This window comes from Microbacterium festucae (assembly GCF_025421715.1).
Taxonomy (GTDB): Bacteria; Actinomycetota; Actinomycetes; order Actinomycetales; family Microbacteriaceae; genus Microbacterium; species Microbacterium festucae.
Window position 1 is genome coordinate 57672 of the sequence record NZ_JAOEFC010000002.1, and the last position, 113036, is coordinate 170707.

At 71.9% G+C, this 113036-nt stretch carries 111 protein-coding genes and 2 tRNA genes (2 of these 113 cut by a window edge); 68 read left to right on the top strand and 45 right to left on the bottom strand.

What is annotated here, in order from left to right:
• The 4 genes in view from ctaC to N3K63_RS06440 are tightly spaced (at most 53 nt apart) and all read left to right on the top strand, a layout consistent with a single transcriptional unit that may run on beyond the window.
• On the top strand, positions 1-314 hold the 3' end of the coding sequence (gene ctaC / locus N3K63_RS06425) for an aa3-type cytochrome oxidase subunit II (protein ID WP_261579306.1). The gene continues 592 nt to the left of window position 1, outside the view; only the last 314 of its 906 coding nucleotides appear in the window; its start codon lies beyond the left edge, outside the window; it ends in the stop codon at positions 312-314.
• A gap of 53 nt (positions 315-367) precedes the next feature.
• Positions 368-2056 carry an aa3-type cytochrome oxidase subunit I gene (gene ctaD, locus N3K63_RS06430; protein ID WP_390895116.1) on the top strand — a complete coding sequence of 563 codons (1689 nt, stop codon included), beginning with the start codon at positions 368-370 and terminating at the stop codon, positions 2054-2056.
• Entirely contained in the window at positions 2057-2491 is a 435-nt protein-coding gene (locus N3K63_RS06435; protein ID WP_261579311.1) for a cytochrome c oxidase subunit 4, read from the top strand.
• A 5-nt stretch (positions 2492-2496) separates the two neighbouring features.
• On the top strand, positions 2497-3297 hold the full coding sequence (locus N3K63_RS06440) for a PP2C family protein-serine/threonine phosphatase (protein WP_261579314.1): 801 nt from the start codon (positions 2497-2499) through the stop codon (positions 3295-3297).
• Positions 3298-3315: 18 nt separating this feature from the next.
• Here N3K63_RS06440 and N3K63_RS06445 read toward each other — a convergent pair whose 3' ends face one another.
• From N3K63_RS06445 to ctaE, 5 genes are all read right to left on the bottom strand, one after another.
• Positions 3316-3564 carry a hypothetical protein gene (locus N3K63_RS06445; RefSeq protein ID WP_261579316.1) on the bottom strand — a complete coding sequence of 83 codons (249 nt, stop codon included), beginning with the start codon at positions 3562-3564 and terminating at the stop codon, positions 3316-3318.
• Positions 3565-3708: 144 nt separating this feature from the next.
• Positions 3709-5538 carry a cytochrome bc1 complex cytochrome b subunit gene (gene qcrB / locus N3K63_RS06450; protein ID WP_261579317.1) on the bottom strand — a complete coding sequence of 610 codons (1830 nt, stop codon included), beginning with the start codon at positions 5536-5538 and terminating at the stop codon, positions 3709-3711.
• Complete coding sequence (gene qcrA, locus N3K63_RS06455; RefSeq protein WP_261579319.1) at positions 5535-6614, bottom strand: cytochrome bc1 complex Rieske iron-sulfur subunit; 1080 nt, start codon at positions 6612-6614, stop codon at positions 5535-5537. The genes qcrB and qcrA overlap by 4 nt, the downstream gene beginning before the upstream one ends.
• A gap of 39 nt (positions 6615-6653) precedes the next feature.
• Positions 6654-7454 (bottom strand): cytochrome bc1 complex diheme cytochrome c subunit, encoded by an 801-nt coding sequence (qcrC, locus tag N3K63_RS06460; RefSeq protein WP_261579320.1) that lies wholly within the window; start codon positions 7452-7454, stop codon positions 6654-6656.
• Between the two features lie 23 nt (positions 7455-7477).
• Positions 7478-8122, bottom strand: coding sequence for an aa3-type cytochrome oxidase subunit III (gene ctaE, locus N3K63_RS06465; RefSeq protein WP_261579322.1), 645 nt, complete (start codon positions 8120-8122; stop codon positions 7478-7480).
• A 122-nt stretch (positions 8123-8244) separates the two neighbouring features.
• On the opposite strand from ctaE, the gene trpD reads away from it, so the two are divergent.
• From trpD to N3K63_RS06480, 3 genes are all read left to right on the top strand, one after another.
• Positions 8245-9306 carry an anthranilate phosphoribosyltransferase gene (gene trpD / locus N3K63_RS06470; protein ID WP_261579323.1) on the top strand — a complete coding sequence of 354 codons (1062 nt, stop codon included), beginning with the start codon at positions 8245-8247 and terminating at the stop codon, positions 9304-9306.
• Between the two features lie 120 nt (positions 9307-9426).
• Positions 9427-9918, top strand: coding sequence for an aromatic ring-opening dioxygenase LigA (locus N3K63_RS06475; protein ID WP_261579324.1), 492 nt, complete (start codon positions 9427-9429; stop codon positions 9916-9918).
• A gap of 57 nt (positions 9919-9975) precedes the next feature.
• On the top strand, positions 9976-10983 hold the full coding sequence (locus N3K63_RS06480; protein WP_261579325.1) for a PHP domain-containing protein: 1008 nt from the start codon (positions 9976-9978) through the stop codon (positions 10981-10983).
• A gap of 82 nt (positions 10984-11065) precedes the next feature.
• On the opposite strand, the gene N3K63_RS06485 is transcribed toward N3K63_RS06480, so the two are convergent.
• From N3K63_RS06485 to N3K63_RS06495, 3 genes are read right to left on the bottom strand one after another with little or no spacing between them, the layout of a single operon-like run.
• Positions 11066-11980 carry a 5'-3' exonuclease gene (locus tag N3K63_RS06485; protein ID WP_261579327.1) on the bottom strand — a complete coding sequence of 305 codons (915 nt, stop codon included), beginning with the start codon at positions 11978-11980 and terminating at the stop codon, positions 11066-11068.
• A 26-nt stretch (positions 11981-12006) separates the two neighbouring features.
• Positions 12007-12795: a hypothetical protein gene (locus N3K63_RS06490; RefSeq protein ID WP_261579328.1), complete on the bottom strand. Its 789-nt coding sequence runs from the start codon at positions 12793-12795 to the stop codon at positions 12007-12009.
• Positions 12783-13307 (bottom strand): hypothetical protein, encoded by a 525-nt coding sequence (locus N3K63_RS06495; RefSeq protein ID WP_261579329.1) that lies wholly within the window; start codon positions 13305-13307, stop codon positions 12783-12785. The genes N3K63_RS06490 and N3K63_RS06495 overlap by 13 nt, the downstream gene beginning before the upstream one ends.
• Before the next feature lie 70 nt (positions 13308-13377).
• Between N3K63_RS06495 and N3K63_RS06500 the strand changes: the two genes are divergently transcribed.
• Both N3K63_RS06500 and N3K63_RS06505 read left to right on the top strand, forming a co-directional pair.
• Complete coding sequence (locus N3K63_RS06500; protein WP_261579330.1) at positions 13378-13758, top strand: TraR/DksA family transcriptional regulator; 381 nt, start codon at positions 13378-13380, stop codon at positions 13756-13758.
• Complete coding sequence (locus N3K63_RS06505) at positions 13755-14162, top strand: YchJ family protein (protein ID WP_261579333.1); 408 nt, start codon at positions 13755-13757, stop codon at positions 14160-14162. Before N3K63_RS06500 ends, N3K63_RS06505 begins: the two co-directional genes overlap by 4 nt.
• A 7-nt stretch (positions 14163-14169) precedes the next feature.
• Here the strand turns inward: N3K63_RS06505 and N3K63_RS06510 are convergent, their stop codons facing one another.
• On the bottom strand, positions 14170-14526 hold the full coding sequence (locus tag N3K63_RS06510; protein ID WP_261579334.1) for a nuclear transport factor 2 family protein: 357 nt from the start codon (positions 14524-14526) through the stop codon (positions 14170-14172).
• A 94-nt stretch (positions 14527-14620) separates the two neighbouring features.
• Between N3K63_RS06510 and N3K63_RS06515 the strand changes: the two genes are divergently transcribed.
• From N3K63_RS06515 to N3K63_RS06535, 5 genes are all read left to right on the top strand, one after another.
• Positions 14621-16054, top strand: coding sequence for an HNH endonuclease signature motif containing protein (locus N3K63_RS06515; RefSeq protein WP_261579335.1), 1434 nt, complete (start codon positions 14621-14623; stop codon positions 16052-16054).
• A 242-nt stretch (positions 16055-16296) separates the two neighbouring features.
• The gene (locus N3K63_RS06520; protein WP_261579336.1) at positions 16297-17292 is read left to right on the top strand and encodes a cation diffusion facilitator family transporter; all 996 of its coding nucleotides are present in this window, start codon (positions 16297-16299) and stop codon (positions 17290-17292) included.
• 198 nt (positions 17293-17490) lie between these two features.
• The gene (rpsA, locus tag N3K63_RS06525; protein WP_261579337.1) at positions 17491-18942 is read left to right on the top strand and encodes a 30S ribosomal protein S1; all 1452 of its coding nucleotides are present in this window, start codon (positions 17491-17493) and stop codon (positions 18940-18942) included.
• 122 nt (positions 18943-19064) lie between these two features.
• Positions 19065-20723 (top strand): sensor histidine kinase, encoded by a 1659-nt coding sequence (locus N3K63_RS06530; protein ID WP_261579338.1) that lies wholly within the window; start codon positions 19065-19067, stop codon positions 20721-20723.
• Positions 20720-21877 carry a hypothetical protein gene (locus N3K63_RS06535; RefSeq protein WP_261579339.1) on the top strand — a complete coding sequence of 386 codons (1158 nt, stop codon included), beginning with the start codon at positions 20720-20722 and terminating at the stop codon, positions 21875-21877. The genes N3K63_RS06530 and N3K63_RS06535 overlap by 4 nt, the downstream gene beginning before the upstream one ends.
• 27 nt (positions 21878-21904) lie before the next feature.
• On the opposite strand, the gene N3K63_RS06540 is transcribed toward N3K63_RS06535, so the two are convergent.
• Positions 21905-22600 carry a response regulator transcription factor gene (locus N3K63_RS06540; RefSeq protein ID WP_261579340.1) on the bottom strand — a complete coding sequence of 232 codons (696 nt, stop codon included), beginning with the start codon at positions 22598-22600 and terminating at the stop codon, positions 21905-21907.
• Between the two features lie 101 nt (positions 22601-22701).
• Between N3K63_RS06540 and coaE the strand changes: the two genes are divergently transcribed.
• From coaE to uvrB, 3 genes are all read left to right on the top strand, one after another.
• A complete protein-coding gene (gene coaE, locus N3K63_RS06545) occupies positions 22702-23307 on the top strand; it encodes a dephospho-CoA kinase (protein ID WP_261579342.1) in 606 nt (201 codons plus the stop codon).
• A 101-nt stretch (positions 23308-23408) separates the two neighbouring features.
• Positions 23409-24086: a hypothetical protein gene (locus N3K63_RS06550; protein ID WP_261579343.1), complete on the top strand. Its 678-nt coding sequence runs from the start codon at positions 23409-23411 to the stop codon at positions 24084-24086.
• Positions 24087-24177: 91 nt separating this feature from the next.
• Positions 24178-26259, top strand: a complete 2082-nt coding sequence (gene uvrB / locus N3K63_RS06555; protein ID WP_261579345.1) for an excinuclease ABC subunit UvrB — start codon at positions 24178-24180, stop codon at positions 26257-26259.
• Positions 26260-26368: 109 nt separating this feature from the next.
• On the opposite strand, the gene N3K63_RS06560 is transcribed toward uvrB, so the two are convergent.
• Positions 26369-27265 (bottom strand): LysR family transcriptional regulator, encoded by an 897-nt coding sequence (locus N3K63_RS06560; RefSeq protein WP_261579346.1) that lies wholly within the window; start codon positions 27263-27265, stop codon positions 26369-26371.
• Between the two features lie 70 nt (positions 27266-27335).
• On the opposite strand from N3K63_RS06560, the gene N3K63_RS06565 reads away from it, so the two are divergent.
• Together N3K63_RS06565 and N3K63_RS06570 are read left to right on the top strand one after the other, a co-directional pair.
• Positions 27336-28454: an alkene reductase gene (locus N3K63_RS06565; protein ID WP_261579347.1), complete on the top strand. Its 1119-nt coding sequence runs from the start codon at positions 27336-27338 to the stop codon at positions 28452-28454.
• Positions 28454-29443 carry a zinc-binding alcohol dehydrogenase family protein gene (locus N3K63_RS06570; RefSeq protein ID WP_261579348.1) on the top strand — a complete coding sequence of 330 codons (990 nt, stop codon included), beginning with the start codon at positions 28454-28456 and terminating at the stop codon, positions 29441-29443. Before N3K63_RS06565 ends, N3K63_RS06570 begins: the two co-directional genes overlap by 1 nt.
• 77 nt (positions 29444-29520) lie before the next feature.
• On the opposite strand, the gene N3K63_RS06575 is transcribed toward N3K63_RS06570, so the two are convergent.
• Positions 29521-29757, bottom strand: coding sequence for a hypothetical protein (locus N3K63_RS06575; protein ID WP_261579349.1), 237 nt, complete (start codon positions 29755-29757; stop codon positions 29521-29523).
• Positions 29758-29789: 32 nt separating this feature from the next.
• Between N3K63_RS06575 and N3K63_RS06580 the strand changes: the two genes are divergently transcribed.
• The 11 genes from N3K63_RS06580 to N3K63_RS06630 all read left to right on the top strand — a co-directional run bounded on the left by N3K63_RS06580 (position 29790) and on the right by N3K63_RS06630 (position 41776).
• Positions 29790-30248: a MarR family winged helix-turn-helix transcriptional regulator gene (locus N3K63_RS06580; protein WP_261579352.1), complete on the top strand. Its 459-nt coding sequence runs from the start codon at positions 29790-29792 to the stop codon at positions 30246-30248.
• A gap of 62 nt (positions 30249-30310) precedes the next feature.
• Positions 30311-33220, top strand: a complete 2910-nt coding sequence (uvrA, locus tag N3K63_RS06585) for an excinuclease ABC subunit UvrA (RefSeq protein ID WP_261579356.1) — start codon at positions 30311-30313, stop codon at positions 33218-33220.
• 5 nt (positions 33221-33225) lie between these two features.
• Entirely contained in the window at positions 33226-35118 is a 1893-nt protein-coding gene (uvrC, locus tag N3K63_RS06590; RefSeq protein ID WP_261579358.1) for an excinuclease ABC subunit UvrC, read from the top strand.
• Positions 35119-35207: 89 nt separating this feature from the next.
• Entirely contained in the window at positions 35208-36125 is a 918-nt protein-coding gene (rapZ, locus tag N3K63_RS06595) for an RNase adapter RapZ (protein ID WP_390895118.1), read from the top strand.
• A gap of 42 nt (positions 36126-36167) precedes the next feature.
• On the top strand, positions 36168-37145 hold the full coding sequence (gene whiA, locus N3K63_RS06600; protein WP_261579361.1) for a DNA-binding protein WhiA: 978 nt from the start codon (positions 36168-36170) through the stop codon (positions 37143-37145).
• A gap of 154 nt (positions 37146-37299) precedes the next feature.
• Entirely contained in the window at positions 37300-37935 is a 636-nt protein-coding gene (locus N3K63_RS06605; RefSeq protein WP_261579362.1) for a superoxide dismutase, read from the top strand.
• A 106-nt stretch (positions 37936-38041) separates the two neighbouring features.
• Positions 38042-39052, top strand: a complete 1011-nt coding sequence (gene gap, locus N3K63_RS06610) for a type I glyceraldehyde-3-phosphate dehydrogenase (RefSeq protein WP_261579363.1) — start codon at positions 38042-38044, stop codon at positions 39050-39052.
• 9 nt (positions 39053-39061) lie between these two features.
• On the top strand, positions 39062-40279 hold the full coding sequence (locus N3K63_RS06615) for a phosphoglycerate kinase (protein WP_261579364.1): 1218 nt from the start codon (positions 39062-39064) through the stop codon (positions 40277-40279).
• On the top strand, positions 40279-41061 hold the full coding sequence (gene tpiA, locus N3K63_RS06620; protein ID WP_261579366.1) for a triose-phosphate isomerase: 783 nt from the start codon (positions 40279-40281) through the stop codon (positions 41059-41061). The genes N3K63_RS06615 and tpiA overlap by 1 nt, the downstream gene beginning before the upstream one ends.
• Before the next feature lie 110 nt (positions 41062-41171).
• Positions 41172-41420, top strand: coding sequence for a preprotein translocase subunit SecG (gene secG, locus N3K63_RS06625; protein WP_121058978.1), 249 nt, complete (start codon positions 41172-41174; stop codon positions 41418-41420).
• Positions 41420-41776, top strand: a complete 357-nt coding sequence (locus N3K63_RS06630) for an RNA polymerase-binding protein RbpA (protein WP_261579371.1) — start codon at positions 41420-41422, stop codon at positions 41774-41776. Before secG ends, N3K63_RS06630 begins: the two co-directional genes overlap by 1 nt.
• 100 nt (positions 41777-41876) lie before the next feature.
• Here the strand turns inward: N3K63_RS06630 and pgl are convergent, their stop codons facing one another.
• Genes pgl through tkt form a run of 6 tightly spaced genes read right to left on the bottom strand, consistent with a single transcriptional unit; the run spans position 41877 to position 50004 of the window.
• Positions 41877-42656, bottom strand: a complete 780-nt coding sequence (pgl, locus tag N3K63_RS06635) for a 6-phosphogluconolactonase (protein WP_261579373.1) — start codon at positions 42654-42656, stop codon at positions 41877-41879.
• Between the two features lie 12 nt (positions 42657-42668).
• Positions 42669-43601, bottom strand: coding sequence for a glucose-6-phosphate dehydrogenase assembly protein OpcA (locus tag N3K63_RS06640; RefSeq protein WP_261579374.1), 933 nt, complete (start codon positions 43599-43601; stop codon positions 42669-42671).
• Entirely contained in the window at positions 43598-45145 is a 1548-nt protein-coding gene (gene zwf / locus N3K63_RS06645) for a glucose-6-phosphate dehydrogenase (protein WP_261579375.1), read from the bottom strand. The genes N3K63_RS06640 and zwf overlap by 4 nt, the downstream gene beginning before the upstream one ends.
• A 10-nt stretch (positions 45146-45155) precedes the next feature.
• Positions 45156-46775, bottom strand: a complete 1620-nt coding sequence (locus tag N3K63_RS06650) for a glucose-6-phosphate isomerase (RefSeq protein ID WP_261579376.1) — start codon at positions 46773-46775, stop codon at positions 45156-45158.
• The gene (gene tal, locus N3K63_RS06655; protein WP_261579377.1) at positions 46772-47896 is read right to left on the bottom strand and encodes a transaldolase; all 1125 of its coding nucleotides are present in this window, start codon (positions 47894-47896) and stop codon (positions 46772-46774) included. The genes N3K63_RS06650 and tal overlap by 4 nt, the downstream gene beginning before the upstream one ends.
• Positions 47893-50004: a transketolase gene (tkt, locus tag N3K63_RS06660; RefSeq protein WP_261579378.1), complete on the bottom strand. Its 2112-nt coding sequence runs from the start codon at positions 50002-50004 to the stop codon at positions 47893-47895. Before tkt ends, tal begins: the two co-directional genes overlap by 4 nt.
• Positions 50005-50327: 323 nt before the next feature.
• Between tkt and N3K63_RS06665 the strand changes: the two genes are divergently transcribed.
• The gene (locus tag N3K63_RS06665; protein WP_261580058.1) at positions 50328-51260 is read left to right on the top strand and encodes a heme o synthase; all 933 of its coding nucleotides are present in this window, start codon (positions 50328-50330) and stop codon (positions 51258-51260) included.
• Positions 51261-51330: 70 nt separating this feature from the next.
• Here the strand turns inward: N3K63_RS06665 and N3K63_RS06670 are convergent, their stop codons facing one another.
• Together N3K63_RS06670 and N3K63_RS06675 are read right to left on the bottom strand one after the other, a co-directional pair.
• Complete coding sequence (locus N3K63_RS06670) at positions 51331-51792, bottom strand: dinucleotide-utilizing enzyme (protein ID WP_261579379.1); 462 nt, start codon at positions 51790-51792, stop codon at positions 51331-51333.
• An 85-nt stretch (positions 51793-51877) separates the two neighbouring features.
• Positions 51878-52840, bottom strand: coding sequence for a COX15/CtaA family protein (locus N3K63_RS06675; RefSeq protein ID WP_261579380.1), 963 nt, complete (start codon positions 52838-52840; stop codon positions 51878-51880).
• 253 nt (positions 52841-53093) lie between these two features.
• Here N3K63_RS06675 and sufB point away from each other — a divergent pair, with 253 nt between their 5' ends.
• The 7 genes from sufB to N3K63_RS06710 all read left to right on the top strand — a co-directional run bounded on the left by sufB (position 53094) and on the right by N3K63_RS06710 (position 59738).
• The gene (gene sufB, locus N3K63_RS06680) at positions 53094-54512 is read left to right on the top strand and encodes a Fe-S cluster assembly protein SufB (RefSeq protein WP_261579382.1); all 1419 of its coding nucleotides are present in this window, start codon (positions 53094-53096) and stop codon (positions 54510-54512) included.
• Positions 54512-55696, top strand: coding sequence for a Fe-S cluster assembly protein SufD (sufD, locus tag N3K63_RS06685; RefSeq protein WP_261579383.1), 1185 nt, complete (start codon positions 54512-54514; stop codon positions 55694-55696). Before sufB ends, sufD begins: the two co-directional genes overlap by 1 nt.
• A complete protein-coding gene (locus tag N3K63_RS06690; RefSeq protein WP_261579384.1) occupies positions 55693-56022 on the top strand; it encodes a non-heme iron oxygenase ferredoxin subunit in 330 nt (109 codons plus the stop codon). The genes sufD and N3K63_RS06690 overlap by 4 nt, the downstream gene beginning before the upstream one ends.
• A gap of 14 nt (positions 56023-56036) precedes the next feature.
• Entirely contained in the window at positions 56037-56819 is a 783-nt protein-coding gene (sufC, locus tag N3K63_RS06695; protein WP_261579385.1) for a Fe-S cluster assembly ATPase SufC, read from the top strand.
• Between the two features lie 9 nt (positions 56820-56828).
• Positions 56829-57158, top strand: a complete 330-nt coding sequence (locus tag N3K63_RS06700) for a metal-sulfur cluster assembly factor (protein ID WP_261579386.1) — start codon at positions 56829-56831, stop codon at positions 57156-57158.
• Positions 57159-57225: 67 nt separating this feature from the next.
• The gene (locus N3K63_RS06705) at positions 57226-58386 is read left to right on the top strand and encodes a MalY/PatB family protein (RefSeq protein WP_261579387.1); all 1161 of its coding nucleotides are present in this window, start codon (positions 57226-57228) and stop codon (positions 58384-58386) included.
• Positions 58383-59738 carry an MFS transporter gene (locus N3K63_RS06710; protein WP_261579389.1) on the top strand — a complete coding sequence of 452 codons (1356 nt, stop codon included), beginning with the start codon at positions 58383-58385 and terminating at the stop codon, positions 59736-59738. Before N3K63_RS06705 ends, N3K63_RS06710 begins: the two co-directional genes overlap by 4 nt.
• A gap of 30 nt (positions 59739-59768) precedes the next feature.
• On the opposite strand, the gene N3K63_RS06715 is transcribed toward N3K63_RS06710, so the two are convergent.
• The 6 genes from N3K63_RS06715 to N3K63_RS06740 form a co-directional block, all read right to left on the bottom strand.
• Complete coding sequence (locus N3K63_RS06715) at positions 59769-60674, bottom strand: siderophore-interacting protein (protein WP_261579391.1); 906 nt, start codon at positions 60672-60674, stop codon at positions 59769-59771.
• A gap of 11 nt (positions 60675-60685) precedes the next feature.
• Positions 60686-61531 (bottom strand): ABC transporter ATP-binding protein, encoded by an 846-nt coding sequence (locus N3K63_RS06720; protein ID WP_261579392.1) that lies wholly within the window; start codon positions 61529-61531, stop codon positions 60686-60688.
• The gene (locus tag N3K63_RS06725; RefSeq protein WP_261579395.1) at positions 61528-62595 is read right to left on the bottom strand and encodes a FecCD family ABC transporter permease; all 1068 of its coding nucleotides are present in this window, start codon (positions 62593-62595) and stop codon (positions 61528-61530) included. Before N3K63_RS06725 ends, N3K63_RS06720 begins: the two co-directional genes overlap by 4 nt.
• Positions 62595-63497 carry a FecCD family ABC transporter permease gene (locus N3K63_RS06730; protein WP_390895120.1) on the bottom strand — a complete coding sequence of 301 codons (903 nt, stop codon included), beginning with the start codon at positions 63495-63497 and terminating at the stop codon, positions 62595-62597. The genes N3K63_RS06725 and N3K63_RS06730 overlap by 1 nt, the downstream gene beginning before the upstream one ends.
• A gap of 149 nt (positions 63498-63646) precedes the next feature.
• Complete coding sequence (locus tag N3K63_RS06735) at positions 63647-64675, bottom strand: iron-siderophore ABC transporter substrate-binding protein (RefSeq protein WP_261579398.1); 1029 nt, start codon at positions 64673-64675, stop codon at positions 63647-63649.
• A 171-nt stretch (positions 64676-64846) separates the two neighbouring features.
• Positions 64847-65497 (bottom strand): biotin transporter BioY, encoded by a 651-nt coding sequence (locus N3K63_RS06740; protein ID WP_261579399.1) that lies wholly within the window; start codon positions 65495-65497, stop codon positions 64847-64849.
• Between the two features lie 207 nt (positions 65498-65704).
• Here N3K63_RS06740 and N3K63_RS06745 point away from each other — a divergent pair, with 207 nt between their 5' ends.
• Positions 65705-67303: an ABC-F family ATP-binding cassette domain-containing protein gene (locus N3K63_RS06745; RefSeq protein ID WP_261579401.1), complete on the top strand. Its 1599-nt coding sequence runs from the start codon at positions 65705-65707 to the stop codon at positions 67301-67303.
• Between the two features lie 62 nt (positions 67304-67365).
• Here N3K63_RS06745 and N3K63_RS06750 read toward each other — a convergent pair whose 3' ends face one another.
• The 4 genes from N3K63_RS06750 to N3K63_RS06765 are packed head-to-tail and all read right to left on the bottom strand — an operon-like array spanning position 67366 to position 69421.
• A complete protein-coding gene (locus tag N3K63_RS06750) occupies positions 67366-68214 on the bottom strand; it encodes an SURF1 family cytochrome oxidase biogenesis protein (RefSeq protein ID WP_261579402.1) in 849 nt (282 codons plus the stop codon).
• The gene (locus N3K63_RS06755; protein WP_261579403.1) at positions 68211-68414 is read right to left on the bottom strand and encodes a hypothetical protein; all 204 of its coding nucleotides are present in this window, start codon (positions 68412-68414) and stop codon (positions 68211-68213) included. The genes N3K63_RS06750 and N3K63_RS06755 overlap by 4 nt, the downstream gene beginning before the upstream one ends.
• Positions 68411-68803, bottom strand: a complete 393-nt coding sequence (locus N3K63_RS06760; RefSeq protein ID WP_261579405.1) for a DUF3099 domain-containing protein — start codon at positions 68801-68803, stop codon at positions 68411-68413. The genes N3K63_RS06755 and N3K63_RS06760 overlap by 4 nt, the downstream gene beginning before the upstream one ends.
• 42 nt (positions 68804-68845) lie before the next feature.
• Positions 68846-69421, bottom strand: coding sequence for a DUF4190 domain-containing protein (locus N3K63_RS06765; protein WP_261579406.1), 576 nt, complete (start codon positions 69419-69421; stop codon positions 68846-68848).
• A gap of 116 nt (positions 69422-69537) precedes the next feature.
• Here N3K63_RS06765 and fabG point away from each other — a divergent pair, with 116 nt between their 5' ends.
• On the top strand, positions 69538-70248 hold the full coding sequence (gene fabG, locus N3K63_RS06770; RefSeq protein WP_261579407.1) for a 3-oxoacyl-ACP reductase FabG: 711 nt from the start codon (positions 69538-69540) through the stop codon (positions 70246-70248).
• 22 nt (positions 70249-70270) lie between these two features.
• Here the strand turns inward: fabG and N3K63_RS06775 are convergent, their stop codons facing one another.
• The 3 genes from N3K63_RS06775 to glgC all read right to left on the bottom strand — a co-directional run bounded on the left by N3K63_RS06775 (position 70271) and on the right by glgC (position 72985).
• Positions 70271-70972, bottom strand: coding sequence for an alpha/beta fold hydrolase (locus tag N3K63_RS06775; RefSeq protein ID WP_261579408.1), 702 nt, complete (start codon positions 70970-70972; stop codon positions 70271-70273).
• Between the two features lie 99 nt (positions 70973-71071).
• Positions 71072-71707: a phosphoserine phosphatase SerB gene (serB, locus tag N3K63_RS06780; protein ID WP_261579409.1), complete on the bottom strand. Its 636-nt coding sequence runs from the start codon at positions 71705-71707 to the stop codon at positions 71072-71074.
• 33 nt (positions 71708-71740) lie between these two features.
• Complete coding sequence (glgC, locus tag N3K63_RS06785) at positions 71741-72985, bottom strand: glucose-1-phosphate adenylyltransferase (RefSeq protein ID WP_261579410.1); 1245 nt, start codon at positions 72983-72985, stop codon at positions 71741-71743.
• A gap of 46 nt (positions 72986-73031) precedes the next feature.
• On the opposite strand from glgC, the gene glgA reads away from it, so the two are divergent.
• The 3 genes from glgA (at position 73032) to N3K63_RS06800 (ending at position 75381) form a co-directional block, all read left to right on the top strand.
• Positions 73032-74219, top strand: a complete 1188-nt coding sequence (glgA, locus tag N3K63_RS06790; protein WP_261579411.1) for a glycogen synthase — start codon at positions 73032-73034, stop codon at positions 74217-74219.
• Between the two features lie 43 nt (positions 74220-74262).
• A complete protein-coding gene (locus tag N3K63_RS06795; RefSeq protein ID WP_261579412.1) occupies positions 74263-75051 on the top strand; it encodes an ABC transporter ATP-binding protein in 789 nt (262 codons plus the stop codon).
• A 78-nt stretch (positions 75052-75129) separates the two neighbouring features.
• Entirely contained in the window at positions 75130-75381 is a 252-nt protein-coding gene (locus tag N3K63_RS06800; protein WP_261579413.1) for a type B 50S ribosomal protein L31, read from the top strand.
• 95 nt (positions 75382-75476) lie between these two features.
• Here the strand turns inward: N3K63_RS06800 and N3K63_RS06805 are convergent, their stop codons facing one another.
• On the bottom strand, positions 75477-76331 hold the full coding sequence (locus tag N3K63_RS06805; protein WP_261579414.1) for an exonuclease domain-containing protein: 855 nt from the start codon (positions 76329-76331) through the stop codon (positions 75477-75479).
• Between the two features lie 68 nt (positions 76332-76399).
• Between N3K63_RS06805 and N3K63_RS06810 the strand changes: the two genes are divergently transcribed.
• Positions 76400-77299, top strand: a complete 900-nt coding sequence (locus tag N3K63_RS06810) for an alpha/beta fold hydrolase (RefSeq protein ID WP_261579415.1) — start codon at positions 76400-76402, stop codon at positions 77297-77299.
• Here the strand turns inward: N3K63_RS06810 and N3K63_RS06815 are convergent.
• On the bottom strand, positions 77259-77819 hold the full coding sequence (locus tag N3K63_RS06815; protein WP_261579416.1) for a CGNR zinc finger domain-containing protein: 561 nt from the start codon (positions 77817-77819) through the stop codon (positions 77259-77261). The genes N3K63_RS06810 and N3K63_RS06815 overlap by 41 nt on opposite strands.
• A 93-nt stretch (positions 77820-77912) precedes the next feature.
• Here N3K63_RS06815 and N3K63_RS06820 point away from each other — a divergent pair, with 93 nt between their 5' ends.
• On the top strand, positions 77913-78938 hold the full coding sequence (locus N3K63_RS06820; protein ID WP_261579417.1) for an EamA family transporter: 1026 nt from the start codon (positions 77913-77915) through the stop codon (positions 78936-78938).
• Here the strand turns inward: N3K63_RS06820 and N3K63_RS06825 are convergent.
• Positions 78886-79359: an Lrp/AsnC family transcriptional regulator gene (locus tag N3K63_RS06825; protein ID WP_261579418.1), complete on the bottom strand. Its 474-nt coding sequence runs from the start codon at positions 79357-79359 to the stop codon at positions 78886-78888. The genes N3K63_RS06820 and N3K63_RS06825 overlap by 53 nt on opposite strands.
• A gap of 178 nt (positions 79360-79537) precedes the next feature.
• Between N3K63_RS06825 and N3K63_RS06830 the strand changes: the two genes are divergently transcribed.
• The 3 genes from N3K63_RS06830 to N3K63_RS06840 are packed head-to-tail and all read left to right on the top strand — an operon-like array spanning position 79538 to position 83120.
• Positions 79538-80731, top strand: coding sequence for a thiamine pyrophosphate-dependent enzyme (locus tag N3K63_RS06830; RefSeq protein WP_261579419.1), 1194 nt, complete (start codon positions 79538-79540; stop codon positions 80729-80731).
• Positions 80728-81735, top strand: a complete 1008-nt coding sequence (locus N3K63_RS06835; protein ID WP_261579420.1) for an alpha-ketoacid dehydrogenase subunit beta — start codon at positions 80728-80730, stop codon at positions 81733-81735. The genes N3K63_RS06830 and N3K63_RS06835 overlap by 4 nt, the downstream gene beginning before the upstream one ends.
• Positions 81732-83120: a dihydrolipoamide acetyltransferase family protein gene (locus tag N3K63_RS06840; RefSeq protein WP_261579421.1), complete on the top strand. Its 1389-nt coding sequence runs from the start codon at positions 81732-81734 to the stop codon at positions 83118-83120. Before N3K63_RS06835 ends, N3K63_RS06840 begins: the two co-directional genes overlap by 4 nt.
• A gap of 39 nt (positions 83121-83159) precedes the next feature.
• On the opposite strand, the gene N3K63_RS06845 is transcribed toward N3K63_RS06840, so the two are convergent.
• Entirely contained in the window at positions 83160-83759 is a 600-nt protein-coding gene (locus tag N3K63_RS06845; protein WP_261579422.1) for a TetR/AcrR family transcriptional regulator, read from the bottom strand.
• A 119-nt stretch (positions 83760-83878) separates the two neighbouring features.
• Here N3K63_RS06845 and N3K63_RS06850 point away from each other — a divergent pair, with 119 nt between their 5' ends.
• Genes N3K63_RS06850 through N3K63_RS06870 form a run of 5 tightly spaced genes read left to right on the top strand, consistent with a single transcriptional unit; the run spans position 83879 to position 90004 of the window.
• Positions 83879-85483 carry a carboxyl transferase domain-containing protein gene (locus tag N3K63_RS06850; protein ID WP_261579423.1) on the top strand — a complete coding sequence of 535 codons (1605 nt, stop codon included), beginning with the start codon at positions 83879-83881 and terminating at the stop codon, positions 85481-85483.
• A 2-nt stretch (positions 85484-85485) separates the two neighbouring features.
• A complete protein-coding gene (locus N3K63_RS06855; protein ID WP_261579424.1) occupies positions 85486-87465 on the top strand; it encodes an acetyl/propionyl/methylcrotonyl-CoA carboxylase subunit alpha in 1980 nt (659 codons plus the stop codon).
• Complete coding sequence (locus N3K63_RS06860; protein ID WP_261579425.1) at positions 87462-88625, top strand: acyl-CoA dehydrogenase family protein; 1164 nt, start codon at positions 87462-87464, stop codon at positions 88623-88625. Before N3K63_RS06855 ends, N3K63_RS06860 begins: the two co-directional genes overlap by 4 nt.
• Before the next feature lie 60 nt (positions 88626-88685).
• Positions 88686-89186: a MaoC family dehydratase gene (locus N3K63_RS06865; RefSeq protein ID WP_390895121.1), complete on the top strand. Its 501-nt coding sequence runs from the start codon at positions 88686-88688 to the stop codon at positions 89184-89186.
• The gene (locus tag N3K63_RS06870) at positions 89183-90004 is read left to right on the top strand and encodes an HpcH/HpaI aldolase/citrate lyase family protein (RefSeq protein WP_261579427.1); all 822 of its coding nucleotides are present in this window, start codon (positions 89183-89185) and stop codon (positions 90002-90004) included. The genes N3K63_RS06865 and N3K63_RS06870 overlap by 4 nt, the downstream gene beginning before the upstream one ends.
• 393 nt (positions 90005-90397) lie before the next feature.
• Here the strand turns inward: N3K63_RS06870 and N3K63_RS06875 are convergent, their stop codons facing one another.
• The gene (locus N3K63_RS06875; RefSeq protein WP_261579428.1) at positions 90398-91003 is read right to left on the bottom strand and encodes a histidine phosphatase family protein; all 606 of its coding nucleotides are present in this window, start codon (positions 91001-91003) and stop codon (positions 90398-90400) included.
• A 67-nt stretch (positions 91004-91070) separates the two neighbouring features.
• Positions 91071-91922, bottom strand: a complete 852-nt coding sequence (locus N3K63_RS06880) for a Sir2 family NAD-dependent protein deacetylase (protein WP_261579429.1) — start codon at positions 91920-91922, stop codon at positions 91071-91073.
• A 97-nt stretch (positions 91923-92019) separates the two neighbouring features.
• On the opposite strand from N3K63_RS06880, the gene N3K63_RS06885 reads away from it, so the two are divergent.
• On the top strand, positions 92020-92811 hold the full coding sequence (locus N3K63_RS06885) for a TrmH family RNA methyltransferase (RefSeq protein ID WP_261579430.1): 792 nt from the start codon (positions 92020-92022) through the stop codon (positions 92809-92811).
• Between the two features lie 13 nt (positions 92812-92824).
• Here the strand turns inward: N3K63_RS06885 and N3K63_RS06890 are convergent, their stop codons facing one another.
• Complete coding sequence (locus tag N3K63_RS06890; RefSeq protein WP_261579431.1) at positions 92825-93697, bottom strand: SGNH/GDSL hydrolase family protein; 873 nt, start codon at positions 93695-93697, stop codon at positions 92825-92827.
• 134 nt (positions 93698-93831) lie between these two features.
• On the opposite strand from N3K63_RS06890, the gene N3K63_RS06895 reads away from it, so the two are divergent.
• From N3K63_RS06895 to N3K63_RS06915, 5 genes are all read left to right on the top strand, one after another.
• Positions 93832-95688, top strand: a complete 1857-nt coding sequence (locus tag N3K63_RS06895; protein WP_261579432.1) for a DEAD/DEAH box helicase — start codon at positions 93832-93834, stop codon at positions 95686-95688.
• Between the two features lie 181 nt (positions 95689-95869).
• Positions 95870-96958: a VIT1/CCC1 transporter family protein gene (locus tag N3K63_RS06900; RefSeq protein ID WP_261580059.1), complete on the top strand. Its 1089-nt coding sequence runs from the start codon at positions 95870-95872 to the stop codon at positions 96956-96958.
• 131 nt (positions 96959-97089) lie between these two features.
• A tRNA-Leu gene (locus N3K63_RS06905) sits at positions 97090-97174 on the top strand.
• Between the two features lie 81 nt (positions 97175-97255).
• Entirely contained in the window at positions 97256-98557 is a 1302-nt protein-coding gene (locus tag N3K63_RS06910; RefSeq protein ID WP_261579433.1) for a M20/M25/M40 family metallo-hydrolase, read from the top strand.
• Positions 98558-98590: 33 nt separating this feature from the next.
• Positions 98591-99421, top strand: coding sequence for an undecaprenyl-diphosphate phosphatase (locus N3K63_RS06915; protein ID WP_261579434.1), 831 nt, complete (start codon positions 98591-98593; stop codon positions 99419-99421).
• 30 nt (positions 99422-99451) lie between these two features.
• On the opposite strand, the gene N3K63_RS06920 is transcribed toward N3K63_RS06915, so the two are convergent.
• On the bottom strand, positions 99452-100084 hold the full coding sequence (locus tag N3K63_RS06920) for a hypothetical protein (protein ID WP_261579435.1): 633 nt from the start codon (positions 100082-100084) through the stop codon (positions 99452-99454).
• 194 nt (positions 100085-100278) lie between these two features.
• On the opposite strand from N3K63_RS06920, the gene leuA reads away from it, so the two are divergent.
• A complete protein-coding gene (leuA, locus tag N3K63_RS06925; RefSeq protein ID WP_261579436.1) occupies positions 100279-102039 on the top strand; it encodes a 2-isopropylmalate synthase in 1761 nt (586 codons plus the stop codon).
• An 87-nt stretch (positions 102040-102126) separates the two neighbouring features.
• On the opposite strand, the gene N3K63_RS06930 is transcribed toward leuA, so the two are convergent.
• Complete coding sequence (locus N3K63_RS06930; RefSeq protein ID WP_261579437.1) at positions 102127-102813, bottom strand: trimeric intracellular cation channel family protein; 687 nt, start codon at positions 102811-102813, stop codon at positions 102127-102129.
• A gap of 93 nt (positions 102814-102906) precedes the next feature.
• Between N3K63_RS06930 and recO the strand changes: the two genes are divergently transcribed.
• Together recO and N3K63_RS06940 are read left to right on the top strand one after the other, a co-directional pair.
• Positions 102907-103635 (top strand): DNA repair protein RecO, encoded by a 729-nt coding sequence (gene recO, locus N3K63_RS06935; RefSeq protein ID WP_261579438.1) that lies wholly within the window; start codon positions 102907-102909, stop codon positions 103633-103635.
• On the top strand, positions 103632-104435 hold the full coding sequence (locus tag N3K63_RS06940) for an isoprenyl transferase (RefSeq protein WP_261579439.1): 804 nt from the start codon (positions 103632-103634) through the stop codon (positions 104433-104435). The genes recO and N3K63_RS06940 overlap by 4 nt, the downstream gene beginning before the upstream one ends.
• Before the next feature lie 10 nt (positions 104436-104445).
• On the opposite strand, the gene N3K63_RS06945 is transcribed toward N3K63_RS06940, so the two are convergent.
• A complete protein-coding gene (locus N3K63_RS06945) occupies positions 104446-105003 on the bottom strand; it encodes an AAA family ATPase (RefSeq protein WP_261579440.1) in 558 nt (185 codons plus the stop codon).
• Between the two features lie 93 nt (positions 105004-105096).
• On the opposite strand from N3K63_RS06945, the gene N3K63_RS06950 reads away from it, so the two are divergent.
• Entirely contained in the window at positions 105097-105759 is a 663-nt protein-coding gene (locus N3K63_RS06950; RefSeq protein WP_261579441.1) for a DsbA family oxidoreductase, read from the top strand.
• A gap of 40 nt (positions 105760-105799) precedes the next feature.
• Here N3K63_RS06950 and N3K63_RS06955 read toward each other — a convergent pair whose 3' ends face one another.
• Positions 105800-106303, bottom strand: a complete 504-nt coding sequence (locus N3K63_RS06955; RefSeq protein ID WP_261579442.1) for a glutathione peroxidase — start codon at positions 106301-106303, stop codon at positions 105800-105802.
• 63 nt (positions 106304-106366) lie between these two features.
• On the opposite strand from N3K63_RS06955, the gene dusB reads away from it, so the two are divergent.
• From dusB to N3K63_RS06980, 5 genes are all read left to right on the top strand, one after another.
• Positions 106367-107521, top strand: coding sequence for a tRNA dihydrouridine synthase DusB (gene dusB / locus N3K63_RS06960; RefSeq protein WP_261579443.1), 1155 nt, complete (start codon positions 106367-106369; stop codon positions 107519-107521).
• Positions 107514-108893, top strand: a complete 1380-nt coding sequence (locus tag N3K63_RS06965; RefSeq protein ID WP_261579444.1) for a deoxyguanosinetriphosphate triphosphohydrolase — start codon at positions 107514-107516, stop codon at positions 108891-108893. Before dusB ends, N3K63_RS06965 begins: the two co-directional genes overlap by 8 nt.
• On the top strand, positions 108893-110797 hold the full coding sequence (gene dnaG, locus N3K63_RS06970; RefSeq protein WP_261579445.1) for a DNA primase: 1905 nt from the start codon (positions 108893-108895) through the stop codon (positions 110795-110797). Before N3K63_RS06965 ends, dnaG begins: the two co-directional genes overlap by 1 nt.
• Before the next feature lie 47 nt (positions 110798-110844).
• A complete protein-coding gene (locus N3K63_RS06975) occupies positions 110845-111603 on the top strand; it encodes an ATP-binding cassette domain-containing protein (protein ID WP_261579446.1) in 759 nt (252 codons plus the stop codon).
• Positions 111604-111667: 64 nt separating this feature from the next.
• Positions 111668-111740 (top strand) — tRNA-Asn (locus N3K63_RS06980).
• A gap of 158 nt (positions 111741-111898) precedes the next feature.
• On the opposite strand, the gene N3K63_RS06985 is transcribed toward N3K63_RS06980, so the two are convergent.
• Positions 111899-113036, bottom strand: partial view of a cellulose binding domain-containing protein gene (locus N3K63_RS06985; RefSeq protein WP_261579447.1) — the 3' portion only. Its footprint extends 878 nt past the window's final position; only the last 1138 of its 2016 coding nucleotides appear in the window; the start codon falls outside the window, past its right edge; its stop codon occupies positions 111899-111901.

The following is a 113036-nucleotide window of genomic DNA, read 5'->3' on the forward strand; positions in this document are numbered from 1 at the left end:
CCTCCCGTGACGTGATCCACTCGTTCTGGATCATCGACTTCCTGTACAAGAAGGACATGTACATCGGGCGCGACAACTACTGGTCGTTCACCCCGACCCGCATCGGCGAGTACGACGGCAAGTGCGCCGAGCTGTGCGGTCAGTACCACTCGATGATGCTGTTCAAGGTCAAGGTGGTCTCCGAGGCCGACTACCAGACCTACCTCGACTCGCTGCGCGACGCCGGCCAGACCGGTGACATCGACGAGGCTTACGACCGCCTCCAGAACCTGCCGGGAACGACGGGCAACGCCGCATCCGAGGAGGAGCACTGATGACTGAGGTTTCCGACCGTCCTCGGACCGTTCCGCCGCGCCAGGCCGCGCTGATGAGCTCTTCCCGCGTGGGGGAGAAGGGCAACATCATCGTCAAGTGGATCACCTCCACCGACCACAAGACGATCGGGTACATGTACCTCATCGCCTCGGTGCTGTTCTTCCTCCTCGGCGGCGTGATGGCCCTCATCATCCGCGCGGAGCTGTTCGAGCCGGGTATGCAGGTCATCCCGACCAAGGAGCAGTACAACCAGCTGTTCACGATGCACGGCACGATCATGCTGCTGATGTTCGCGACGCCGCTGTTCGCCGGGTTCGCCAACGCGATCCTGCCTCTGCAGCTGGGTGCCCCCGACGTCGCCTTCCCGCGACTGAATGCGTTCGCGCTGTGGCTGTTCATCTTCGGATCGGTCATCGCCATAGCCGGCTTCCTCACCCCGCAGGGCGCCGCCGCGTTCGGCTGGTTCGCCTATCAGCCGCTGGCCAACGCGACGTTCTCACCGGGTGCCGGTGGCAACCTCTGGATGCTCGGCCTCGGCATGAGCGGTTTCGGCACGATCCTCGGTGCCGTCAACTTCATCACCACGATCATCACGATGCGTGCGCCCGGCATGACCATGTGGCGTCTGCCGATCTTCTCGTGGAACGTGCTCATCACGAGCATCCTCGTGCTGATGGCCTTCCCGGTGCTGGCCGCCGCGATCCTCGCCGCCGCCGCCGACCGCGTGCTCGGTGCCCACATCTACGACCCGGCCAACGGCGGTGTGCTGCTGTGGCAGCACCTGTTCTGGTTCTTCGGCCACCCCGAGGTGTACATCATCGCGCTGCCGTTCTTCGGCATCGTGTCGGAGATCCTCCCGGTCTTCAGCCGCAAGCCGATCTTCGGGTACAAGACCCTCGTCTACGCGACCATCGCGATCGCGGCCCTGTCGGTGTCGGTGTGGGCCCACCACATGTACGTCACCGGTGCGGTGCTGCTGCCGTTCTTCGCCTTCATGACGATGCTCATCGCGGTGCCCACGGGTGTGAAGATCTTCAACTGGATCGGCACGATGTGGCGAGGGTCGGTGACCTTCGAGACGCCCATGGTGTTCACGCTGGGCTTCCTGGTGTCGTTCGTCTTCGGTGGTCTCACCGGCGTCATCCTCGCCTCGCCGGCGCTGGACTTCCACCTCTCCGACTCGTACTTCGTCGTCGCCCACTTCCACTACGTGGTGTTCGGCACCGTCGTGTTCGCCATGTTCGCCGGCTTCTACTTCTGGTGGCCGAAGTGGACCGGAAAGATGCTCAACGAGCGCCTCGGCTACGTGCACTTCTGGCTGCTGTTCATCGGCTTCCACATGACCTTCCTCATCCAGCACTGGCTCGGTGTCGACGGCATGGTGCGTCGCTACGCCGACTACTCGGCGGCCGACGGCTGGACGTGGCAGAACCAGGTCTCGACGATCGGCGCGATCATCCTCGGCGCCTCGATGATCCCGTTCTTCCTGAACGTCTGGATCACCGCGCGCACCGCTCCCAAGGTCACCGTCAACGACCCGTGGGGCTACGGCGCCTCGCTCGAGTGGGCCACCAGCTGCCCGCCGCCGCGCCACAACTTCACGTCGATCCCGCGCATCCGCAGCGAGCGCCCCGCGTTCGACCTCAACCACCCGGAGGCCTCGCTTCCGGTGGGAGTGGGACCGGCCAAGGACGCCCCCGAGGCGCCCGTCGTCGACCTCGCCGAGGGGAAGGTCAAGTAAGTGAAGACCAACGTCAACCTCTGGTGGCTGCTGGCGGGCTTCTTCCTGCTCGTCACGATCCTGTACACCGGCTGGAACATCATCGAGCACTCCTCGAAGCCGTGGTACAACGCGATCGAGTGGGTCGGCTCGACCGGCCTGCTGTTCAGCGTGTTCATGGCCGTGATGATCGCCTTCTACGTGCACCGCGTGCACCGCGCCCAGGGCGGCGAGCTGCCCGAAGACGTGCTGACGGCCGACATCGACGACGGTGACCCCGAGATGGGCGAGTTCAGCCCGTGGTCGTGGTGGCCGCTCGTGCTCGCGTTCTCGGCATCGCTGGCCATCCTCGGCCTCGCGGTGGGCACCTGGCTGCTGCCGATCGGCTTCGGCGTCTTCGTCGTGGCGATCGTCGGCTGGGTGTACGAGTACTACCGCGGATACTTCGCCCGCTGACTCCCATGTCCCGGGCCCTTCGGGCCGGCGTCGCCACCGACGTCGGCCCCTTCCGTGCGGTGAACCAGGATGCCGCCTTCGCGGCGTCCTGGGGCGCCGCCGTCGCCGACGGCGTCGGCGGGGGACCGGCGGGCGACCTGGCCTCGGCGGCGCTCGTGCACCGGCTGGTGGCCGGCGGCCCGCGCGTGGACGGCGCCGAGGCGCTGGCCGACCGCATCCGAGCGGCCAACTGGGATCTCGGCGCGCAGGTGCGGCGCGACCCGTCGCTGGCGGGCATGGCGACGACCTTCACCGGACTGTGGTTCGCCGGCGACGGCGAGATGCTCCTGCTGGCGCACACCGGCGACTCCCGCGCCTATCTGGTGCGCGGCGGCAACCTCATCCGCCAGACGCGTGACGACTCGTTCGTACAGGCGCTCGTGGACCAGGGCATCGTCAGCGCCGAGGATGCCATGACGCACCCGCGCCGCAACATCATCACCGCGTCGCTGCGGGGAGATGCCACCGACCTCGTGCGGGTGAGCGAGCGCGTGCCCGTCGACGGCGACCGCTGGCTGCTGTGCAGCGACGGAGTCAGCGACTATCTGCCCGACGATGCCATCCTGGGCGCCCTGCAGTCCTACCCGGACGTGGTGCAGTCCGCCCGCGCCCTCGTGGAGCTCGCTCTGGAGGCCGGCTCCCGCGACAACGTCACCGCCGTGGTGTGCGACATCGTCGACGAGGTCCCCGAAGCCCTGCGCGCGCCCGTATTCGCCGGTGCGGCAGCCGCGCGCTTCCTCGAGGGCCTCGACGAGCGCGCCGGCTGACCGCCGCGCCGCCCGCTGTCAGCCGGCGGGCCGCATGTCGTAGGTCACCCAGGGGGTGGCCACCGCGTGCGCGTCGTTCGCCAGCGCCACCGGTAGGTCGTCCGCGACCAGCCCGACGAGCCCGTGCTCCCCGCGCTGCACCCAGCGCCAGGTCGCCGCCACGGCATCCGCGTCATGGGGGAGGAGATAGAACGCCCGGTACCCGGCGTACAGGTGCGCCCAGGGGGCTTCGTCGCGGGGCTGCGTCCTCCGGACCGTGATGCTCACCCGGCCACCCTACAAGCCGCCGTGTGGCCCGTCGACGCGCTGCCGCGGGCAGTGGCGGGGCGGTGGGGGAAGACGACAGCGGCGAGGGTGACCGTGAAGGTCACACCTCGCCGCTGTGTGCCGCCGAGAGGGCTCGGCGTCGTGTCAGTGCTTCTTGGAGCCCTTGTCGTCATCGTCGGGGACGATGAGGTTCGACGGGCGGTTGGCGGTCTCCGAGCCCTTGCTCTCCTCGATGGGGTGCAGGGGAGCGTCGGGGACGCCGGCGCGCTCGTGAGCGCCCTGCAGCTCTTCGGCCTCGTCGTGGGCGATGTGGTCGAGGGTGTGGTGCTGGTGGGCACGCGCTTCCTCGATCTCGGCCTGCGACAGGGGCGCCAGACGGTCTTCGAAGAACCACCGCGACAGGCCGGCACGCAGGTTCTCGTGCCACGGGATGCGGCCCTTGTCGTTGGGGCGCACCACCAGGGGAGCGCTCGTCTCGAAGTCGACGAGCTTCATCAGCTCGTACTCGTCGACGGGCTGGTGCACCTCGATGTATTCGCCACCGGGGAGGCGGACGATGCGACCCGACTCGTAGCCGTGCAGCGCGATCTCGCGGTCCTTCTTCTGCAGTGCGACGGCGATGCGCTTGGCCACGAAGTAGCCGAGGATCGGTCCGACGATGAGCAGAGCCTGCAGCGTGTGGATGACGCCTTCCATCGTGAGATGGAAGTGGGTCGCGATGATGTCCGACGATGCCGCGGCCCAGAGCACCGCGTAGAAGGTGACGCCGGCCACACCGATGGCGGTCCGGGTGGGCGCGTGGCGGGGGCGCTGGGCGATGTGGTGCTCGCGCTTGTCGCCGGTGACCCACGCCTCGATGAAGGGGTAGATCGCGACGAGCACGATGAACAGTCCGAGCCCGATCAGCGGGATGAGGATGTTGAACGACCAGGTGCGGTCGAACAGCACGAACTCGAGGTGCGGCGGCACGAGGCGCAGGGCGCCGTCGGCGAAGCCGATGTACCAGTCGGGCTGCGTTCCGGCCGACACCGGCGACGGGTCGTACGGGCCGTAGTTCCAGATCGGGTTGATCGTGAACAGCGAGGCGATCAGCACGATCACACCGAAGACGATGAAGAAGAACCCGCCCATCTTCGACATGTAGACCGGCATCATCGGGTAGCCCACGACGTTGCTGTTCGTGCGTGCGGGCCCGGCGAACTGCGTGTGCTTGTTGACGATCATCAGCATGAGGTGCACCGCCAGCAGCGCGACGAGGATCGCCGGCAGCAGCAGGATGTGCAGCGTGTAGAGGCGTCCGACGATCTGGGTGCCGGGGAACTCGCCGCCGAAGAGCAGGAACGAGATCCAGGTGCCCACCAGCGGGATGCCCTTGACCATGCCGTCGATGATGCGCAGACCGTTGCCCGAGAGCAGGTCGTCGGGGAGCGAGTAGCCGGTGAAGCCCTCGGCCATCGCGAGGATGAACAGCACGAAGCCGATCACCCAGTTGAGCTCGCGCGGCTTGCGGAAGGCGCCGGTGAAGAACACGCGGAGCATGTGCACGCCGATGCCGGCCACGAACACGAGCGCCGCCCAGTGGTGGATCTGGCGCACGAGCAGGCCGCCGCGGATGTCGAAGGACAGCCGCAGGGTCGAATCGAGGGCCGCCGACATCTCGACGCCGCGCATGGGCAGGTAGCTGCCCGTGTAGTGCGTCTCGACCATGGAGGCCTGGAAGAAGAACGTCAGGAACGTGCCCGACAGCAGCACGACGACGAAGCTCCACAGCGCGATCTCACCCAGCATGAACGACCAGTGGTCGGGGAAGATCTTGCGACCGAGCTCCTTGACGAACCCGGAGATCGACGTGCGCTCATCGATGTAGTTGGCCGCGCCGGCGACGAACCGGCCGCCCAGCGGCTTCTCGTTCTTGGACGAGGTCGCCGCGGGGGCCTGCGCCGTGCCCGGCTCGGTGACAGTGGCGGTGCTCAATGGCGCTCCCAGAAGCTCGGGCCGACAGGCTCTTCGAAGTCGCTGCGTGCAACGAGGTAGCCCTCGGCGTCGACGGTGATGGGCAGCTGAGGCAGCGGGCGTGCGGCCGGGCCGAAGATGACCGCGGCGCCGCGCGAGACGTCGAACTGCGACTGGTGGCAGGGGCAGAGCAGGTGGTGCGTCTGCTGCTCGTAGAGCGCGACGGGGCAGCCGACGTGCGTGCACACCTTGGAGTAGGCGACGATGCCGTCGTACGACCAGTCCTTGCGGTCTTCCTCCTCCTCGAGCTGCTCGGGGAGCAGACGCATGAGCAGCACGATGGCCTTGGCCTTCTCCTCGAGGTAGCCGTCGTGGTGGCTGAGCTCGGCCAGCGACTCCGGGATGACGTGCACGGCCGAGCCGAGCGTCAGGTCGGCGGCGCGGATGGGCTCGCCGCTCGGGTCGTGCGCCAGGCGCTCGCCTTCCTTCCACATGGTGTGGCTGAGGAGGGCGACCGGGTCGCCGGCGATCGGCTTCTCTTCGCTGTTGTGGGGCGCGAGGCCGCGGAACAGCGTGATGCCGGGGATGATCGAGGCCACGAGGGCGGCGATCAGCGAGCCGCGGATGGCGGTTCGGCGGCCGAAGCCCGACTCCTCGTTGGCGTCGCGGAAGACCTGCACGGCCGCTTCACGCGTCGTGTCGCGACCACGCGTGGCGTGACGGGGCTCGATGAACTCCTTGTCGGACATGATCGCCTTGGACCAGTGGATGGCGCCGAGGCCGATCGCCAGCAGGGCCAAGCCGATGCCGAGACCGATGAAGAGGTTGTTGTGCCGGATGTCGATGATCCGACCGCTCTCGATGGGGAAGAGCATGTAGGCGGCGACCGCCCAGATGCTGCCCGCGAGAGACAGGTAGAACAGCGTGTAGACCGTGCGGACGGCGCGCTTCATCGCCGCCGGGTCCTGGTCGGTCACGCGGTGCCGGTGCGGGGGAAGCCCCGGGTTCTGCACGGGGTCGGGAACCGCGACAGCGAGCCCGGCGGAAGGCTTCCATGAAGCCCTCTCGTGCTCGAGCGCGTCTTCCTCGTGTGCCATGGTGCTCCTCGTCGCTTTCCTACGTCTACGTCAGTGTGATCAGTTCGACTTCGCCGTGATCCACACGGTGAGGCCGATGAGTGAGCCGATGCCGAAGATCCAGATGAACAGACCCTCCGAGACGGGGCCGAGCGAACCGAGGTTGAAGCCTCCGGCCGACTCGTTCTGCTGCATCCACATGAGCGCCGAGATGACGTCGCGCTTCTCTTCGGTGGTCAGGGTCATGTCGTTGAACACGGGCATGTTCTGCGGACCGGTCACCATCGCCGCGTACATGTGCAGCGGGCTGGTGCTGGTCAGGGCCGGGGCGTACTTGCCCTCGGTCAGCGCACCACCGGCGGCGGCCACGTTGTGGCACATCGCGCAGTTGATGCGGAACAGCTCGGCGCCGTTGGCGACATCGCCCTGGCCGTCGAGGGTCTCCTCGGCGGGGTACGTCGGGCCGGGGGAGGTGGACTGCACCCAGGCGGCGACGGCCTTGATCTGGTCTTCCGTGAACTGCACCGGCTTCTGCGGCGCCTGCGGGCCCTGCATCTGCAGCGGCATGCGGCCGGTCGACATCTGGAACTCGACGGCGAGCTCGCCCACGCCGTACAGCGACGGGCCGTCGGCGGTGCCCTCCATGTTCAGGCCGTGGCAGGTGGCGCAGTTGGCCTGGAACAGCTTCTTGCCGTCTTCGACCGTGAGGGTCGACGACGACGAGGCGGTGGGCTCGGTGGCGGCCATCGCGGCCGAGGCTCCGGCGTAGATGCCGCCGCTGACGAGCAGTCCGATGCCGATGAGGGCGGCGGCAGCCCACTTGCTGCGGCGGCCGGTGCGGCGCGGGTTCTTGGATGCCATGGGCGTACTCAGCTCCGCTCTCGTCACTTGACGAAGTAGATGACGATGAACAGGACGATCCACACCACGTCGACGAAGTGCCAGTAGTAGGACACGACGATCGAAGAAGTCATCTCCTTGCGTCCGAAGTTCTTCACCGCGTAGGCCCGGCCGATGACCAGGAGGAACGCGATGAGGCCGCCGGTCACGTGCAGGGCGTGGAAACCGGTGGTGATGTAGAAGGCCGAGGCGTACGAGTCGGCGCTGATGGGCATGCCCTCGGTGACCAGCGTGGCGTACTCCCACACCTGGCCCGAGACGAACACGGCGCCCATGACGAAGGTGAGCAGGAACCACTCGGTCATGCCCCACTGGCGGAACTGCCAGATGGTGCCCTTGCGGTACGGCTGGAAGCGCTCGGCGGCGAAGACGCCGGCCTGCGCGGTGAACGACGAGAGCACCAGGATCAGCGTGTTCACGGCGGCGAACGGGATGTTCAGCAGCTCGGTGCGATCCGCCCACAGCTCCGGGGAGGCGTTGCGCAGCGTGAAGTAGATCGCGAACAGGCCGGCGAAGAACATGACCTCGCTGCCGAGCCACACGATGGTGCCGACGGCGACCGGATCCGGCCGCTTGACGGATCGCAAGGCCTGGGAATAGGTCGCAGGAGTGGTCGTCACATAGCCCATTATGGCTGATTCCAGGTCGGCTTTCCGCATCACTGAAGGTGGGTTCCACTTTCGGAGGGGATTGGAGCGGGCTCGGAGTCTTCCCGGAGTTGCCCGACAGTCTCCCGATAGGCTCGATCGTCATGGCGGAGCTCTACTCGTGGCCGGAAATCCTCACTGACCTGCTCGCGGGTCGCGACCTCAGCGTGTCGCAGTCGACTTGGGCGATGCGTCAGGTGATGGCAGGCGAGGCGACCCCGTCGCAGCTCGCCGGATTCCTCGTCGCGCTGCGTGCGAAGGGGGAGACGGTCGATGAGATCGTCGGCTTCCGCGACGCGATCCTCGAGGCCGCGCTGCCGCTCCCGGTTCCCGCCGAGGTGCTCGACATCGTCGGCACCGGCGGCGACAGATTCGGCACCGTCAACGTGTCGACGATGTCCTCGATCGTCGCCGCGGCCACCGGCATCCCCGTCGTCAAGCACGGCAACCGGGCCGCCAGTTCGGCGTCGGGCTCGTCGGATGTGCTCGGCGCGCTCGGGGTCGATCTGACGCTGGCGCCCGAGCGGGTGGCCGAGGTGCTGGCCGAGGCCGGCATCACCTTCGCCTACGCTGCCGCGTTCCACCCGGGCTTCCGGCATGCCGGCCCCACGCGCGCCGAGCTCGGCGTGCCCACCGTCTTCAACTTCCTCGGACCGCTGTGCAACCCGGCCCGCGCCGAGGCCAACGCGGTCGGCGTCGCCAGCGCCGACCGGGTGCCCCTCATCACCGGCGTGTTCCGCACGCGGGGGGCGACCGCCCTCGTCTTCCGCGGCGACGACGGGCTCGACGAGCTGACCACGACCGGTCACAGCCGGCTGTGGGAGATCACCCGCGGCGACGTGCGCGAGCACGATCTCGATCCGCGCGATCTCGGCATCCCGCTCGCCCGCATCGACGATCTGCTGGGAGGCGACGCCGCCCACAACGCGCAGGTCGTGCATCGCGTGCTGGCGGGGGAGACGGGCCCGGTGCGCGACATCGTGCTGCTGAACGCCGCCGCCGGGATCGTGGCCTACCGCCTCTTCCAGGACGCCGCGCAGGCGCAGGAGCCGATCGTGGACCGGCTCGCCCTGGCGCGCGATGAGGCCGCGGCGGCGATCGACTCGGGAGCGGCCGCGAACACCCTCGCCGCCTGGGTCGCGGCGACCGCCGCCCCTGTGGTCTGACCAATTTTCAGCTGATTCACATTATTCACGGCCGGGCGCTTTCGGGGTGCTGAAGCGCTTCGCTACGGTGAGGTCATCACTGGGGCTCGGAACAGCCCCCTCAAGAGGAAGCGCCTCCCCATGTCAGAAGCAGCTGTCACCACCGCGGACACCGTCGCTCCGCCGGAGAAGAAGGTCGGTCTCGTGAAGGCCGCCGGCATTCTCGGCATCCTCGGCGGCATCGCCCTCATCGTCGTCGGCATCGTGGTCTGGGTCATGGTCTCGACCCAGCTCCAGGCCGAGAACATCGTCGTCCCCGACGACGCGGCCGCCTTCCAGGGCCAGACCGTGTCGGGCCCGTTCACCGCCTACGTGCAGGCGGACATCATCCAGCACCACGCGCTCGAGATGTCGGACGGCAAGACCTACGCCCAGCTCGACCGCGAAGACCCGGTGCGCGCGACGCTCATGAATGCGTCCTTCCTCCGCTCTTCGCTGTTCACCTCGGTCGTCTCGTTCGGCGTCGCCGCCTTCGCGATGGGCGTGGGCGTGCTGTCGATCCTCTTCGGCTGGGCGATCTTCCGCCTCGCCTCGATCCCGGTGATCGTGCGACGGGCCACCGTCACCTCCTGACCCGACCGAAAAGGCCCGCACCCTGCACGGTGCGGGCCTTTTCGGCATTGTGGTGTCATGCACCCGATCGACGCGCTCACCGAGATCGCCACGCTGCTGGAGCGCGAGCGCGCGTCGCGCTACCGCTCCAAGGCGTTCCGGGCGGCCGCGCGGGCGATCGAGGGGCTGAGCGAGGCAGAGCTGGCGGATGCCGCGGCGTTGCGGCGCCGACCGGGCGTGGGCGACACGTCGTTCGCCGTCATCCAGGAGGCGCTGGCCGGCGAGGTGCCGCAGTACCTCGCCGAACTGCGGGCGCGCTTCGCGCCGGCATCCTCGCAGCTGCGCGCCCTGCTGCGCGGCGATCTGCACTGCCACTCGGAGTGGTCGGATGGGCAGACGCCGATCGAGGCGATGCTCGGCGCCGCGCGCGCCCTGGGGCACGAGTACCTCGCCCTCACCGACCACTCGCCGCGCCTGCGGGTGGCGCGGGGGCTCAGTGCGGTGCGGCTGCGCGAGCAGCTCGCGGTCGTCGCGGCGCTCAACGCTGACGCGGGCGGCGCCGGGCCGACGCTGCTGACCGGCATCGAGGTCGACATCCTCGACGACGGCGCGCTCGATCAGGAGCCGGCGCTGCTCGACGAGCTGGATGTGGTCGTGGCATCCGCGCATTCGAAGCTGCGGATGGAGCGGGGGCCGATGACGCGGCGGCTCGTCGCGGCGGTGTCGGACCGGCGGGTCGACGTGCTCGGGCATGTGACGGGCCGGCTGATCCGCGGGGAGCGGGGCACGCGGCCGCCGTCGGCGTTCGATGCGGCGGCGGTGTTCGCCGCGTGCGCGGCGCATGGGGTCGCCGTGGAGATCAACGCGCGGCCCGAGCGCGAGGACCCGCCCGACGAGCTCATCGCCGTCGCGCTGGCGGAGGGATGCCTGTTCTCGATCGACTCCGACGCGCACGCGCCCGGCCAGCTGGGGCTGCTCGACGAGGGTGCCGCCCGTGCCGAGCGCGCGGGCGTGCCCGCCGAGCGCATCGTGACGACGTGGCCGCTGGAGCGGCTGCGGGAGTGGACGCGACGCGCGTCGGGGTGACGGGGGCGCGGGCGGTCGGGCGCGGGGTCGGGCGCGCTGTGGTGCGCCGGGTGGTCGGGCGCGGGGTGGTCGGGCGGGCGGGTCAGACGCGGGCGCGGAGGGCGGCGGCGGCGCGGTCGGCCGACGAGCCGAGCGACCAGCGTCCCGCGAGGTCGGCCACGGCCGCGTCGTCGGGGGCGGTGAGCGGGGTGACGGCGGGCAGCTCGAGATCGCGGACGACCGCGACCACCTGCGGTGCGACGTCGAGGTAGTCGGCCGCGGCGAGGATCTTCGCGCGCACCCCGGCCGACATGCCGTCGCCGGCCGCGGCGGCGGCGCGGATGCCGGGCAGGTCGCCGTGCGCGGCGAGCAGCGTCGCGGCGGTCTTGTCGCCGACGCCGGCGACCCCGGGGAGGCCGTCCGACGCGTCGCCGCGCATCGTGGCGAAGTCGGCGTACTGGGTGGGCAGCACCCCGTACTTGGTGACGACGGCCGCATCGGTGAGCACCTCGAGGTTGCTCATCCCGCGGCCGGTGTAGACGACCCGCACGTCCCGGCTGTCGTCGACGAGCTGGAACAGGTCGCGGTCGCCCGTGACGACGTCGACGGGCATCGCTGACTGCGCGGCGTAGCTGCCGATGATGTCGTCGGCCTCGTGGTGGGCGCGACCGACGATCGGGATGCCGAGCACGCCGAGCGCCTCGCGGATGACCGGGATCTGGATCTCGAGCGGGTCGGGCACGACCTCGACGTCGGGCGCCCCGGCGACCACCTCGGCCACGCGGTGGGTCTTGTAGCTGGGGATGAGGTCGACGCGCCACTGCGGGCGCCAGTCGTCGTCCCAGCACGCGACGACGTGCGTCGGCTCGTAGGCGGTGACGAGCTTGGCGATCATGTCGAGCAGGCCGCGGGCGGCGTTGACGGGTCGCCCGTCGGGGGCCTTGACGGTGTCGGGCACTCCGTAGAACGCGCGGAAGTAGAGGCTCGCGGTGTCGAGCAGCATCAGTCGGTCGGCCACGCGTTCATCCTGACACGGATGGGAGCTCAGCAACCGGGGCCGGACGGGTCTTCCAGGCAGGTGCGGTCGACGAGCGCGGTGCGCGCCTCGACGATCTGCAGGGTGGCTGTGCCGCCGGGGATCGTGAGGGTGCCGGGCACGTCGATCCAGCCGCTGCCGAAGTCGACCGCCGCGGAGTATTCGACCGCGGTGGATGCCGTGTACGTGCCGCGCGCGGCATAGGCGTGGCTGGTCGCGGTGGCGGAGAACTGCGCGAGACCCAGTTCGGCCCAGGTCGCCCCGCCGCCGGAGGCCGTGCGGCTGGTGCCGTCGCCGTGCGCGAACCGGTACGAGACGGGAGTGAACCGCACGGTGACGGGCAGCTCGAACAGGGTGCCCGTCGCGGCGTGCGTCTCGGCGTCGACGACGAAGTTCACCGGCATGCCGACGATGCCCACGCCGTCGGGTTCGTCGACCAGCGGACGTGCCGTCGGGGCGAAGGATGCGACGTCGTTCATCGTCGGTCGGAACACGACGACCTCGTACCCGCCGCGGCAGCCGAGACCTTCCGTGCACACCAGGTTGCCGCTCGGGTTCCGCGGGTCGACGGGGTCGTCGGCCGAGTCGCGCGGCCGCGCGGGCTGGTCGCCCGAGCCGGAGTCGCCGCGCTCGCCGGACCCGCCGCCCGGGCGCGTGCCGGAGAGGTCGACGGATGAGCCGGTGTTCGTGACGGAGCAATCGCCCGACCATCCCATCCCGCCTTCGCACGACTCGGCGGCGTTGGTAGTGACGGGGCCCGCGAGGGCTATTGAAAGGGCGAGGATTAGCGCAAGCACTCGGGTGGTCCTTCTCGCCCAGCGAACTTGCTAATCAGCCAACTATCCCCGTCGAAGTTCACATCGACCGCGAACGCCTGCTCGGTAGGTCGATCGCCACTCTGGGAGATCCCTTGTTCGTCGACGAGCGTTACTTTCGACACGTCCAGACAGACATCGAGCTCAGCAAGTCCTGCATCGCTGTCCAATGTGTTCGGTACGACCTGTGAAACGACGCTGTTCCCGTCCACCACCCAGCCATCCGAGTGCATCTGAGTCAGCGACTTCTTGGCAGCGTCGAGTGCGTCGCCTGTCAGCCAGGCGTAGACGTCCTCGAACGTGGCGGGTTCAGATAGGTCGACCGCGTTCAGTGCGTCGACGTACTCCCGATAGGTCGCCTCGGCGGCGGCGAAAGCCTCCTCATCGGAGGCGAATCCGGTGGGTGTCGGGGTGGGCTCGGCGGTGGGGGTGCACGCGGTCGCGCCGAGGGTCAGCGCGACGAGCATCGCGGCGACGGCAGAGCGGCGGATCATGCGGCAACGGTATCCAAGCGCCGGCATCCGCGCGCCGGTTGTCCCCAGCCTCGCCTACGCTCGATCCATCATGGCTGCCGATCCCGCCGACGCGCTCCGCGCGATGTCCGCCCGTGCCGACGCGCTCCGCGCGATGTCCGCCCGTGCCGACGCGCAGCTCGCGGCCGTCGAACGCGAACTGGCCGAGCTGCGCGGCGCGCGCGGTGCCGAGTCCGCCGACGACGAGCACGACCCCGAAGGCGTCACCCTGTCGGGGGAGTGGTCGCGGCTCGCGGGGGTGCGCGAGGGACTGGTGGCCGAGCGTGCCGGCATCCAGGACGCCCTCGCCCGCGTGGACGCGGGTGACTACGGCGTGTGCGTCGACTGCGGCACGGCGATCGCGCCGGAGCGCCTCGCGGTGCGGCCGACGGCGACCCGCTGCGTCGCGTGCGCCGAGAGGGCCGGGCGATGACCGCGCCGCGCGCGCTCGCCGCCGGCGCACCCTGTCCCTGCGGCAGCGGCGACGCGTTCGAGGCGTGCTGCGGCCCCGTGCTGCACGGTGAGCCGGCGGCGACGGCGCAGGCGCTCATGCGGTCGCGGTACACCGCGTTCGCGCTCGGCGACGCTGCGCACCTGGCCGCGTCGTGGCATCCGGGAACCCGACCGGGCGACCTCGACATCGACATCGACCCGGGGCTGCAGTGGACCGGGTTGAAGATCATCGACGTGGTCGACGGCGCGGAGGGCGACAAGCGGGGCGTCGTGGAGTTCCAGGCGCGGTGGCGTCAGGGACGCGAGACCGGCGAGCTGCACGAGCGCAGTCGCTTCGTGCGGCAGTCGGGCCTGTGGTGGTACCTCGACGGCGCGGTGCGGTGACGCGCGGTCAGTCCTCGTCGTCGTCGGGGGTCATGAACCACTCCACGAACCGCACGGCGCGCCCGTCGGGGGCGAACCAGACCTCCCACATGTTCGAGTAGCTCTGGTGCCCGGGGTAGTCGACGGTGCCGGTGATGATCGCCAGCGCGTCGTTCTCGATGAGCACCCGCAGGTCGTGCACCGCTTCGGTGGGCTCGGGCTCCTTCCACATCGCGAGGATCGCGTCGATGCCGATCTCGGGGTCGTCGTCGTCGGGACGGAACCAGTACTCCGCGTCGTCGGAGAAGACGGCGCGCACGTCGTCGGGATCCTTCGTCGTCCACGCGGTGATGTAGCCGTTCAACCACTCGGTCGCCTGCGTCATGGTCCGTGTCTACCCGAGCGTTCCCGCGCGCACCAGGGGAGGGGTGGGCGGATGCTGCGGGCTCAGTGTCGGAGGTATGTTCTAACGTTCAGGTATGACGTTGATCGCGGAACACGACCCGGACCTCGGGGTGGGGTGGCCGCCCGATCCCGAGGGGTGGGGCGAGCCGCCGTGGGCAGACGAGCTCGGGCCGCTGCCCGTCGACGAGGTCGATGAGGTTCTGGAGTGGACGTCGCTGATGAACTCGTTCGTCGCGCAGCGGCTCGCCGCCGTCGACACGTTCCGGCGGCGCGCGTATGCCGATGCCGAGCGCTACGGCGGCGGGAGCCGTGAGCTGATCGACCGGTCGGTGCGACTCGAGCTCGCCGCGGCGCTGCGCGTGACCGAGCACGCCGCGGGCGACCTGCTCGGCTTCGCGGCGGCGATGGTGCACCGTTATCCGGCCGCATGGCGCTCGCTGTCACGGTCGGGCATCACCGAGCGGCACGCCCGCATCCTCGTCGAGCAGCTCGACGCGGCGGGGCCGGAGATCTCGGCGCGGGTGGGTGAGCGGGCGTTGGTGCTCGCGGAGCAGCAGCCCGTGGGCGTGTTCCGTCGCAAGCTGCGCGCGCTGGTCGACACCGAGCAGGCGGCCACGCTCGCGCAGCGGCAGGCCGTCGCCGTCCGCGAGCGGCGCGTCGAGATCGAGCCGGGGCGCGACGGCATGGGCTGGCTGCACCTGCACGCGCCCCTGGTCGAGCTCCACGCCGTGCATGCCCGCCTCACCGCGCAGGCGAAGGCCATCGCCCGTGCACCGGGCGAGACGCGCACCCTCGACGAGATCCGCGCCGACGCGGCGTGCGACCTGCTCATCGATGGCGACACCACGCTTCTTCCCGCCGACGCGCGGGGTATCCGGGCGACGGTCGCGGTGACCGTCCCGGCGCTCACCCTTCTCGCGGATGCTGCTGGTGCTGGTGCTGGTGCTGGTGCTGGTGCTGGTGCTGGTGCTGGTGATGGTGCTGGTGCTGTGCCGCCGGTGGTCGACGGCATCGGGCCGATCAGCGTCGAGCAGGCGCGTGTGCTCTGCGGCGGAGCCGACGGCTGGATGCGGGTGCTCACCCACCCCGAGACCGGCGCGGTGCTGTCGGTCGGGCGCGAGTCGTACAAGCCGCCGGCGTCGTTGCGGCGTCTCGTGCGGTGGCGGGCCGGCCGCTGCATGGCGCCCGGCTGCTCGGTTCCCGCCGATCGATGCGAGATCGACCACACCGTCGCGTGGGAGCACGGCGGGCACACGAGCCTCGACAACCATTCGCCGCTGTGCAAAGGCCATCACACCGTCAAACACCACGGCGGCTGGCATGTCGACCAGATCGCCGGATCGGGCGGCGCCCTGCGCTGGCGGTCGCCGTCGGGTCGGATCTACGTCGTCCGCCCGGAACGCACGCTGCCGACCTTCCACCCCGATCCGCCACCGCCTTCAGCCCCCGCGCCCGACCGCGCGCCGCCGCCGCGCCCGACACTCGACCGCGAGCCGCCTCCGTTCTGACGCCGGGTGATCCCCGGGGTGCCCGACCCGGGGCGCTCCGGGGCACTCCCCACCGGGCCGCGCCCCACCGGGCCGCGCACCACCGGGCCGCCCCCCACCGGGCCGCGCCCCACCGGGCCGCGCCCCACCGGGCCGCCCCCACCGGGCCGCGCCCCACCGGGCCGCCCCCACCGGGCCGCGCCCCACCGGGCCGACCGCCCCTCGATCCCGGCGCCGCGCATCCGTCGGCGTACTGTGGCGCCATGTCGCCTTCGCGTCCCCGTCACGACCGCGCGCACTCCGGTGAGACGCCCGAATCGCTGGCGACCGTCCTCATCGCCCTCGGCGCCAACCTGCTCGTCGCGATCGCAAAGTCGATCGCCGCGGTGCTCACCGGGGCGGCGAGCATGGTCGCCGAAGCGGCCCACTCGTGGGCGGATGCCGGCAACGAGGTCTTCCTCTACATCGCGGCGCGCCGCAGCGTGCGCCCGGCCGACCCGCAGCATCCGCTCGGCTACGGGCGCAACGCCTACGTCTGGTCGATGTTCGCGGCGTTCGGCCTGTTCGCCGTCGGCGCCGTCGTCTCGGTGATGCACGGCGTCAACGAGCTTCTCGCGCCTGAACCCGCTGAACGGTTCGTCATCTCCTACACGGTGCTCGCCCTCGCGTTCGTGCTCGAGGGCGTCTCATTCCTGCAGGCGCTGCGGCAGTCCCGCCGGCAGGCCCGGCATGCCGAGCGCGACCTGCTCGACCACGTCATGCGCACCTCCGACCCCACGCTGCGCGCCGTGTTCTTCGAAGACGCCGCGGCGCTCATCGGCCTCGTCATCGCCTTCGTCGGCATCCTGCTGCACCAGATCACCGGCTCCGCGGTGCCGGATGCCCTGGGCTCGATCCTCGTGGGCGTGCTGCTGGCCGTCGTCGCGATCACCCTCATCCGCCAGAACACCCGCTACCTGGTCGGGGCCTCGGTCGATCCGGCCGTCCGCGCCGCGGCGCTGCGCCGCCTGACCGCCCACCCCGACGTCGACGGGGTCACCTACCTGCACATCGAATACGTCGGTCCGGGGCGGGTCTTCCTGCTGGCCGCCGTCGACCTGCGCGGCGACGCCGCCGAGCACGACATCGCCGCCCGCCTCAACGCGATCGAGGACGAGCTGGCCCGCAGCCCGCGCGTCGCCTGGGCCGTGCTGACCCTCTCGCGGCCGGGGGCGCCGGTGCTCGATGCCGACCACCCCGCACAGCCGATGCGCGGTTGATGACGGGATGAGGCGGGGACTGCGCCGCACCGCCCGATTCTGATACTCTGGAGTGTCACTTTTGTGGCTCTTCAGCCATGTCTTCGTGACGAGCAATCCCCACATCCGCCGCTTCGGCTCCGGCATCCGATCGCACTCGCATGCGGTCGGGACGAGCGCGAAGCCCGACACCACACCTGAACAAGGACAACCCACTACATGACTACCGCAACGACCGCCCCGGCCACCAAGCAGGTCGCCATCAATGACATCGGATCTGCTGAGGACTTCCTGGCCGCGGTCGAACTGACCATCAAGTCCTTCAACGACGGAGACCTCATCGAAGGCACCGTCGTGAAGGTCGACCGCGACGAGGTCCTCCTCGACGTCGGCTTCAAGACCGAGGGTGTCATCCCCTCGCGCGAGCTCTCCATCAAGCACGACGTCGACCCCAACGAGGTCGTCAAGGTCGGCGACGAGGTCGAAGCCCTCGTTCTCCAGAAGGAGGACAAGGAAGGCCGCCTCATCCTCTCCAAGAAGCGCGCGCAGTACGAGCGTGCCTGGGGAGACGTCGAGAAGATCAAGGAGAACGACGGCGTCGTCACCGGTTCGGTCATCGAGGTCGTCAAGGGCGGCCTCATCGTCGACATCGGCCTGCGCGGCTTCCTGCCGGCCTCGCTCATCGAGCTGCGCCGCGTCCGCGACCTCACGCCGTACCTCGGCCAGGAGATCGAGGCCAAGATCCTCGAGCTCGACAAGAACCGCAACAACGTCGTGCTCTCGCGCCGCGCCCTGCTCGAGCAGACGCAGTCCGAGTCGCGCACCACGTTCCTCAACAACCTGCACAAGGGTCAGGTCCGCAAGGGTGTCGTGTCGTCGATCGTCAACTTCGGTGCGTTCGTCGACCTGGGCGGCGTGGACGGCCTCGTGCACGTCTCCGAGCTGTCCTGGAAGCACATCGAGCACGCCTCCGAGGTCGTCGAGGTCGGCCAGGAGGTCACCGTCGAGATCCTCGAGGTCGACCTGGACCGCGAGCGCGTCTCGCTGTCGCTGAAGGCGACCCAGGAGGACCCGTGGCAGGTCTTCGCCCGCACCCACGCCATCGGCCAGGTTGCACCGGGCAAGGTCACCAAGCTCGTTCCGTTCGGTGCATTCGTGCGCGTCGCGGACGGCATCGAGGGCCTCGTGCACATCTCGGAGCTGTCGGGCAAGCACGTCGAGCTCGCCGAGCAGGTCGTGTCGGTCGGCGAAGAGGTCTTCGTCAAGATCATCGACATCGACCTCGAGCGTCGCCGCATCTCGCTGTCGCTCAAGCAGGCCAACGAGTCGGTCGACATCAACGGCACCGAGTTCGACCCGGCCCTCTACGGCATGGTCACCGAGTACGACGAGAACGGGGAGTACAAGTACCCCGAGGGCTTCGACCCGGAGACCAACCAGTGGAAGGAAGGCTTCGACGAGCAGCGTCTGGCTTGGGAAGGCGAGTACGCCGCTGCCCAGGCTCGCTGGGAGGCTCACAAGGCTCAGGTCACCAAGGCCCTCGAGGCCGAGGCCGCCGCGCCGGCCGAGACCGGCGGTTCGTCGTTCTCGTCCGACTCGAGCTCCTCGATCGGCACCCTCGCCGACGATGAGGCCCTCGCCGCTCTGCGCGAGAAGCTCTCCGGCCGCTGATCGGCTGAACGTCCGAACGGGCCGCGACCTCAGGGTCGCGGCCCGTTCGCCGTCTCCGCGCCACGCCCCGCATTCCCGTCGTCCTGCCGCCCACAGCGCGGCGAAGCGGATACCGTCGGTACGTGCACGAGTCTCCGCCCGCCTCCGCGCCCACGCGCACGTGGGCCGACCGGCTCTGGGACGATCGCGCCGGACCGCACGCGGTGCGGGTCAACCAGCTGCTGCTGGCCACCGCCGTCCTCCTGGTCACCCTCCTGGTGATCAACACCGAGCGCGCCGGCGACCGCCAGCTCTACTTCACCGGCGTCGCGCTCGTCTGGTCGCTGACGGTCATCGCCTTCGCGGTGCCGTGGAGCCGCGTGCCGGTGTTCGTGTCGATGCTCATCCCGATCGTCGACATCGTCGCGATCACCGTCATGCGCCTGTCCGACCCGACCGCCGGGTACACGCTGCTGTGGATGTTCCCGGTGCTGTGGCTGTGCGGATCCTTCGGCACCGCCGGCTACTTCGTCGGCGTGGGGTTCACCCTCACCTGCTACTTCGCCTCGTCGGTGGTACAGCCCGTGCAGGGCTCGGTCTTCTCCCTCGTGCTGCTGCCGGTGGTCATCGTCGTCGTCGGCACCACCACCTACCTCAGCGCCCGCCGCTCCCGCGCACAGGAGCGCCTGCTCGACAGTCAGGCGACCATGCTGCGCACCTCACTCGAGCGCGCCCGCCGCCACGAGCAGCTCGTGACCGACGCGATCGACAGCGTCGACTTCGGCATCGTCCGCATCGAGTCCGACGGGTCGCTGTCGATGGCCAACGAGGCGTACACGCGCCTCAGCCGCCAGCGCAACGAGACCGTCGTCTACGCGGATGCCGAGGGCACGACCGTGCTCGACGAAGACCAGTGGCCCATCTCCCGCGCCCGCCGCGGCGAGGCGTTCGACGACCAGCGGCTCTGGGTGCGCTGGGCCGACGGCCGCGAGAAGGCGTTCAGCGTCGGCGCCCGCCGCATCCTCGAGGGCAACCGCGACATCGGCGCGGTGATGGTCACCCGCGACGTGACCGCCGAGACCGCCGCGCTGCGTGAACGAGACGCGCTCGTCTCCTCGGTCTCCCACGAGCTGCGCACCCCGCTCACCTCGATCATGGGCTTCGTCGAGCTCGCCGGCGAGGTGCCGGGCCTTCCGCCCGCCGCGGCCGACTACCTCGCCATCGCCGACCGCAACGCCGAACAGCTGCTCGCGCTCGTCGGCGACGTGCTCGCCGCCTCCAGCACCGCCCTCAGCGGAGCGCAGCTGCCGCTGACCCCCTCCGACGTCGACGCCGGAGCGATCGCCCGCGCCGCCGTCGAATCGCTCGCCGTGGCCGCCGCCGACCGCGACATCGACATCGACGCCGACGGCATCGGCCCCGCACCGGCCTACGCCGATCCGGTGCGCCTGCAGCAGGTGTTCCACAACCTGCTCTCCAACGCGATCAAGTACAACCGGGCCGGCGGTCACGTCGCGGTGGCCACCCGCGTGACGGGGGAGACCACCGAGATCACCGTCAGCGACACCGGCGTCGGACTCAGCGACGAAGACCTCGCCGGCGTGTTCCAGCGCTACTACCGCGGCGCCGCCGTCGGCCGCGCGGGCGTTTCCGGCAACGGACTGGGCCTGGCCATCAGCCGCGACATCGTGCGCCGCCACGGCGGCGACATCACCGTCACCAGCACGCTCGGCCTCGGAGCCACGTTCACCGTCATCCTCCCAGCCCTGCGACCGGGAAGAAGCCCGGGGGTGCGCCCATGATCGTCGACACCTTCACCGTCTCGCTCTACACCGCGCTGGTCATCGTCGTCAGCGCCGCCCTCTTCCTCATCGACACGATCCGCCGCCGCGACGCCGCGGCCGGCCAGCTCTGGTCGCTCGGCTTCCTCGCGGCCGTGCTCACCACCATGTTCTACCTGGTGTGGGCCTGGCAGCCCGACACCTCGTGGGCCGTCGCGGCCGGCAACGCGTCGTTCGTCGTCGCCACCGGCGGCATGTGGCTCGGCTGCCGCGCCTTCAACGGCAAGCCGGTGGTGCTGGCCGGGGCGTTCGTCGCGGTCACGAGCACGCTGGTGGGCGCGGCGACGGTGTGGGAGTGGGACGCGCTGGGCGACTGGGCCGGCGCCGTCTGGATGTTCGTCTCCCTCGCGGTGCTGGCCACCATGGCCGCCGTGGAGTGCTTCACCGGCGAGCTGCGGCGGGGCCGCGTCGCCCGGCCGCTCGGCATCGTCTACTCGATCCAGGCCGTCTACTACGCGGCGCGCACCGTCGTCTTCCTCGTCGCCGGCGTCGACTCCGACCTGTTCCAGGTGTGGTTCTCCACCGCCATGACCAGCGTCTTCACCGTCAGCCTCACCATCACCGCCGTGGTGTGCACCTCGGTGCTGCAGGCCACGCGATCTCGGATGCGGGGCGGCCCCGGCGCCGCACCCGTCGCGGCCATGTTCGTCGTGCGTCCGCAGGAGGTGTTCCTCGGCGATCTGCGCGAGCTCTGCCGACGCGCCGAGGCCGGCGAAGAGCTCGTGGCGGTCGCCGCGGTGCATGTGGGCGACCTCGACGCGATCGTCGAGGCCTTCGGCACCGACGTCGCCGACGAGCTGTGGGAGGCGCTGCGCGCCGGTGTGCTCGACGGTGCGGGCACCCTCGCGATCGTCGGCGAGACCGGGGCGCGCTCCATCGGCGCGGCGTGGGTCGCGGCCTCGCCGGCCGGCGCACGCCGGCAGGCGATGTCGCTGTACCGCTCGCTGTTCGCCGAGCTCGACGCCGTCTCCGGAGGCGTCCTTCCCGGCATCGGCGTGGGCGTGGCGCTGAGCGATCTCAGCGGCTACCGCGCCACCGAGCTCCTCGCCCTCGCCCACGAGGCCGCGGCCCGCGCCGCATCGGGGGAGACCACGGCGGTCGTGCTCGCCGACTGAGCCGGCGCCGAGGCGCGGGCGGTGAGGTCAGGCCAGCACCAGCCGGTACGACGATCCGTGCACCGTCTCGATCGCGGCGACCGAGCCGGCCGAGACCAGCCGGGTGCGCAGGCGCCCCACGATCCGCTCCACGCTCAGCAGCTCGTCGGCCGAGGGGGTGCCCTCGCGGCCGCGGTCGCCGCGCAGCAGCAGGGCGAGGTCGCCCTTGGCCACACGTCGGTTCTGGGAGCGCACGAGTTCGCGCAGCACCGCCGCCTCGTCGGCGTCGAGGTCGAGCGACACCTCGGCCAGTCGCACCGCCCGGTCGGTGACCGCGATGTCGAGGAAGGCGACGGTCGTCGACGCGGGCGCCGGCGGCGTGAGCCCGCGCGGCGGCAGCGACGTCGCCCGCGCCCGCAGGTCGCGCGGCCGGAAGGGCTTGCCCAGGTACTCGTCGCCGCCGACGGCGCGCGCCCGCTCGGCGTCGCCGGGCTCGACCAGCGCCGAGATGAAGATGATGTACGTGTCGCTGAACTCCCGCGCCCGCCGGGCCACTTCCAACCCGTCGATGCCGGGCACGTTCACGTCGAGCGTCGTCAGGTCGGGGTCGATCTCGCGGATGAGTTCAAGTCCGGTCAGGCCGTCGGCGGCGGCGAACACCTGGTAGCCGCACGACTCCAGCACCGTGGTGATGAGGTCGCTGATGTCGGTCTCGTCTTCGACGACGACAGCGGTGGGTGCCACAGGTCCTCCCCAGGGGCTGGCGGGTCGGCGGGCCTCCAGCCTAGTCTCCGCGCGGCCTCGATCCGCGCCGATGGCAGGTCCGGCCGTGCGACGATGGCCGGGTGCCTCTCATCGCGCTGACCGGCGGCATCGCCTCCGGCAAATCCACCGTGGCCCGCAGTCTCGCCGCCCGCGGCGCCGTCATCGTCGACGCCGACCAGATCGTCCGCGATGTGCAGCAGCCGGGCACGCCGGTGCTCGCCGCCATCGCGGCGACGTTCGGCGACGGCATCCTGCAGCCGGACGGCTCGCTGGACCGTGCGGCGCTGGGGGCGATCGTCTTCGCGGATGCCGACGCGCGGGCGCGCCTCAACGGCATCGTGCACCCGGCGGTGCGGGCCGAATCGCAGCGCCGCTTCGACGACGCGGGCGCCGACCCGGCGGCGGTGGTCGTCTACGACGTGCCGTTGCTGGTGGAGGCGCGCGTCGACGACCCCTGGGACCTCATCGTGGTGGCCTATGCGCCCGCCGACGTGCGCCGGGAGCGCCTCGTGCGGCTGCGGGGGCTGACGGCCGCCGACGCCGATGCGCGCATCGCCGCCCAGGTCTCCGACGACCAGCGCCTGGCCATCGCCGACGTCGTGATCGACACGGCGGGAACCCTCGACGACACCGAGCGTCAGGTCGCGGCGCTGTGGGAGCGCCTCACCGGGCCGCACCCGCACTGAAGCCGCCCGCCGCGCATCCGACACCCTTCCGGTGGCGGCGCGGCCCCCGTATCCTGGCCCGACACGACGGTCGTGGTGCGGGGTGCGAGGGGGCGGTGGAGATGGGCATACTGTCGAGGTTCCGGCGCCGCCGCACGGCGCCCTACGCGGCGACCACCGACGAGGAGCGCGCGGCGCGCTACGTCTACCTCCTCAACACGCTGCCGGCATCGGTCATCGAGAGCGCGCACGCCACGGCGTTCGCCGAGGTCCCCGAGGAGCGCCGCCGCGAGATGTTCGAACGGCTGCGGCCGTTCCTCTCCGACGCTGAGCGCGACACGGCCCGCGCGGAGCCGGTGATGCTCGCGCGCCTCGTCCGCCGCGCCGAAGAGGCACGCGCCCGCCGCGAACAGGAGCGGGGGGAGGCAGCGGCCGAGCGCGGCACCGTGCTCACCGAGGCCCGGCCCGGTCACAGCCGCCCTGACCAGGCTCGCGCCGACGAGATCGACCCGCGGCAGACGATGCTCACCGTCGGCGTGCTCAGCGTGGTCGCGCACAACTTCCTGCTCTCGTCGGCGCTGGTGAGCTACTTCACGGTGGGCGCGGGGTCGCTGTCGATCGCGGGCGAACCCGAATGGGTGGCCGCCACGTTCGACCCGGCGTCGCAGATCTCCGGCGACGGATCGTTCGGCGGGGGCTACGGCGACAGCGGCGGCGGGTTCGACGGCGGCGGCTACGGCGGATTCGACGGCGGCGGGTTCGGCGGCGGAGGCTTCGACGGCGGCGGCGGGGGTTTCTGAGCCCACGCGGGGGCGTGCCGCCGAGCGGATGCGGCGGCGGGCGTGACGACCGGACGGCCCGGATGTCGGAGGCCCCGCCTACGCTGGAAGGATGCAGACCACGCGATCCGTGCGGCCCTTCGAGGTCGTCAGCGAGTACGAGCCGAGCGGTGACCAGCCGGCGGCGATCGCCGACCTCGCCGCGCGCATCAACGCGGGCGAGACCGACGTCGTTCTGCTGGGCGCCACCGGCACCGGCAAGTCGGCGACGACGGCGTGGCTGATCGAGCAGGTGCAGCGTCCGACGCTCGTGCTCGCCCACAACAAGACCCTCGCCGCGCAGCTGGCCAACGAGTTCCGCGACCTCATGCCCCACAACGCGGTCGAGTACTTCGTCAGCTACTACGACTACTACCAGCCCGAGGCCTACGTCCCGCAGACCGACACCTTCATCGAGAAGGACTCCTCGATCAACGCCGAGGTCGAGCGGCTGCGCCACTCCACGACCAACTCGCTGCTCAGTCGCCGCGACGTCGTCGTGGTCTCCACGGTCTCGTGCATCTACGGCCTCGGCTCGCCCGAGGAGTACCTGCGCGCCATGGTCGCGCTGCAGGTGGGGGAGCGCTACGACCGCGACGCGCTCATCCGCAAGTTCATCGCGATGCAGTACAACCGCAACGACGTCGACTTCTCGCGCGGCAACTTCCGCGTGCGGGGCGACACGATCGAGATCATCCCGGTCTACGAGGAGTACGCGATCCGCGTCGAGATGTTCGGCGACGAGATCGAGGGGCTGTACATGCTGCACCCGCTCACCGGCGACGTCGTGCAGAAGCTCGACAGCGTGCCCATCTTCCCGGCCACGCACTACGCGGCCGGCACCGAGACCGTGCAGCGGGCCATCGGCACCATCGAGCACGAGCTCGGTCAGCGCCTCACAGAGCTCGAGGGTCAGGGGAAGCTGCTCGAGGCGCAGCGGCTGCGCATGCGCACCACCTTCGACCTCGAGATGCTGCAGCAGCTCGGCTTCTGCTCGGGCATCGAGAACTACTCCCGTCACCTCGACGGCCGTCAGGCCGGCGAGCCGCCGCACACGCTGCTCGACTTCTTCCCCGACGACTTCCTGATGGTCATCGACGAGTCGCACGTCACCGTGCCCCAGATCGGCGCCATGTACGAGGGCGACGCCTCCCGCAAGCGCACCCTCGTCGATCACGGCTTCCGACTGCCGAGCGCGCTCGACAACCGCCCGCTGCGGTTCGACGAGTTCAAGCAGCGCGTCGGTCAGACCGTGTACCTGTCGGCCACCCCCGGTCGCTACGAGATGGGCATCGCCGACGGCGTCGTCGAGCAGATCATCCGTCCGACCGGCCTGGTCGACCCGCAGATCATCGTCAAGCCCTCCAAGGGGCAGATCGACGACCTGCTCGAAGAGATCCGCCTGCGCGCCGACCGCGACGAGCGCGTGCTCGTGACGACCCTCACCAAGAAGATGGCCGAGGAGCTCACCGACTTCCTCGGTGAGCACGGCGTGCGGGTGCGCTACCTCCACTCCGACGTCGACACGCTGCGCCGCGTCGAGCTGCTCACCGAGCTGCGGCAGGGCGTCTACGACGTGCTGGTCGGCATCAACCTGCTGCGCGAAGGCCTCGACCTCCCCGAGGTGTCGCTGGTGGCGATCCTCGATGCCGACAAGGAGGGGTTCCTGCGCAGCGGCACCTCGCTCATCCAGACCATCGGCCGCGCCGCCCGCAACGTGTCCGGTGAGGTGCACATGTACGCCGACACCATGACCGACTCGATGAAGGCGGCCATCGAAGAGACCGACCGCCGCCGCGAGAAGCAGGTGGCGTACAACCTCGAACGCGGCATCGACCCGCAGCCGTTGCGCAAGAAGATCGCCGACATCACCGATGCGCTGGCCCGCGAGGCATCCGACACGCGCGAGCTGCTCAACGGCAAGGCCACCGCGAAGAACAAGTCGGGCAAGGGCAAGAGCCCCACCCCGCAGCTGCGGCGCGAGGGCATCGCCGCCGAGGGGGCCATGCAGCTCGAGGCGACCATCGAAGACCTGTCGAACCAGATGCTGGCCGCCGCGGCCGAGCTCAAGTTCGAGCTCGCCGGGCGCCTGCGCGACGAGGTGCAAGACCTGAAGAAGGAGCTGCGCGCCATGGAGCGCGCCGGGCACGCCTGACGCGGGGAGGGCAGGCGCGCCGCGGGAATCGGCGTGGCGCACGCGCCGCGGGCGTCAGGACCGGACGAGGGCGTCGCGACCCGCGCAGGCATCAGTCGCGGCGCGTGCCTCAGTCTCGTCGGAGGAGCGGTCCGGAGAGGTCGGCGTGGGCCACGACGGTGTCGATGAAGGCCGCCACGAGCGGCCCCGGCGCCGAACGGGTCACCGCGCGCACCGCGCGGGTGCGGGCGGGGGAGAGGGTCAGGACCTCGCCCGTGAACCCGGTGTCGAGCACGTTCCCGGGCACGAGCGCCACCCCCACGCCCGCCGCCGCGAAGCGGGGCGCCGCCGCCGTCTGCGGGGTGCGCAGCGCGACCCGCGGGCTGAACCCCGCCTCGGCGGCGTAGGCCTCCAGCACACCCGACAGGCCGTGCTCCGGCGTGAACTGCACCCACGACTCCTGCGCGAGGTCCTCCAGCCGCACCGCGCCCTGCCCGGCCAGTGGATGACCGGGACGGGCCACGACGACGAACTCCTCGCGGCCCACCAGGCGCTGCGGCCCCGGCCACGATCGCGGCATCGGCGCGACGGCCACGTCGCCCTCACCGGCCAGCATCGCCGCGACGACGGCATCCACGGTCTGGTGCTCGATGACGGTCACGTTCGTGCCGGGGTGCTCCTGCAGCCACACCTCGAGCACCCCGGGGAGCACCCCGATGCCGATCGAGGTGACGGTGACGACCTCGATGGAGCCGGCGGTGGCGGCGATCACGCTGCGCGCGGCGTCGGTGGCGCGCCGGGCATCGGCCACCAGCGCACGGGCATGGGGGAGCACGGCCCGCCCCAGCGAGGTGAGCACGACGCTGCGCGGCAGGCGGTCGAACAGGGCGCCGCCGAGCTCGGCCTCGAGCACGCGGATCTGCTGCGAGAGCCCCGGCTGCGAGACGTGCAACTCGTCGGCGGCGGCCGTGAACGAGCGCTCGTCGGCGACGCGGACGACGTACTCCCACTGGCGGAGCGTAGGCATAACGTCAGCTTATCGATATCGCTCGTACTCATACTTTGATTTGTGCGCGCAGTGGGATCAGCATGGAGGCATGACCTCGCTCCTCTCCCCGCTGGCCCTCGGCCCCCTCGAGCTGCCGCACCGCATCGTCATGGCCCCGATGACCCGCAGCCGCTCGGCGCAGCCGGGCAACATCCCCTGGGCGCTCAACGCGGAGTACTACGCGCAGCGCGCATCGGCGGCGCTCATCGTCACCGAGGCGACGCAGGTCACCCCCCGCGGCCAGGGGTACAGCTTCACGCCCGGCATCCACAGCGCCGCCCAGATCGAAGGGTGGCGCCTCGTGACGGATGCCGTGCACGCCGCCGGCGGGCGCATCTTCGCGCAGCTGTGGCACGTCGGCCGCATGTCGCACGCCGACTTCCACGGGGGGCAGGCGCCCGTCGCCCCGAGCGCCCTCGAGTCCGGCGCGCGCATCTGGATGAGCGTCGACGGCGTCGGAACCATGGTGCCCACCTCCCCGCCGCGCGCGCTGACGATCGACGAGATCCACGAGATCGTCGCCGACTACCGGCGGGCCGCGGCCGCCGCCGTCGCCGCCGGCTTCGACGGAGTCGAGATCCACGGCGCCAACGGCTACCTCATCGACCAGTTCCTGCGCACCACATCCAACCACCGCACCGACGCGTACGGCGGCGACATCCCGGCCCGCATCCGGTTCGCCGTCGAGGTCGCCGCCGCCGTCGCCGACGAGATCGGCGGCGAGCGCGTGGGACTGCGCGTGTCGCCTCAGATCAAGGCGCGCAACATGGACTGCCCCGAGATCGACGACGCGGTGCTCGCCCTCGCCCGCGAGCTCGACCGGCTCGAGCTCGCCTACATGCACCTCGCCGAGGCGGACTGGGACGACGCCCCCGAGATCCCCGAGCTCTTCCGCATCCGTCTGCGCGCCGCCTTCGGGGGCCGCATCATCGTCGCCGGCGGCTACACCGCCGCCCGCGCCGAGGCGATCCTGGATGCCGGCTACGCCGACCTCGTCGCCTTCGGCCGCCCGTTCGTGGCCAACCCCGACTTCCCACAGCGCGTCGCCCGCGAGATCCCGCTCGCGCCGCTGGACCCGGCTTCGCTCTACGGCGGCGACGCCGCCGGCTACACCGACTACCCCGCCGCGACCGTCGTCGCGGCCACCGCCCACCGAGAGGACCACTGATGCGCGCCATCGCCTTCACCACCGGCGGCACCCCCGAGGTGCTGACCGACATCGACCTGCCCGAGCCCGTGCCCGGCCCCCGCGACCTGCTGGTGGAGGTGCGCGCGGTGTCGGTGAACCCCGTCGACACCAAGGTGCGCGGCGGGGGCGGCGGCGCCGACCCGCGGGTGCTCGGGTTCGACGCCGTCGGGCGCGTGCGCGCCGTCGGCGACGAGGTCACCCTGTTCGCGCCCGGCGACGAGGTGTTCTACGCCGGCTCGCTCGACCGCCCCGGCACCGACGCCGAGCTCCACCTCGTCGACGAGCGCATCGTCGGACGCAAGCCCGCGAGCCTCACCGACGCCGAAGCCGCCGCGCTGCCGTTGACGGCGATCACGGCGTGGGAGCTGCTGTTCGACCGTCTGGGCGTCGCCCGCGGCGGCGGTCGGGGCCAGCGCCTGCTCATCGCGGGAGCGGCCGGCGGCGTCGGCTCGATCCTCACCCAGCTCGCCGCGACCCTCACCGAGCTCGAGGTCATCGCCACGGCATCCACCCCGACCTCGCAGGCGTGGGTGCGCGGCCTCGGCGCGCACGCGGTCGTCGACCACCGCGACCTCGCCGCCGAACTCGCGCCGCACGGTGCGATCGACTACATCGCGTCGCTGAGCGCCACCGACCGCAACTTCCCGGTGCTCGTCGACGCGCTCGCCCCGCAGGGCGCGATCGCCGTCATCGACGACCCGCAGACCCTCGACGTCGTGCCGCTCAAGCGCAAGTCGGGGTCGCTGCACTGGGAGTTCATGTTCACCCGGCCGATGCTGGGCACCGCCGACATGATCCGCCAGCACGAGCTGCTCGACGAGGTCTCGCGCCTGGTCGACGCCGGCACGCTGCGCACCACCCTGTCGCAGACGCTCTCGCCCATCGACGCCGCCACCGTCGCCGAGGCGCACCGCCGCGTCGAGCGCGGGGGCGTGCCGGGCAAGGTCGTCATCGAGGGCTGGGCCTGACGGGCTGGGCTTGACGGGGCTGGGCCTGACGGGGCTGGGCCCGACGGGTCGGGCCGTCGCCGGCGGCGAGGGCCCGGTCAGGGGCAGTGCATGAGGGGCTTCGGGCCCGAGCGGTCGAACGTGTGCGCCGACATGGCGGCGCCGCACAGCGGGCACGCGCGCTCGGTGCGCACCGGCTCGGGCTCGGTGTCGTAGGGGCCGACCGAGGCGGGGCCGGCCACGCGGATGAGTCGCGAGTTGAGGTAGGCGTACCAGCCGCCGGCGGCGCGCACGCGTTCGCGCAGGGGAGGGCGTTCGCTTCGCGTCATGAACATTAGTGTACTAACTGTTTTGTAGACTGGATGCCGTGGACCCCCGCGACGACCTCCTGAAGCTCGAGAACCAGCTGTGCTTCGCCATGGTGACCGCCGCGCGCAACGTCGTGGCGATCTACCGGCCGGTGCTGGAACCGCTCGGCCTCACCCACCCGCAGTACCTCGTGATGCTCGCCCTCTGGGAGCGCGCGCCGCGCGCGCTGGGGGAGCTGGCATCCGAGCTGGCGATGGAGGCTGCGACCCTCTCGCCGCTGGTCAAGCGCCTCGAGGCGCAGGGCCTGGTCACCCGCTCGCGCAGCAGCGCCGACGAGCGGGTGCTGCAGATCGGCCTCACCGCGGTCGGCCGCGATCTGCGCGCCGCGGCGCTGCGGGTGCCCGAGCAGATCATGGCGCAGGTGGGGATGGATGCCGCCGCCCTCGCCGATCTGCGCGACGCGCTGGCCCCCTTCGCGGGGCGCCGACTCGGAGCCGATCCGGGGGCTGATCGCTGAGCGCGTACCGCTCCGTCCCCGCCGACGGAGCCGGTGTCGGAGGCCCCACCTAGACTTGTGCGGTGCCTATCGTCCCCGTCCCCAGCGACTCGACACTGAGTGTCCGCGGCGCTCGCGTCCACAATCTCAAAGACGTCGATCTCGACATCCCGCGCGACTCCCTGGTCGTGTTCACGGGCCTGTCCGGGTCGGGGAAGTCCAGCCTCGCCTTCGACACGATCTTCGCCGAAGGTCAGCGCCGCTACGTCGAATCGCTGAGCTCCTACGCCCGCCAGTTTCTCGGTCAGGTCGACCGTCCCGACGTCGATTTCATCGAGGGGCTCAGCCCCGCCGTGTCGATCGACCAGAAGTCGACCAACCGCAACCCGCGCTCGACGGTGGGCACCATCACCGAGATCCACGACTACATGCGCCTGCTGTGGGCGCGCGTGGGCATCCCGCACTGCCCCGAGTGCGGCGCGCAGATCCAGCGGCAGACCGTGCAGCAGATCGCCGACCAGCTCATGGAGCTGCCCGAGCGCACCCGCTACCAGATCGTCGCGCCGGTGGTCAGCCAGAAGAAGGGCGAGTTCGTCGACCTCTTCAAAGAGCTCTCGGCCAAGGGCTACGCCCGCGCCGTGGTCGACGGCGACCTCATCCAGCTCGCCGAGCCGCCCACGCTGAAGAAGAGCTACAAGCACGACATCGCCGTGGTCGTCGACCGGCTCGTGGCCGCCCCCGGCATCCTCAGTCGCATCACCGACTCGGTCGAGACCGCGCTGGGCCTGGCGGGCGGGGTCATGCAGGTCAACTTCGTCGACGACGAGGGCGACGACGCGTGGCAGAGCTTCAGCGAGAAGCTCGCCTGCCCCAACGGCCACCCGCTGCAGCTCACCGAGATCGAGCCGCGCACCTTCTCGTTCAACGCGCCGTTCGGCGCGTGCCCGGCCTGCTCGGGCCTGGGCACACGCATGTCGGTCGACGTCGAGCTCATGCTGGGCGACGAAGAGCTCTCGATCAACGAGGGCGTCATCCTGCCGTGGACCACGCAGGGCAAGGGCCTGTTCCAGTACTACGAGCGGCTGCTGGTCGGTCTCGCCGACGACCTCGACTTCTCGCTGGACACCCCGTGGCGCAAGCTCCGCCAAGAGGTCAAAGACGCGGTGCTGCGGGGCGAGAACTACAAGGTCACCGTCAAGTGGAAGAACCGCTACGGCCGTGAGATGCGCTACTCGTCGGGCTTCGAGGGCGTCATCCCCTACATCGAGCGCCAGTACACCCAGGCCGAGTCCGACACGCAGCGCCAGCGCTGGTCGGAGTACCTGCGCGAGGTGCCGTGCCCCGTCTGCGACGGTGCGCGCCTGAAGCCCGAGGTGCTGGCCGTGCAGGTGCACGGCCACTCCATCGCGGATGCCTCACGGCTGAGCCTCGGCGACGCGCAGGCCTTCTTCGCCGACCTCGAGCTCACCGAGCGCGAAGCCAAGATCGCCGCGGCGGTGCTGCGCGAGATCCGCGCGCGCCTCGACTTCCTCATCCAGGTGGGGCTGAACTATCTGAGCCTCAGCCGCTCGGCGGGCTCGCTCTCCGGCGGCGAGGCCCAGCGCATCCGCCTGGCCACCCAGATCGGCTCCGGCCTGACCGGCGTGCTCTATGTGCTCGACGAGCCGTCGATCGGCCTGCACCAGCGTGACAACCGCCGGCTCATCGAGACCCTCGTGCGGCTGAAGAGCCTCGGCAACACGCTCATCGTCGTCGAGCACGACGAGGAGACGATCCACGCGGCCGACTGGGTCGTCGACATCGGCCCGCGCGCCGGCGTCAACGGCGGCGAGGTCGTCCACTCCGGGCCGCTCGCCTCGCTCCTGGAAGACCCGCGCTCGCTCACCGGCGACTACCTCAGCGGCCGCCGCGCCATCGCGACCCCGACCAAGCGCCGCAAGATCGACAAGAAGCGGCAGGTCACCGTCGTCGGCGCGCGCGAGAACAACCTCAAGAACGTGACCGTCGACTTCCCGCTGGGGGTGCTCACCTCGGTCACCGGGGTGAGCGGCTCGGGCAAGTCGTCGCTGGTCAACGGCATCCTCTACGAGGTGCTCGCCCAGCGCCTCAACGGCGCCCGGCGGGTCGCCGGCAAGCACACCCGCGTCACTGGTCTCGACAACCTCGACAAGGTCGTGCACGTCGACCAGGCGCCCATCGGCCGCACGCCGCGGTCGAACCCGGCCACCTACACCGGCGTGTTCGACCGCATCCGCACCCTGTTCAGCGAGACCCCCGAGGCCAAGGCCCGCGGCTACCAGCCCGGCCGGTTCTCGTTCAACGTCAAGGGCGGCCGCTGCGAGGCGTGCTCGGGCGACGGCACGATCAAGATCGAGATGAACTTCCTGCCCGACGTCTACGTCGACTGCGAGGTCTGCCACGGCAAGCGCTACAACCGCGACACCCTGGCCGTGCACTACAAGGGCAAGAACATCGCCGAGGTGCTCGAGATGCCCATCTCCGAGGCCGCGGAGTTCTTCGAGCCCATCCAAGCCATCCACCGCTACATGAAGACGCTGGTCGACGTGGGCCTCGGCTACGTGCGGCTCGGCCAGTCGGCCACCACGCTCTCCGGCGGCGAGGCGCAGCGCGTCAAGCTCGCCACCGAGCTGCAGCGTCGCTCGAACGGTCGCAGCATCTACGTGCTCGACGAGCCGACCACCGGTCTGCACTTCGAAGACGTCGCGCGCCTGCTCGAGGTGCTGGGCGGCCTGGTCGACAAGGGCAACACGGTCATCGTGATCGAGCACAACCTCGACGTCATCAAGTCGAGCGACTGGATCATCGACCTCGGGCCCGAGGGCGGCGCCGGGGGCGGCGAGGTCATGGCCGTCGGCACCCCCGAGCAGGTCGCGAAGGTGTCCGGCAGTCACACCGGTGCGTTCCTGGCCGAGGTGCTCGCCGCGCCCGTCGTGCTCGAGGCCCGGGAGCCGCGCGCGCGCAAGGCGGGGTGAGGCCGGTGGCCGACCAGCTGCCGTACAAGCCGCGGCCGGGGGAGATCCCCACCGACCCCGGCGTGTACCGGTTCCGCGACGCCGACGGCCGGGTGCTCTACGTCGGCAAGGCGAAGAACCTGCGCGCGCGTCTGTCCAACTACTTCGCGCCGCTGCACACCCTCCACGAGCGCACCCGGCGGATGGTACTCACCGCCGCCTCGGTGGAGTGGACCGTGGTGGCCACCGATGTCGACTCGCTGCAGCTCGAGTACACCTGGATCCAGGAGTTCTCGCCGCCGTTCAACGTGCGCTATAAGGACGACAAGTCCTACCCCTACATGGCGGTCACGCTCGGCGACGAGGCGCCGCGGGTGATCGTCACCCGCAACCGCCGCATCAAGGGTGCGAAGTACTTCGGGCCCTACCCGAAGGTGTGGGCGGTGCACGACACGATCGACCTGATGATCAAGGTCTTCCCGATCCGCACCTGCAGCGACGCGTCCTACAAGAAGGCGATGGCCACCGGGCGCCCCTGCTTCCCCGGGCAGATCGGCCGCTGCGGGGGACCGTGCTCGATGCGGGTGACGGTCGAGGAGCACCGAGCGATCGTCGACGACTTCGTCGCGTTCCTCTCCGGCGGCGACAAGCGCATCACCCGCGAGCTCACCGCCCGCATGCGCGAGTCGGCGGCGGCGCTGGACTACGAATCGGCGGCGCTGTACCGCGACCGGCTGCAGGCGATCGACGCCGTGCTGAACCGGTCGGCGCTGGTGCTGTCGGAAGACACGGATGCCGACCTGTTCGGCATCGCCGAAGACGAGCTCTCCGCGGCCGTGCAGCACTTCGTCGTGCGCGGCGGGCGCGTGCGCGGCGTGCGCGCGCTCACCATCGACAAAGAGCTCGACATCTCCGGCGCCGAGCTCGTCGACCAGGTGCTGCAGCGCACCTACGGCGAAGCGGCGCCCTCCGACATCCCGCGCCAGGTGCTCGTGCCCTCGCTGCCCGACGACGCCGCCGAGCTCGAGGCCTGGCTGCAGGCCCGCCGCGGCAAGCGCGTGTCGCTGCAGCTGGCCCAGCGCGGCTCGAAGGCCGAGCTGCTGCGCACCGCCACCCGCAACGCCCAGCAGGCGCTGATCCTGCACAAGACCCGGCGCACCAGCGACTACGCGGCGCGCACCCGCGCCCTCGGCGACCTGCAGGAGGCGCTGGGCCTGGACGAGGCGCCGCTGCGCATCGAGTGCTACGACGTCTCGCACCTCAGCGGCACGAATGTCGTCGCCTCGATGGTGGTCTTCGAAGACGGCCTGCCGCGCAAAGACCAGTACCGCTCGTTCGGCGTCCCCGAGACCACCGACGACACCGACTCGCTCTACCAGGTGCTCACCCGGCGCCTGGCGCACGTCGACGAGCCAGAGCCGGTGGAGGTGCCCGACGCCACCGCCGACGGCGATGTCGTCACCACCCGCAAGAAGCCGCGGTTCGCCTACCGCCCGCAGCTGCTCGTGGTCGACGGCGGCCGTCCGCAGGTCGAGGCCGCCGCACGCGCTCTCGACGACGCCGGCCACACCGAGATCGCCCTGTGCGGCATCGCGAAGCGCCTCGAAGAGGTGTGGCTGCCGGGGGAGGAGTACCCGGTCATCCTGCCGCGCACCTCCGAGGCCCTCTACCTGCTGCAGCGACTGCGCGACGAGGCCCACCGCTTCGCGATCACCCACCAGCGCAAGCGCCGCAAGCGCGACATCTCCACGGTGCTGGCCGAGGTGCCCGGGCTCGGCGACACCCGCATCCGCGCCCTGCTCAAGCACTTCGGCTCGGTCGCCCGCCTCAAGCAGGCCACCCCCGAGGAGATCTCCGAGCTGCCCGGCATCGGACCCACCCTCGCCGCCGCCATCCACAAGCATCTGGCCGCCCGCTGACCACCGTTGACCCCGGCGTGATCACCGCGGCACCGACCGCCGCACTCGTGCCCCGCCGCGGTCGCTAGGCTGGACGCACGAGCGGAAGGATGGCGGGCGTGGCAGAGCTCCAGGGGGACGGGCAGCGAGCGCCGAGCGCCGATCAGCCCGCCGGTGAGGTGCTCATCGTCACCGGCATGTCCGGGGCCGGTCGCACCACCGCCGCCAACGCGCTCGAAGACCTCGGCTGGTACGTCGTCGACAACCTGCCGCCGCAGATGCTGCGCCCCCTGCTCGAGCTGTCGGGCGCGGCCGGATCGGCGATGCCGAAGATCGCCGCCGTCGTCGATGTGCGCGGCCGCACGCTCTTCCGCGAGCTGCCCGCCGTCACCAGCGCGCTGCGGGATGCCAGCCAGTTGCGCGTGCTCTTCCTCGACGCCTCCGACGAGGTGCTGGTGCGCCGCTTCGAGGCGGTGCGCCGCCCGCACCCGCTGCAGGGCGAGGGCACGATCCTCGACGGCATCCGACGCGAGCGCGAGCGGGTGGCCGTCATCCGCGAGGCCGCCGACGTCATCGTCGACACCAGCACCCTCAACATCCACCAGCTCTCCACCCGCATCGTCGACGTGTTCGCCGGCGACGGCGACGCGAAGCACACCACCACCGTGATGAGCTTCGGCTTCAAGTACGGACTGCCCCCCGACGCCGACCTCGTCGCCGACATGCGGTTCCTGCCGAACCCGTTCTGGGTGCCCGAGCTGCGCGCCCACACCGGGGAGGACGCCGAGGTGCGCGACTACGTGCTCGCGCAGGCCGGGGCGACCGAGTTCATCGACGCGTACGCGGCGGCCCTGCACCCCGTGCTGCTCGGCTACCAGAACGAGAACAAGCGCCACTCGGTGGTCGCGGTGGGCTGCACCGGCGGCAAGCACCGGTCGGTCGTGACGGCGATCGAGCTCGCGCGCCGCCTCGAGCAGGTGCCCGGGGTGGCCGTCAACGTGAAACATCGCGACCTCGGGCGCGAGTAGGCTGGAAGATCGTTCCCCCACCCGTTCGACCGAAGGATCGCCGTGTCGTTGACCGCTGACGTGAAGACCGAGCTGGCGGCCCTCCGCGACCCGCGTCCCACGGCCCGGATCGCCGAAGTCACGGCGCTCCTGCGTTTCTCCGGCGGGCTGCACTCCATCGCCGGCCGTGTCGCCGTCGAGGCCGAGGTGGAGTCCGAGGCGCTCGCGCGCCGCGTCGCGCGCGACCTCATGGAGATCTACGGCGTGCGCCCCGAGATCGCCCACGTGCAGGCCTCGGGCGGGCGCGCCGGCGGCCATTTCGCGGTGCGCGTCATCGACGGCGGCGAGACCCTCGCCCGACAGACGGGCCTGCTCGACCAGCGTCGCCGGCCCGTGCGGGGCCTGCCCAACAAGCTCACCACCGGCGCCCGCCACGACCTCGCCGCCATCTGGCGCGGGGCCTTCCTCGCCGCCGGCACCCTCTCCGACCCCGGCCGCTCGGCCGCGCTCGAGATCGCCTGCCCGTCGGGGGAGGCGGCGATGGCCCTCGTCGGCGCCGCCCACCGCCTGGGCGTGGCCGCCAAGGCCCGCGAGGTGCGCGGAGCCCCCCGTGTCGTCGTCCGCGACGGCGAGGCCATCCGCGGCGCCCTGGCCGCGATGGGCGCCGCCCAGACCGCCGGCGCCTGGGAGCAGCTGCGTCAGCGCCGCGAGGTGCGCGCCGGCGTCAACCGCCTGGTCAACTTCGACGACGCGAACCTGCGCCGCTCGGCGCAGGCCGCCGTCGCCGCGTGCGCGCGCGTGGAGCGGGCGCTGGAGATCCTCGGCGACGAGGTGCCCGACCACCTCAAGCAGGCCGGCGATCTGCGCCTGGCCCACCGCGACGCGAGCCTCGACGAGCTCGGCCACCACGCCGACCCGCCGCTGACGAAGGATGCCGTCGCCGGCCGCATCCGGCGCCTGCTGGCGATGGCCGACAAGAAGGCCGCCGCCGACGGCATCCCCGACACCGAATCGGCGGTCCCTGCCGGCCTGGAGGACTGAGGTTCTCATCGACTCTTCACGTCACGAGGGAAGTCAACCCCTGGTGTCGGTGTTGTCGGTCAATAGGATGAAAACGTCCCCCTCCGCCGCGCGACGGTGCGGCGCCGGAAGGAAATGTCGCGCACCAGCGCGACGCCGACAGGAAGAAGAGAACATGGCGAAGTACACGCTCCCGGAACTCCCGTACGACTACGCGGCCCTCGAGCCGTCGATCAGCGGCAAGATCATGGAGCTGCACCACTCGAAGCACCACCAGGCGTACGTGACCGGCGCGAACACCGCGCTGGAGCAGCTCGCCGAGGCGCGCGAGTCGGGCAACCTCGCGAACGTCAACAAGCTCGAGAAGGACCTCGCCTTCAACCTGGGCGGTCACGTCAACCACTCGATCTTCTGGACCAACCTGGCGCCCGCAGGCAACGGCGGCGGCGGCGAGCCCGAGGGTGAGCTGCGTGCGGCCATCGACGAGTTCTTCGGTGGCTTCGACAAGTTCCAGGCCCACTTCACGGCCGCTGCCACCGGCATCCAGGGCTCGGGCTGGGCCGTGCTCAGCTGGGACCCGATCGGCGCCCAGCTGATCATCCAGCAGCTGTTCGACCAGCAGTCCAACACCGCCCAGGGCACCGTCCCGATCTTCCAGCTCGACATGTGGGAGCACGCCTTCTACCTCGACTACCTCAACGTCAAGGCCGACTACGTCAAGGCCGCGTGGAACATCGCGAACTGGGCGAACGTGGCCCAGCGCTTTGAAACGGCGCGAGAGAAGACCTCGGGGCTGCTGGTACTGTCATGATCGTCAGGCCGCCCGGTTTTCCGGGCGGCCACCCTGGACGCCGTTGTCCAAGTCTGAAACCGCAATAACCGCGCATTCGCGCACGACACAATCAGGAGACATTTCCGTGGCTGTCAAGATCGGAATCAACGGCTTCGGCCGCATCGGACGCAACTTCCTCCGCGCCGCCCTGGAGCAGGGCGCGGACCTCGAGATCGTGGCGGTGAACGACCTCACCGACAACAAGACGCTTGCGCACCTGCTCAAGTACGACTCCGTCGGCGGCCGTCTCGACGCCGAGGTGTCCTACGACGCCGACTCGATCACCGTGAACGGCAAGGCCATCAAGGTCTTCGAAGAGCGCGACCCGGCCAACCTCCCCTGGGGCGACCTGGGCGTGGACATCGTCATCGAGTCGACCGGCCGCTTCACCAAGGCCGTCGACGCCAAGAAGCACATCGCCGGCGGCGCCAAGAAGGTCATCATTTCGGCGCCGGGCACCGACGTCGACGGCACCTTCGTCATGGGCGTCAACGACGGCTCGTACGACCCCGCGACGATGCACGTCATCTCCAACGCGTCGTGCACCACCAACTGCCTCGCCCCCCTCGCCAAGGTGTTCAACGACAACTTCGGCATCGAGCGCGGCTTCATGATGACCGCTCACGCCTACACGGCCGACCAGAACCTGCAGGACGGCCCGCACAGCGACCTGCACCGCTCGCGCGCCGCGGCGATCAACATCGTCCCGGCCTCCACCGGTGCGGCCAAGGCCATCGGCCTGGTGCTGCCCGAGCTCAACGGCAAGCTGAGCGGCTCGTCGTACCGCGTGCCGGTTCCCACCGGCTCGATCGTCGACCTGACGATCATCACCCCCACCGAGGGCCTGACCGTCGAGGCGATCAACGCCGCGTACAAGAAGGCCGCTGCGGAGGGTGAGCTCGTCGGCTTCCTGAAGTACAACGACGACGCCATCGTCTCCAGCGACATCCAGCTCGACCCGCACTCGTCGGTCTTCGACGCCGGTCAGACCAACGTGAGCGGCAACCTCGTCAAGGTGTCGTCCTGGTACGACAACGAGTGGGGCTACTCGAACCGTCTCGTCGACCTCACCGAGCTCGTCGCCGAGAAGCTCTGAGCCGACACCATGGCTCTGCGCACCCTCGATTCGCTGGGTTCGCTGGCCGGTAAGCGCATCATCGTCCGTGTTGACTTCAACGTCCCCCTCAAGGACGGCGTCATCACGGACGATGGTCGTGTCCGGGCAGCACTTCCGACCCTGAACCACCTCATCAACCAGGGCGCCCGCGTCATCGCGTGCTCGCACCTGGGACGCCCCGACGGCGAGCCGAACCCCAAGTACAGCCTCGAGCCGGTCGCCCAGCGCCTGTCCGAGCTGCTGGGCAAGCCCGTCGCCTTCGCCGGCGACACCGTGGGCACCTCCGCCCAGGAGGCCGCCGCGGCCCTGGAAGACGGCGACATCGCCGTCATCGAGAACCTCCGCTTCAACGCGGGGGAGACCGCCAAGGATGCCGGCGAGCGTCGCGCCTTCGCCGAGCAGCTCGCCGCCCTCGGCGACGCGCTCGTCTCCGACGGGTTCGGCGTCGTGCACCGCAAGCAGGCCTCGGTCTACGAGCTCGCCGAGCTCTTGCCGTCGGCTGCGGGCTTCCTGATCGAGAAGGAGGTCGACGTGCTCGACCGCCTCACCGAGAAGCCGGAGCGCCCCTACGCGGTCGTCCTCGGCGGCTCGAAGGTCAGCGACAAGCTCGGCGTCATCGAGCACCTCCTCCCGCGCGCCGACAAGATCCTCGTCGGCGGCGGCATGCTCTTCACCTTCCTCGCGGCCCAGGGCCACAAGGTCGGCAAGAGCCTGCTCGAGGTCGACCAGCTCGACACCGTGCGCGGCTACATCGCCGACGCCGCGGAGCGCGGCGTGGAGCTGATCCTCCCCGTCGACGCGGTCATGGCCGCCGGCTTCGCCGCCGACGCCGACCACGTCGTCGCCGCCGCGGACGCGCTGGAAGACACCGCGTTCGGCGCCGAGGGCATGGGCCTGGACATCGGGCCGCAGACCGCGGAGCTGTTCGCCGCCGCGATCCGCGACTCGAAGACCGTGTTCTGGAACGGCCCCATGGGCGTCTTCGAGATGCCGGCCTTCGCCGCCGGCACCAAGACGGTCGCCCAGGCGCTCACCGAGGTCGACGGCCTGTCGGTCGTCGGCGGTGGCGACTCGGCCGCGGCCGTGCGTCAGCTCGGCTTCGCCGACGACCAGTTCGGCCACATCTCCACCGGTGGCGGCGCGAGCCTGGAGTTCCTGGAGGGCAAGAAGCTCCCCGGGCTGGAGATCCTCGGATGGGAGAACTGATGGCGCGCACACCGCTCATCGCCGGCAACTGGAAGATGAACCTCGACCACCTGCAGGCGGTCGCGTTCGTCCAGAAGCTGCACTGGACCCTGAAGGACGCCGGTCACGAGGACGGCTCCGTGGAGGTCGCCGTCTTCCCGCCGTTCACCGACATCCGCACGGTGCAGACGCTCATCGACGCCGACAAGATCCCGTTCGCCCTGGGCGCGCAGGACGTGTCGACGAAGGACTCGGGCGCCTACACGGGTGAGATCTCCGGCGCCTTCCTGAAGAAGCTCGACTGCGGCTACGTGATCATCGGCCACTCCGAGCGTCGCCAGTACCACCACGAGACCGACGAGGTCGTCGCGGCCAAGGTGCAGGCGGCCCTGAAGCACGAGCTCGTGCCGGTCATCTGCGTCGGCGAGACGCTCGAGCAGCGCGAGGAGTCGGGACCCACCGCGGTCTCGGTCGCGCAGCTGCAGGCGGCGCTGAAGGGCCTGCCCTCGGACGCCGATGTGGTCGTGGCCTACGAGCCCGTCTGGGCCATCGGCACCGGCGAAGTGGCCTCGCCCGCACAGGCGCAGGAGGTGTGTGCGGCGCTGCGTGAGGTGATCGCCGACACGCTCGGCGCCGACGCCGCCGAGCGCACCCGCGTGCTGTACGGCGGCTCGGTGAAGTCGGGCAACATCGCCAGCTTCATGCGCGAGCCCGACGTGGACGGCGCCCTCGTGGGCGGCGCGAGCCTCGTGGCGGAGGAGTTCGCCGCGATCATCCGCTACCAGAAGCACGTCGGCGTCTGATCGCACCCGACATCACCGGTGCGGCGCGGCCCGGAGGGGCCGCGCCGCACCGCGCGGTATACTCGACCCTTGTGCGCCGCAGTCGGCGCCGCGAAAGGCTTTCATCCACCGTGGACATCCTCGAGCTCGTGCTTCAGGTGCTGCTGGGCATCACCAGCCTCCTGCTGACCCTCTTGATCCTTCTGCACAAGGGCCGCGGTGGCGGCCTGTCCGACATGTTCGGCGGCGGCATGAGCTCCGCGATGGGCTCGTCGGGTCTGGCAGAACGCAACCTCAACCGATTCACGATCGTGCTCGCGCTGGTCTGGTTCGTCGCGATCGTCGCACTCGGTCTCATCACGAAGTTCCAGGGGATCTGATGGCTACCGGAGGAAACGCGATCCGTGGCACGCGCGTCGGCGCGGGCCCGATGGGCGAGCAGGACCACGGCCACCACGCCGACCGCCTGGCGGTGTCGTACTGGGACGCCCTCGGCAACGAGACGGTGCGCTACTTCGCCGCCGGCATCGCCGAGGACGAGATCCCCGAGACGATCGACTCGCCCCACTCCGGCCTCCCCGCCGGCCGCGACAAGGAGAATCCTCCCGCCGTCGCCAAGACCGAGCCCTACAAGACGCACCTCGCCTACGTGAAGGAGCGTCGCAGCGACGACGAGGCGGTGCAGCTGCTCGACGACGCACTGCGCCAGCTGCGCGAGCGTCGCGGCCAGGGCTGAGCCCGCGCCCGCGGGCACACCCCCCTTACAACGAAAACGGCGGCCGCTCGGCCGCCGTTTCTCGTTTCTGCGCCCCGATCGTCTCGGGGCGCGGGTCGACTCAGTACTCCTGATCGATGAGTTCGAGCGGCACCTTGGCCGCGGCATCCTCGTCGACGAACAGGATGGTGCGCTTGCGCCCCTTGGCGCCGGCGGCGGGCACGCTGTCGTAGCTCGCGCCGGCCAGGGCCAGGCCCAGGGCACCGGCCTTGTCGACGCCCGAGACGACCATCCAGACGCGCTTGGACGCGTTGATGACGGGGCGGGTGAGCGTGATGCGGTCGGCGGGCGGCTTCGGGGCGTTGCGCACCGGCACCACCGCCCGGTCGCGCACCTGGATCTCGGCGCGGTCGGGGAACAGCGACGCGATGTGCGCGTCGGGGCCCACCCCGAGGAAGCAGATGTCGAACGATGGCCAGGCGCGGTCGCGCTTGCCGAAGCGGGCGAGTTCGGCGGCGTAGGCCTCGGCGGCCTCGTCCATGCTGAGCCCCGCGTCGGAGGACGCGATCACGTGCACGTTCTCGGCCGGCACCGCGATACGGTCCAGCAGCGCCTCGCGGGCGCCGCGCTCGTTGCGCTCGTCGCTGCCGCGCGGCACGAACCGCTCATCGCCCCACCAGAAGTGCACCCGGGTCCAGTCGACCGCCTCGCGCGCCGGATCGGCGCCGATGGCACGCAGCACCTCGGTGCCGATCACACCGCCGGTGAGGGCGACGTGGGCGGTCTTGCCCTCGGCGAGACGGCTCGTGATGCGCTCGAGGAAACGCCGCGCCACCGAGGCGGTGAGGGCACCCGGATCGGGGCTGATCACGACGCGTTTCTCGGTCCAGAACTCGGCCATCGCGCCTGCCTCCTATGACACCGGCGGGCCGAGTAGCTTCCAGCCCTCCGTGATGACTCGACCATACAGGACGTCCGCATCCAGCCGACGCAGCTCCTCGGCGAGGCACTCCCGCAGCGTGCGGCGGGGGAGCACCACGTCGTGCGAGGGCTGACCGGGCTGGGTGAGCGTTGCGTTGACGTCGTCGCGGCGGGCCAGCTCGATGACGCCCGACGCGCGGGTCAGGCGCACCGACTGGATGCCGTGATCCCAGTCCTCCGGAGCGGCATAGCGCCACGTGACGTCGACCTCGAGCTTGAGGCGCAGCCAGGCGGCCAGGAGCGCCGTGGAGGGCGACGAGCTGCTGCCCACGACCTCGACGGCGGTGATCTCGTCGTACGGCGGCTGGTCGAGCACGGCGGCCAGCTGCTCGCGCCAGTGGGTCAGGCGCGTCCACGACAGGTCGGTGTCGCCGGGGGCGTAGCCCACGCCGAGCGTCGACAGGCGGTCCTTGCTGTAGGGCTTGGTGGCGGCGTCGGTGATGCGGCGCTGCGCGATGGCCCCGATGGGCGAGGTCGCCGGCTCTGCCGGCGGGAAGTCGGGCCACCACGCCACGACGGGCGCGTCGGGCAGCAGCAGGCCCGTGATGAGCCCCTCGGCGTTGCCGGCGGCGGGGCCCCCGGCGCGCAGCACGATGACCTCGCTCGCCCCGGCGTCGCCGCCGACGCGGATCTGCGCGTCGAGCTTGGCGTCGCCCTCGGTGTTCGCGATCAGCACGATGACGCGCATCGGGTGCTCACGGGACGCGTCGTTGGCGGCCTCGATGGCCTCCTCCTCGAGTCCGTGGGTGGTGGCGATCACGAGGGTGAGCACACGGCCCAGAGCCACCGCTCCGCCCTCTTCGCGCACGCTCACGAGGGAGCGGGCGATCTTCGACACGGTGGTGTCGGGCAGGTCGACGATCACGGGCGCCTCCAGACGCGGCCGTCACGGGCCAAGAGCTCATCGGCGGACGGGGGACCCCAGGAACCGGGGGAGTACTGCTCGAGCGGTCCGCCCTGGGCGCTCCAGTACTTCTCGATCGGGTCGAGGATGCGCCAGGACAGCTCGACCTCCTCGTGACGGGGGAACAGCGGCGGGTCGCCCAGCAGCACGTCGAGGATGAGGCGCTCGTAGGCCTCGGGGCTCGACTCGGTGAAGGCGTGCCCGTAGCCGAAGTCCATGGTCACGTCGCGCACCTCGGTGGCGGCGCCGGGCACCTTCGAGCCGAAGCGGAGCGTGACGCCCTCGTCGGGCTGGATGCGGATGACGAGCGCGTTCTGGCCGAGCTCGTGCGTCTGCGTGCGCAGGAACAGGTGCTGCGGGGTGCGCTTGAAGACGACGGCGATCTCGGTCACGCGGCGTCCCAGCCGCTTGCCGGTGCGCAGGTAGAAGGGCACCCCCGCCCAGCGGCGGGTGGCGATCTCGAGCTTGACGGCCGCGTAGGTCTCGGTCGTCGAATCGGGCTTCATGCCGTCTTCGTCGAGGAACCCGGTGACCTCTTCGCCGCCCTGCCAGCCGCCGGCGTACTGCCCGCGGGCCTGGGCGGTGGCGAGGTCTTCGGGCAGCCGCACGGCCGCCAGCACCTTCTCCTTCTCGGCGCGCAGGTGCGTGGCATCCAGCGAGATGGGCTCTTCCATCGCGGTGAGGGCGAGCAGCTGCAGCAGGTGGTTCTGGATGACGTCGCGCGCCGCCCCGATGCCGTCGTAGTACCCGGCACGACCGCCGACGCCGATGTCCTCGGCCATCGTGATCTGCACGTGGTCCACGTAGTTGGCGTTCCAGATCGGCTCGAACATCTCGTTCGCGAAGCGCATCGCGAGGATGTTCTGCACCGTCTCCTTGCCGAGGTAGTGGTCGATGCGGAAGATCGAATCGGCCGGGAAGGCGACCTCGAGGGCCTCGTTGAGCTCGCGGGCCGACTGCAGGTCGTGCCCGAACGGCTTCTCGATGACCACACGGCGCCAGCACGCCGGGTCGTCGTCCTCGCCGACGAGCCCCGAGTCCTTCAGCTGCTTGGCCACCACCGGGAAGTCCTTCGGCGGGATCGACAGGTAGTAGGCGTGGTTGCCCATCGTGCCGCGGTCGCGGTCGAGCTCCTCCACGGTCGCGCGCAGGCGCGCGAACGCGTCGGGGTCGCCGAACTCGCCCGAGACGAAGCGGATGCCCTGCAGCAGCTGCTTCCACGTCTCCTCGCGGAACGGGGTGCGGGCGTGGGCCTGCACGGCCTCGCGCACGACCTCGGCGAAGTCCTGGTCCTCCCAGTCGCGACGGGCGAACCCGACCAGCGCGAAGCCGGGCGGCAGCAGCCCCCGGTTGGCGAGGTCGTAGACGGCGGGCATGAGCTTCTTGCGGGACAGGTCGCCGGTCACACCGAAGATCACCAGGGCGCTGGGCCCGGCGATGCGGTTGAGGCGACGGTCGTCGGGGTCGCGCAGCGGATTCCGGGCGCGCGAGATCTCGGCTGTCATTCGGGGACTCCTACTGGGCTGCTTCGAAGACGGTGAGCACGTCGCTCGCGGGATCGGCGAGCACGAACGTCACGACGGGACGGCCATGGGCGGCGAGCACCTGCGCGTCGCCCGCGGCCTGGGCGGCGATGAGCTCGCCGAAGGTGAACGGCGCACCGGGGATCTCGAGGTCGACCTCGGTCCCCTCCACCACCTGCAGGAACACGCCGACGGCGGGGCCGCCCTTGTGGAACTGGCCGGTCGAGTGCAGGAACCGCGGGCCCCACCCGAAGGTGACGGGCCGGCCGGCCTCGGCGGCGACGAGCTCGCGCAGACCCTGCAGCTGCGGCACCGCGAGACGGTCGACGTAGGCCTGGATGGCGAGATAGCCGTCGGCGGGGATCGCGTGCTCGAGCGCGGCGAACACACCGGCCAGCGTGCCGGAAGCCACCAGCGCCGGGTCGGTGGAGCGCACCCCGATGCCGTTCTCGGTGAACGCCACCGGCGCGGGCACGGGCCGCTCGTCGAGCAGACCCCGCGTGGCGACCTTGGCGGCCTCGACGTCGGGCTGGTCGAACGGGTTGATGCCGAGCAGACGCCCGGCGATCGCGGTGGCGTACTCCCACACGACGAACTGGGCGCCGAGCGACCCGCTGATGAGGATCTCGCCCGGGTTCTGCTCGAGCAGCCGGAAGTGCTCGGCGTCGTCGACGATGCGCAGCACCTGCACGTCGGCGAGGTCGGCGTCGAGCTCGGGCGACAGCGGCTGGGCCACGACCGGCAGGATGCCGGTGCCGAGCTTGCCGGTCGACTCGGCGACCAGCTGCTCGATCCAGTCGGGCAGCCCCACGATGTGGGTGCCGTCGCTGACGAGCACGAGCTTGTCGCGGCGGGGAGTGCCCCCGGCGATCGCGGCGGCGAGCACGAGGGCGGGGTTGCGGGGGTCGTCGATGGCGACCTCCAGCAGCGTCGCCTCGGCCTCGTCGAGCAACTCGGCGATGTCGACGCCGGCAAGGCCCGCCGGGACGAGCCCGAACGCGGTCAGCGCCGAGTAGCGGCCACCGACGGTGGGGTCGGCGGTGAAGACGCGGTAGCCGGCGGCGAGGGCCGACTGCTCCAGCGGCGAGCCCGGGTCGGTGACCACCACGATGTGCTGGGCCGGGTCGATGCCGAGGTCGCTCCAGGCGGCCTCGAACGCGCGGCGGGCGGCGTCGGTCTCGACCGTCGAGCCCGACTTCGAGGCGACGACGAGCAGCGTCTGGGCCAGCCCGCCGCCCTCGAGGTCGCCGTCGATGGCGGCCAGCACCTGGCTGGGCGCGGTGGAGTCGAGGATCACCAGCGGCACACCGGCCGTCTGGGCGATGACCTCGGGGGCCAGCGACGACCCGCCCATGCCGGCCAGCACCACGCGGGTGACCCCGCGGGCGACGAGCTCGGCACGCAGCTGCGTGATCTCGGCCACGAGCGGGCGCGACACCGACACGGCCTGCACCCACCCGAGGCGGCGTCCGGCCTCGTCGGCGGCGTCGGGGCCCCACAGGTCGGGGTCGCCGGCGGTCACACCGCTGGCGACCAGGGCCTCGACGAGCCCGGGGAGCGTGTCGCCGACGACGTCGGCGACACGTCCCGAGACGTGGATCTCGAAGCTCACCGCGTGGGCTCCGCGGCGGCGGACAGCGCGGTCTGGACGGTGTTCTTCAGGTCGTGCCAGGAAGCGATGAACTTCTCGACGCCCTCGTCCTCGAGCACCTGGGTGACGTCGACGAGGTCGATGCCGACCTCGGCGAGGTCGTCGAACACCTGGTGCGCATCGGCGTAGTTGCCGGTGATGGTGTCGCCGGTGATCTTGCCGTGGTCGAAGGTGGCCTCGAGGGTCTTCTCCGGCATCGTGTTGACCGTGCCGCCGGCGACGAGCTCGGTGACGTAGAGCGTGTCGGGCAGGTTCGGGTCCTTCACACCGGTGGAGGCCCACAGCGGACGCTGCACGGTGGCGCCGGCGGCGATGAGCTCCACGGCGGTCTGCGAGGCGAAGCGCTGCTCGAACAGCTCGTAGGCCAGCCGGGCGTTGGCCAGGCCCGCCTTGCTCTTGAGCGCGAGCGCCTCGGAGGTGCCGATGGCGACGAGGCGCTTGTCGACCTCGGTGTCCACGCGCGACACGAAGAACGACGCGACCGAGTGGATCGTGGCGATGTCGTGGCCGTTCGCCTGCGCCTGGGCGATGCCGGCGAGGTAGGCGTCGATGACGGCGGCGTAGCGCTCGAGCGAGAAGATCAGGGTCACGTTGACGCTGATGCCCTCGGCGAGCACGGCCGTGATCGCCGGGAGGCCGGCGAGGGTGGCGGGGATCTTGATGAGCGTGTTGGGGCGGTCGACCGTGGCCCACAGCTTCTTGGCCTCCTCGACGGTCGCGTCGGTGTCGTGGGCGAGGTCGGGGGAGACCTCGATCGACACGCGGCCGTCGACGCCGCCGGTGACGTCGAAGACGGGGCGGAAGATGTCGGCCGCGTCGCGCACGTCGGTGGTGGTGATCGCGAAGATCGCCGCGTCGACGTCGGCGCCGGTGGCGGCCAGGGCCGCGAGGGGCGCGTCGTACGAGTCGTCGTTCTTGTTGCCGATGGCGGCCTGGAAGATCGACGGGTTCGTGGTGACGCCCGACACGTTGCGGGTGCGGATGAGCTCGGCGAGGTTGCCCGAGTCGATGCGCGAGCGCGAGAGGTCGTCGAGCCAGATGCTGACGCCGGCGGCGGTCAGGTCTTCGGTGGGGGTGCTCATGCGTTGTTCTCCTTGACGGATGCGGCGGCCGCTCCCGCGGTGGCCAGGGTCTCGCGGGCCGCGTTCACGACCGCGTCGGCGGTGACGCCGAACTTCTCGAACAGGGTCTTGTAGTCGGCGGACGCCCCGAAGTGGTCGATGCCGATCGACCGGCCGGCGTCGCCGACGATCGACCGCCACAGCGGGGTGGCGCCCGCCTCGACCGACACGCGCGCGGTCACCGCGGCCGGCAGCACCGACTCGCGGTAGGCGGCGTCCTGCTCGGCGAACCACTCCAGCGACGGCGCCGACACCACGCGGGCGCGGATGCCGTCGGCGGCGAGGGTCTCGCGGGCGGCGACGGCCAGCTGCACCTCGGAGCCGGTGGCGATGAGGATGACGTCGGGCTGACCGCCCTCGGCGTCGACGAGCACGTACGCGCCCTTGGCGACACCGTCGGTGGTGGCGAAGCCGTCCTCGCCGCGCGGGAACACCGGGATGTTCTGGCGGGTGAGGGCGATGCCCACGGGGCCGCCCGAGGTGCGGCGGACGATCTCGTGCCAGGCGGCCGAGGTCTCGTTGGCATCGGCGGGGCGCACCACCGTGAAGTTCGGGATGAGGCGCAGGGTCGCCAGCTGCTCGATCGGCTGGTGGGTGGGGCCGTCCTCGCCGAGGGCGACGGAGTCGTGCGTCCAGACGAACACCGAGGGGATGTCCATCAGCGCGGCCAGGCGCACCGCGGGGCGCATGTAGTCGGTGAAGATCAGGAACGTGCCGCCGAACGGACGGGTGGGCCCGTGCAGCTTGATGCCGTTGACGATGGCGCCCATGGCGTGCTCGCGGATGCCGAAGTGCAGCACGCGGCCGTAGGGGTCGCCCGACCACTCGTGGGTGGACCACTGGGTGGGGATGAAGCTCTTGGCATCCTTGATCGTGGTCAGGTTCGACTCGGCGAGGTCGGCAGACCCGCCCCAGAGCTCGGGGAGCTGGGCGGCGAGGGCGTTGATGACCTGGCCGGAGGCAGCGCGGGTCGACACCTCCTTGCCCGACTCGAAGGCGGGCACCTGCAGGTCGGCGGGAAGCTCGCCGGCCTCGAGGCGGTCCAGCAGCGCCTTGCGCTCGGGGTTGGCCGCGGCCCAGGCGTCGAACGACTCCTGCCAGGCGGCGCGCTCGGTCTGGGCGCGCTCGGCCAGCGAACGGGTGTGGGCGATCACGTCGTCGGCGACGACGAACGAGTGCTCCGGGTCGAACCCGAGCACCTTCTTCGTCGCGGCCAGCTCGTCGGCGCCCAGCGCCGAGCCATGGATCTTGCCGGTGTTCTGCTTGCCGGGCGAGGGCCAGCCGATGATCGTCTTCAGGATGATGAGCGACGGCTTGTCGGTCTCGCCCTTGGCGGCCTCGATGGCGGCGAACAGCTCGGCGACGTCTTCGACGTACTGGCCGGTCTTCTTCCAGTCGACCGTCTGCACGTGCCAGCCGTACGCCTCGTAGCGGGCGGCGACGTCTTCGGTGAAGGCGACGTTGGTGTCGTCCTCGATGGAGATCTGGTTGGAGTCGTAGATCGCGATCAGGTTGCCGAGGCCCTGGTGGCCGGCGAGCGACCCGGCCTCGCTGGTCACGCCCTCCTGCAGGTCGCCGTCGCCGGCGATGGCGTAGACGAAGTGGTCGAACGGGCTCGTGCCGGCCGCGGCCTCCGGGTCGAACAGGCCGCGCTCGTAGCGGGCCGCGTAGGCGAAGCCGACGGCGGAGGCGAGGCCCTGGCCGAGCGGGCCGGTGGTGATCTCCACGCCCTTGGTGTGGCCGTACTCGGGGTGTCCCGGGGTGAGCGAGCCCCACGTGCGCAGCGCCTTCAGGTCGTCGAGCTCGAGACCGAAGCCGCCCAGGTAGAGCTGCACGTACTGCGTCAGCGACGAGTGGCCGGCCGACAGGATGAACCGGTCGCGTCCCAGCCAGTGCGTGTCGGCGGGATCGTGGCGCAGCACCCGCTGGTACAGCAGGTAGGCGGCCGGGGCGAGGCTCATGGCCGTGCCGGGGTGGCCGTTGCCCACCTTCTCCACGGCGTCCGCCGCCAGCACGCGCGCGGTGTCCACCGCGCGCTCATCGATCTCGTTCCAGCGAAGTTCAGCCACGCGGCAGCCTTTCTCATGAAGAGCGCCCGACGAACCGTGCCGCAAGGCCTTGTCCGGGAGTGGAGAAGGGGGCTCGGCTCGGGCGCACGTATGGGATCCAGCATAGTCCCGCGGCCTCTGCCGCGGTCCGTGCCTGACCCTGTGTGACACGAGTATGTCGAGCGCCCTCGCGCCCACGGTGTCGCCCGGGTGTCGGCGCGGTCACCGTCCGCTCACGGCGTCCCCCCGCCGAATGTGAGGCATCCCTCGTGGCCGGCGGACGCCCGTACCGTAGAATGACGGGGTCCGTGACACGGGTGATTGTGGGGGAGATGGACACGACGATGGCGGCCGGGAGCACCGGCCGAGCCGACGAGGCGACGACCCCCACCCGACGACCCCTCGGTCGCACCGTGCGCGCCTACATCCAGCTGACCAAGCCGCGGGTGATGGAGCTGCTGCTGGTCACCACCGTTCCGGTGATGATCCTGGCCGAGGCGGGCATGCCGAGCCTGTGGCTGGTGCTGGCCACCGTCATCGGCGGCGCGATGAGCGCCGGGTCGGCGGCGACGTTCAACATGTACCTCGACCGCGACATCGACGCGCACATGCACCGCACCGAGAACCGGCCGCTGGTGACCGGCGAGATCACCCCGCGCGGCGCGCTCATCTTCGCGTGGACGCTGGCGGTGGCCTCCACGGTGTGGCTGCTGCTGACGACCAACTGGGTCGCCGCCGCCTTCAGCGTCGTCGCCATCTTCTTCTACGTCGTGATCTACACGATGCTGCTCAAGCGCCGCACCGAGCAGAACATCGTGTGGGGCGGCATCGCCGGCTGCTTCCCGGTGCTCATCGGCTGGACGGCCGTGACCGGGTCGCTGGCGTGGGAGCCGGTCATCCTGTTCGTGCTGGTGTTCCTGTGGACGCCGCCGCACTACTGGCCGCTGTCGATGAAGTACAAGGGCGACTACGTCGAGGCCGACGTGCCGATGCTGGGTGCCACGCGCAACAGCAGCCAGGTGGGCCTGCAGGTCATCCTCTACGCGTGGGCGACGGTGGCGTGCTCGCTGCTGCTCATCCCGGTGGGGGAGATGGGCCTGGTCTACACCGTGTCGGCCCTCGTGTTCGGCGGCTGGTTCATCGCCGAGTCGCACGTGCTCTACAGCCGCGCCGTGCGCGGCGAGGTCGCTCGCCCGATGCGCGTGTTCCACGCCTCGATCACCTATCTGACGCTGCTGTTCGTCGCGATCGCCGTCGACCCGCTGCTGCCCTTCTGAACCGCGCCCGCTCGGGCGGGGTCGGCACAGGGCTGCCGCGGGTCGACGGGGTGACGCGCGCGGGGCGTGCTCAGCGCGTGGTGACCGACTCCTCGTCGCGGGGGCGGCTGTAGCCGAGATCGACGCCGTAGCCGTTGGTGTCGGTGTCGGTGTTCTCGGGGACGTCGGTCTCGTCGGCGTCGGACGCGCCGTCGCGAGCGGGCTCGGCGGCACCGGCATCCGCGGTCTCGTCGACGAAGGCCGGGGCGTCGACGACGTCTGCGGCGGGGCGGGGGACGAATGCGCACAGCGAGGCGACGGTCAGCGCGAGGGCCAGACCCACCAGGCCCGCGCCGATGAGGATGGCGCCGAAGACGCCCCAGATCTGGCCGACGTACACGTCGTTGCTGGTCGCGCTGCCGTCGGTGAGGCGCGCGTCCATGCCGCCGAGCTTGTCGAGCAGCAGGGCGGCGCCGACGCCGGCGGAGGCGGCCGATCCCACGATCAGACCCCAGAAGGGGATGCTGCGGGACAGGCGGGGACGGTTGCTCATGGGGACTCCTCAGAAGATGCGTGCCCGTCGGGGCAGGGCACGCCCCCACTGTGACCGCCGAGGATCGGAGCCCCCGATGCCCCCGCTATGAGCCGGCTGTGTGCACCGCCGGCGCCTGCGCCTGCGATGCCGGGGCCTTCAGCCGCAGCACGACCACGGTCATGGCGGCGGCGGTGAGGGCGGCGAGCACCATGTGCACGCCGACGACGAGCTCGGGCAGGCCGTTGCGGGCCTGGTAGATGCCCAGCAGGATCTGCACGACCTCCACCGCCAGCAGGGCGGTGATCCACCGGCGGGTGGGGAGGTGGCGCAGCCACGCGGCGACGGTGAGGAAGACGGTGAGCGCCAGCAGCGCGTAGCCCGGCCAGGCGTGCACGTGCTCGAGCACCTCGGCGTCGAAGCCGTTGCGGCCGACGGCGGCGTCGCCCGAGTGCGGGCCGGCCCCGGTGGTCAGCACGCCGAAGACGATCGTGATCGCCAGCACCAGCGTCGTCACGTGGGTGGTGATGGCGTACCAGCGCGGCACGACGCGCACCCGCGGGCCCGGCACGGTGTACAGGCGCACCAGCAGGGCGGCCGTCACGCACACCAGTGACAGTGACGCGACGTAGTGGAACCCGACGATGAAGGGGTTCAGCCCTGTCCACACCGTGATGCCGCCGACGAGGGCCTGGGCGAGGATGCCGACCATCACGATCCAGCTGAGGACGAAGAGGTCGCGGCGCTCGACGCGCAGGCGCCAGACCAGCACCAGCAGCGCCAGGGCGAACAGGCCCAGCAGCGGGCTCATGAGACGGTTGCCGAACTCGATGATCGAGTGGTAGCTGAGCTCCTCGGTGGGAACGAGCGAGTCGGGCGTGCAGGTGGGCCACGTGGGGCAGCCCAGGCCCGAGCCGGTGAGGCGCACGGCGCCGCCGGTGGCGATGATCACCGTGTTGCCGACGAAGTTGGCCCAGGCGACGCCCCGGATGCGGCCGTCCACGCGAGTCGGGAGCCAGCCGCCGGCAGGCGGGGCGTCGGCGGGGGTGGTCGTGGTCTGGGCGGACATGCTTGCGCCTCCTGGAACGGCGCTCGAGGGGAGCGCCCGGGCCACGCCGGGGGTGGGGCATAGCCTGTAGACTTGACGGGTGGGAGTTGCCAGGCGCCGAGCGCCCGGCATCCACTCAAGTCTAGGCGCGGCCGCGGCCGTGTTCGGACCCCGAAGCAAGCGACCCTGACAGCGGCAGAACCGCCCTCGCCACTCCCGAGGGTGAGGGAATGCCGGAGCGGATGACACCGCTGGGTTCGAAGGAGGAATAGCCATGTCGGATGTGCTGATCGACCGACCGGAACTCGAAGGACTCGGCGTCTACGAGTTCGGCTGGCACGACACCGATGCCGCGGGCGCCGTCGCGCAACGCGGCATCAACGAGGACGTGGTGCGCGGGATCTCCGCCCTCAAGTCCGAGCCCGAATGGATGCTGAAGACCCGTCTGAAGGGGTACCAGCTGTTCGGCCGCAAGCCGATGCCCACCTGGGGTGCCGACCTGTCGGAGATCGACTTCGACAACATCAAGTACTTCGTGCGCTCCACCGAGAAGCAGGCGCAGTCGTGGGAGGACCTCCCCGAGGAGATCCGCAACACCTACGAGAAGCTCGGCATCCCCGAGGCCGAGCGCGCCCGCCTCGTGGCCGGCGTCGCCGCCCAGTACGAGTCCGAGGTGGTCTACCACCAGATCAACGCCGAGCTCGAGAAGCAGGGCGTCATCTTCATGGACACCGACACCGCGCTGCGCGAGCACCCGGAGTTCTTCGAGGAGTACTTCGGCACCGTCATCCCCGCCGGCGACAACAAGTTCGCGGCGCTGAACACCGCGGTGTGGTCGGGCGGCTCGTTCGTCTACGTGCCCCCGGGCGTGCACGTCGAGATCCCGCTGCAGGCCTACTTCCGCATCAACACCGAGAACATGGGCCAGTTCGAGCGCACGCTCATCATCGCCGACGAGGGCTCGTACGTGCACTACATCGAGGGCTGCACCGCCCCGATCTACAAGAGCGACTCGCTGCACTCCGCCGTCGTCGAGATCATCGTGAAGAAGAACGCCCGCGTGCGCTACACGACGATCCAGAACTGGTCGAACAACGTCTACAACCTCGTCACCAAGCGGGCCGTGGCCCACGAGGGCGCGACGATGGAGTGGGTCGACGGCAACATCGGCTCCAAGGTGACGATGAAGTACCCGTCGATCTTCCTCATGGGCGAGCACGCCAAGGGCGAGACGCTCTCGGTGGCCTTCGCCGGTCCCGGTCAGCACCAGGACGCCGGCGCGAAGATGATCCACATGGCGCCCTACACGCAGTCCTCGATCGTCTCGAAGTCGATCGCCCGCGGCGGCGGCCGCGCCGGCTACCGCGGTGAGGTGCGCGTCGACGCCAACGCGCACCACTCCGCCAACACGGTGCGCTGCGACGCGCTGCTGGTCGACTCGATCTCGCGCTCCGACACCTACCCGGCCATCGACATCCGCGTCGACGACGTGCAGCTCGGCCACGAGGCCACCGTCTCGAAGGTCAGCGAAGAGCAGCTGTTCTACCTCATGAGCCGCGGCATGCCCGAAGACGAGGCGATGGCGATGATCGTGCGCGGCTTCATCGAGCCGATCGCCCGCGAGCTGCCCATGGAGTACGCCCTCGAGCTGAACAAGCTCATCGAGATGGGCATGGAAGGATCCGTCGGCTGATGACGACAGCGACACAAGCCCCTGTCGACCGCGCACAGGGGCACATCGACCCTGCCGCCGCGTTCGTTCCCGTGCAGACCCGTTCGGCGCGCCCCACCTCGTTCGCGCCCGCCGATTTCGGCGTGCCGACGGGCCGTGAGGTCAACTGGAAGCACACCCCGACCGACCGGCTCGCGCCCCTGTTCGTCGACGAGGCCGGCCCCACCGGCGTCATCGGCGTCGAGGTCACCGCGCCCCGCGAGGTCGAGCAGCTGCGTCTCGCCCCCGGCGAGGCCCCGCGCGGCGAGGTGTTCCGACCCGAGGACCTGCCCGCCGCGATCGCCTGGTCGCAGGAGGCCTCGGCGCCCCTCATCCGCATCCCCGCGGGGGTGGAGCTGGACGAGCCCGTCGTCGTGCGCCTGACCGGCACCGGCGGCACCGCGCACGCCCACGTCGTCATCGAGGCCCAGCCGCAGTCCCGCGGCACCGTCGTGCTCCGCCACGAGGGCGTCGCCCACCAGGCCCAGAACGTCGAGATCATCGTGCGCGACGGGGCGGCGCTGACCGTCATCTCGGTGCAGCGCTGGGACGACGAGGCCGTGCACCTGGCCTCGCACCAGGCGCGCGTCGACCGTGACGCCGCGCTCACCCACATCGTCGTCACCCTCGGCGGCGGCGTCGTGCGTGTGAACCCGTCGGTGGAGCTCGCCGGCGCCGGTGCGAACGGCAAGCTCTTCGGCCTGTCGTTCGCCGACGCCGGGCAGCACTTCGAGAGCCAGGTGTACCTGCACCACAAGGGCCCGCACACCGTCGGCGACGTGCTCTACAAGGGCGCGCTGCAGGGCCAGGGCGCCCGCAGCGTGTGGATCGGCGACGTGCTCATCGGGCCGGATGCCGTGGGCACCGACTCGTACGAGGCCAACCGCAACCTGGTGCTCACCGACGGCGCGCGCGCCGACTCGATCCCGAACCTCGAGATCGAGACCGGCGACATCGTCGGGGCCGGCCACGCCAGCGCCACCGGTCGCTTCGACGACGAGCAGCTGTTCTACCTGCAGGCCCGCGGCATCTCCGAAGATGAGGCCCGGCGCCTGGTCGTGCTCGGCTTCCTCAGCGAGATCGTGCAGAAGACCGGCATCCCGGCCCTCGAGGAGGAGCTCATCGAGGCCATCGAGACCGAGCTGGCCGAAGGCATCCGCGCATGAGCGCACAGAAGGTGCTCAGCCTCAGCGCGCTCGAGCAGGACACCGCCGTGCGCGTCGAGGTCGACGGCGTCCCGATCGCCGTCGTGCTCGACTCCCAGGGCGAGGTGCACGCGATCGGCGACACCTGCACCCACGGCGAGATCTCGCTGTCGGAGGGCTTCGTCGAGGGGGAGACCCTCGAATGCTGGGCGCACGGCTCGGCGTTCTCGCTGCGCACCGGCCGCCCCCTGAACCTCCCGGCCTACGAGCCGGTGCCCGTCTACCAGGTCACCATCGAGGGCGACGATGTGCTCATCGACCCCGCGGTGACCAAAGAAGTGAACTGAGAAGGAAACGCATCATGGCTGTTCTCGAGATCCGCGACCTGCACGTGACGGTCGAGACGGATGCCGGCACGACGCCCATCCTCAACGGCGTGACCCTGACCGTGCGCACCGGTGAGACCCACGCGATCATGGGCCCCAACGGCTCGGGCAAGTCGACGCTCGCCTACACGATCGCCGGTCACCCGAAGTACACCGTCACCAGCGGCACCATCACCCTCGACGGCGAGGACGTCCTCGCCATGGCGGTGGACGAGCGGGCCCGCGCCGGCCTGTTCCTGGCCATGCAGTACCCCGTCGAGATCCCCGGGGTGACGGTCACCAACTTCCTGCGCACCGCGAAGACCGCGATCGACGGCGAGGCGCCGGCGATCCGCGCGTGGACCAAGGACGTCAAGGAGGCCATGCGCAACCTCCGCATGGACCCGAAGTTCGCCCAGCGCAACGTCAACGAGGGGTTCTCCGGCGGCGAGAAGAAGCGCCACGAGATCCTCCAGCTCGAGGTGCTGCGCCCGCAGATCGCCGTGCTCGACGAGACCGACTCGGGTCTGGACGTCGACGCGCTGAAGATCGTGTCGGAGGGTGTCAACCGCGCCAAGGAGGCCACCGGCCTCGGCGTGCTGCTGATCACCCACTACACCCGCATCCTGCGCTACATCCAGCCCGACTTCGTGCACGTCATGGTCGCCGGCCGCATCGCCGAGGAGGGCGGGCCCGAGCTGGCCGCGCGCCTGGAGGACGAGGGCTACGACCGTTATGTCACGGGCGTGGACGAGCCCGCCGCCGCTGTCGAGGCCTAGGATCGAGGCATGACCGCGACGCTCAGCCCCGAGAAGTTCGACGACGTCACCGAGGCGCTCAAGGATGTGATGGATCCCGAGCTCGGGATCAACGTCGTCGATCTGGGCCTCATCTACGACCTCAGCTGGGACGAGGAGAACGACGCCCTCGTCATCCACATGACCCTCACCAGCGCCGGGTGCCCGCTCACCGACGTGCTCGAGGAGCAGACCGCGCAGGCGCTGGACGACGTCGTCGACCGGTTCCGCATCAACTGGGTGTGGATGCCGCCGTGGGGTCCCGAGCGCATCACCGACGACGGGCGCGACATGATGCGCGCGCTCGGCTTCGCCATCTGAGCCCAGCTCCCTGAAACCGGGCGTCGCACGACCGGGGCCCGCGGTGTCGGTTCGCTAGGCTCGTCGAGTGAGCGTCACCCCCCTCGAAGCCCTGCCGTTGGAGACCCTTCGTCGCCGGTCGAGCACGAAGTGGCGCACTCATCCGCACGACGTGCTGCCGATGTTCGTCGCCGAGACCGACTTCCCGCTCGCCGAGCCGATCCGCGAGGCGCTGGCCGAGGCCGTGGCGATCGGCGACACCGGCTACACGCCGCCCGACCCGGGGCTGCGCGACGTGTTCGCCGCGTTCGCCGCCCGGCGCTACGGCTGGGAGGTCGACCCGGCGCGAGTGGACTGGACGGGCGACGTGATGATGGCCGTCGTCGAGGTGCTGCGGGGCGTCATCGCCCCGGGCGACGAGGTCGTGGTCACCCCGCCGGTGTACCCGCCGTTCTTCTTCTGCGTCGAAGAGGCCGGCGGCGTGCCCCGCTCGGTGCCGCTGGCGGCCACCGGCGCCGGCTGGTCGCTCGACCTCGCCGGCATCGAGGCGGCGCTGGCAGCCGGCGCGCGCGCCGTGCTGCTGTGCAACCCCCACAACCCCACCGGCACCGTGCACTCCCGCGAGACCCTCGCCCGGCTCGCCGCGATCGCGCGCCGGTACGGCGCCGTGGTCGTCAGCGACGAGATCCACGCGCCGCTGGCCCAGCCCGGCACGGGGTTCACCCCGTTCCTGGCCGCCGGCGAGGATGCCGCGGAGGTGGGGTACGCCATCACCAGCTCGTCGAAGGCGTTCAACCTCGCCGGCCTCAAGTGCGCCCTCATCGTCACCGCCGCAGCGCACACCACCCGGGTCGTGCGCGGCCTGCCGCGCGAGGTGGAGTGGCGCACGGGGCTCCTGGGTGCCATCGCCACCCGCGCCGCGTTCGCCCCGGCATCCGACGCATGGCTCGACGCCCTGCTGGCACGCCTCGACGAGAACCGGCACCTGCTCGCCGCGTTGCTGACCGAGCACCTGCCCGAGGCGCGCTTCGTCGTTCCCGACGCCGGCTTCCTCGGCTGGATCGACCTCTCGGCCTACGGCTGGGGCGACGACCCCGCCGAGGCGGTGCTGCACGGCGCCCGCGTGGCGCTGCAGCGCGGCCCCGACTTCGGCGCCGGCGGGCTCGGCCACGCACGGATCAACTTCGGCTGCGGTCCCGACGTGCTGCGTGAGGCGGTCGCCCGGATCGGCGCCCTGGCCCGCGCGTGAGCGCGCCCGGCACGATCTGGAGCTCGCCGCGCGGCTGGGTGACGGCGGGGGCGATCGCGCTCATCTTCCTGGCCGCCATGCAGTCGCTGGCGGTGACCACGGTGATGCCGGTGGTCAGCGCCGAGCTCGACGGCGCCGCGCTGTACGCCGTCGCGTTCGCCGGCACGCTCGCCACGAGCGTCATCGGCATGGTGGCGGTGGGCGCGTGGAGCGACCGCTCCGACCCGGTGTGGCCGCTGACGATCGCGGTGGCGCTGTTCGTGGTGGGACTGCTCATCGCGGGGCTCGCGCCCTCGATGCCCGCGCTGGTCGTCGGCCGGCTCGTGCAGGGCCTCGGCACCGGCGGCCAGACCGTCGCGCTGTACGTCGTCGTCGCGCGGGTGTACCCGGCGGTGCTGCACGGCAAGGTGTTCGCCGCGTTCTCCGCCGCCTGGGTGGTGCCCTCGCTCGTCGGCCCCTTCCTGGCCGGCGCGGTGACCGAGTATCTGCACTGGCGCTGGGTGTTCCTGGGTGTCGCCGCCCTCACGGTGGTCGCCTTCGCCCTGGTGGCGGTGCGGCTGTGGGGCACCCCGCTGGGCACCGAGCACCCCTCCGACGACCGTGTCTGGCCGCGCCTGATGTGCGCCGTCGCCGTCGCCGTCGGTGCACTCGGCATCAGCCTGGCGGGCGAGGCCGGGCCGTGGGCGGGCGCCGCGGTGGCCGTCTCGGTGGCCGTCATCGCCCTCGCCGTGCGCCCGCTGCTGCCGGCGCGCACGCTGCGGGCCGGGCGGGGGCTTCCCAGCGTCGTGCTCATGCGCGGGCTCATCGCGGCGGCCCTGTTCGGCGCCGAGATCTACATCCCCTACCTGCTGATCGACGACTTCGGCTTCTCGCCGGTGTGGGCGGGCCTCGGCCTGACCGCCGCCGCCCTCACCTGGGCGGGCGCTTCGTGGGTGCAGGGCGCCCACGGCGACCGCATCGGCAGCACCCGCATCGCCCTCATCGGCGGGGTGCTGCTGGTCACCGCGACGGCGACGGCGGCCCTCACCGCCTGGTGGCACCTGCCGGCGGTCGTGCTCGTGGCGGGCTGGTCGCTCGCCGGCGCCGGCATGGGCCTCATGTACCCGCGGCTCACCGTGCTGACCCTCGCGTACTCGACGCCCCGCAACCAGGGGTTCAACTCGTCGGCGCTGTCGATATCCGAGAACGTCGGCTCGGCGGCATCCATCGCCGTCATGGGTCTCGTGTTCACCGCGCTGGCGGGCACGGATGCCGGGTTCCCGGCCGTGTTCGCCGTCTCCACCGCGCTGGCCGTGCTGGCCTTCGTGCCGGGGCTGCGCCTCGCGCGCCGCGCCGCGCCCGCCGCGGTCTGACGCAGGCGCCCAGGCGCTCGGGTTCGGGGCTCAGACCTCGGCTTTGCCGAGCCGCCAGTAGCCCATGAACGCCACCGCGCGCCGGTCGACGCCCTGCGCGGTGACCAGGTGGCGGCGCAGGGTCTTGATGGCTCCCGCCTCGCCGGCCAGCCACGCGTACAGCGGCGCCTTCTTCAGCGCGGCCCCGCCCTTGGCGGTGCGGGGCACCTCCCACAGGATGTCGCGGTCGATGTCGATCTCCTCCACGTCGGCGCCGCGGCCGGCGGGCACGAGGTGCCCCGCCGCGTCGGCGACGGCGGCCACCAGGTGCTCGTGGCGGGTGCCGCCGCGCGCGGCGACGTGGTAGGCGAAGCCGGGGTGGGCGGGCAGGTAGGCGGCGTCGCCCTCGTCGGGCACCTCCAGCACCACCACACCGCGCGCCTGGGCGGGCAGCTGCTCGAGGATGACCGCGATGGCCGGGGCGGCGGTCTCGTCGCCGGCGAGCAGGATGTCGTCGGTGTGGGCCGGGGGCACGAAGTCGATGCCGTAGCTGACGCCCTCGTGCGCGGTGGTGGGGGCGTAGATGAGCACCTCGTCGCCCACCTGCGCGTCGGCGATCCACGCCGAGGCGGGCCCGAGCACGTCGTGGGAGACCATGTCGACGTCGACCTCGGCCAGGTGGTTGCGCACGTAGCGGGTCGTGTACGTGCGGAACGGGGGACGCCGGTGCTCGTCCATCTCGCGCCACTGGGTCCACCAGTCCTCGCCGGTGGGCATGTCGTCGATCGGGGTGGCGGCGGTGGGGAAGACGATCTTGATGCGCTGGTCGAGTCCGGGGTCGCCGTAGTCGGCGAGGTCGGGGCCGCCGAAGGTGAAGCGGCGGAAGCTCGGCGTGATGTCGGCGATCGCGGTGACACGGGCGCGGAAGAAGCGGCTCAGGGGGCGCTCGTCGGTCATCGGGGGTCTCCTCAGGGGGCGGGGACGGATGTGGGGGCGGGGGCCTGCGCGTGCGCGGTGAGCACGTGGTGGCGGCCGCGCGGCAGGACCATGGGGGCACCCGACACCGGGTCGGGGATCACCAGGGCGTCCAGGTCGAACACGTCGCGCACCAGCTCGCTGGTGACGACCTCGGCCGGCGGTCCGCCGGCGATCAGCCGCCCGCGGCGCAGCGCGAACAGGTGGTCGGCGTAGCGCGCGGCCAGGTTGATGTCGTGCAGCACCATGACGATCGTGGTGCCGCGCACCCGGTTGAGGTCGGTGAGCAGGTCGAGCACCTCGATCTGGTGCGACACGTCGAGGAAGGTGGTGGGCTCGTCCAGCAGCAGCACGCCGGTCTCCTGCGCGAGGGCCATCGCGATCCACACGCGCTGGCGCTGACCGCCCGACAGCTCGTCGACGGCGCGGTCGGCGAGCTCGAGCACGCCGGTCGCGGCGAGGGCCTCGGCCACGGCGCGGTCGTCGGCGGCCGTCCACGAACGGAACAGCTTCTGGTGCGGGTGGCGGCCGCGGCCGACGAGGTCGGCCACGGCGATGCCCTCGGGGGCCACCGGCTGCTGGGGGAGGAGCCCCAGGGTGCGGGCGAGCTCCTTGGTGGGGATCTGGTCGATGCGCGTGCCGTCGAGCACGACGCTGCCCTGCTGGGCGGGCAGCAGCCGCGCCATCGTCTTCAGCAGCGTCGACTTGCCGCAGGCGTTGGCCCCGACGATGACGCTGATCCGGCCGGCGGGGATCTGCAGGTCGACCCCGTCGACGACGGTCGTGCCGCCGTACCCGGAGACCAGCCCCTCGGTGCGGATGGCGTGCTGTGCGGTCATGACGATCCTCCGCGGCGGCTGGTTCGGATGAGCAGGTAGATGAGGTACGGCGCACCGAGGATGCCGGTGATGACGCCGACCGGGAACTTCGTGTCGAAGGCGAACTGCCCGAGCAGGTCGGCGGCGAGCACGAGGCACGCGCCGGTGAGGGCGGCCGGCAGGATCACCGGCGCGCCGGGACCGACGATGCGGGCGGCGATGGGACCGGCGAGGAACGCCACGAAGGCGATGGGGCCGGTGGTCGCCGTGGCGAAGCACGCCAGCGCCACGGCCGCCACCACCAGCAGCACCCGGCTGCGGTCGACGCGCACCCCCAGCGCGGTCGCCGAGGCGTCGCCGAGCTCGAGCGCGCCCAGGTCGCGCGAGAGCAGCAGCACGACGGGCACGAGCACCAGCACGGCGATGGCCAGCGGCGGCACGTCCTCCATCCGCGAGCCGTTGAGGCTGCCGGTCATCCAGCGTGCGGCGACCGAGAGGTCCCACACCGCCGCACGCAGCAGCAGGTAGGCAACGACCGCGTCGAGCATGGCGCCCACACCGATGCCGATGAGGATGAGGCGGCCGCCGGTGGACTCGCCCCCGCGCGCGGCGAGATAGATGACCACGGCGGTGAGGATGCCCGCGCCCAGGGCCAGGGCCATCGTCGCGCCGCTGCTCCAGTGCAGCACGATGAGCGAGAGGATCGCCGCCGCGCTCGCGCCGGAGGTGATGCCGATCACGTCGGGGCTGGCGAGGGGGTTGCGCAGCATCGTCTGGAACGTCGAGCCGGCCACGCCGAAGGCGATCCCGGCGAGCACCGCCGTCAGGGCGCGCGGCAGCCGGAGGGAGCCGACGGTGAACGAGGCGCCCGGCACCTGCTGGCCGGCGAGCACGGCGAGCACGTCCGAGACCGGGTAGATCGTGTTGCCGAGCATGAGCATCGCCGCGAACAGCACCACGACGATCGCGCACATGACGACGATGGCGATCGTGCGGCGGCGGGAGCGGTGGCGCCGGCCGGTGCGCAGCGCGTCGAGCTGAGCGTCGGTGACGACGGGGAGGGCGGCCGGGGTGAGAGTGGTCATCACATCGCCTTCATCCGGGTGCGGCGTGCGATGGCGATGAGCACCGGGGCGCCGAGGAAGGCGGTGATGATGCCGGCCTCCACCTCGCCCGGCGAGCCGATCACACGGCCGACGGTGTCGGCGAGGGTGAGCAGCACTGCGCCGCCCAGGGCCGACAGGGGCAGCAGCCACCGCTGGTCGGAGCCGGAGACCAGCCGCACGGCGTGGGGGACCATGAGGCCGACGAACCCGATGGGCCCGGCCACGGCGGTCACCGCGGCGCACAGGCCCACGCCGGCCACGGCGGCCACGATGCGGATGCGCCCCACGCGCACGCCGAGGCCGACCGCCACGTCGTCGCCGAGGGCGAGGGCGTTGAGCGCCGAGGCGCACACCAGCGCGATGACGGTGCCGATCACCAGCACCGGCACGATGACCCCGAGCGTGCTCCAGTCGGCGCGACCGACGTTGCCGATCTGCCAGTACCGGAACTCGTCCATGACGGCCTGACGGGGCAGCAGGATCGCCGAGACCAGCGACGACAGCGCCGCCGTGGTGGCCGCCCCCGCCAGCGCGAGCTTGATGGGAGTGGTGCCGCCGGGGCCCACAGAGCCGACGAAGTAGACGAAGAACGCGGTGAGGAAGGCCCCGATCAGCGCGAGCCACAGATAGCCGAACGCGCTCGAGACGCCGAGGAAGGCGATGCCGATCACGACGGCCAGCGCGGCGCCGGTGTTGACCCCGAGGATGCCGGGATCGGCGAGGGGATTGCGGGTGATGGCCTGCATGAGGGCGCCCGACAGTGCCAGGGCGGCGCCGGCGAGCAGCGCCAGCACCGTGCGGGGGATGCGGCTCTGCACCGCGAGGGCGCCGATGTCGGTGGGGGTCTCACCGCGCAGCCACGTCGAGATGCCGAGGACCACCTGGTCGACGCTGACCGGGCGCGACCCGAATGAGAGCGAGACGACCACCGACACCACCACCGCGGCGATCGCGATGACCCCCCCCCCCCCGCCCCGCCCCGCCCCCCCCCCGGGGGTGGGCGCGCGGCGGGTGGCGGCGAGGGTGTCGGTCACTGGACCTTCGCTGCCGCGTCCTTGAGATCGGCGACGTAGCGCTCGAGCACCCACGGGATCGACAGCGGGGTGGGGCTGACGGCGGCGCTGTAGGCGTCGCCCTCGCCGACGACGACGACGGCGCCGTTCTTCACGGCGGGGAGGGTGCTCCACAGCGGGTCGGCCTGCAGTGCCGGCAGCAGGGTGTCGTCGCCGTAGGTGACGATCACGTCGACGTCGGCGAGCTGGTCGGCGTTCTCGGCGCTGAAGTCGAGGTAGAACGAGCCCTCCTCGGCGGCGTCGACGGCCACCTGCGGCAGGTCGAAGCCGAGGTCGTGCAGCAGTGCGGTGCGCGAGTCGCCGCCGGTGTACAGCGACACCGTCGACAGATCGGCGGCGCTGGCGTAGAAGAACGCGGCGCTCTTCCCGGCGAAGCCGGCGTCGGCGGTCGCGTCGGCGATCTGCGCCTCGAGGTCGGTGACGAGCTTCTCGCCCTCGGCCTTCAGGCCCAGCGCCTCGGCGTCGAGCGTGATCTGGTCGCGCCACGGCGTGAACCAGGGGATGTCGGGGTAGGAGACGACCGGTGCGATACCGCTGAGGGTCGTGTAGTCCTCCTCGCTGAGGCCCGACTGGGCGGCGAGGATGACGTCGGGGGCGGTGTCGGCGATCGCCTCGAAGTCGACGCCGTCGGTGACGTCGAACAGCGTCGGGGTCTCGGCGCCCAGCTCGTCGAGCTTGTCGGTGGTCCACTCGTACAGGCCCGGCTCGGCCGTGCCGCTCCACGCCCACACCTGCGTGTCGGTGCCGACGGGCGCGACGCCCAGGGCGAGGGCGACATCCTGGTTGCCCCAGGCGATCGTGGCGACCCGCTCGGGCTTGCTGTCGATCGTCGTCTCACCGAGCGCGTGGGTGATGGTGACGGGGAACGCATCGCCGCTCGCGGCGCCGGAGGCGGGGGAGGCGGGGGTGCTTCCCGACGAGGCGCAGCCGGTGAGCAGAAGCGCGGTCGCCGCGGTCAGGACGGCCGCGGTGCGGAGTCGGGGCATGGGGTTTCCTCCGGTGCTGTGGAAGTAAGGACAGGCTTACTTTAGGTCGCTCACCGCCGCTCATGCCAAATCCGCTGCAGTCTGCCTGAAGGTCGCGCGCGGCACATGACGAAGGCCCCGCATCGCCGTCACGGCGGATGCGGGGCCTCGTCGGTGCGCCGGAGGCTGCGCTCAGTCCCGCTTCGCGCGGTCGACCGCGCGCACACCCGCCCAGGCGAGCGGCAGCAGCGCGCCGGCGATGAGCGCCTTCACGGCGTCGCCGAGGAGGAAGGGCAGGATGCCCGCCTGCAGCGTCGCCGTCAGCAGCGCCGGCCCCTGGGCGACGCCGAGGGTGGACAGCACGGCGGCCAGCCACGGCAGGCCCACCGCGTAGATGATCGCCGAGCCGGCGACGAAGGCCACGATCGCGCGGGGAACCTTGCGGTCCCACTGCAGCTCGGAGAGGCGGCCGACGACGAGGGCTGCCACGACGAAGCCGATGACGTACCCGAAGCTGGGGGTGGCCAGCAGCGCGAGGCCGGTGATGTGGCTGCCGTCGGTCTGTGGCGCCATCACCGGCAGGCCCACGAGGCCGAGGCCCGCGTAGAGGGCGAGCGAGGCGGCGCCGCGCACGGCGCCCAGGCTCGCGCCGACCAGCAGCACGCCGAGGGTCTGCCCGGTGATGGGCACCGGCCACATCGGCACGATGACCTGCGCCAGGACGGCGACCAGCCCCGCGCCGACGGCGACGAGCGCGGCATCGGCGGCGAGGGCGCGCAGGAGGGTGGACGGGCGCACCAGGGCGTCGGCGAGGACGCGGGGCGCGGGAGCGGCGATCGTCATGCGGATCTCCTTCGATGGGTGGGCGCCACGGGACCGGCCCGGGCGGCGTCCCGCTCAGCCTAGGGGCGGGTGGGGTGCGCGGGTGTGTGGGACGGCGCCGAAGGATGCCGCGATTCCCTGTCGGAATCCGACGACGGGGCGCCCGATCTATACTGGGAGGCTGGCCCTTCGGCCACTCTCCACCCCTGATGCGATTGGACGTCCGCTGTGCTCGCCGTGCACGACCTCGAGATCCGCGTGGGCGCTCGCACGCTCATGGCGGATGTGTCGTTCCGCGTGTCCGACGGCGACAAGATCGGCCTCGTCGGCCGCAACGGCGCCGGCAAGACCACGCTGACCAAGGTGCTGGCCGGTGACCTCATCCCCGCCGACGGCAAGGTGGAGCGCTCGGGGGAACTGGGCTACCTGCCGCAGGACCCGCGCACCGGCGACCCCGAGATGCTCGCCCGCACCCGCATCCTCGATGCCCGCGGCCTCGGCACGCTCGCCCTGCAGATGCACGAGGCATCGCTGCAGATGGGCGACGCCGACGAGAAGGTCGCCGGCAAGGCGATGCGACGCTACGGCAACCTCACCGAGCGCTTCGAAGCCCTCGGCGGATACGCCGCCGAGGCGGAGGCGGCCTCGATCGCCCACAACCTCTCGCTGCCCGACCGCATCCTCGACCAGCCGCTGAAGACGCTCTCGGGCGGTCAGCGCCGCCGCATCGAGCTGGCCCGCATCCTGTTCTCGGACGCGCAGACGATGATCCTCGACGAGCCCACCAACCACCTCGACGCCGACAGCGTCGTGTGGCTGCGCGAGTTCCTGAAGAACTACAAGGGCGGGCTGATCGTGATCAGCCACGACGTCGAACTGGTCGGCGAGACCGTGAACCGGGTGTTCTACCTGGATGCCATGCGTCAGGTCATCGACGTCTACAACATGAACTGGAAGAACTACCTGCGTCAGCGGGTGGCCGATGAGGAGCGCCGCAAGAAGGAGCGCGTCAACATCGAGAAGAAGGCGACCGCGCTGCAGCTGCAGGCGGCACGCTTCGGAGCGAAGGCCTCCAAGGCCGCCGCCGCCCACCAGATGGTCGCGCGCGCCGAGAAGATGCTGTCGGGGCTGGAAGAGGTGCGCCAGGAAGACCGCGTCGCCAAGCTGCGCTTCCCCAAGCCCGCGCCCTGCGGCAAGACCCCGCTCATGGCGTCGGGCCTGTCGAAGTCGTACGGGTCGCTGGAGATCTTCACCGACGTCGACCTGGCCATCGACCGCGGCTCGAAAGTGGTCGTGCTCGGCCTCAACGGCGCCGGCAAGACCACGCTGCTGCGCATCCTCGCCGGCGTCGACAAGCCCGACACCGGTCAGCTCGAACCCGGCCACGGCCTGAAGATCGGCTACTACGCGCAGGAGCACGAGAACCTCGACGTCAACCGGTCGGTGCTGGAGAACATGATGTCGGCCGCCCCCGACATCACCGCCACCGAGGCCCGCAAGGTGCTCGGCTCGTTCCTGTTCACCGGCGATGACGTGCTCAAGCCCGCCGGGGTGCTCTCCGGCGGTGAGAAGACGCGCCTCTCGCTGGCGACGCTCGTGGTCTCCAGCGCCAACATGCTGCTGCTCGACGAGCCCACCAACAACCTCGACCCCGCCAGCCGCGAAGAGATCCTCGGCGCGCTGGCGCACTACGAGGGCGCGGTCGTGCTCGTCTCGCACGACGAGGGCGCGGTGCAGGCCCTCAACCCCGAGCGGGTGCTGATCCTGCCCGACGGCGTCGAGGACATCTGGGGTCGCGACTACATCGACCTCATCACGCTCGCCTGATCGCGCCCCCGAGCGCGCGCCGCGGCGTGCCGGTGCGTGCCCGCGGGGCGGATGCGGCGGGCTCAGCGCCCGGCGTCGACCAGTTCGTCCTCGGCTTCGGCGTCGCGGTCGCGGCGCTTGCCCCGGCGGCGCGGGGGAGCCTCGCCGACGGCGGCGGCCGCGGCATCCTCGGCGTCCTCGCGGCGGTGACGGATCTCGGTGCGGATCATGTACCAGATGAAGATGAAGCCCATCACGGCGAACAGGATCCACTGGATCGCGTACGAGAGGTGCGGACCCGGGTCGTCCGACGGCGCGTCCAGCGGGTTGGGTGCGGTCGCGGGGGCGGGATCCTCCGACACGAGCAGTCCGTAGGCACCGGTCAGCACGTCCTCACCCGAGGCGATCGCGTCGGCGATGAGCGGCACGTTGATGGTGGGCACCTGTCCGTCCGGCGCCGAGCGGCCCGACGAGGGGAGGGGCTCCCCTGCCTTCAGCCGCACGACCACGGTGACCTCGCCGGCGGGCGGGGCGGGGATCTCGTCGGGGAGGGGCTGGTCGGCGCCGGGCGCCAGCCAGCCGCGGTCGACGATGACGACACGGCCGTCGTCGGTGCGGAAGGGCACGAGCACCTCGAACGCGCTCGTGCCGCCGTGGGCGCGGTTGCGTGCCAGCAGGGTCTCGTCGGGCAGGTAGCTGCCGGTGAGGGTCGTCGGGTGCCACTGCAGCGCGCCGGTGAACTCCTCGCCCTCGGGGATGAGCTCTTCCAGCGGCATCGCCTCGGCGTCGTAGTTGGTCGCGATCAGGTCGAGCTGCGCCTCGCGCCCGGCGTTGCGGTCGAACTGCCAGTGCGAGAGCACGGCGCAGGCGATGGCGAACACGACGGCGAAGGCGACGTAGCCGCTCCACCGCAGCGCGGTGCGACGGTTCACGAGGCGACCTCCTCGGAGAAGGCGACGACCTCGACGGGGAAGTCGCGCGCGGCGAGATAGTCCTTCAGGTAGTCCACGTGCGCGTCGCAGGCCAGCCAGATCTTGCGGCGCTCCGGCCCGTGGATGCGGGGGTTGCGCCACACCACCTGCCATGCCGCGTCATCCCGGCATCCGGCCCGGGAGCAGATCCGCTCGCTCACGACGCGTCGCTGTCCGGGTCGCGCTCCGGCGTGGGCTCCGGTGCGGGCGCGGGCGTGCGACCGGCCTCGTGGATGCGGATCACGCCGGTCTCGGCGGCCGGCACCGCCGGCGCGGCCGGGGCCGCCGGCAACGAGCGCTCCGGCGAGACGACGCCCTCGCGCGGGCCGCTGACCCCCACATTCGCGATGACCACCGCGACGTAGGGCAGGAAGACCGCGCCGATCGCCAGGACGAACGTGTACCAGCCGTAGGGGGTGATGACCACCATGAGCACGAAGCAGACGACGCGCACGCTCATCATGAGGAAGTACTTCGTCATGCGCGTGTGCGCCTCGTCGCGCGGGGCGCGTGGCAGCGAGGTCGCCGACTGGGCGGGGTTGTGCTTCACGGTGTCTCCAGGGTACGCGCGCTACGGGCACGCGGCGCGCCCTCAGGAGTACGAGCCGTACGACGAGCCGACCGCGAAGAACATCGCGAAGGCGAGGATGCCGAGCACTCCCAGCCCGATGCCCACCCACCCGACGATGACGCCGGCCAGGGCCATGCCACGGCCGCCCTCGCCGGTGCGCTTGATCCGGCCGAGCGCGATGTGCCCGGTGATCACACCGGCCACGACGCCGAGGGCCAGCACCCAGGTCCAGGCCAGCACGAAGCCGGCGAGGGAGCTGACGAGGGAGACGACGGCCAGCGCATTGGTGCGCCGCGGCGCCGCATAGCCGTAGCCGTACGGCTGCTGCGGGGCGCCGTAGGCCTGCGGGGGTGTGCCGTAGGGCTGCTGCGGCGCGCCGTAGGGGGCGGAGCCGCTGATCGGGTAGGGCGGCTGGCCGGGAGCGGCCTGCGCGTAGGTCGGCGGCTGCGGCGCGGCGGGAGGCGGGGGGCTCTGCGGCGCGGCGCCGTACGCCGGCTGACCGTAGACCGGCGGCTGCAGCGAAGGCGAGGCCGGGGGCGGGGTGTAGGGGGTCGCGGGCTGCGGCGACGGGTCCCCAGGGGTGTTGCTGTCCGACACGTTTCCTCCAATGGCGCGGGTCTCCAGCGTATCGGTGCGGCCCCGGCGCCCGGGTGCGCCGCTCGGCGCCCGGGCTAGGCTGGAGCGGTTCCCGCGTCACCGTCCTCAGGAGTGCCATGTCCACCGATCGCGTCGTCCTCGTCACCGGCGGAAACCGCGGCATCGGCCGCGCCATCGCCGAGCGCTTCGTCACCGAGGGGTACCGCGTGGCCGTCACCGCCCGCTCCGGCGAGGGACCCGAGGGCACGCTCACCGTGCGCGCCGACGTCACCGACGCCGCGTCGCTGGATGCCGCGTTCACCGAGGTCGAGCAGCAGCTCGGACCGGTGGCCGTGGTCGTGGCCAACGCCGGCATCACGAAGGACACGCTGCTGCTGCGCATGACCGAGGACGACTTCGACTCGGTGGTCTCGACGAACCTCGGCGGGACGTTCCGCGTCGTCAAGCGCGCGTCCAAGGGCATGCTGCGCGCCAAGTGGGGGCGCGTCATCCTCATCTCCAGCGTCGTCGGGCTCTACGGCTCGGCCGGTCAGATCAACTACTCCTCGTCCAAGGCCGCCCTCGTGGGCTTCGCGCGCTCGCTCACCCGCGAACTCGGCGCCCGCGGCATCACCGCCAACGTCGTGGCGCCCGGCTTCATCGAGACCGACATGACCGCGGCGCTGCCCGCCGACACGCAGGCCGAGTACCAGCGCAACATCCCCGCCGGCCGCTTCGCCACGGCCGACGAGGTCGCGGGCGTCGTCACCTGGCTCGCCTCCGACGACGCCGCCTACATCTCCGGTGCCGTCATCCCCGTCGACGGCGGACTCGGCATGGGGCACTGACCGCTCTCACGCGCACCCCCGCTCAGGCGCCGCCGCGCGTCAGGGCGGTCGCGAGCAGCTCCGACAGGCGCTCCGGCGCCGAGAACTGCGGCCAGTGCGCGGTGTCGAGGCGCACGACCTCGGCGTCGCCGATCGCCGCGAACTCCTCACCGTACGGGCCCCACGTCGCCACGAGGCGGCGGAACTCCGGCTCGTCGAGCGCGCCCATCAGCAGCGTCGCCGGCACGCCGTGGCGCCCGCCGTCGAGCACGATCTCGTCGGTGGGCACGCGCGCCGGCACACTGCGGGTGAGCGGCTCGGACGCCGTCCGCGTCGCCGCGTCGAGGTCGTGGGTGTCTTCGTCGTCGAAGAAGTCCCACCCCGGGAACGGGATCACGCCGTCGACGACGGGGAACTCCGAGATCTGACCGCCGGGGTGCGGGGGGATGGTGTCGACGAACACGACCCGCCGCACGCGATCGGGGCGCCGGTCGGCGGCGCCCCACACCACATTGCCGCCGCCGCTGTGCCCGACGAGGGCCACCGGCTCGGGCGAACGGTCGATCTCGGCGACGACGGCGTCGACCCAGTCTGAGATGCCGATGTCGGCGGAGTCGGAGGCCGGCGCACCGACGCCCGGCATGGTGAGGGGGAGCGGATAGAGGCCGGCTGCGCGCAGCGCGGGCAGCACCGGATCCCACGAGGACGCGTCGAGCCAGAGACCGGGAACGAGGATGACCTTCATGGTCGCGACGTTACCTCCGGCCTCCGACGTCGGAAAGACCGGCATCGGACGGACCCGCGGCGGACAGACCGGTGGCGGACAGACCGGCGGCGGGGAGGGTCAGGGCAGGAGCGGGATCAGCTCGGCGAGGTCCACCCGCGCCGCGACGATGTCGGCCTGCCGGCGCACGGCGGGCTTCGCGTTGAACGCGACGCCGAGCCCAGCCACCGCCATCATGCGCAGGTCGTTGGCGCCGTCGCCGACCGCGATCGTGCGGCGCAGCGGCACCCCGAGCTCGGCGGCCCAGGCCGTGAGCGCGGCCGCCTTGCCCTCGGCATCCACGATCTCGCCGTCGACCACGCCGGTGAGCGCGCCGTCCTGCACCGCCAGGCGGTTCGCGCGCCACACGTCGACGCCCAGCTGCGGGGCGACGGTGTCGAGGATCTCGTGGAAACCGCCCGAGACCACGGCGGCGATCCCGCCGCGGTCGTGGATCGCGGCGATCAGCTCGCGCACGCCGGGTGTGGGCTCGATGCGTGCGAGCACCCGGGCGAAGCCGGCGACCGGCACGCCCCGCAGCGCCGCCACGCGCGAGCGCAGGCTCGTGGCGAAGTCGACCTCGCCGCGCATGGCGGCCTCGGTGGCCGCGGCCACCTCGGGCCCGCGCCCCGCCTCGTCGGCGATGAGCTCGATGACCTCGTTGCGGATCAGCGTGGAATCGGCGTCGAAGACGACGAGGAAGCGGGCGTCAGGCACCCCACGAGCGTAGCCGCAGCCCGCGGCGGGCCCTCATCGTGTGACGTGCGCGTTCTTGCCGACGACGGTGATGCCGCTGTCGGTGACGGTGTAGCCGCGGGCGAGGTCGCGTTCGCGGTCGACCCCGACGGTCGCGCCGGGATCGAGCACGACGTTCTTGTCGAGGATCGCCCGGTGCACGCGCGCCCCCGCTCCCACGCTCACATGGTCGAACAGCACCGAGTCGGTGATGGTCGATCCGCCGCCGGAGAGGGTCCAGGGACCCACGACGCTGCGCTCCAGATGGGTTCCCGACAGCACCGACCCCAGCGAGACGATCGAGTCGATCGCATTGCCCATGCGTCCCACGCTGTCGCGCACGAACTTCGCCGGCGGCGAGTTCAGCGCCTGCGAGTGGATCGGCCACGCCATGTTGTACAGGTTGAACACCGGCAGCGTGGAGATGAGGTCCATGTGCGCGTCGAAGAACGAGTCGAGCGTTCCGACGTCGCGCCAGTAGTCGCGGTCGCGCTCGGTCGAGCCGGGCACGTCGTTGCGCTTGAAGTCGTAGACGGCGGCCTCGCCGCGGGCCACGAAGTAGGGGATGATGTCGCCGCCCATGTCGTGGTCGGACGTGGGCAGCTCACCGTCGCTGCGCACCGCCTCGATGAGCGCGTCGGCATCGAAGATGTAGTTGCCCATCGACGCGAGCACCTCGCCCGGATTGTCCGAGAGCCCGTTGGGGTTCTGGGGCTTCTCGAGGAAGTCGCGGATGGTGATGTTGTCGACCGGGTCGACGTCGATGACGCCGAACTGGTTGGCCAGCGAGATCGGCTGGCGGATGCCGGCGACGGTGGCCTTCGCGCCGGAGGCGATGTGCGCCTCGAGCATCTGCTCGAAGTCCATCCGGTACACGTGGTCGGCGCCGATGACCATGACGATGTCGGGCTTCTCGTCGTGGACGAGGTTGAGCGACTGCAGGATCGCGTCGGCCGAGCCCGAGAACCAGCGCTTGCCCAGTCGCTGCTGCGCCGGCACCGAGGCGACGTAGGCGCCCAGGAGCGCCGACATGCGCCACGTCTGCGAGATGTGGCGGTCGAGGCTGTGCGACTTGTACTGGGTCAGCACGACGATCTGGCGAAGCCCCGAGTTGATGAGGTTCGAGATCGCGAAGTCGATGAGGCGGTATTGGCCTCCGAAGGGCACCGCGGGTTTGGCGCGGTCCACCGTCAGGGGCATGAGTCGTTTGCCCTCGCCTCCGGCGAGGACGATTCCGAACACCTTCGGCGCTGCTGGCATGCCCCCACACTATGCCGCCCCGGGCACCTGTACTAGCGTTCGAGGCATGCGAGTCGACATCGTCACGAAGGAATACCCGCCGGAGATCTACGGCGGTGCCGGGGTGCACGTGACCGAGCTCGTGCGCGCGCTGCGCGAGCGCGTCGAGGTGCAGGTGCGCGCGTTCGGCGCGCCGCGCGACGAGGTCGACACGACCGCCTACGGCGTGCCGTCCGAGCTGTCCGGCGCCAACGCCGCGATCCAGACCCTCGGCACCGACCTCGAGATCGTCGGGGGCGTCGCCGGTGCCGACGTCGTGCACAGCCACACCTGGTACGCCAACTTCGCCGGCCACATCGCGGGCCTCCTCCACGGCATCCCGCACGTGGTCACGGCGCACTCGCTCGAGCCGATGCGGCCCTGGAAGGCCGAGCAGCTCGGCGGCGGCTACGCGGTGTCGAGTCACATCGAGAAGACCGCCTACGAGGGCGCTGCCGCCATCGTCGCCGTCAGCGAGGGCATGCGGCAGGACATCCTGCGCAGCTACCCGTCGCTGGACCCCGACAAGGTGCGCGTCATCTACAACGGCATCGACGTGGAGTCGTGGCGCCCCGTCACCGACGAGGCGCTGCTGGCCGCCCACGGCATCGACCCCAGCCGCCCGTCGGTGGTCTTCGTGGGGCGCATCACCCGCCAGAAGGGGCTGCCCTACTTCCTGCGCGCCGCCGAGCGGCTGCCGGAGGACGTGCAGATCATCCTCTGCGCCGGCGCCCCCGACACCCCGCAGATCATGGACGAGGTGCGGGGCCTGGTCGAGGGCCTGCAGGCCACCCGCGAGGGCGTCGTCTGGATCGAGGAGTTCCTGCAGCGCGACCAGCTCTGCGCCATCCTCAGCCAGGCCACCACCTTCGTATGCCCGTCGGTGTATGAGCCGCTCGGCATCGTCAACCTCGAGGCCATGGCGTGCGGGGTCGCCGTCGTCGGCACCGCGACCGGCGGCATCCCCGAGGTCGTCGTCGACGGCGTGACCGGCCGTCTCGTGCCGATCGAGCAGGTGCAGGACGGCACCGGCACGCCGCTGGACCCGGAGCGGTTCGTCGCCGACCTCGCGGCGACCCTCACCGAGGTCGTGAGCGACCCCGACAAGGCGCGCGCCTACGGTGCGGCCGGCCGCACCCGCGCGGCCGAGGCGTTCAGCTGGCAGGCCATCGCCGACGAGACCCTGGCGCTGTACCGCGAGGTCGCCGCGGGCTGACGTGGCTCCCGGCGCGCGGCGCGCCGACCGATAGGGTGGAGCCATGCCGCAGGTCCTCGAGTTCGCCGATGTCGTCGTCCGCCGCAACACCCGCAACATCATCGATCACATCGACTGGACCGTCACCGACGATCAGCGCTGGGTGGTGCTCGGCCCCAACGGCGCCGGCAAGACCACGATCCTGCAGCTGGCCGCCACGCTGCTGCACCCCACCAGCGGCGAGGTGACGATCCTCGACGAGCGGCTCGGCCGCACCGACGTGTTCGAACTGCGCCCCCGCATCGGCTTCGCCTCCTCGGCGATGGCACGCCGCGTGCCGCCGGAGGAGACCGTGCTCGACGTCGTGCTCACCGCGGCGTTCTCGGTGCTCGGCCGCTGGAACGAGGAGTACGAGTCGATCGACGAGCGCCGCGCCCGCCGCGTGCTGGCCGCGTGGAAGCTCGAGCACCTGGCCGAGCGCACGTTCGGCACCCTCTCCGACGGCGAGCAGAAGCGCGTGCAGATCGCGCGTGCGGTGATGACCGACCCCGAGCTGCTGCTGCTCGACGAGCCGAGCGCCAGCCTCGACCTCGGCGCCCGCGAAGAGCTGCTGCAGCTGCTCAGCGGCTACGCCTCCGAGCCCACCACCCCGGCGATGGTCATGGTCACCCACCACGTCGAGGAGATCCCGGTGGGCTTCACCCACGTGCTGCTGCTGGGCGATGGCGAGGTCGTGGCCCAGGGGCCCCTCGCCGAGACCCTCACCGCCGAGGCGCTGACCCGCACCTTCGGCATCGAGATCGTGCTGAGCGAGGCCGACGGCCGCTACGCGGCACGGGCCGCCTCCGTCTGATAGAATCGCTCTTTGGTGCGCTCGCACCGCAGACTTCCCTCGCCCTGGCAAAATCCAGGGCACCACGTAAGGAAACCCATGAAGACTGACATCCACCCCGAGTACCAGGCCGTCGTGTTCCGCGACCTCGGCTCCGGCGAGACCTTCCTCACCCGTTCGACCGTCTCCAGCGAGAAGACGATCGAGCTCGATGGCGTGACGTACCCCGTCATCGACGTCGAGATCTCGTCCGCGTCGCACCCGTTCTACACGGGCAAGCAGCGCATCATGGACTCGGCCGGCCGCGTCGAGAAGTTCAACCAGCGCTTCAAGAACTTCGGCAGCAAGTAAGCAGCCGCACCGAAGGCCCCGCTCCGGCGGGGCCTTCGTCGTTCCCGCGGCGGATGCGGGGCCGGCGGATCGGCCCGTTCGGCGGATCAGCCGGTTCAGCGGATCGGCCAGCTGCCGTCGATCGGGTCGGCGGGGTCGATGCGCCCGATGCGCACGAAGTACTCGGTGAGGCTCTCGGCCTGCGTGCGCGCCCAGCCGATCTGCTGGGTGTGCAGCTCGTGCGCCGTCGCGGTGAGCGTGAAGCGGGCGGCGAGGGCCTGGGCCACCCGTCCCGCCGCGATCGCGTCGGCGGCGGCGTCGTGGGCGCCGGTGAGGGTGACCGCGTAGTGCGCGGCGACCACCTCGAGCGTGCGCTTGCCCTTGCGGAACCGGTCGTGCGCCTTGTCGAGCACGAGCGGGTCGATCACCGGCGCGGGCGCGGCGATCGGCGTCAGTCCGTGACGGAGCGCTTCGTACTTGAGCAGCGAGAAGTCGTAGGGCGCGTTGTAGGCGACCACCGGGATGCCGGCGGCGAACAGCCCCCGCAGCGCCGCCACCACCTCGGCGACCACCGCGGCGGCGGGGCGCCCCTCGGCGCGGGCGCGCTCGGTCGTGATGCCGTGCACCGCCGTGGCGCCGGCGGGGATCTCCACACCCGGGTCGGCCATCCAGCTGTGCGATTCGACGACCGCGCCGGTCTCGTCGAGCACGCCGACGTGCGCGGTCACGATGCGGTCCGACGAGACGTCGACGCCGGTGGTCTCGAGATCGAACACGCCCACCCGGGCCGCCCACGCGGGGGCCGGGGGAGCGGCGACGGGCTGGGCGGTGCCGGCGACGGGCTCGGCGGGAACGGCATCCGCACGGTGGTCGTCGGCGGGAACGGCATCCGCACGCTGGTCGTGCGCACGACCGTCGTCCCAGAGGGTGTCGTCCCAGAGCGGAAGCTGCTCGGCCTGCCGGCTGTCCATGCCTTCGACGGTACGTGACCCCGCCGACATCGTGCGGCTGCGCCGCGCCGCGCTCGTAGACTCGACGGGTGAGCGCCTCCCACCCGTACGCCGACCGTCTCGACGCCGTGCCGGTGCGCCGCCACGAGGTCGCCGTGCTCGGCGGCGTCACCGCCTACTGGGAGTACGGCCCCGAGGATGCGCAGACCACCATCCTCGCCGTCCACGGCTTCCGCGGCGAGCACCACGGCCTCGAGCCGGTCGTGGCCTTCCTCCCCGGCATCCGGGTGATCATGCCCGACCTGCCCGGGTTCGGCGAGACCGCCCCCATCCCCGGGCGCACGCACTCGATCGACCTGTACGCCCAGTGGCTCACCGCGTTCGCGGCCGCCGTCGCACCGGGCGCGGTGATCCTCGGCCACTCGTTCGGGTCGATCGTGGCCGCCGTCGCGGTCGCCGGGGGGCTGCCCACCCCGCGCCTCATCCTCGTCAACCCCATCGGCGCCCCCGCGCTGGAGGGGCCGCGCGGCATCCTCACCCGTCTCGCGGTCTTCTACTACTGGGCGGGCGCGAAGCTGCCCCGGCGGCGGGGCGAGGCCGTGCTGCGCAGCCGCCTCGTCGTGCGCGTGATGAGCGTGTCGATGACCAAGACCCGCGACCCGCACCTGCGCGCGTTCGTGCACGACCAGCACGACACCTACTTCTCGCGCTTCGCCGACCGCGACGTGCTGCACGACGCGTTCGTGGCGTCGGTGTCCAACGACGTGCGCGCCTCGGCCCCGCGCATCGCGGTGCCGACGCTGCTGGTGGCCGCCCAGCTCGACGACATCACCCCGATCGGGGCCGAGCGCCACCTGCAGACGCTGTTCCCCGACGCCGAGCTGGTCGAGATCGCCGGGGTCGGCCACCTCATCCACTACGAGACGCCCGAGCCGGCCGCCGCCGCGATCAGTCGGTTTCTCCGGCCTTCCGACGCCGGTACGCGTTGACGTTCATGCGGTTGCCGCAGTTGCCGGTGTCGCAGTAGCGCTTCGACCCGTTCTTGGAGAAGTCGATGTAGACGGCGTCGCAGTCGTCGGCGTCGCACACCCGCACCCGGTCCCACTGGTCGGAGCGGATGATGTCGACGAAGGCCATCGCCGCCTCGACGAGCATGCGGGTGGGCAGGGGCGCCGCCGACTCGGTCGCGTGGATGTGCCAGCCGTAGCCGTCGTGGATGACCAGCTGGGGGAGGGCGTGCCCGTCGCGGAGCATGGCGTTGACCAGGGGCACCGCCTCGTCGCGTGAGGCGCCCCACAGTCCCCGCAGCCGCGGCCGGATCGCCCGCAGCGCCGTCAGCTCGGCGTCGTCGCGGTCGAACGCGCCGGTGTAGGGGTACTCGGTGAAGAACGCGTCGGCGTCGGCCTGCGTGGCCAGGCGGTCGACGTCGTCGACACCCACCGTCGGCAGGGTGTTCACCAGCGCGGCCGTCGCGCGCAGCGACAACTCGGTGTCATGAATGAAAACCATCTTGACTCCTGACGGACTCGGGCAGTACCGTCACCAGTGTAAGCAACTGTCACTCCTGACAGCTGATCTCCTCTCCGACCTCGAGGACCGCCGGTGACGCACACCGCCGCACTGCCCGTCGCACCATCCGCCCACCGGATGCGCGCACCCCGCTCGCCCCGCACCGCCGGCATCGTCATGGCCGTCGTCTCGGCGCTCGCCTTCTCGTCCAGCGGGCCGCTGGTGAAGCCGCTGCTCGAGGCGGGCTGGTCGCTGTCGGCCGCCCTCGTCGTGCGCATGGGGCTGGCGGGGCTCATCCTCGCGCCCGCGCTCGTGGGCGCCGTGCGACGCGAGCGCGGCTTCCTGCGCCGGCACCTGGCCTCCCTCCTCGCCTTCGGGCTCATCCCCGTCGTCGGATGCCAGCTGCTGTTCTTCTCGGCCATGCAGCGGATGCCGGTGGCCGTCGCCCTGCTCATCCAGTACCTGGCACCGGTGTTCCTCGTCGCCTACGTGTGGCTGCGCACCCGTCGCGCCCCCTCGCCGCTGGTGATCGCCGGCTCGGTCGTGGCCATCGCCGGGCTCGTGCTCGTCGTCGACATCTCCGGTGCCCGCTTCGACCTGCTCGGCACCCTCCTCGCCCTCGGCGCCGCGATCTGCGTGTGCGTCTACTTCGTCATGTCCGAGCGCACCGGCGACGACCTGCCGCCCCTCGCCCTGGCCGCGGGCGGGCTGCTGGTCGGGGCGGTGTTCATGGCCCTGCTCGGCGTCACCGGCATCCTGCCCTTCGCCGTCCCCGAGGTCACCGTGGCCTTCCGCGGCGTCGAGGTGCCCGGCTGGCTGCCGCTGCTGTGGGTCGGCGCGGTGGGCACGACCCTCGGCTACGCGCTCGGGGTGATGGCGGTGCCGCGCACCGGCTCGCGCCTGGCGTCGTTCGTGGGCCTGTCGGAGGTGCTGTTCGCGCTGCTGTTCGCGTGGCTGCTGCTGGGCGAGGCGCCGGCGCCCGTGCAGTTCCTCGGCGGCGCGCTCATCCTCGTGGGGGTCGTGCTCGTGCGGCTGGCTCCCGCCGACACCGCGACGGGCGCGGCGATCACGGTTCCCGTCGAGCCGCTTCCAGGAGAGGCCGCACCCGCGATCCGATGACCTCGCCCATCACCAGCGAGGTCTCGGTGCGCTCGACGCCCTCGATGCCGAGGATGCGCGCGTCGATCGCGAACAGGTGCTGCGTGTCGCGGGCGGCCACCCGCACCAGCAGATCGACCTGACCGCTCAGGCCGTGGGCCTGCAGCACCTCGGGGATGAGGGCGAGTTCGGACGTGATGCGCGGCAGATCGGCCTGACGCACGACCACGCTCACCATCGCCTCGATGGGGAAGCCCAGCGCCCGCGGCGACATGGCGCGGTCGTAGGAGAGGAAGACGCCGGCGCGCTCGAGTTTCACCATGCGCGCCTGCACGGTGTTGCGCGAGAGCCCCAGGCGCTCGGCGATGGCGACGACGGTGGCGCGGTGGTCTTCGGCCAGCACGCTCAGCAACTCGAGATCGACGTGGTCAAGAGGTCCCATAATGCCCAACCATAGCAGCGCTCAGCGCGTCACATTGTGCAACATGTTCAAGAATCAGCAGGATGCTTGAGCGAGGTGCCGCATCGCCGTAGCGTCGCCCTCACCGGCGATGAGGCCGGTGACGAAGCCGCGCGGGCGGCGCCTCACGAGGGCGGCGACCGCGAGCGAAGGAGCGACGATGACGTCCACCGTGAACCCGTCCACCGCGGACCCCACCACAGCGAACACCTCCCCAGCGAACGCCTCCCCAGCGAACGCAGAGGCGCGCCCCGACCCGCACGCCCCCGCCGCGGGGGACCTCGCCCAGCTGCTCTCGCCCGACGGCGAGCGCGGCGCGCATCCGCTGCTGGACGACTGGGCCGGCGACATCGACGACACCCGGCTGGCCGGGCTCTACCGCGACATGCTGCTCGTGCGCCGCATCGACGCGGCCGGCGTCGCCCTGCAGCGGCAGGGACAGCTGGGCCTGTGGGCCCCCGCCGAAGGGCAGGAGGCGGTGCAGATCGGCATCACGCGCGCCTGCCACGACGACGACTTCTTCTTCACGAGCTACCGCGAGCTCGGCGTGCTCGTGGCGCGCGGCGCCCGGCCCGCCGACCTCGTGCTGGGCTGGCGCGGCGAGGTGTTCGGCACGTTCGACCCCTACGACCTGCACGTGGCGACCCCGCAGATCATCATCGGCGCCCAGACGCTCCACGCGGTCGGCTACGCGATGGGCGTGCAGCGCGACGGCGGCGACCAGGTGGCTGTCGCCTGCTTCGGCGACGGCGCCACCAGCCAGGGCGACGTGAGCGAGGCGATGGTGTTCGCCGCCTCGTTCGGCGCGCCCGTCGTGTTCGTCTGCTCGAACAACCAGTGGGCGATCTCCGAGCCGGTGGGCCTGCAGTCGCATCTGCCCCTGGCGGGCCGCGCCCCGGGCTTCGGCATCCCGAGCGTGCGCGTGGACGGCAACGACGTGATCGCGTGCACCGCCGCGATGCGCTGGGCCCTCGACCACGCCCGCAGCGGACGGGGCCCGGCCTACATCGAGGCGGTCACCTATCGCCTGGGCCCGCACACCACCAGCGACGACCCCACCCGCTACCGCAGCGCCGACGAGGTCGCGCTGTGGCGCACCCGCGACCCGCTGCTGCGCGTGGCGGGCGTGCTGCGGGAGCGCGGGCTGCTCGAGGCGGCCGAGGCAGAGGCCGAACAGGCGGCGGCGGAGTTCACCGCCGGGATGCGCCGCGCGGCGCTGGAGGCCACGACCCGACCGCCGCTGGCCGTGCTCGACGACGTGTACGCCGAGCCGCACACCGGCATCGACCGCCAGCGGGAGCAGTTCTCGGCCTATCTCGAGGGCTTCGCAGACGACGAGGAGGGGACGCGATGACCGAGCTCACCCTGGCCAAGGCCCTCACCGCCGGGCTCGGACAGGCCCTGGCCGACGACGACCGGGTGCTCGTCATGGGGGAGGACGTGGGGGCGCTCGGCGGCGTCTTCCGCATCACCGACGGCCTGCAGTCCCGCTTCGGGGCGACGCGCGTGGTCGACACGCCGCTGGCGGAGTCGGCCATCGTCGGCACCGCGGTGGGGCTGGCGATGCGCGGGTTCCGCCCCGTCGTGGAGATCCAGTTCGACGGCTTCGTCTACCCGGCGTTCGACCAGATCGTCTGCCAGGTCGCCAAGCTCCACTACCGCACCCGCGGCGCCGTGAAGATGCCGCTCACCATCCGCATCCCGTGGGCCGGCGGTGTGGGCGCCGCCGAGCATCACTCCGAGTCGCCCGAGGCCTACTTCGTGCACACCGCCGGGCTGCGCGTGGTCGCGGTGTCCAACCCGCAGGACGCGTACACGATGCTGCGGCAGGCCATCGCCAGCGACGACCCGGTCGTCTTCTTCGAGCCCAAGCGGCTCTACCACAGCAAGGGCGAGGTCGACCTCGACGCCGACATCGCCGACGCCGCCCCGCTGGGGGTGGCGCGCGTGGTGCGTCGCGGCACCGATGTCACCCTGGTGACCTACGGCGCGCAGGTGCAGGTCGCCCTCGACGCGGCGACCGCCGCCGAGGACGAGGGCGTGTCGATCGAGGTCATCGACCTGCGCTCGCTCTCGCCGGTGGACTACCGCACCGTGACGGCATCGGTCCGCTCGACCGGGCGGCTGGTGGTCGCCCACGAGGCGGCCCGTGAGGCGGGGGTCGGGGCCGAGATCATCGCGAGCGTCACCGAGCAGTGCTTCGAGTACCTCGAGGCGGCGCCGCAGCGGGTGACCGGGTTCGACATCCCCTACCCGCCCGCCAAGCTCGAGCGGCACCACCTGCCCGATCTCGACCGCATCCTGGATGCCGTCGACCGCGTGCTCGGCCGCGGCCACCGCGCGGGGGTGACCTCGTGATCGCCGAGTTCCGCCTCCCCGACCTGGGTGAGGGGCTGCCGGAGGCCGAGATCGTGCACTGGCTGGTCGCCGAGGGCGACGAGGTCGCTCTCAACCAGACCATCGCCGAGGTCGAGACCGCCAAGGCGATCGTCGAGCTGCCCTCGCCCTATGCGGGGGTCGTCGCCGCCGTGCACCACGCCGAGGGCGAGGTCGTGGCGGTGGGCGAGGTCATCCTCGCCGTCGAGGTCGCCGGCGGCGACGACGTGCTGCCGAACCTCGTCGGCTACGGCGCGGCGCCGCGCTCCGACGAGCGGCCGCGCCGGCGCACCCGCGGCGCCCCGACCGCCGTGCTCGAGCGGGTCTCGCGCGCTCCGCACGACGACCTGCCCGACGAGCGTCACGACGGCGGCGATGCCGCGGGCGGGCGGGCGGATGCCGGGGCGGAGGCGACCGAACCGGCCGTGCGCCCCCGCTCCACCCCGCCGGTGCGGGCGCGGGCGCGCGAGCTCGGCGTCGACCTGTCGCAGCTGACCGGCACCGGCGCCGACGGCCTCATCACCCGCGACGACGTCGAGCGCGCGGCCGCGGCAACGGTCGCCGCACCGGCGCAGGCACCGGTGCAGGCCGCCGCCGCGACGGCACCCGTCGACACCGTGCCCACGGCATCCGCCGCCGACGACGCGCGGGGCGGGGCGGGCGACCACGACGACCAGCACATCCCGGTGCGCGGGGTGCGCAAGCAGACGGCGGCTGCCATGGTGCAGTCGGCCTTCACCGCCCCGCACGTCACCTGCTTCCTCGACGTCGACGTCACCGCCTCGATGCGGCTCGTCGACGATCTGCGCGCCGACCGGGAGCTGGCCGGCCACCGCATCGGCATCCTCGCGCTCGCCGCGCGGGCCACCTGCCTCGCGCTGCGCCGTCACGGCGACCTCAACGCCCGCTGGGACGGCGAGCACGACGAGATCGTGCGCTACCGTCACGTCGGCCTCGGGATCGCCGTGGCCACCGACCGCGGACTGCTCGTGCCCCACGTGCCCGAGGCCGACCGGATGGACCTCACCGAGCTCGCCGACGCGCTGGGAGCCCTGGCCGAGCGGGCGCGCACCGGACGGTCGAGTCTGGCTGAGATGACCGGCGGCACGTTCTCACTGACCAACTTCGGCGTCTTCGGCGTGGATGCGGGCACGCCGATCCTGCCGCCGGGGCAATCCGGCATCCTCGGTCTCGGCGCCGTGCGACGCCGCCCGTGGGAGCACGAGGGCGAGCTGGCGCTGCGCGAGGTGATGACGCTCAGCCTCTCGTTCGACCACCGTGTCGCCGACGGGGCCGAGGGCTCGCGGCTGCTGGCGGCCATCGGCGCCCTGCTGCGCGACCCCGGCCGCGCCCTGCTCTACGCCTGAGTGCCCGGCGCCGTCGTCACCTCACCGCCTGCGCGGCGCTCAGGCGGTGAGGGCGGCGAGCGCCAGCTGCTCGAGGATGCCGCGCACCGAGGTCGCGGTGGCGCCGGGGCCTGCCGCGCCGGGGCCCGCGTGAGGGGTGGAGTTCATGAGCCCGAACACGGCGTGGGCGCGCACGCGCAGGTCGTCGCGGGCACGGCCCGGGTGCAGTCGCGTGAGCACGTCGATCCACATGTCCACGTACTCGCGCTGCAGGCGCCGCACCGTGTGCCGCGGCTCGGGGGCGAGGCTGGCGAGGTCGCGGTCCTGCACGCGGATGACGTCGGCGCCGGTGAGGGCGAAGGAGACGTGGAAGGCGATGAGGGCGCGCAGCTGCGCGTCGGGGGAGCCGGCATCGGCCACCACCGTCGCGCCGCCGTCGTGGAGACGCCGGCTGGCGCCGAGCAGGATCTCGCCCAGCACCGCCTGCTTGCCGGCGAAGTGGCGGTAGACGGCGGGGCCGCTCACGCCCACCGCGGCGCCCAGTTCTTCCAGGCTCACGCCGGCGTATCCGCGCTCGGCGAACAGTCGGGCCGCCTCGCGGACGAGGTCGTCGTGCCGGCGCGCCTTGGCGCGTTCGCGGGGGGTCGAACCGCTTGTCATTCCAGTTAATCCTCGCTAACCTGGACGAGTCTCAGTTAGTGAACACTAACTATGCCCGGACCCGGTCCGCGGCGGCGGCCGGACACCGTGACGAGATCGTGACGTCGAGGAGGACGCGCATGACGACGCTCGAGACGTCGGTGGTCCACGACGACCGCTTCGCCGAGGCCGATGCCGCCCAGTCGGCGCTGGCCGCACGACTGCGCGAGCGCCTGCGCACGGCGGCCGCCGGGGGCAGCGCCGCGTCGCGGGAGCGGCACGTCGCGCGCGGCAAACTGCTCGCCCGCGACCGCGTCGACCGGCTGCTCGACGAGGGCAGCCCGTTCCTGGAGGTCGCGCCGCTGGCCGCCGACGGCCTCTACGACGGCGAGGCGCCCGGCGCGGGGGTCGTGGCGGGCATCGGCCTCGTGCACGGCCGGCACGTGATGGTCGTCTGCAACGACGCCACCGTCAAGGGCGGCACCTACTTCCCGCTCACGGTGAAAAAGCACCTGCGCGCACAGGAGATCGCCCTCGAGAACCGCCTGCCGTGCATCTACCTGGTCGACTCCGGCGGCGCGTTCCTGCCGCTGCAGGACGAGGTCTTCCCCGACCGCGACCACTTCGGGCGCATCTTCTACCAGCAGGCGCGACTGTCGGCGGCCGGCATCCCGCAGCTGGCGGCGGTGCTCGGCTCGTGCACCGCCGGCGGCGCCTACGTGCCCGCCATGTGCGACGAGACGGTGATCGTGCGCGGACAGGGGACGATCTTCCTGGGCGGCCCGCCGCTGGTGAAGGCCGCCATCGGCGAAGAGGTCACCTCCGAGGAGCTCGGCGGCGGCGAGCTGCACGCGCGCACCTCGGGCGTGGTCGACCACCTCGCCGACGACGACGCGCACGCCCTCGAGATCCTCCGCGACATCGTCGCGACCCTCCCCGCCCCGCCGCCCCCGGTCTGGGAGGTCACCGCACCGGTGTCCCCCGCCGTCTCGCCGGACGACCTCTACGGGGTCGTGCCGGTCGACCTCACCCGCCCGTACGACGTGCGCGAGGTCATCGCCCGCCTCGTGGATGCCAGCGCCTTCCACGAGTTCAAGCGCGAGTACGGCGACACGCTGGTCACCGGGTTCGCGCGGCTGCACGGCCACCCGGTGGGCATCGTCGCCAACAACGGCATCCTCTTCCGCGAGTCGGCGCTCAAGGGCGCGCACTTCATCGAGCTGTGCGACCAGCGCGGGGTGCCGCTGATCTTCCTGCAGAACATCACCGGCTTCATGGTGGGCCGCGACGCCGAAGCCGGCGGCATCGCCAAGGACGGCGCCAAGATGGTCACCGCCGTGGCCACCACCCGGGTGCCGAAGTTCACCGTCATCATCGGCGGGTCGTTCGGCGCGGGCAACTACTCGATGTGCGGCCGCGCCTATTCGCCCCGGTTCCTGTGGACCTGGCCGGCCAGCCGCATCTCGGTGATGGGCGGACCCCAGGCCGCGGCTGTGCTGGCCACCGTGCGCGAAGAGCAGCTGGCCGCGCGGGGCACCCCGTGGCAGCCGGCCGAGCGCGCCGCCTTCGAAGAACCCGTGCGGGCCCGCTTCGACGAGCAGGGCGACCCCTACTACGCCACCGCGCGGCTGTGGGACGACGGCATCCTCGATCCGGCCGACACCCGCGACGCGCTCGGTCTCGCCCTCGACGTCGCGGCGCGCGCGCCGCTTCCCGATCCCGGCTTCGGCCTGTTCCGGATGTGATCGTGCCCACGCCTACGCCTACGCCCGCGCTGCGCACCGTGCTCGTCGCCAACCGCGGCGAGATCGCCCGCCGGATCATCCGCACCCTGCATCGCTGCGGCATCCGCGCGGTCGCCGTCTACAGCGACGCCGACGCCGACGCGCCGCACGTGCGCGAAGCCGACGCGGCCGTGCGGCTGGGCCCGGCGCCGGCCGCCGAGTCCTACCTCTCGGTCGACGCGGTGCTCGCCGCCGCGCGCGCCACCGGCGCCGACGCCGTGCATCCGGGCTACGGCTTCCTCTCCGAGAACGTCGCCTTCGCCCGCGCCTGCGCGGCGGCGGGCATCGTCTTCATCGGTCCGGGGGAGCGTGCCCTGGAGGTGATGGGCGACAAGATCCGCGCCAAAGAGCACGTCGCCGGCCACGGCGTGCCCACCGTCCCCGGCTTCAGCGCCGCGGGCATGACCGACGACGAGATCGCCGCGGCAGCCGAGGCCGCGGGCTTCCCGCTGCTGGTCAAGCCGTCCGCGGGCGGCGGCGGCAAGGGGATGCAGGTGGTGCGCGCCGCGGGCGAGCTCGCCCCTGCGCTGGCCGCGGCCCGCCGCATCGCCCGCGCCGCCTTCGGCGACGACACGCTGCTGCTGGAGCGGCTCATCGAGCGGCCCCGCCACATCGAGGTGCAGGTGCTCGCCGACGCGCACGGCGCCGTCGTGCACCTGGGCGAGCGCGAATGCACGCTGCAGCGCCGCCACCAGAAGGTCATCGAAGAGGCCCCCTCGCCCGCCGTCGACGCCGCGGTGCGCGCGCGGCTGGGGGAGGCGGCCTGCCGCGCCGCCGCGTCGGTGGGCTACCGCGGCGCCGGCACCGTGGAGTTCCTCGTGGCGGCAGAGCGCCCCGACGAGTTCTTCTTCATCGAGATGAACACGCGCCTGCAGGTCGAGCACCCCGTCACCGAGCTGGTGACCGGCATCGACCTCGTCGAGCAGCAGCTGCGGGTGGCCGCCGGCGAGCCGCTCGCCTTCGGGCAGGACGACGTGCACCTGTCCGGCCACGCGATCGAGGCGCGCGTGTACGCCGAGAGTCCCGAGCGCGGCTTCCTGCCGGCGACGGGCACCGTGCTGCGGTGGCGGGCGCCGGAGGGCGTGCGCACGGATGCCGCGGTGACCAGCGGCTCGGTCGTCACCGCCGACTACGACCCGATGGTGGCCAAGGTCATCGCCCACGCCGACACCCGCACCGCCGCACTGCACCGACTCGACGCCGCCCTCGCCGGCACCGTCGTGCTGGGGGTCGACACCAACATCGCGTTCCTGCGCACCCTGCTCGCCGAGCCGGCCGTGGTCGCGGGCGAACTCGACACCGGGCTCATCGAGCGGATGCCGCCGCCGCACGAGCCCCCTCCCACGCCGGCGCAGCTGCAGGCCGCGGCGGCGACCGTCGCCGCCGCCCGCACCGGCGGAGCAGACGTGTGGCACGCCCTCGCCGGCCGCCGCTTCGGCGCTCCGGCCCAGCCCGCACCCGTCCACCTGCTCGACGCCACGGGCATCGTGCACGTCGTGGCCTGCCCGCCGGACGGCATCCGGGCGGGTGCCACCGAGGCGGGTGCCACCGAGGCGGCGGTCGATGCGGAGGGCACGGTGCACGTGCACGCCGACGGTGCGCACGCGTCGCTGCGGCCGCTGAGCCGCCGCGCCGCCTGGGAGCGCGCGCACGCCGCCCGCGACCGGGGCGCCGCCGACGCGGCATCCCCGCACCTGCCCGCGCCGCTGCCCGGCGCCGTCGTCGCGGTGCACGTCGACGACGGCGCGTCCGTGGCCGCCGGCGCCCGCATCCTCACCATCGAGGCCATGAAGATGGAGCACGCCGTCACCGCCCCCCACGAGGGGACGGTGCGACTGCGTGTCGCCGTCGGTGCGCAGGTGCGCCGCGGCGACGTCGTCGCCGAGGTCACCCCGGTCGCCGCCGCTCCCACCGACACCACACCCACCGGAGGCACCCCATGAGCATCGACCTGTCCACCTACGGCCTCGAAGACGAGCAGCTCGAGCTCGCCCGCATCGTGCGCACCTTCGCCGACGAGGTCGTCGCGCCCCGGTCGTACGAGGCCGACCGCACCGCCACCCTGCCGCTGGACGTCGTGGCGGGCATGGGCGAGCTGGGCCTGTTCGGCCTGCCGTTCCCCGAGGAGGTCGGCGGGCAGGGCGGCGACTACGTCGCGCTGTGCCTGGCCATCGAGGCGCTCGGACGCGTCGACCAGTCCATCGCCATCACCCTCGAGGCGGGCGTGAGCCTGGGGGCCATGCCGATCCACCGTTTCGGCACCGACGAGCAGCGCCGCGAGCACCTGCCCGACCTGCTGGCCGGCACCGCGCTGGCCGCGTTCGGCCTCACCGAGCCCGAGGCGGGGTCGGATGCCGGTGCCACCCGCACCACGGCCCGCCTCGACGGCGACGAGTGGGTCATCGACGGCGCGAAGCAGTTCATCACCAACTCGGGTACCGCGATCACCCGGTTCGTCACCGTCACCGCCGTCACCGGCCGCGGCGACCGGGGCCCCGAGCTGTCGACGATCCTCGTGCCGAACGGCACCCCCGGGTTCACCGTCGGACCGGCCTACGACAAGGTGGGCTGGCACGCCTCCGACACCCATCCGCTCTCGTTCGAGGGCGTGCGGGTGCCGGCGGCCCACCTCGTCGGCGAGCGCGGCCGCGGCTACGCGAACTTCCTCCACATCCTCGACGAGGGCCGCATCGCCATCGCCGCCCTCAGCACCGGCGCCGCCGAGGGCTGCCTCGACGCCGCCGTCGACTATGCGCGCAGCCGCACCGTGTTCGGCTCCTCGCTCGCCTCGCGCCAGAGCGCGCAGTTCACTCTGGCCCGCATGCAGCTGCGGGTGCACGTGGCGCGGGTGGCGTGGCTGCACGCCGCCCGGCTGCGCGACGCGGGCAAGCCCTTCAAGACCGAGGCCGCGATCGCCAAGCTCACCGCCAGCGACGCCGCCATGGACAACGCCCGGGACGCGACCCAGCTGTTCGGCGGCAACGGCTTCATGAACGAGTACCCGGTGGCGCGGCATTTCCGTGACTCGAAGATCCTCGAGATCGGCGAGGGCACCAACGAGGTGCAGCTGCTCGTCATCGCCCGCGCCCTGGGCGTGGCGTGACCGGGGCGGCACCGGCCGGCATCCGTGGACGTGCGATGGACGAGAGGTAGCGTGGGGCGGGTGGAGATCGAGCAACGGGGCCTGTGGTTCGAGGAGTTCACGGTCGGCGACGTCTATGCGCACCGGCCGGGGCGCACCGCCACCGAGTCCGACAACGTGCTGTTCAGTGCGCTGACGATGAACACGCAGGCTCTGCACCTGGATGCCGCGTTCGCGGCGACCCAGCCGTTCGGGCAGCGGCTGATGAACTCGCTGTGGACCCTGTCGACCATGATCGGCGCGTCGGTGTCGCAGCTGACGCAGGGCACCCTCGTCGCCCAGCTCGGGCTCACCGACATCCGCTTCCCGGCGCCGCTGTTCCACGGCGACACCCTCACCGTGCAGACCGAGATCACCGGCGCGCGCCTCTCGGCGTCGCGGCCGGGGCAGGGGATCGTGACGATGCAGCACACCGGACGCAACCAGCACGGCGAGGTCGTCGCCGTCGCCACCCGCACCGCCCTCATGTGGTGCGCGCCGAGCGGCGATGCCGCCGAGGTCGGCGAGGGGGTCCCCGCATGAGCGCGTTCCCGTTCGGGCCGGCGCTGCTGTTCTGCCCGGCCGACCGCCCCGACCGGTTCGCGAAGGCCGCCGAACGCTCCGACGCCGTGATCATCGACCTCGAAGACGCCGTGGCCGCCGACGCCAAGGTCGCCGCGCGCGGCCACCTCATCGACGCGCACCTCGACCCGCAGCGCACGATCGTGCGGGTGAACCCCACCGACACCGCGGCGTTCGCCGCCGACATGGCCACGCTCTCCCAGACCGACTACCGCACGATCATGGTCGCCAAGGCGGAGTCCGCCAAGCAGCTGGGGCGCATCGACCCGAGGTTCGAGGTCATCGCGATCTGCGAGACCGCCCGCGGCGTGGCATCCGCCGAGAAGATCGCCGCCGTTCCGGGGGTCATCGCCCTCATGTGGGGCTCGGAAGACCTCATCGCCTCGCTCGGCGGCACGTCCAGCCGCAAGCCGCGCAGTTCGGGCGAGCCCGGCGGATACCGCAGTGTCGTGCGTTACGCCCGCTCGCGGGTGCTCATCGCCGCCGGTGCCCGCGGGAAGGCCGCGATCGACGCCGTGCACCTCGACATCGCCGACCTGAAGGGCCTGCGCCGCGAGGCGACGGATGCCGCGGCCAGCGGCTTCGCGGCCACGGGCTGCATCCACCCCTCGCAGGTCGAGGTGGTGCGCGCCGCCTACCGCCCCGACCCCGCGACCCTCGCCTGGGCCCAGCGCCTGCTGTCCGCCGCCGAGGGCGGACCGGGCGTCTTCACCTTCGAAGGCCGCATGATCGACGAACCGCTGCTGCGCCACGCCCGCACCGTGCTCGCCCGCGCCTGAGCCGCCGCGACAGCGGCGCGCCCGCGCCCGAGGCGCCGCGGCTCGCCCGCGAGAGAACACTGGAGCGCCGAGAGGACGGGTGCCGCCCGTTCCCTCGGCGCCCCGTTGTTCTCTCGCCGACGGATCGGCAGTCAGCGCCCGGATGCTGGACCCCGAGGACCGCGGTGTGGGGGAGCGGGGGGCTTGCGGCCGCATCCGGATCGGAGGCTGGCGCGCAGATCGGAGGGGGGCACCGGGATCGGAGGTTTCGGGCGGGAAGCTCCGAGAAGGATGCGGTGCTCCGAGAACCGTGGGGGCACAGGCCCGCGGCCAGGTGACCCAGGGGGCGGATGCCGCGGGCCCGGCCGCTCGACCTCGTGCAGCACCGGGGCCACAGCCCGGCCCCACCCCTCGTCAGGCGGGGATCGGGGCGTAGTCGATGAGCCGCAGGCGCTCGCGCTCGAGGAAGAACGTGTGCGTCGAGCCGTTGGCCAGGCGCTCGCCGGGCGCGGGGAACTCGCCCCCGGTGGCGTGGCGGATGAGCTCGCGGATGAGCGCGCCGTGGGCGACGATGACCAGCGACGGGGCCGCGGGGGCGGTCTGCCGGCGCGCGTCGCGCACGGCGGCGCGCAGACCGGTGACGGCGCGGGTGCGCACGTCCTCCCACGGCGCGGCGCCGGGCACCTGCGCGGTGACCCACTCGCCCCAGCGCTCGGCGAACTCGACGTCGGTCGCGCCCTCGGCCTCGCCGTAGCCGCGCTCGCGCAGCTCGGGGTAGGTGCGGTGGGCCCCCGCGCCGAGCTCGGCGGCGATGATGCGGGCGGTCTCGTCGGCACGCGAGAGGTCGCTGGAGGCGACCACGAGGGGCTCCTGACCGGCGAGCTCGACGCGCAGGCGCCGGCCGGTCTCGAGCGCCTGGGCGCGTCCGGTGTCGTTGAGGGGGATGTCGGTGGAGCCCTGGATGCGCCGACGGCGGTTCCAGTCGGTCTCGCCGTGGCGCACGAGGGTGAGAGTGGTCACCCTTCGAGCCTAGATCGGTCCACGAGCCCCCGGCGCCGCGGCGCCCGATGCGGCCGCTCGACCTCGTTCAGCCCGCGGAAGCGAGGGCGGTGGTCAGGGCGCGCAGCACCTCGCTGGTGCCGGCGTCGATCTTGACGGTCGCCTTCTTGTCGACGCGCGTCTCCCCGCGGTTGACGATCACGATCGGCAGGCGGCGGCGCCGCGCGCGCTCGACCAGGCGCACGCCGGAGTTCACCACGAGCGACGACCCCGCCACGAGCAGCGCGTCGCTGCCGCTCAGCAGCTGCTCGGCCTCGGCGAACTTGTCGACCGGGATGTACTCGCCGAAGAAGACGACGTCGGGCTTGAGCATGCCGCCGCAGACGCTGCACGCGGGCACGACGAACCCGTCCGAGGATGCCGGGAGCACGTCGCCGTCGGGGCCGAGCTCGACGTTGTCGGGCACTGCGATCCAGGGGTTGTCGGCCTCGACGCGCACGGCCAGGTCGCGGCGGTCGAAGACCTGCCCGCAGTGGGTGCAGTACACCCGGCGCATGGTGCCGTGCAGCTCGACGACGCGGCGGCTGCCGGCGCGCAGATGCAGCCCGTCGACGTTCTGGGTGATGACGCCGGAGGCGACCCCCGACCGTTCGAGCTCGGCCAGGGCGAGGTGCCCGCCGTTGGGGGAGGCGGCGGCGAAGGCCTTCCAGCCGAGGTGGCTGCCCACCCAGTAGCGCCGGCGGGCGGCGTCGGAGGAGAGGAACTGCTGCGCGGTCATGGGGGTGCGCGTCGGCGCGCCCTTGCCGCGATAGTCGGGGATGCCGGAGTCGGTGGACACGCCGGCGCCGGTGAGCACCGCGATGCGGCGCCCTGCCAGCGCCTCGACGGCGCGGCCGACGAGGGCCGTCGCGGCCGGATCCAGCTCGAGCACCGTGGTCATCCCTCACCCCTTCGCTTCCCCGGGCCGAGCCTACGCCTGTCGGTTTACCGGCTTGTTACGCGCTCACCGGCGGGAGCGGACGTGGAAGAGTGGGTGGATGCCCGTGATCCGGATCGACGACCCCGCCGACCCGCGCCTGGCCGACTACCGCGACCTCACCGACGTCGCCCTGCGGCGGGTGCTCGAACCCGCCGGCGGCCTCTACATCGCCGAATCCGCGAAGGTGATCGCCCGTGCCGTGGGCGCCGGTCACCGGCCGCGGTCGGTGCTGGTGCAGCCCAAGTGGCTGGGCGAGGTGGAGCTTCTGGCCGGCGAGGCGCCCGTGTACGTCGTGACGGATGCCGTGGCCGAACAGCTCACCGGCTATGCGGTGCACCGGGGGGCGCTGGCCGCGATGCACCGGCCCGACCTGCCGTCGGTGGCCGATGTCGTCGGCGGGGCGCGCACCGTGCTGATCCTCGAAGACATCGTCGACCACACCAACGTGGGCGCCGCCTTCCGCGCCGCCGCCGGTCTCGGCGCCGACGCGGTGCTGGTCACGCCGCGGTGCGCCGACCCGCTCTACCGCCGCAGCGTGCGGGTGAGCATGGGGACGGTCTTCCAGGTGCCGTGGACGCGCCTTCCCGAGTGGCCCGAGGCCCGCGGCATCCTCCACGACGCCGGACTGCACCTGGCCGCCCTCGCGCTCGCCGACGGCGCCGTGCCGCTGGACGAGTTCGTGGCCGCCCGTCCCGAACGGGTGGCGCTGCTCATGGGCGCCGAGGGCGATGGCCTCTCGCGGCGCGCGCTGGAGGCGGCCGACACCGTCGTGACGATCCCGATGGCCGGCGGTGTGGACTCGCTCAACGTCGCGGCTGCGGCGGCCGTGGCCCTCTGGGCCCTGCGCTGATCGGCGCGCGGGCTCAGACCGGCGTGCCCGGTCCGGCGCCGCGGTCCTGACCGGGGGCCTCGAGGAACACCGGCAGGGCATCGGGACGCTTGGCGGTGATGTGGTCGCCCGACGACTGGTGCCGCACCCGGCGCAGCACCCACGGCATGAGGAACTCCCGCGCCCACACCAGGTCGCCGGCCCGCGCGGCCCGCCAGGTGCGCAGCGGCAGCGGGTCGGGCTGCATCGGCTGCAGGTCGTTGGGCACGTTCAGGGCGCGCAGCACCATGCGGGCCACCTCGTGGTGGCCGAGCGTGTTGTAGTGCAGGCGGTCGTCGTCGAAGAAGCGCATGTCCTGCACCTCCTTGAGGGCCCACTGGTCGGCGACGATGCAGTCGTAGCGGTCGGCGATCGCGCGGATGTTCTCGTTGTAGATCGCCACGCGGCCGCGGATGCCGCGGAAGACGGGCGTGAAGTTCGTGTCGATGCCCGTGAACACCACGAGGTTCGCGCCCTGCGACGACAGCCGCACGACGGCGTCCTCGAACCGCTCGGCCACGGCATCCGGGTCGGCGCCGGGACGGATGACGTCGTTGCCGCCCGCCGAAAGGGTCACCAGGTCGGGCTTGAGGGCGAGGGCCGGCTCGATCTGGTCGTCGATGATCTGGCCGATGAGCTTGCCGCGCACCGCGAGGTTGGCGTAGGCGAAGTCGTCGACCTGCGTCGAGAGCACCTCGGCGACGCGGTCGGCCCAGCCGCGCAGCCCGTTGGGGGCGGCGGGGTCGGGGTCGCCGACGCCCTCGGTGAACGAATCGCCGATCGCGACCATCCGGCGCCAGGGGTGCGAATCGGGGTTGGGGGTGTACGGCGTGCGACGGTCGTCGGGGGACGGATCGTTGTTGCCCATGGTGCTCCTCACCTCGTCGGTGCCCTCCGAGGCTACCGGGCCGCCGCCTCCGGGCGGGAGTCCGGCCTCCGGGGAGGCCGGTGCCGGGGGATCTCGGCCCGCGGTGTCGGCGGGAGCATTTAGGGTGGTCACTCGTGGCAGAGGAGGGGCAGGTGGCGCAGGCGGACGACGAGCAGACCCACTTCGGCAGCTTCGCCGCCGAGCATCTGTCGCCGTCGTTCCCGCAGCGCGCTCCGTGGGGAACCGCCCAGAACCTGCGTGCCTGGCAGGCCGAGGCCCTCGAGACGTACTTCTCCGCCGACGGTCCCGACGGTCCCGGCTCGGGCCCCCGCGACTTCCTGGCCGCGGCCACCCCCGGCGCCGGCAAGACCACGTTCGCGCTGCGTCTGGCCTCCGAGCTGCTGCGCCGCGGCGTCGTCGACCGCCTCGTGGTCGTCGCCCCCACCGAGCACCTCAAGACCCAGTGGGCCGACGCGGCGGCGCGCGTGGGCATCCGCCTCGATCCACGCTTCAGCAACCGCCACGGGATGCCGTCGCGCCAGTACCACGGCATCGCGGTGACCTACGCGCAGGTCGCGGTGAAGGCCTCGGTGCACAAGCACATCACCGACAGCGCGCGCACGCTGGTCGTGCTCGACGAGGTGCACCACGGCGGCGACGCCCTCAGCTGGGGCGACGCGCTGCGCGAGGCGTACGGCCGGGCCACCCGCCGCCTGCTGCTGAGCGGCACGCCCTTCCGCTCCGACACCGCGCCCATCCCGTTCGTCGAGTACCACCCCAACGAGAAGGGCATCCGCCTCTCGCGCACCGACTACAACTACGGCTACGGGCGCGCCCTGGCCGACGGCGTCGTGCGCCCGGTGCTGTTCCTCGTCTACGCCGGCAAGATGCGCTGGCGCACCCGCGCCGGCGACGAGCTGGAAGCCCACCTCGGGCAGGACAACACCAAAGACGTCAACGCGCAGGCCTGGCGCACCGCCCTCGACCCCGAGGGGGACTGGATCCCCGCGGTGCTCGCCTCGGCCGACCGCCGCCTCACCGAGGTGCGCGAAGACGTGCCCGACGCGGGGGGACTGGTCATCGCGACCGACCAGACCGCCGCGCGCGCCTACGCCGCGATCCTGCGCGGTCTCACCGGCGAGCAGCCCGCCGTCGTCCTCTCCGACGACAAGGCGGCCTCGGGGCGCATCGAGCAGTTCTCCGGCGCGACCACCCGCTGGATGGTCGCGGTGCGCATGGTCTCCGAGGGTGTCGATGTTCCCCGTCTGGCGGTGGGCGTCTACGCCACCAGCGCCTCGACGCCGCTGTTCTTCGCCCAGGCGATCGGCCGCTTCGTGCGGGCGCGGCGCCGCGGCGAGACGGCATCGGTGTTCCTGCCGCACGTGCCGCAGCTCATGGGGCTGGCCGGCGAGATGGAGCGCGAGCGCGACCACGCCCTCGACCGCGACACCGACGGCGACGACGACGGCCTCGAAGACACGCTGCTGGCCGAGGCCGAGCGCGAGGAGAAGGCCTCCGACGAGCTCACCGAGGAGTTCAGCTACCAGGCCCTCGGCTCGGTCGCCCACTTCGACCGGGTGCTGTTCGACGGCAAGGAGTTCGGTCAGCTCGCCGTGCCCGGCAGCCCCGAAGAGGAGGAGTTCCTGGGCATTCCGGGCCTGCTCGAGCCCGAGCACGTGCACGAGCTGCTCATGCAGCGCCAGTCGCGCCAGTCGCGGCACCGCCGGGCCCGCGAGGCGCAGGAGCGCGACAGCGACACCCCCTCCGAACAGCCGGATGCCGGGATCCCGGCGCCGCTGCACCGCACGCTGCGCGAACAGCGCCAGCTGCTCAACAGCCTCGTCGGGCTCTACGCCCGGCAGTCGGGCGAGCAGCACGGTCTCGTGCACGCCGAGCTGCGCCGCATCTGCGGCGGCCCCGAGGTGGCCCGCGCCACCGTCGCGCAGCTGCAGTCGCGCATCGACGTGCTGCGCTCGCGCGTGCGGGCCTGACCGGGCCTCCGCCCCCACCCGCGCGCAGCCCGCGCGGTTCGGATCCCCGAAATGCTGGCAATCGCGGCATCCGGGCGATCCGGCGCCATCGGCGCGGTTAGCGTGGATCGTCCGCCGGCACCGCGTCGGGGCCCTGCGGACACCCGCTGAGACCGAGGAGCGCCACGTGGCCACGCCCCCCATGCCCGCCCCCGCCGACCCGACCCCGCGCGACCGTCGCCGGTGGGCGCAGTACCTGGTCGACGAGCGCGCCGAGGCGCGCCTGTACCGCGAGATGGCCGCCCGCCGCACCGGGGAGGACCGCGAGATCCTCATCGCGCTCGCCGAGGCCGAGGGGCGCCACGAGGCGCACTGGCTCGAGCTGCTGGGCGAGGAGCCCGCCCGGCTGCCGCGGGAGAGCGCCGGCTCGTACCTGCTCGGCTGGATGGCGCGCCGCTTCGGGTCGATCTTCGTGCTCGCCCTCGCCCAGAACGCCGAGGGGCGCTCGCCCTACGAGAGCGAGCCGTTCGCCACGGCCCGGATGGCCGCCGACGAGAAGGTGCACCGCGAGGTCGTGCGGGGGCTCGCCGCGCGCGGGCGCCGCCGACTGTCGGGCACCTTCCGCGCCGCCGTGTTCGGCGCCAACGACGGCCTGGTCTCCAACCTCGCCCTCGTGATGGGCATCGGCGCGACCGGCGCCGCCCCGCAGTTCGTCCTCTTCAGCGGTGTCGCGGGCCTGCTGGCGGGCGCGCTGTCGATGGGGGCGGGGGAGTACGTGTCGGTGCGGTCGCAGCGCGAGCTGCTGGATGCCACCGAGCCCAGCGACTACGCCGACGCCGCCCTCCCCGACCTCGACCTCGACGTCAACGAGTTCGCGCTCGTCTTCCGCGCCCGCGGCATCCCCGCCGACGAGGCCGCCGCGCAGGCGCGCCAGGCCGTCGCCCACGCGCACAGCGCCGACCGGTCGGTGCCGTACCGCCGCCCCGCCGAGGAACGCGGCGATCATGAGACGGTGGGCAGCGCCCTGGGCGCGGCCGGCTCGAGCTTCCTGTTCTTCGCGTCGGGCGCCGTCATCCCGGTGCTGCCGTGGCTGTTCGGCCTCAACGGCCTTCCCGCGGTGCTGGTGGCCCTCGTGCTCGTGGGGCTGTCGCTGCTGGCCACCGGCGCCACCGTCGGGCTGCTCTCGGGCGCCCCGCCGCTGCGGCGGGGCCTGCGCCAGCTCGCGATCGGCTTCGGCGCGGCGGCGGTCACCTACCTGCTCGGGCTGCTGTTCGGCGTCTCCCTGGGCTGACACCGGGCTGACGCCGGGCTGACGCGAGGCTGACGCGACGCGCCCGGCGAGCCACGCCCGGCCCTCGATTCTCGGTTGCGCACGGAACGTGGTATCGTCGATCCTCGGTTGCGAAACCGGAAACACCACCTGCGCGGGTGGCGGAATAGGTAGACGCGCTAGCTTGAGGTGCTAGTGCCCGTATAGGGCGTGGGGGTTCAAGTCCCCCCTCGCGCACAGATGAAAAGGGTCCCGTCAGGGGCCCTTTTCTCATTTCCCCGGCGATGTGCCGAGCGCCGCACCGGTAGCGTGGGGCGCATGTCTGCGGAAGCCTCCGAGTACCCCGAGGTCGTGCGCGTCGCGCGCGATCTCATCCGGTTCGACACCACCAACTGGGGGGAGGGGCGCTCCCGCGGCGAGCGCGAGGCCGCCGAGTACGTGGGGGCGTATCTGGAGGCGCTCGGGCTGAGCGTGGAGTACTACGAGCCCATCCCGCGCCGCACCAACGTGGTCGCCCGCGTCGCCGGTCGCGACCGCTCCAAGCCCGCCCTCGTGCTGCACGGCCACCTCGATGTCGTCCCCGCCGTCGCCGAGGACTGGTCGGTCGATCCCTTCGAGGGCGTCATCCGCGACGGCCTGCTGTGGGGGCGCGGCGCGGTGGACATGAAGGACATGGACGCCATGATCCTCACCTCGCTCGCCGAGCTGCTGCGCGCCGGCGAGCAGCCCGAGCGCGACATCATCGTCACCTTCTTCGCCGACGAGGAGAACGGCGGCGTCGAGGGCTCGCAGCTGGTCGTGCGCGACCGCCCGCACTGGTTCGCGGGCGCCACCGAGGCCATCAGCGAGGTGGGCGGCTACTCGATCCCCGTGGGCGACCGCCGTGCCTACCTGCTGCAGGTGGGGGAGAAGGCCCTGGTCTGGATGCGCCTGCGCGCCACCGGCACCGCCGGTCACGGCAGCCGCTTCCACCCCGACAACGCCGTGACGCGGCTGGCCGAGGCCGTCGCCGCGCTCGGGCGCACCTCGTGGCCGGTCGAGCTGACCGCCACCACGCGGCAGACCGTCGCCGGCCTCGCCGCGCTGTGCGGCCTCGACCCGGCCGACCCGGATGCCGTCGCCGACGCGACCGGCCCCGCCGCGGGCTTCCTGCGCTCGACGTTCCGCACCACGTCCAACCCCACCGGCCTCACCGCAGGCTACAAGCACAACGTCATCCCGGATGCCGCCAGCGCGACCATCGACGTGCGCACCCTGCCCGGGCAGGAAGACGCGGTGCTCGCCCAGATCCAGCGCATCGTCGGCGACGACGTGGTGGTGGAGATCAGCCACCGCGACATCGGACTGGAGGTGCCGTTCGAGGGCGCCCTGGTGGACGCGATGGTGCAGGCCCTCGGCCGTCACGACCCCGGCATCCCGGTGCTGCCCTACCTGATGGGCGGCGGCACCGACAACAAGGCCCTCGCCGAGCTCGGCATCGCCGGATACGGCTTCGCCCCGTTGCGCCTCCCCGCCGACATCGACTTCACGGGTATGTTCCACGGGGTGGACGAGCGCGTGCCGCTGGACGCGCTCGTGTTCGGCCAGCGCGTGCTGACCGATCTGCTGCGCACCTACTGATCCACCCCGCGCACCGACCTGGGAAGGCCGCCCATGCTGTTCGAAGCCATCATCCTCGGCATCGTCCAGGGACTCACCGAGTTCCTGCCGATCTCGTCGAGCGCGCACCTGCGCATCGTCGGCGAGTTCCTGCCCGCGGCCACCGACCCGGGCGCGACGTTCACCGCCATCACCCAGATCGGCACCGAGCTCGCGGTGCTCGTGTACTTCTTCAAGCGCATCATGCGCATCATCGGCCGCTGGTTCCGCTCGCTGACCGGTGCGGTGCCCCGCAACGACCCCGACGCCCGGATGGGCTGGATCGTCATCATCGGCACCCTGCCCATCGGCATCCTGGGCTTCCTCTTCCAGGACGTCATCCGCGACACGTTCCGCAACCTCTGGCTCGTGGCGATCGTGCTGATCGTGTTCGGCCTCATCCTCGGTGTTGCCGATGCGCTGGGCCGGCGCACCCGCAACGAAGAGGACCTCACCTACCGTCACGGCCTCGCGCTCGGTTTCGCCCAGGCGCTGGCGCTCATCCCCGGCGTCTCGCGCTCGGGTGCGACGACGACGATGGGACTGGCGCTCGGGTACACGCGTCCCGCCGCCGCCGAGGTCGCCTTCCTGCTGGCGGTGCCGGCCGTGTTCGGCAGCGGCGTCTACGAGCTCTACCACGCCATCAAAGAGCCGGGCTCGGCGGTGTTCACCATGGCCGAGACCGCCCTGGCGACCGGCATCGCCTTCGCCGTGGGCCTGGCCGTCATCGCCTTCCTCATGCAGTACCTCAAGCGCGGCAGCTTCCTGCCGTTCGTGGTCTACCGCGTGGTGCTGGGCATCGCGCTCATCGTGCTGCTGAGCATGGGCGTGCTGCAGGCCTACTGACCGCGGTGCGCCGGGCGGCGGCGCGGGCGTTCAGGAGACCTCGCGCAGCGCCGACTGGATGACGACCACGTCGTCGCCGTAGGCGCCGTCGGCGGCGTCCTGCAGGATGCCGTCGTCCCAGACGACCTGCACCCAGAGCCGGCCGTTCTGCGGCCACGAGCTCAGCGCCGCCGCACCGAGGTCGGCGTGCACCTCCTCCTGCACCCGCAGCAGCGTCGCCTCGTCGGCCGGGCCCGGCTCGCCGCCGGTGGGGTCGTCCGGGACCATCGGGTCGTAGAGGGCGAGCATGACCGGCGGCTGGGTGATCGTGAACGTCTCGCCGTCGTAGGTGCCCTGCACGGCGTAGGAGCCCCAGGTCACCCCCGCAGCGGTCTCCGACCCGTCGAGGCCGTCCCACTCCCACGCGGCCAGCGGCAGGCCCTGGCATTGCGGGGGGAACGACTCGGCCACCGGGCCCAGGCACAGCTGCGCCCCGTCGCCGTCGTCGAGCACCGTGCCCTGCGCGGTCACCTCGCCCTCCGGGAGCCCGGGCGTCGCCGTCGTCAGGCCGGGGGCGGCGCCGGGTTCGCGTGCGGCGGGGCCGCTCGCGCACCCGGCCGACCCGATCAGCAGCAGGGCGCCGGTGGCGGCGAGGACGACTCGGTGGGCGGCGGAACGCGTCATACCCCGAGAGTGTCACGGCGGCGGCGATCGTCTCAGCGGTGACGGGACGCATCCACGGGTGTAAAGTGTCCCCATGCGTGCAGGCTCGCTTCTTCTCCTTAGCCGCCGCGACGAGACCTCGTAATCAGGGCCTCCCTCGTCGCGGAGCTTGTCGTCGGCCCGTTACCCAGACGAGAGAAGAAACGACAACCATCATGGACAACACCCAGAAGCCGTCCGGGATGCCGGTGCACAAGTACCGCCCCTTCCACGAGCAGATCCGCGTCGAGCTGCCCGACCGCACCTGGCCCTCGCAGCGCATCGAGGTCGCCCCGCGCTGGTGCGCCGTCGACCTGCGCGACGGCAACCAGGCCCTGATCGACCCGATGAGCCCCGAGCGCAAGCGCGTGATGTTCGAGCTGCTCGTGAAGATGGGCTACAAGGAGATCGAGGTCGGGTTCCCGAGCGCGAGCCAGACCGACTTCGACTTCGTGCGGCAGCTCATCGAAGAGGGGCTCATCCCCGACGACGTCACCATCCAGGTGCTGACCCAGGCGCGCGAGCACCTGATCGAGCGCACCTACGAGTCGATCGCCGGCGCCAAGCAGGCCATCGTGCACCTCTACAACTCCACGAGCGTGCTCCAGCGCGAGGTGGTGTTCCGCACCGACAAGCAGGGCATCATCGACATCGCGCTCGAGGGCGCCCGGCTGTGCCGCGAGTTCGAGAAGCGCATCCCCGAGACGAAGGTGTTCTACGAGTACTCGCCCGAGTCGTACACCGGCACCGAGCTCGAGTTCGCCGTCGACGTGTGCAACCAGGTCATCGAGATCTTCGAGCCCACGCCCGAGCGCAAGGTGATCATCAACCTGCCGGCCACCGTCGAGATGGCCACCCCCAACGTCTACGCCGACTCCATCGAGTGGATGAGCCGCCACCTCGCCCACCGCGAGAACGTCATCCTGTCGCTGCACCCGCACAACGACCGCGGCACCGCCGTCGCCGCCGCCGAGCTCGGCTACATGGCCGGCGCCGACCGCATCGAAGGCTGCCTGTTCGGCAACGGCGAGCGCACCGGCAACGTCGACCTGGTCGCCCTCGGCATCAACCTGCTGACGCAGGGCATCGACCCGCAGATCGACTTCAGCGACATCGACCACGTCAAGCGCACCGCCGAGTACTGCAACCAGCTGCCCGTCCCCGAGCGCAGCCCCTGGGCCGGCGACCTCGTGTTCACCGCCTTCAGCGGCTCGCATCAGGATGCCATCAAGAAGGGCTTCGAGGCGATGGAGGCGCGGGCGGCGGCATCCGGCGTCACCGTCGACGAGATCGAGTGGGCCGTTCCCTACCTGCCGATCGACCCGAAGGACCTCGGCCGCTCCTACGAGGCCGTCATCCGCGTGAACTCGCAGTCGGGCAAGGGCGGCGTGGCCTACCTGCTCAAGAGCGACCACGCCATCGACCTGCCCCGCAAGCTGCAGATCGAGTTCTCGGGTGTCGTGCAGGCCAAGACCGACGCCGAGGGCGGCGAGGTCTCGAGCGACCAGATCTGGGCGATCTTCACCGACGAGTACCTGCCCGCCGCGGCGCAGGGCGACAAGTGGGGCCGCTTCGAGCTGCTGTCGACCCGCACCCAGAGCGACATGTCGGGCGAGGTCTCGCTCGAGGTCACCCTGCGCGACGGCGACGAGTCGATCGCCACGCGCGGTGTGGGCAACGGCCCCGTCTCGGCCTTCCTCGAGGTCGTGCGGGCACAGGGCTTCGACGTCACCCTCTACGACTACGTCGAGCACACCCTCAGCAGCGGCGGCGACGCCAATGCGGCCGCCTACGTCGAGCTGCAGGTCGACGGCGAGCGCCTGTGGGGCGTCGGCATCGACGGCGACATCTCGACGGCGAGCCTCAAGGCCATCGTCTCGGGCGTCAACCGCGCGATCCGCACCCGCGCGGCCGCCCCGTCGCTCGCCTCGGTCTGACCCGCGACCACCCGCACCGGGTGCCTCGGCGACACGTCGCCGCGGCACCCGGTTCTGCGTGCCGGGGGCACCGGGGCCGCTGCCTGCTCAGGGCTTGATGATCGGGATCGCCGAGGTCTCCACGGCGACCTTGCGCCGGTAGAGGGCGCGCTGCTCCGGCAGCGAGATGTCGAAGACGACGGCCAGCACCCGGATGACGGTGGTCACGGCCACGCCGACGACCGCAGCCCACACGGGGGCCAGGCCCAGCTCCTGGCTGACGGCGAGCACGAACGCCCCCGCCCCGGCGGCGACCGCGTAGAGCGACCCGACGTGCATGATCGCCACCGGCAGTCCCATGAGCACGTCGCGAAGCACCCCGCCCCCGGCCGCCGCGCACACCCCGACGAACACCGCCGGCACGAGAGGCAGGCCCAGTGCGAGCGCCTTGCTCGTGCCGAACGCGCCGAACAGGCCGATGACGAGCGCGTCGAGCCCGACGATCACCCGCGACAGCCGCTGGAAGATGCCGGCCAGCAGCATGCCGAACAGCGCCGCGCCCGTCGCCGTCAGCAGGTACCAGTTGCTCTGCAGGGTGACGGGTGTGGTGTTGAGCAGGAGGTCGCGGATGAGGCCGCCGCCCATGCCGATCATGATGCCGATGAGGGCGACCCCGAGGAAGTCGAGGCGCCGCTCGCCGCGGAAGCCGGAGGCGAACAGGGCGCCCTGGATGCCGCCGAGGCCGACGGCGATGAGGTCGGCCCACAGGGGGATCACGAAGATCGGCTCGGTCACGGCATCCATTCTCGGGCGCCGCCGGAGGGATGCGCACGCGCACCGCCGTGCGGCCTCCGCCCCGGCGTCGCAGGCGGCACCGATAATGGACGGGTGCCCACCTATCGCGACGAGGTCGTGGTCCTGCGCACCCACAAGCTGGGTGAAGCCGACCGGATCGTGACCCTCCTCAGCCGCCGCCACGGCAAAGTGCGCGCGGTGGCCAAGGGGGTGCGGCGCACGTCGTCGCGCTTCGGGGCGCGCCTGGAGCCGTTCATGGTCGCCGACGTGCAGCTCTACCAGGGGCGCTCGCTCGACATCGTGCAGCAGGCCGAGTCGCTGGGCTCGTACGGGGCCGAGATCGCCCTGCACTACGACCGCTACACCGCCGCCCACGCCATGGTCGAAGCCGCCGACCGTCTCAACGAGGCCGAGGCCACGCCCCACCAGTACCTGCTGCTGGTCGGGGGACTGCGCGCCCTCTCGCGCGGCGACCACGACTCCCGCGCGGTGCTGGACTCCTACCTGCTGCGGGCCATGTCGCTGTCGGGCTGGTCGCCCGCCCTCGACGCGTGCGCCCGCTGCGGCGCGCTGGGCCCGCACGACTGGTTCGTCGCGCAGCTGGGCGGCACGGTGTGCGCCGCCTGCGCTCCGGCGGGCGCCGCGCGGCTGCGCCCCGAGACCGGCGACCTGCTGCGCGCGCTCCTGGCGGGGGAGTGGGACATCGTCGACGAGGTGTCCGCACCGACCGCTGCGGCCGCCTCGGGGCTGGTCGCCGCCTACGCCCAGTGGCATCTGGAGCGCGGCATCCGCTCGCTCTCGCACGTGGAGGGGACCCGATGAGTCCGAAGCCGTACACCCACCGCGACGCGGTGCCCTACCGTCCGCTGGACTGGACCGGCGTGTACCCGCCGCAGTTCCCGCGGGGCGGGGTGCCCCAGCACGTGGCGATCGTCATGGACGGCAACGGCCGCTGGGCGAACCGTCGCGGCCTCACCCGCATCGAGGGGCACAAGGCGGGCGAGGAGGTGCTGCTCGACGTGGTCGCCGGCGCGGTGCAGGTGGGGGTCAAGAACCTCAGCGTCTACGCCTTCTCCACCGAGAACTGGGCGCGCTCGCCCGAGGAGGTTCGCTTCCTCATGGGATACAACCGCGACGTGCTGCACCGCCGGCGCGACCAGCTCAACGAATGGGGGGTGCGCATCCGCTGGGCCGGCCGCAAGCCGCGGCTGTGGGGCTCGGTGATCAAAGAGCTGCAGTTCGCCGAACAGCTCACCCGCGACAACGACGTGCTCACCCTCACGATGTGCGTCAACTACGGCGGCCGCCACGAGATCGTCGACGCGATGCGGGCGATGGGGGAGCAGATCGCCGCCGGGCGGCTCAAGCCCTCGGCCATCACCGAGAAGCTGCTGCGCAAGCACCTGTACGTGCCCGACATGCCCGACGTCGACCTGTTCCTGCGCTCCAGCGGCGAGCAGCGCACGTCGAACTTCCTGCTGTGGGAGGCCGCCTACGCCGAGATGGTGTTCCTCGACACGCTGTGGCCCGACTTCTCGCGCACCGAGCTGTGGCACGCCATCCAGGTCTACCTCGACCGCGACCGTCGCTTCGGCGGCGCCGTCGACACCCCCACCGCCTGACCCGGGGCGCTCAGGCGCCGTGCGCGGCCAGCCAGCGGCGCACCTCGCGCGGATGCCGCAGCCGCACGACCACCAGGTGCGGATACGTGCGCTGCAGCGCCGGCATCCGTTCGCGCCACGACCGGTGCGTGCGCGCCTCCCACCGCAGGATGTGCTCGTCGTCGGTGAAGATCGTGCGCAGCGGCGGCTCGACGTTGCCGTTCCACAGTGGCTCCCGGCGCACCGAGCGGCGCACGGTGCGCCGCAGCAGACGCGGCCAGGCGATGCGGCGCGGCAGGTCGAGCCACACGAGCAGCTGCGCGCGCCCGCCGAGAAGCGCCCCGGCGTCGGTGGACAGATAGTTCCACTCCGACACCCAGCGGTCACCGGCGGCGATCTGCCGCACATCGTCGACGAACTGCGGCCGCGGGGTCCAGTCGGGCCCGTGGTAGAGCGAGTCGAGTTCGGTGTAGGGCAGATTCCACGCCGCGGCCAGCCGGCGGGCGAGGGTCGACTTGCCGACGCCGGTGGTGCCCGAGATCAGCACGCGCGAGAGCGGCTGCGGCAGCGGGTCGTCGGCAGTGAGCACTCCGACAGCCTAGGGCGGCGGCGGCCGCGGGCGGCGGGGCCGGCGCATGCCGCCCGTGGAATAAACCGCATCGGGTGGGGTGTTGCACCCGACGTGACGGATGCCATCAAGATCGACGTGTGGAGTGACATCGCCTGCCCCTGGTGCTACATCGGCAAGCGCAACCTGGAGAACGGACTGGCCGCGGTCGCGGACGACCCCGACGCTCCGCAGGTGGAGGTGACGTACCACTCGTTCGAGCTCTCACCCGAGACGCCGGTCGACTTCGACGGCGACATCTCGACCTTCCTCGCCGAGCACAAGGGCATCTCCCGCGAGCAGGCCGCGCAGATGCACGAGCGCGTGACCGGCATCGCCGCCGAGGCGGGGCTGGAGTACCACTTCGACATCCTGCAGCACACCAACACCGTGAAGGCCCACGAGCTGCTGCACTACGCCAAGGAGCAGGGCCGCCAGGCGGAGATGAGCGAGCGGCTCATGTCGGCCTACTTCACCGAGGGCAAGCACGTCGGCCGCATCGACGACCTCGTGCAGCTGGCCGCCGAGGTCGGCCTCGACGCCGACGAGGCGCGCGCCGCCCTCGAATCGCAGCGCTACCTCGACGCCGTCCGCGCCGACCAGGCGCAGGCCACGGCCTACGGCATCCAGGGGGTGCCGTTCTTCGTGGTCGACGGCAAGTACGGGGTGTCGGGCGCGCAGCCCGCCGAGGCGTTCACGCAGATCGCCCGGCAGGTGTGGGCCGAGAAGCAGGCCTGAGCCCCTCGCGGGCCCGGCCGCGGGTCTGACCCGGGCCGGGTCAGGCCAGGCCGGCCTCGATCGCCTCGATGACCTCGGGGGCGTCGGGCTTGGTCTGCGGGCGGAAGCGGTGCACGTCGCCGCCGCGCGTGACCAGGAACTTCTCGAAGTTCCACATGACCGGGCCCTTGGCGCCTTCGGCGTTCTTGGCCTTCTTCAGCGCCTTGAACAGCGGAGCGGCGTGGGAGCCGTTGACCTTCACCTTGTCCATGACCGGGAAGCTCACGCCCCACGTCGTCGCGCAGTACTCGAGGATCTCGTCCATCGAGCCCGGCTCCTGCCCCATGAACTGGTTGCAGGGGAAGCCGACGACCCGCAGTCCCCGGTCGCCGTAGATGCGCTGCAGCTCTTCGAGCTGCTCGTACTGCGGGGTGAGGCCGCACTTCGAGGCGACGTTCACCACCAGCACGGCGCCGTCGCCGGCGAGGCCGGTGAGGGTCGTCTCGCTGCCGTCGGCGGCGAGGAAGGGGATGTCGCGGATGTCCACAGCAGCGGTGTCGGCCATGTTCTCCACGATAGGCCCGTCGTGCGCGCCTCGGATCGATCCGACTCTGGGAGAATGGACAGGATGTCCGACACCCTCGCCCCCGCACGCGCCCTGCGCATCGGCTCGATCGAGCTCGATGCGCCCGTGGTGCTCGCTCCGATGGCGGGCATCACCAACACCGCCTTCCGCCGGCTGTGCCGCGAGTACGGCGCCGGCCTCTACGTGTCGGAGATGATCACCACCCGCGCCCTCGTCGAGCGCAACGCGACGACGATGCGCCTGATCACCCACCACGAGTCCGAGACGCCGCGGTCGATCCAGCTCTACGGCGTCGACCCGGCCACCACCGAGGCGGCGGTGCGGATGCTGGTCGACGAAGACCGCGCCGACCACATCGACCTCAACTTCGGATGCCCCGTGCCGAAGGTCACGCGCAAGGGCGGTGGCGCCGCGCTGCCGTGGAAGCTCGGCCTGTTCCGCGAGATCGTCACCCGCGCCGCGCGCGCCGCCGGTGACGTGCCGCTGACCGTGAAGATGCGCAAGGGCATCGACCCCGACCACCTCACCTACCTCGACGCCGGCCGCATCGCCGAAGACGCCGGGGTGGCCGCCGTGGCGCTGCACGCCCGCACCGCCGCCGAGTTCTACTCCGGCACCGCCGACTGGAGCGCGATCGCGGCGCTCAAGGAGGCGGTCACGAGCATCCCGGTGCTCGGCAACGGCGACATCTGGTCGGCGGGCGACGCCGTGCGCATGATGGCCGAGACCGGCTGCGACGGCGTCGTGGTCGGCCGCGGCTGCCTCGGACGCCCCTGGCTGTTCGGCGACCTCGCCGAGGCGTTCGGCGCCGAGCACATCACCGTCGACGCGACGCTCGGGTTCGTCGCCCGCGCCTTCCGTCGTCACGCCGAACTGCTCGTGGAGTTCTTCGAGGACGAGGGCCGCGGCTGCCGCGACATCCGCAAGCACGTCGCCTGGTACTTCAAGGGCTACCCGGTCGGCGGCGACACCCGCGCGCGGCTCGCGACGGCCTCGTCGCTGGCCGAGTTCGACGACATCCTCGCCACCCTCGACCTCGACGCGCCCTATCCCGGCGCCGCCGCCGAGGGTCAGCGCGGCCGCGCCGGCACGCCCAAGCGCCCGGCGCTGCCGGACCGCTGGCTCGAATCGCGGGACCTCGACGCGGCGCAGTCCAGCGCCATCGCCGACGCGGAGCTCGACCACAGTGGTGGCTGAGGCCGGCGTGCGCGTGGCCGGCGTCGGGGTCTCCCCGGGGCGCCCGACCGGCTACGACGAGCACGACGCCGACAGGTTCCACCCCGAGCAGCACCGCTCGCAGCGCGACGGGTTCGCCCGCGACCGCGCCCGCGTGCTGCATTCGGCCGCCCTGCGGCGCCTCGCCTCCAAGACGCAGGTGCTCAGCCCCGCCAGCCCCGCCGACTTCGCGCGCAACCGGCTCACCCACTCGCTCGAGGTCGCCCAGGTCGGCCGCGAGCTGGCGCTGGCCCTCGAGCTGTCGCCCGACGTGGTCGACACCGCCTGCCTCAGCCACGACATCGGCCACCCGCCGTTCGGGCACAACGGCGAGCGCGCGCTCAACGACTGGGCCGAGGACTTCGGCGGGTTCGAGGGCAACGCGCAGACCCTGCGCATCCTGTCGCGCCTGGAGCCGAAGGTGCAGGGCGCAGACGGCACGTCGTTCGGGCTGAACCTCACCCGGGCGAGCCTGGATGCCTCGTGCAAGTACCCGTGGACGGTGGAGCACGCCGTGCCCGACCCGGGCGGCCGCCAGAAGTTCGGCGTGTACCCCGAGGACGAGGCGGTCTTCCACTGGCTGCGTCAGGGCGCGCCCGGGCGCGTGCGCTGCATCGAGGCCGAGGTGATGGACCTCTCGGACGACATCGCCTACTCGGTGCACGACCTCGAAGACGCGATCCTCAACGGCTACCTCGACCCGCGGCGCCTCACCGATCCGCGTGAGCGCGAGGCGCTGCTCAGCGCCATCCAGAGCTGGGTGGGGCGGGGCTTCAGCCGCGACGAGCTCGCCGACGCGCTCTACCGGCTGACGCTGCTGCCGGAGTGGCTCTCCAGCTACGACGGGTCGCGTTCGGCCGTCGCCAACCTCAAGAACCTCACGAGCGACCTCATCGGCCGCTTCGCCCGTGCGGCCACCGCCGCCACCCGCGAGCACTACAGCACCCCCGTGCTCACCCGCTACCGCGGCCGCGTCATCGTGCCGCGGGTGATCGAGGCCGAGATGGCGGTGCTGAAGGGCGTCATCGGCGCCTTCGTGGTGTCGATCGAAGGCCGCAAGGGGCTCTACAAGGAGCAGCGCCGGGTGCTGGGGCGCCTGGCGACCGCGCTCTGGGAGCGCCCCGACCACCTCGACGCCCTGCACGCCGAGGACTTCGCCGCCGCCGACGGCGACGATGCGCGCCGCCGCGTGGTCGTCGACCAGGTCGCGAGCCTCACCGACCGCTTCGCCATCGAATGGCACGCGCGCCTCATCGGTCCCGTCGACCTGCGCGAGCTGGGGCTGCGCTCCAGCGACGGCCGCAGCATCCTCCCGTCCGGCTTCGCCCTTCCCGAGCCGCTCGAGGGACTCTGATGGCGCGCATCCGGCAGGCCGACGTCGACGAGGTCAAGGCGCGCACCAACATCGCCGACATCGTGGGCGAGCGGGTGGCGCTGAAGTCGGCGGGCGTCGGATCGCTCAAGGGTCTGTGCCCCTTCCACGACGAGCGCAGCCCGAGCTTCCACGTGCGCCCGCAGGTGGGCTACTACCACTGCTTCGGATGCGGCGAGTCGGGCGACGTGTACTCGTTCCTGCGCGCGATGGACCACCTCTCGTTCACAGAGACGGTCGAACGCCTCGCGGGCCGGATCGGCTACCAGCTGCACTACGAAGACGGGGGAGCGGCCCCCGAGACGAGCGGACGCACCCGGCTGTACGCCGCCAACACCGCCGCCGCCGAGTGGTATCGCACCCAGCTGGCGGGGGCCGAGGCCGAGGCCGGCCGCCGGTTCCTGGGGGAGCGGGGCTTCGACGCGGGAGCGGCGGCGCACTTCGGCGTGGGCTACGCCCCGAAGGGGTGGAACGGCCTGCGCGACGCGATGCGCGCGCAGGGGTTCACCGACGAGGAGCTCACCACGGCGGGTCTGCTCTCGCAGGGCCAGCGCGGCGTCTACGACCGCTTCCGCGGGCGCGTCGTGTGGCCCATCCGCGACGTCACCGGCCAGACCATCGGCTTCGGTGCCCGGCGCCTCTACGACGACGACCAGGGGCCCAAGTACCTCAACACCCCCGAGACGCCGATCTACAAGAAGGCGCAGGTGCTCTACGGCCTCGACCTGGCCAAGAAGTCGATCTCCCGCGACCACCGCGTCGTCGTGGTCGAGGGCTACACCGACGTCATGGCCTGCCACCTGGCGGGGGTCACCACCGCGATCGCCAGCTGCGGCACCGCCTTCGGCTCCGACCACATCACGGTGCTGCGCCGCGTGATGGGCGACGACTCGGCATCCGGCGAGGTCGTCTTCACCTTCGACCCGGATGCCGCGGGCCAGAAGGCGGCGCTGCGCGCCTTCGGCGACGAGAAGCGGTTCGCCGCGCAGACCTACGTCGCCGTCGCCCCCGACGGCCTCGACCCGTGCGATCTGCGCCTCATGCGCGGCGACGGCGCCGTGCGCAGCCTCATCCAGACCAAGGCGCCGATGTTCGAGTTCGTCATCGACCAGCGACTGGCCGGGTTCGACCTCGGCACCGTCGAGGGGCGCGTCGGCGCGCTGCGCGCCGCGGCCCCCATCGTCGCCGACATCCGCGACCCCGCTCTGCGCCCCGGCTACACGCGGGTGCTCGCCCGCAAGCTCGGCCTCGACCTGTCGGAGGTCACCCCCGCCGTCGAACGCGCTGCGCGCGCCTCCCGCGCCGCCGCCGCGCCCGGCGCCACCGCCGGGGCACCGGCCGCACCGGGCGCTCGTCAGAGCCCCGCAGGCCCGGGCGCCGCGGCCGCCGACGACGCGGCATCCGCACCGCTGGCGCGGGTGACCATCGCGAGCCTGCCGCGCAACGCCGACGTGTCGACCGAGCGCGACGCGCTCATGGGCATCCTGCAGTACGGGCACCAGCTCGAGCCGGCCGCCGTCGACGCCGCCCTCGCGCTGCCGATGACCCACCCCGCGTTGGAGGCGGTGCGCCAGGCCGTGCTCGCCCAGCCCGACCGCACCCGCATCGGGTGGTCGTCGCAGGCCGCCGAGGCCACCCGCGAGCCGTACCGGTCGCTGGCCGTCGAACTGCTCACGGGCGTGTTCCCCGCCCTCAGCGAGGCCGAGGCGCTCGCCTCGACGCGCGCGCTGTGCGTGCACCTGCAGGTGCGCGCGCTCGACCGCCGCAAGCACGAGCTGCTGGGAGCCATCCAGCGCGTTCCCGCCGACTCGGCCGAGGGGCGCGAGGTGCGCGTGGCGCTGCGCGACCTCGACCGCCAGCGCGCCGCGCTCATCGAGGCCCGGTAGCGGGCCGGCGCGACGGCGCAGCTGTGGGGCGGTGGCAAGATGAACCCATGACCCGTGCCGCCGACGTCGCCCTCCGGGCCGAGGACCTCTCGATCGCCCGCGCCGGCCTGCGGGTCGTCGACGGACTGAGCGTGACCGTGCGCGCCGGCGGCGCCCTGGCCGTGATGGGCGCCACCGGATCGGGGAAGTCCAGCCTCGCCGCCGTGCTCGCCGGCGACGACGACCCGACGGTGCAGGTGGTCGGCGGCCGGGCCGAGATGCACGGCATCGACGTGCGCCGACGCGGCCGGCAGCTGCGCATCCGCCGCTACCTCACCGGCTATCTGCCGCAGGGCGCCGGCGCCGCACTCCCGGCGCGCATGACGGTGTCGGAGGTCATCTCCGAGCCGATCGTCAGCCGCGACCGCCGCGTGAACCAGCGCGCCCTCGCCCTGCGGGTGGCGGGACTGCTCGACGAGCTGCAGCTGCCGATCGGCGCCGCCGCGAAGTACCCCTACGAACTGAGCTCGGGCATGCGGCAGCGCGTCGCCCTGGCCCGCGCGCTCGTGCTCGACCCGCGCCTGTTCATCGGCGACGAGCCCTACGGCTACCTCGACGTGGATGTGCGCCGGGCCGCGCGCGACGCGCTGCTGCGCCGGCGCGCGGATGCCGGGATGGCGCTCGTGCTCGTCACCAACGACACCGCCGCGATCGACGAGCTCGACGCCGACGTCCTGGTGCTGCGCGACGGCCACACCGTCGGCTACGGGCACGGCACCGACGGTGTGCTCTGGACCCCCGGCAGCGAGGTGCCCCGGTCGTCGTGAATGGTCACGTGCACCCGTCGGGATTTGCTAAGCTAGTCGAGTTGTCCCGCCACGGCGGGGCTGATCCTCGGTAGCTCAATTGGCAGAGCAATCGGCTGTTAACCGATAGGTTCTTGGTTCGAGTCCAAGCCGGGGAGCGAGAGATCCGCGTCATCTAACGCGACTCTCACCTAAGACCCGGGCTTCCACCCCGGGTCTTTTCCTTTCCCCGGGCGCGCGCCTCATCCGCGCGGCGCGCCGGTCGCGATGGCGATGCGCCCCGCACCGGTGGGGTGCGGGGCGCATCGCCGGGCGGTCAGCCCGTGGTGAGCACCGGATGCTGCGGTGCCGACCCGATCGTGGAGATCTGCACGCCGACGGTGACCGCGGTGCCCCACTGCAGGTTGTCGCGACCGTAGCCGTCGGCCGTGCAGGTGACCACTCCGGCGGCCACCGCGCACGTCGTCCCCCAGCTGCCGGTCACGGCCAGGGCGGTGGGGTCGGCCCACGACACCTGCCATGCCAGCGGTGAGCCCGCCTGGGCGGCGGTGACCGTCAACTCGGCGGTGTACGCGCCGGGCCAGGCGGTGGCGGTGCGGTAGGCCGCGGTGTAGGCCCCCGCCCCGGGCCCGGGGGTCGGCTCGACGGCCGGCGGTGCGGCATCGCCCACGGTGAGCGTCGGCGCCTGCGGCGCCGCGCCCCGCGTGGCCACCTGCACGCCCACGGTCGCGGAGGTGCCCCACCGGAAGGCGTCGGCGCCGTAGCCGGCGGCGGTGCAGGTGACGATGCCGTCGGCGACGTCGCACGTGGTGCCCCACGCGTTGATGATGCCGGTGGCGTCGGCATCCCGCCACGAGACCACCCAGTCCAGCTCCGCACCCGACGCGGGGGCCGTCACGGTGAGCTCGGCCGTGTAGGCGCCGCCCCACGCCGGGCCCGCGTGGTACGTGGCGGTGTAGTCGGCGCCGCCGCCCACCGGCGGCGTGGGGGATGCGGTCGGCGTCGGGGTTGCGGTGGGTGTCGGTGTCGCGGTGGGCGTGGGTGTCGCGGTGGGCGTTGCGGTCGGGGTCGGGGTCGGCGTCGGTGTCGCGGTGGGCGTTGCGGTCGGGGTCGGCGTCGGGGTTGCGGTGGGTGTCGGCGTCGGCGTCGGCGTCGGTGTCGGGGTTGCGGTCGGCGTCGGTGTCGCGGTGGGCGTCGCGGTGGGCGTCGGCGTCGGGGTGGCGGTGACCGTCGAGGCGCGCAGGATCGCGGCATCCGAGCCGAGGTACACGGTGCCGGTCGCCTCGTCGACGGCGAGGCTGTAGGCCGCCGACGCGTCGACGGTGGCGTAGCGGGTCCACGAGCGGCCGTCGGCGCTGCGGTAGATCTCGCCGTTGCCGCTCAGCGTGTAGAGGGCGCCGCTCTCGGCCTTGTAGACGTCGCGCAGCCGGTAGCCGCCGGGCGCGATGTCGTAG

Bases quoted from the DNA above. Each gene is read 5' to 3' on its own strand.
- tal (WP_261579377.1), bottom strand. From the start codon at position 47,896: ATGAGCACCCCCACCGAAGACCTGACCGCCGCCGGCGTCAGCATCTGG.
- N3K63_RS06495 (WP_261579329.1), bottom strand. From the start codon at position 13,307: ATGATCCGCCGCTCTGCCGTCGCCGCGATGCTCGTCGCGCTGACCCTC.
- N3K63_RS06550 (WP_261579343.1), top strand. From the start codon at position 23,409: ATGGGCATACTGTCGAGGTTCCGGCGCCGCCGCACGGCGCCCTACGCG.
- N3K63_RS06845 (WP_261579422.1), bottom strand. From the start codon at position 83,759: ATGACAAGCGGTTCGACCCCCCGCGAACGCGCCAAGGCGCGCCGGCAC.
- rpsA (WP_261579337.1), top strand. From the start codon at position 17,491: ATGACTACCGCAACGACCGCCCCGGCCACCAAGCAGGTCGCCATCAAT.
- dusB (WP_261579443.1), top strand. From the start codon at position 106,367: ATGTCCGACACCCTCGCCCCCGCACGCGCCCTGCGCATCGGCTCGATC.
- qcrA (WP_261579319.1), bottom strand. From the start codon at position 6,614: ATGGCACACGAGGAAGACGCGCTCGAGCACGAGAGGGCTTCATGGAAG.
- N3K63_RS06890 (WP_261579431.1), bottom strand. From the start codon at position 93,697: ATGGGCAACAACGATCCGTCCCCCGACGACCGTCGCACGCCGTACACC.
- N3K63_RS06675 (WP_261579380.1), bottom strand. From the start codon at position 52,840: ATGTCCGCCCAGACCACGACCACCCCCGCCGACGCCCCGCCTGCCGGC.
- N3K63_RS06575 (WP_261579349.1), bottom strand. From the start codon at position 29,757: ATGTTCATGACGCGAAGCGAACGCCCTCCCCTGCGCGAACGCGTGCGC.
- uvrB (WP_261579345.1), top strand. From the start codon at position 24,178: ATGCAGACCACGCGATCCGTGCGGCCCTTCGAGGTCGTCAGCGAGTAC.
- ctaE (WP_261579322.1), bottom strand. From the start codon at position 8,122: ATGGGCTATGTGACGACCACTCCTGCGACCTATTCCCAGGCCTTGCGA.
- qcrC (WP_261579320.1), bottom strand. From the start codon at position 7,454: ATGGCATCCAAGAACCCGCGCCGCACCGGCCGCCGCAGCAAGTGGGCT.
- N3K63_RS06480 (WP_261579325.1), top strand. From the start codon at position 9,976: ATGCACCCGATCGACGCGCTCACCGAGATCGCCACGCTGCTGGAGCGC.
- N3K63_RS06630 (WP_261579371.1), top strand. From the start codon at position 41,420: ATGGCTACCGGAGGAAACGCGATCCGTGGCACGCGCGTCGGCGCGGGC.
- N3K63_RS06940 (WP_261579439.1), top strand. From the start codon at position 103,632: ATGAGTCCGAAGCCGTACACCCACCGCGACGCGGTGCCCTACCGTCCG.
- trpD (WP_261579323.1), top strand. From the start codon at position 8,245: ATGGCGGAGCTCTACTCGTGGCCGGAAATCCTCACTGACCTGCTCGCG.
- N3K63_RS06565 (WP_261579347.1), top strand. From the start codon at position 27,336: ATGACCTCGCTCCTCTCCCCGCTGGCCCTCGGCCCCCTCGAGCTGCCG.
- N3K63_RS06720 (WP_261579392.1), bottom strand. From the start codon at position 61,531: ATGACCGCACAGCACGCCATCCGCACCGAGGGGCTGGTCTCCGGGTAC.
- N3K63_RS06920 (WP_261579435.1), bottom strand. From the start codon at position 100,084: ATGACGCGTTCCGCCGCCCACCGAGTCGTCCTCGCCGCCACCGGCGCC.
- glgA (WP_261579411.1), top strand. From the start codon at position 73,032: ATGCGAGTCGACATCGTCACGAAGGAATACCCGCCGGAGATCTACGGC.
- sufD (WP_261579383.1), top strand. From the start codon at position 54,512: ATGACGACAGCGACACAAGCCCCTGTCGACCGCGCACAGGGGCACATC.
- N3K63_RS06690 (WP_261579384.1), top strand. From the start codon at position 55,693: ATGAGCGCACAGAAGGTGCTCAGCCTCAGCGCGCTCGAGCAGGACACC.
- N3K63_RS06615 (WP_261579364.1), top strand. From the start codon at position 39,062: ATGGCTCTGCGCACCCTCGATTCGCTGGGTTCGCTGGCCGGTAAGCGC.
- N3K63_RS06670 (WP_261579379.1), bottom strand. From the start codon at position 51,792: ATGAGCAACCGTCCCCGCCTGTCCCGCAGCATCCCCTTCTGGGGTCTG.
- dnaG (WP_261579445.1), top strand. From the start codon at position 108,893: ATGGCGCGCATCCGGCAGGCCGACGTCGACGAGGTCAAGGCGCGCACC.
- leuA (WP_261579436.1), top strand. From the start codon at position 100,279: ATGGACAACACCCAGAAGCCGTCCGGGATGCCGGTGCACAAGTACCGC.
- N3K63_RS06805 (WP_261579414.1), bottom strand. From the start codon at position 76,331: ATGGACAGCCGGCAGGCCGAGCAGCTTCCGCTCTGGGACGACACCCTC.
- N3K63_RS06505 (WP_261579333.1), top strand. From the start codon at position 13,755: ATGACCGCGCCGCGCGCGCTCGCCGCCGGCGCACCCTGTCCCTGCGGC.
- N3K63_RS06520 (WP_261579336.1), top strand. From the start codon at position 16,297: ATGTCGCCTTCGCGTCCCCGTCACGACCGCGCGCACTCCGGTGAGACG.
- N3K63_RS06915 (WP_261579434.1), top strand. From the start codon at position 98,591: ATGCTGTTCGAAGCCATCATCCTCGGCATCGTCCAGGGACTCACCGAG.
- fabG (WP_261579407.1), top strand. From the start codon at position 69,538: ATGTCCACCGATCGCGTCGTCCTCGTCACCGGCGGAAACCGCGGCATC.
- N3K63_RS06900 (WP_261580059.1), top strand. From the start codon at position 95,870: ATGCCCGCCCCCGCCGACCCGACCCCGCGCGACCGTCGCCGGTGGGCG.
- N3K63_RS06775 (WP_261579408.1), bottom strand. From the start codon at position 70,972: ATGAAGGTCATCCTCGTTCCCGGTCTCTGGCTCGACGCGTCCTCGTGG.
- rapZ (WP_390895118.1), top strand. From the start codon at position 35,208: ATGGCGGGCGTGGCAGAGCTCCAGGGGGACGGGCAGCGAGCGCCGAGC.
- N3K63_RS06835 (WP_261579420.1), top strand. From the start codon at position 80,728: ATGACCGAGCTCACCCTGGCCAAGGCCCTCACCGCCGGGCTCGGACAG.
- N3K63_RS06605 (WP_261579362.1), top strand. From the start codon at position 37,300: ATGGCGAAGTACACGCTCCCGGAACTCCCGTACGACTACGCGGCCCTC.
- N3K63_RS06740 (WP_261579399.1), bottom strand. From the start codon at position 65,497: ATGACGATCGCCGCTCCCGCGCCCCGCGTCCTCGCCGACGCCCTGGTG.
- N3K63_RS06910 (WP_261579433.1), top strand. From the start codon at position 97,256: ATGTCTGCGGAAGCCTCCGAGTACCCCGAGGTCGTGCGCGTCGCGCGC.
- tpiA (WP_261579366.1), top strand. From the start codon at position 40,279: ATGGCGCGCACACCGCTCATCGCCGGCAACTGGAAGATGAACCTCGAC.
- N3K63_RS06885 (WP_261579430.1), top strand. From the start codon at position 92,020: ATGCCCGTGATCCGGATCGACGACCCCGCCGACCCGCGCCTGGCCGAC.
- N3K63_RS06880 (WP_261579429.1), bottom strand. From the start codon at position 91,922: ATGACCACGGTGCTCGAGCTGGATCCGGCCGCGACGGCCCTCGTCGGC.
- N3K63_RS06830 (WP_261579419.1), top strand. From the start codon at position 79,538: ATGACGTCCACCGTGAACCCGTCCACCGCGGACCCCACCACAGCGAAC.
- sufC (WP_261579385.1), top strand. From the start codon at position 56,037: ATGGCTGTTCTCGAGATCCGCGACCTGCACGTGACGGTCGAGACGGAT.
- N3K63_RS06500 (WP_261579330.1), top strand. From the start codon at position 13,378: ATGGCTGCCGATCCCGCCGACGCGCTCCGCGCGATGTCCGCCCGTGCC.
- N3K63_RS06725 (WP_261579395.1), bottom strand. From the start codon at position 62,595: ATGACCACTCTCACCCCGGCCGCCCTCCCCGTCGTCACCGACGCTCAG.
- N3K63_RS06735 (WP_261579398.1), bottom strand. From the start codon at position 64,675: ATGCCCCGACTCCGCACCGCGGCCGTCCTGACCGCGGCGACCGCGCTT.
- N3K63_RS06800 (WP_261579413.1), top strand. From the start codon at position 75,130: ATGAAGACTGACATCCACCCCGAGTACCAGGCCGTCGTGTTCCGCGAC.
- N3K63_RS06955 (WP_261579442.1), bottom strand. From the start codon at position 106,303: ATGGCCGACACCGCTGCTGTGGACATCCGCGACATCCCCTTCCTCGCC.
- zwf (WP_261579375.1), bottom strand. From the start codon at position 45,145: ATGACAGCCGAGATCTCGCGCGCCCGGAATCCGCTGCGCGACCCCGAC.
- N3K63_RS06665 (WP_261580058.1), top strand. From the start codon at position 50,328: ATGGCGGCCGGGAGCACCGGCCGAGCCGACGAGGCGACGACCCCCACC.
- N3K63_RS06515 (WP_261579335.1), top strand. From the start codon at position 14,621: ATGACGTTGATCGCGGAACACGACCCGGACCTCGGGGTGGGGTGGCCG.
- N3K63_RS06535 (WP_261579339.1), top strand. From the start codon at position 20,720: ATGATCGTCGACACCTTCACCGTCTCGCTCTACACCGCGCTGGTCATC.
- N3K63_RS06825 (WP_261579418.1), bottom strand. From the start codon at position 79,359: ATGGGACCTCTTGACCACGTCGATCTCGAGTTGCTGAGCGTGCTGGCC.
- N3K63_RS06860 (WP_261579425.1), top strand. From the start codon at position 87,462: ATGAGCATCGACCTGTCCACCTACGGCCTCGAAGACGAGCAGCTCGAG.
- N3K63_RS06870 (WP_261579427.1), top strand. From the start codon at position 89,183: ATGAGCGCGTTCCCGTTCGGGCCGGCGCTGCTGTTCTGCCCGGCCGAC.
- N3K63_RS06510 (WP_261579334.1), bottom strand. From the start codon at position 14,526: ATGACGCAGGCGACCGAGTGGTTGAACGGCTACATCACCGCGTGGACG.
- N3K63_RS06560 (WP_261579346.1), bottom strand. From the start codon at position 27,265: ATGCCTACGCTCCGCCAGTGGGAGTACGTCGTCCGCGTCGCCGACGAG.
- N3K63_RS06795 (WP_261579412.1), top strand. From the start codon at position 74,263: ATGCCGCAGGTCCTCGAGTTCGCCGATGTCGTCGTCCGCCGCAACACC.
- pgl (WP_261579373.1), bottom strand. From the start codon at position 42,656: ATGGCCGAGTTCTGGACCGAGAAACGCGTCGTGATCAGCCCCGATCCG.
- N3K63_RS06570 (WP_261579348.1), top strand. From the start codon at position 28,454: ATGCGCGCCATCGCCTTCACCACCGGCGGCACCCCCGAGGTGCTGACC.
- glgC (WP_261579410.1), bottom strand. From the start codon at position 72,985: ATGCCAGCAGCGCCGAAGGTGTTCGGAATCGTCCTCGCCGGAGGCGAG.
- N3K63_RS06815 (WP_261579416.1), bottom strand. From the start codon at position 77,819: ATGGTTTTCATTCATGACACCGAGTTGTCGCTGCGCGCGACGGCCGCG.
- ctaD (WP_390895116.1), top strand. From the start codon at position 368: ATGAGCTCTTCCCGCGTGGGGGAGAAGGGCAACATCATCGTCAAGTGG.
- N3K63_RS06440 (WP_261579314.1), top strand. From the start codon at position 2,497: ATGTCCCGGGCCCTTCGGGCCGGCGTCGCCACCGACGTCGGCCCCTTC.
- sufB (WP_261579382.1), top strand. From the start codon at position 53,094: ATGTCGGATGTGCTGATCGACCGACCGGAACTCGAAGGACTCGGCGTC.
- N3K63_RS06700 (WP_261579386.1), top strand. From the start codon at position 56,829: ATGACCGCGACGCTCAGCCCCGAGAAGTTCGACGACGTCACCGAGGCG.
- N3K63_RS06475 (WP_261579324.1), top strand. From the start codon at position 9,427: ATGTCAGAAGCAGCTGTCACCACCGCGGACACCGTCGCTCCGCCGGAG.
- N3K63_RS06975 (WP_261579446.1), top strand. From the start codon at position 110,845: ATGACCCGTGCCGCCGACGTCGCCCTCCGGGCCGAGGACCTCTCGATC.
- N3K63_RS06850 (WP_261579423.1), top strand. From the start codon at position 83,879: ATGACGACGCTCGAGACGTCGGTGGTCCACGACGACCGCTTCGCCGAG.
- N3K63_RS06715 (WP_261579391.1), bottom strand. From the start codon at position 60,674: ATGACCGACGAGCGCCCCCTGAGCCGCTTCTTCCGCGCCCGTGTCACC.